Origin of the sequence: Bartonella sp. AC535YNZD, from assembly GCF_042196625.1 — a bacterium.
GTDB lineage: Bacteria > Pseudomonadota > Alphaproteobacteria > Rhizobiales > Rhizobiaceae > Bartonella.
This window is the reverse complement of record NZ_JBHIQP010000002.1, coordinates 230686-333837: the sequence shown is the minus strand read 5'-3', so window position 1 is coordinate 333837 and position 103152 is coordinate 230686. Positions and strand designations below refer to the sequence as shown.

Below are 103152 nucleotides of genomic sequence, written 5' to 3'. Positions count from 1 at the left end.
ACGTGCAAGCGAATGGTTTTGATTGATTCAAGATAAACAGATTTGAAATGAGACAATCTTACGATATTCGGGATTCTCATTCAATATGAATAACGATTAATTATCATTAAAATCAATATATTATATGATATTAGACAAAGTAACTTTGAGAATAGAGATAATTTTTTTGCCTTTTAAAGGGGGGGTATAAGCTTACCTATAAGAAAGAAGAGAAAGGCTTTGGTGAAGAGCCATTGATGTCTCAATTTGTGCTGCATTTTATAAGGTTTAGGTTTGAAAGTTTATCTCTGAACAGTAGCAAAAAAGAGAAACGTTTTTTAAAGAATAAAAAGTTTTTACACGGTATGCATCAATATAAATGTGTATGGTTATTAATGGATTTTTATGCTGAAGTTTCTTATAGAAGAGAGCAAGTATTATTTGGATAATATGCTCTCTTTGATTGGTAATCTTTTGTGTTAAAAGATATAGGTGAGGTGCGATGGATCATTTTTATGTTGTGGAGAAGGATTGATGAGTTTTTTTCGTTGTATTGGCCGTTCTGCCTTATTTATGTTGGATCCAGAGCAAGCACACGGTTTAGCGATTCTCGGGCTGAAAAGTGGATTAAATGGCTGTCAAAAGGTTATCGATAAACGTTTGTGTGTAACTGTTGCTGGGCTTGAGTTTGAAAATTTTATTGGTCTTGCAGCGGGGTTTGATAAAAATGCAGAGGTTGTGGATGGTGTTTTTCGTTTAGGATTTGGTTTTACAGAAATTGGGACAGTGACACCAAAGCCTCAGATTGGAAATTCTAAACCACGACTCTTTCGTTTAAAAGAAGATGAAGCAATTATTAATAGAATGGGTTTTAATAATGATGGACATCAAGTTGTTTACAACAGATTGCGCGCGCGTAAAAAAACTGGTGTTGTAGGCGTTAACATTGGAGCCAATAAGGATACGGTTAATAAGATTGGTGATTATACTGTTGGTATTGCTCATTTTTATGATGTTGCTGATTATTTTACGGTTAATATTTCTTCTCCTAATACACCAGGCTTACGTGATTTACAGGCCCGTGACAGTTTGCATCTTTTGTTGAGTGCAATTTCGCAAGTGCGAAATGAGCAAGAGAAAAAGCATGGATTCTCCATTCCCATTTTTTTAAAAATTGCTCCTGATTTATCAGAGAAAGAATTAGATGATGTTGCTGAAGAAATAAAGCTTTCTAATTTTAATGGGCTGATTGTTTCTAACACAACTCTTTCACGCCAGGGGCTTAGCAATAGTCACCTCAGCAATGAAGAGGGAGGGCTTTCTGGACGTCCACTTTTTGAACGTTCTACTATTGTGCTTGCAAAAATGCGTCAAAAGTTAGGGAAGGAGATTGCAATTATCGGTGTTGGCGGTGTAAAGGACGCACAAACTGCTTTGGAAAAAGTAAAAGCTGGTGCAGATTTGATTCAATTATACAGTGGGATGGTTTATGAAGGTCCAGATCTTGTCATAACTATTCTGCAAGAGATTTTGCAGATGATGCAACAAGATGGAGTTGATAACATAAAAAGCTATCGTGATCATAGTCTTGAGCATTGGGCAAAATTTCCTTTGTAAAAAACGCTTTTTTCTTCACAAAAAATTGCGAGATTTTTTTAAAGGGGCTTGCAAACTTTGTTGATTTTCCTTATGTCACATAAGCAAAGGATAAATGTTTACAAAATCGTGAACAGTTATGGTACATTTTCTTTTTATGCGGTTGTAGCTCAGTTGGTTAGAGCGCTGGTTTGTGGCACCAGAGGTCGTAGGTTCAAATCCCACCAACCGTACCAAAAAATTTTATTGGAAATACTGAAAATGGATGTGCAAGATGAACAAACGCTTGCTAAGAGTATTGTATCACCGACTGTAACTGCTTGGGGGTATAATGTTGTACAAAAAACGCATGGCATTCCAAAAAAAACAATAAGGCGCATTGCGCTTCTCCTCTTACCTTAATGCGTTTTCATTATGCATCTTTTACACAAGATTTGCGATGGAAAGATTTTACGGAACAAATCAATTGTTTTGTTTAAAAGATCCGAGCTTCATACACTTTTCAATATGGAAGGGTATTCACAATGTTTGTTGTGATGAAGCAATTGCTATCTCTTGGCATGCCACTGGCTGTTGGGTTTATCTCTCAGATGATGATTTCCTTCACAGAAGCAGCGCTTGTAGCGCATTTAGGCGTGCAAGCCTTGAGTGGTACAATGTTAGCTCTGAGTATATTTAGTTTTGTTATGTTGTTTGGGCTAGGTATTATTACCGCGGTTGCACCAAAACTTGCGGAAAGTTTTCGTAGACAAGATAGATATGCATTAAAGGCATGGTTTGATCAAGGAATAGGGCTTTCCCTTTTGATTGGAACGGTGAGTGCGATCATTTTACTCAACACGAGGAATATTTTGTGTTTTCTCGGCCAAGATGGGACAATTGCCAATATAGCGCAGGAATATAATAGTGGTGCTGCTATAGGAGTGGTGTTTTTTTATCTTTATGTGAATAGCCGGGGATTGCTGTCAGCAATTGGTAATCCACAGCCTTTAACCTGGGTTATGCTTGCAGCTATCATCGTGAATTTTTTTATCTCTTGGCCGCTTATTTTTGGTATAGGTTCTGCGAGCGGATTAGGTGTCTTTGGTGCTGGAGTTGCGAGCAGTTTGATCCGTATTTTAATTGTTATCGCTGCGGCAATAATTTTGTCCCGCAATTCTGCTTTTCATTCTTTTCGCTTTAATTATTTGAGACCAAAGTTAGAGATTTCACGAATAATAAAATTGCTGCGAGTAGGGCTACCCATTGGTATACGTATTCTTATTGCGGAAGGCTTTCCTTCGGTCATTGCATTTATGATTACGGCTTATGGGGTCGAATCTTTGGCTGCACATACGATAGGGATGCGTCTCGATATGCTTATTTCTGTGGTGGCTTTGGGAATTTCCAGCGCAGCTGCGACAATAGCAGCGTGGTATAGAGCAGATAGGAATAATATGGCTCTAAAACAGTTGCGTATAAGTGTCACAGTTTTTGCTGTAGCTTATGTCTTATTTTTATCAGTGGTTGTTTATCTCTCTTATGAATTTATCCTTACAACTATCTTTAATATTTCTTCAGAACGCATTATTGTTTTCTCTTGGGAGTTGCTTCCGTTCATCTTATTGTCTTTTGCTTTTGGCACTTTAGGAGCTATGCTCAATGGCATACTTGTGGGTTTGCTTGATACGTTTTGGTCAATAATTGTTGTAGCAATAAGTTATTGGGGGTTAGGCCTATTGGGGGGAGCGCTAATGGCGCATTTTTTTGAATATGACTTTATTGGCTATTGGCTTGGCATGATTGGTGCAAGCTTAATCGTTTCTATCTTTAATTATATGCGCGTGGGTTATTTAATAAAATGCAATCCTATGTTTGGGGTAGAGTGAGTGTTATAAAAGCGCTTGTAAAGCACTAGCTGTGAAGGCATAGCTATTCACCGTCCATAGAGGCTGTTTTACTTCTATGGAGATAACAATATAGGTTACAAAACTTGCTTAATATTGAAAAGAAGTGCCTTTGATTGTAGCCTCAATATTCTTTATTGAATTTTAAAATAATATGGATTTATTAAAATCATTCAGCTTCAATTTAAGAGTAAGTTCGGTAGATTGGAAGAGTTTAATACCTTAAAAAATGACGAGAAAAAATGTGCTTATATTCATACGCCGTTGAGGAGGCATTTAAAAAAGTTGTTGTTTTTATAAGTTATTACAATACAATCAGCGGTGCTGAAGTGCATGCATTTGTTAAAACAATTGCAGTCGCTAACGGTGTTATTTTTGCAAATCCTGTTTATTACAGGTCTTATTCAGAGACATTGAAGAATGCTCTTGATAATTTAGATTATGATGCTTTTTGGATAAAGCTTTTGGTCTTCTCTCTCATGACAATACAACCAAAAATGCGCACTGCCCTGTGTATATTTGGTACTAGTTGTGCATATGCTTTATGGACAGGCACTGCAATATCAAGTTGCTTCAGCTAAAGATGGTTTTGCGTTTGAGAATGAAAACCGTACATGGAGACTTAGCAGCGTAAATGTACGGGCTCGCTGCGCACATCTTGTTGATGAAATATATATTTTTAAACAATAAGGGTGGAGGATATGATCAAAAATGATAGGAAATACCGTTATTTAGTCGTTGGTGGTGCAGGACTGTTGGCTTCCGTGTGCCGGTCATTAGGGCTAAATAACGTGATTATTGCAGCGCGTTTTCGTTCTCATCAATCCAAAATCGAGTTATTTCAGATAAGGGCTAAATGTGTATCTTGGAGATTATTATAAGCCATAGGCACAATTTTTAAAAGGGGTACCACTATGGACGTGCTTGAAATATTGCATATTATGGGGGCATTCGCCTGCACATGCATTTTCGTGTAGGTTGAGATTGAGCTTTTGGCCTTCTTACCGAAGCCGCTTGCGTATTGTTTATGTTTTTGGTTCTAATGCAGAGGATAAAATAATCTCTGGATGTGCGCATCACAATAAGATTGATTCCACATCTGTAAAATTAGGTCAGAAAAGGCGATCATATGGCCGGCGGTGGTCAATGAGAAAAGTCTTTATGATCATGTGATTTGTGAGAGCCGTATTGAGAAAGAGTTTGCGCAAAATCTCGATAACGACTCTGATGTAAGATTGTTTTTTAAACTGCAAAGAAGTTTTAAAATAGCTACTCCCATTGGCTCTTACACGCCTGATTGGACGTTTTTTTTAGAGCGGGATGGCGAACAAAAGCTTTACTTTGTGCTGGAAACAAAAGGAACGAATAGCGAGTTTGATTTGCGTCTTAAAGAAATGCTGAAGATTAAATGCGGCAAGGCGCATTTTACCGCCCTTGAGACTGGTGTGGTGTTTAACGAGGCACCGGTGATGAGTTGGCGCGATTCTAAGCGGGGGATGGTAGTAGAGAGAGTAGGGGGGCTGTGGTAGGAGTGGGCGGTACGAATGAGGCTGTCTTTAGTTGCGTACCGACAAGCTAATTTTGTGCTTTGCGAAATTCGCCAAGGCTTTTGGACGTACCGCGTTTATCGCGTAATAAAATCTTATGAATATCATGCAGAAGGCGCGCAGAAACGGGTGATTGCGTGTCTAGCTTCCCAATGCCGTAATTAAGTACAGCCACATAATGAGATAGCTCTTCAATATCATCAGTCGTACTGATACTTTTTTTTTATTTTCAAACAATAATAGGTCAGATGGTAACGATTATGTCCTTTTTATCTGAGAAAAGAGTAGCACCGCTTGCGTATATGTACGAGTAAAAGTCAATCAACATTGGTCTGAGGTAAAAACCGCCAATTATTTCTAATACACCTAAGGATTTCATAGCTTGCTCTAACGGTTTATATAAAACCGCCCTTTTAAAAGATGGATTGGGCGGCAAATTTATTGGGATATAGGCTTTATGAATCTCTCGAACTAAGCTTTCTACTATGCAGGTCCTAAGGCGTGATTGCATATATGGTCGTATCTGTTGCTGCGTTGTGTAGGCAGAGATCCTAAATTAGGAAAGGAGGGCTGCTCTTTTAATTACAAAGGAAGAATACGGCGCGTAAGTGAAGCAAAATGTATTTTGAGGAGCAGTAAAGGGGTGAGGCATTTGATGTCCAGCGGGTGATGGATTAACTGGAGTATACGTAGGCATTGCTAGGGCGGAGTTTTTAGTTAAGAATTGCACTTCGTACGCTATAAGCTCTCTGCATCCTTCATATAGGCGTTGGATCATCGCCCAATGCAACGTAAAGGGGCTGTTTTGTCTTTAGCGTTTGTTTGGCTGCTTCTATAGTGCCGCTGGCTCTATCAGCCATTATGGTGATAATTTTCTCGTCCAAAGAATAAATCAATCGATTGCGTAATAGGGTATGTGTGCCTTTTTTGACCGTGTCTTTTTTTAAAAGCAGCTGTTACCTCGTGGCAGGGTTGGGGGTGTTTATATGATCAGCCTGCCAAAGAAATGGAAGCGTTATCGCGATAGCCACCAATAGTAGTCCAGCGATAAAGGTGGCAGCAAACTGCAATGATATAAAAGAACCAAGGACGCCGACCAAAAAGCTTCCGACCGGCGTTCCAGCATAGCCTATCACCCGAAAAGCAGAATTAGCTCGCCCGAGAAGTTGCTTTGGTGTGAGGCGCTGCCTGAAGGCGGTAACACCAATAAACCATAAGCTTGCTCCAATGCCAGCGATAAAGGTGACGCCCCATACGACGACAGCACTTTTTGAAAAGGCTGGAATCAGCAGCAAGACAACCGTTCCTAAACCGTCAGTGAGAACAGCTAGGCGCACCGGTGCATAGCGTATACGCGGCGCAAATAGGGCACCTGCCATTGTTCCAAGTGCGTAGGCTGCAAACATCACGCCATATTGGCTGCTATGTAGGCCCAGATACCGACTGTCGGTAACGAAGAAGATGAATGAGGTTAGGAATGCTCCAAATACCACCGATAGAAAGAATGTGAGTAATGTAAGGGAGGTAAGATGCCGATTTGAAAAAATGAAACGAAAGCCGGCAATGATATAACGGAAAGTGATGTTTTCTTTATCAGGTGTTGGCGATGTCGGAACAGCATGGCGAGCGGTAAAAATCAATGCGATAAAAAGCACGATTAACAGGCCGAGAAATAGCAGTGTGCTATGCGCTAAAATGCTGCTTGTTATGACAGGGGCAAGAAAATAGGAGACCCCGAAATCTAAAAACAAGACAATAGAGTAGAAGGTCATCAATCGCTCTCCCTCCATGATAAGTGGTGGAATCGTCATTATATAAGCTTCGGCAGAAACGACGATGAATCCAGCAATGGTTGCATAGAAGAAAATTTGTTCGGCTGGAGTAATCTGTATCATGAGCAGTATGAACAGGACAATATGCAGTAGCATGAAGATGAAGAGAGCTGAGGTGGCAAGTTTTATTTTGTCGCAGCGATCAAGTAAAACGCCTGCAAGGATGCCGAAAATTGGCCACGCTAATGAGAAGAGACCTTGCGCCCAACTTACTCCGACTACGCCATATCCAGATTGTCTTGCTAATAGCGGGATGGCAGTGCGCAAAGCACCGCTGAGTAAGGCGAGCAGACTAACGGTTAGGCAAAAATAGCGTATGTTCTTATTGGCAAAAAGCGTGAACATTCTTTTCTCCTTAAGATGCCACACAGGTTTCCGCTGGTCCATCAAGTACGGCGGTTGTATTCAGCATGTTTGCGACATAGCCGTCCAAGATATTCCTATCTGCCTGAGGGAGAAGAAAATACATAAGGTTGGAATACCATTGCCAACCACGCTGAGTGAGCTGGAGATCGTTATCACTTTCTGCGATGAGACCTGCATCTATGAGCTGTTGTAGGTTATTGTATACAAAAGAGGGGAGTGCGGTCCAGTCAATTCTTTCTTTTTTTGCATAGCCGTTATAAGGTAGCCGCATACACAAAGCCTTGGAGGCTTGTTGCTCCGCTGATACCCAATTGTAGTATACTTTGGATTTGCCTTTAAGTTGTATGTCGGTAATGTATCCGCTTCGACTGGGATTGGCTCGTGTGACGAGTGAGCCGAGAATCGACAGTGCTGACGCCCCAAAGCCAACCACATAATCATCATGATAACCATGCAAATATTTGTGATAGCGGAAATAATTAGCTGAACTCGTTTTAGCGAGCGTTAGAGGAGTGTTATTGGCAATTTTGATATAGGAATGCCCATTACACGGCGCATAGCCGCAGCTGCGCATAACGATGTCGCTAAATAATCGAAGCATCTGTCGATGCTGTAGGCTGGACGGTTTCAACCCTTTTTGTGCGTAAGACTTATGCAGTTGCGACGTGATAGCCAGATTGTTGATTGCATAGAGGTTGATGGTTTCAGGGTGAAGCTCGCTTGCTTGCTTCAAATCGTATAATAGTTCTTCGGCTTGTTGGCTGTGCATGCCATATAGTAGGTCTAAACCGACATGTCCAATTATCTCTTGTGACCAAGCTACGGTATTGTTGATTTGTTCACGTGTTGAGGTGAGGTTAAACAATGATCGGAAACGCTCAATGAAACTCTGTATACCGAAGCTGATCCGGTTAACGCCGATCTCACGGGCAGCATAAAGTTTATCACGTGTGACGCTCTTCGGTTCGCTTTCCAGTGTAAACTCGGCTAAGGAAGAGAGCTCAAATTCGGCATGCAATACTTTTCCGATGTGGCGGATATTATCTGCAGACAAAAGCGACGGTGTGCCGCCCCCTATATAGATGCTGCGGATGGGCCCTTTAAGCGAGCGAATGAAATTTCCTTTGTTTCTGATCTCTGTGGTAAGCGCTGACATATAAGATTCGATTTGCTTAACGTGCTTGTAGGCCCCTTTCTGAAAGGGACAGAAGGAACAGATGGTTTCACAAAAGGGAATATGCAAATAAAGAGAAATGGTACGCGCTTGTGGAATCTGCTTACTTTGCGCTAGCTTATTAAAGTCTAGGTAATTGTAAAATTCATTTGAAATAGTGCGAAATAGCGGATATGTGAAGTTGTAAATCGGCTTGGGTTGATTGAATTTCACAAAAGGATGATCCACGAGTTGCATAGCTTATCTCCCCCAATTTCTTAACTCGCACTATATTATTGACGGGCGACTGGTTATCCAATCGCTCGAGTGTATTACCAAAGATTTTCACGGAACATAATGAATCCTCCTTTTGTAGAAGTTATATGTATTATACATATAACTTGTTATATGAACAGGATAGCTTGTTTAAGAGGCAATGGAAAGATAAAAAATGTCTATTTATAAAAGAACTTTCTCTTGCAGTCTTATGGTCTGATATTGTAATTGGTACCCTGTTTTACGTGGTCGGGCTATGAATGCCTAGAGCGAGAAAAAGCAGGGTATTTTAATGGACGTGCGGGACATCATTGTTATGTTGCTGGGTCTTGGAATTTGCGTCTGGTTATGAAATATCATTAGCGCAAAAAGATGGTTTTAAAGGTAGAGATTTTAATATCTCTGTAAAACTTCGAGAAGAGATAGAATTATCTATTAGAAAACATATAAATGTCCAGTGTGATAATATTATCGAATGACATGACATCATCGCTCTTGCTCGCCATTTTGACATATTACCTAAAATCTCATTGAGATTGTGTCATGTACTGGCAAACGGGGATAGATCGCGTTTTGGTATGACTGCGACGAAGTTACGTGCTGCATTGTCTTTACTAGAATCCAATAGGATTAGGCTTAATAGGGTGCATTTGCATGGGGGCGTGTGCTCGGTCTGCACAGTATCACGAGATCATAAGTCAAAGTATGTGAAAGCAACTGATACAAAAAAGATTTTACGATGGTGGAAGATCGACGATGAAGGACGTTAGTTCAAAGAAAATTGATATTATTGTGTTTTCATATCCTGATTTTTGGGCTTTTGAGATATAAATAACACACCTCTTAGTGGGCTGGAGATTATCAAATGTTGAATCACGCATGGCGCAATTAGCAAAAAATCCTATCTATTGGATTTGGTATGCTCTACTGGATTCTCAGCTCTAAATATTGTGTGCGAAGTGCAATGTCAAGCGGTGGGAATTGATATAAGTGCAGAGTCGTACCATCCGCTCAGAACAAGGTTGATAGCTCTGTTATGCAGGCGATGGTTAAGTTTTATGTCGGAAATGTTGAGCGTATGACTTATCCTGAAAATACATTTACGCATATTATGGCGGGGTGAGTGTTTGTAAGCACTAGCTGTAAAGGCTACTCACCATCCTAGGGTGTTTACTTCTATGTGGATAACAATAGAGTTACAAAACTTGCTTCATATTAAAAAAGTTTCTTTTCTTTTAATTAAGCATTGCTACAACCAAAAGGAAATTAAATATCTCGTCTTTATTATTCTCGCCAATGTTTGCTTGTATATGATTATTTGAATCGGAATTAGGTTATGTTCCCTATGGTATTTCGCACTGTTTTATATAAGGAGAAGGTTCGACCGATGTATCGCGTGCAGTACCAATTTTCACTATGGTGATAGGATAGCTTGATGGTGATAGGATAGCTTGTTGAGCGTAAAATTCTTTTACCTTGATGAATCTTATAGTATTCTTCAAAAATATCAGTTGATAAATTTTTTTTGTGTCGTTTATGCATGGGCTGATACAATAAAAATAGGACTTAATTGTTTTTAAAGTTGGTATGTTATGGCTGTAAAAAATGTTAAACAAACGAAAAGTAAGAATTTTAAACCTGTCTCTCGTTTTCTCAAAAGTTTACGTGGTGTGAATAATTGGGAACAGGTTTCACAATGGCTTTCTTTTCGTAAGGTAGAGGATATTGAATGTATTACGCCTGATCAAGCGGGAGTTCCACGGGGTAAGATGATGCTTTCTAAAAAATTTACATCGGAAACATCATTGGCATTGCCTTCAGCAGTTTTTATGGCAACAATTTCAGGGGATTATCCTGAAGATGGTCATGGTTTTGAATATCCTAAAGCAGATGGTGATTTACGCCTTGAGCCTGATCTTTCTACGTTAAGCATTGTGCCATGGGAAGATGCTCCTACGGCACAGGTGATTTGTGATCTTGTGTATCAAAATGGTCAGGTTGTGGATTATACACCACGCAATGTTTTACGAACGGTGGTTCATTTTTACACAAAAATGGGTTTAAAACCAGTTGTTTCACCAGAAATTGAGTTTTATTTGGTACAAAAAAATCCCGATCCTGATTACCCTTTAGTTTCACCGGTTGGTCGTTCTGGGCGTTCAATTGGTGGAGGGCAAGGCTATTCAATTGCTGGTGTGAATGAATTTGATGATTTGATTGATGATATTTATCATTTTTCAGAGGCACAAGGATTGGAAATTGATACACTCATTCATGAAGAAGGAGCAGGTCAGTTTGAAATCAATTTACGTCATGGTGATCCTATTGAATTAGCGGATCAAGTTTTTATGTTTAAACGAACAATTCGTGAAGCAGCACTGAAACATAATATGTATGCGACATTTATGGCAAAACCCATTCAGGGGCAGCCAGGTTCTGCGATGCATATTCACCAATCGGTCGTTGATAAGAAAACGGGTATGAACATTTTTACACAGGAGAATGGTGAAGAAAGTGTCTGTTTTCGGCATTTTATTGGTGGATTGCAAAAACATATGCCAGGGGTTCTTGTGATGCTTGCGCCTTACGTGAATTCTTATCGACGTCTTGTACCTGATAATTCGGCTCCTGTTAATTTGCGGTGGGGATATGATAATCGGACGACAGCTTTTCGTGTTCCTCGTTCTGCTCCTCAAGCGCGGCGTGTCGAGAATAGGCTTCCTTCATCAGATGCGAATCCTTATTTAGCTCTTGCAGCTTCTTTAGCGTGTGGTCTCATTGGTTTACAGCAAAAAATTGAGCCAGATGAGCCAACGACAAATAATGTGAATGCTGATAATATTGAGTTACCGCGTGGACTCATTGAGGCAGTTAATTTGTTTGAACAAGATACAGCAATACATGCTATTTTAGGGGATGTGTTTGTCAGTACTTATGCTGCAATCAAACGACAAGAGTTTGAAACTTTTATGGAAGTAATTAGTCCGTGGGAGCGTGAATATCTCCTGCTGAATGTTTAAATTTTATGACAACGATTGATGATAATCCAATTTCTCCAGGAATTTCTTGGTATGAAGATACTTTAAAAGAGCGCCCCTCTTATCCATGTTTTGATGAATACAGACAGTGTGATGTGGTCATTATCGGAGGTGGATTTACGGGACTTTCAGCTGCTTATCATTTAGCCAAAGCTGGAGTGGATGTTGTTTTGTTTGAAGCATCACGTTTTGGTGATGGCGCTTCAGGGCGCAATGGTGGTCAATTAGGAACGGGGCAACGGCAGTGGGTAGAAACATTAGAGAAAAAATATGGTTTTGAGCGCAGTAAGGTTCTGTTTGATTTAGCAGAAGAAGCTAAAAAAGATATTTTATCGTTATGCGCGATGCCTGATTGTCAGTGTGATTTGATAGTAGGACAACTTTCTGTGACCCATAAAAGGCGTGATCTTCTCTCTTATCAACGGCATATTGAGGTGATGCAACGTTACGGTTATCAGGCTCTTACTTTTATGGATAGGGCTGAAACATCTAGGCGACTTGGATCGCTTTTTTATTGTGGTGGTATTTATGATGCGGATACCGGCCATATAAATCCCTTAAAATTGGTTGTTGGATTGGCAAAAAAAGCCCAAGATGCTGGTGCTAAGCTTTATGAGAAATCACAAGTAACGACCATAAGGCGCAAGCAAGCCCATTGGAAAGTGATAACAGAAAAAGGCAGTGTAACAGCAGAACATGTTTTACTTGCAACAAATGGGTATAAACTTGGTCTGGAGCGTTTTATTGAAAAAAATATTGTTTCTATTCGCTCTTATATTGGAGCAACGGATCCATTACCAAAGCATAGTTCAATTCTTATAGGGGGGGAATCGGTTGATGATTCCCGTTTTATGGTTCGCTATTTTCGCAAAAGCATTGATAATCGTCTCTTATTTGGTGGTGTAGAAAGTTATGATAATAAGCATCCTCTAAATTTAGATGAACGTATAAAACGGCAAATTGTTGAAATTTATCCTCAATTACATTCTATCAATTTAAGCCATCGGTGGGGAGCAACGGTAGCGATTACAGTTGAGCGCATGCCCTATGTTCGCCAACTTTTCTCAAGGATAACTTATTGTGGTGGTTATTCAGGGCATGGCGTTATGTTGGCTCCTTTCGTGGGAAAATTATACGCAGAATGGTTAACTGGAAAATATGAACGTTTTTCCTATTTCCAAGACTTAAAGATTTCATCTTTTCCGGGGGGACGCGTTTTGCGTTATCCGCTTATATTTTTAGCAATGCATTGGTTTTCTTTAATGGATCGCCTTTAATGGAAACATTGCTTGAAATGAAGAAAATTAATGGCTTATTTAGTATCTGTCTGCTTTAATGATGAAAGCTTTTATAAGTGATATGGGATTTCATAATCGAATGGAAAATAAACAAGTTCATGGTGCGTAAAATTATTCCAGTTTCTTCCTTTGATTGTATTGTTTTTGGTGGCAATGGTGATCTGGCGTCGCGCAAGCTTTTGCCGGCTTTGTATCATTGTCAGTGTGCTGGGCAATTCAATGAGCCAACACGTATTATTGGGGTTTCGCGCACTTCCCTAAGTCGTGAAGAATATCAAAATTTTGTCCGCATTTCTTTAGAAAAACATATCCATCCAAAAGATCTAAATTCAACAGAACTCAATCGTTTTCTTGCACGTTTAAGCTATGTTTCTGTTGATGTTTCCTCGAACCGAGGATGGGAGGATTTAGCCCTCCTTCTGTCACAAGATTCAGCGGATATTCGAGCTTTTTATTTGGCTGTTGGTTCGTCACTTTTTACTGATATTGCGATGAAGTTGGGAAAAAATAATTTGGTGACAGCACAAACACGGATTATCATTGAAAAACCAATTGGTTGCGATGTAAAAACAGCTATTTCACTTAATAATGTATTTGCAAGCGCCTTTAATGAAGAGCAGATCTTTCGCATTGATCATTATCTTGGGAAGGAAACTGTTCAAAATTTAATGGCATTGCGGTTTGTTAATACACTTTATGAACCGCTATGGAACTCCAATTATATTGATCATGTTCAAATAACCGTTGCTGAATCTTTAGGGTTAGAGGGGCGTACAGAATACTATGAAAGCACTGGTGCTCTACGCGATATGGTTCAAAACCATATGCTACAGTTACTTTGTTTGGTTGCGATGGAAATACCATTTATCAACAGTGCTAATGCTGTGCGCGATGAAAAACTTAAAGTTTTACATTCTTTGACACCGCTTGATGTCCATAATGTAGGGCAGCATACTGTACGTGGGCAGTATCTTTCTGGTCTATCAAATGGTATATCTGTAGAGTCTTATTTTGATGATCTGGGAAGAGCGAGTGAGAGCGAAACATTTGTTGCGCTTAAGGTTAAGATTGATAACTGGCGCTGGGCCAATACGCCTTTTTATTTACGAACAGGTAAGCGTATGTTCACGCGAATGTCTGAAATTGTTGTCGTTTTTAAACCTATTCCTCATAATATTTTTAATGTGGATTTAGATGAAATTTTTTCTAATCGGCTTGTAATTCGTCTCCAACCTGATGAAGGTGTAAAACAATGGTTGATGATTAAGGATCCAAGTTATGGCGGTATGCGGTTTCGTCACATTCCATTAGACATGAGTTTTGCTTCCGCATTTTCTGAACGTAATCCTGATGCTTATGAACGTTTATTAATGGATGTTATTCGTGGAGATCAAACACTGTTTATGCGTCGTGATGAAGTTGAGGCTGCTTGGCGTTGGATTGATCCAATCATTGAGGGATGGGAAACAATAAAACAGCCTGTTCACAGTTATAACGCTGGTTCGTGGGGGCCGTCTGCTTCGATGAGCCTCATAGAACGTGATGGACGTATATGGAACAATTTAGTTTAGAGCAATAAGTATGTATAGAATGAATATTGATCGTTTAGACTTTGAAACCCCTCAGACTTTAGCTTTGGCATTAGCAGATCGAGTAGCCGCAGAGCTTAGTATATCTGTTCTTGAGCGTAATAGAGCAGTTTTAGCGGTGTCTGGTGGTAAAACACCAGAATTGTTTTTTCATTATTTGTCAAAAGCGGATATTGATTGGCAAAAGATCATTATCACTTTGGTCGATGAACGTTTTGTTCCTACACACGATGAACGTTCAAATGAACATATGGTACGGTGTCATTTGTTACAAAATTTTGCAGAAAAAGCACGTTTTGTAGGGCTTTATCATAAAGCAATTACTGCTGAACTTGCTGCTTTTTCAGCGGCGAGTCGTGTTAATACTTTGCCTAAACCCTTTGATGTTGTTGTTTTAGGAATGGGGGAAGATGGACATACGGCTTCTTTTTTTCCTGATGCTGATCGTTTAAAGCAAGCGCTTGATTTACGAACACAAGCACTTGTTTTACCCCTTCATGCTAAGAGTGCTGTTGAGCCAAGACTCTCACTAACTTTGCCAGTTATTATGCAATCTCGTTGCATTATTCTCCATTTCGAGGGTCTTCAGAAACGCGATTGTTTTGAGGAAGCTTGTCAAGATGGGGCTGAAACAGAAATGCCTATTCGGGCAATTTTGCGTAATTCCCCTCATCTCGTTCAGGTTTATTGGTCGCCTGCAGAAAATGAAATAAGTGAATCAAAATATGCGACACAAGGTGAATAAAACGTAATCTCTCTCAATGAATGAGGGGAAGAAACAATGAAAGGGGGAGAGAAATATGGCACTTTCCAAGACAATTGCCACAGTTACACGAAGGATTTATGAACGTTCTCGATCAACACGAGAAATTTACTTAGATCGTATTGCAAAAGCACAAGTTCATCGCCCCAAACGGAGTTTTTTAGGATGTGCCAATCAGGCTCATGGCTTTGCTGCTTGTGGTGCAATAGATAAAGAGCGCTTGAAGGGAAATATCGTTGGGAATATTGGCATTATCACGGCATATAATGATATACTTTCAGCACATCAACCTTTTGAAAAATTTCCTCACTTAATTAAAGAGTCGGCCCGTACGGTTGGTGGTGTTGCACAAGTTGCAGGGGGTGTTCCCGCGATGTGCGATGGTGTTACGCAGGGAAATGCGGGGATGGAGCTTTCCCTTTTTTCGCGTGAAGTAATTGCAATGGCAACAGCTATAAGCTTATCACACGATGTCTTTGATGCAGCATTGTATCTTGGGGTGTGTGATAAAATTGTGCCAGGTTTATTGATTGGTGCCCTAACATTTGGTCATTTACCAGGAATTTTTATAGCTGCTGGTCCTATGACAAGTGGTCAAGGTAATGATGAAAAAGCGAAGATACGTCAACTTTACGCCGAAAATAAAATAGATCGTCAAACACTTCTAGCATCAGAAGCACGTTCTTATCATGGACCAGGAACATGTACATTTTATGGAACAGCTAACTCTAATCAGGTGATACTGGAGATGATGGGGCTTCATATGCCGGGAGCTTCTTTTATTAATGCGAATACACCGTTGCGTGATGCTTTAACAAAAGAAGCCACGGAACGTGTACTTGAAATGACAGATCTTGGTGATCATTATAGTCCACTTGGTATGATCATTGATGAGCGTTCTTTTGTGAATGCCATTGTAGGGTTAAATGCAACAGGGGGATCTACCAATCATACGATTCATTTGATTGCTATAGCTGCGGCTTGCGGTATTCAGTTGACATGGCATGATATTGCAGAAATTTCATCCGTTGTGCCTCTTTTAGCGCGAATTTATCCGAATGGTTTGGCTGATATCAATCATTTTTATGCAGCAGGGGGGATAGGATTTATTATCCGCGAGCTTATCGAGGCAGGTTTAGTGCATGAAGATGTTTCTACGGTTTGTGGTCAAGATCTCAATGCTTATGCAATTGAAGTGAAGCTTTCTGCTGATGGACGTGTGGTGCGTGAAGCTGCTCTCAAGGAAAGTGGTGATCATAAGGTGTTAGCAGGATGGAGAAAACCATTCCAGCCTGAAGGGGGTATTCGCGTTTTATCGGGAGATTTGGGAACAGCTATTATAAAAGTTTCCTCTGTTAAACCAGAGTATTGGCAGATTAAAGCACCAGTCTTTGTTTTTAATGATCAAGAAGAACTACAAAAATCTTTTAAATCTGGAGCGTTGCATGATAAAGATTTTATCGCTGTTATTCGCTATCAAGGACCAAAAGCCAATGGTATGCCAGAGCTTCATAAGTTAACGACCATTTTAGGCGTTTTACAAGATCGCGGTCAAAAGGTAGCATTGATAACGGATGGGCGTATGTCAGGAGCGTCAGGAAAAATTCCTGCTGCTATCCATGTGACACCAGAAGCAGTGGATAATGGCCCCATTGCACGTTTGCAGGATGGTGACATTGTTTTCCTTGATGTTCATGGGGGTAAATTAACTCTTTTGGAAGATTTAGCAAAATTTAACGCGCGAACAACCACGCCTCCTGATCTTTCAAAAAATGAACATGGTGTTGGACGCGAACTTTTTCATGTGTTTCGTCAATCCGTTAATCGTGCAGATCAAGGGGCATCTGTTTTTATGACATGACGAATGTAAAAATGGTAAATCATGTGCAATGAAACCATGCAAAATGAATTGTTACAATTCTTAGAATTTTGGTATAGGAAGATTGTGTGATCGCGCAGCGGCTTTGAGTGTATTAACCATAAGCATGGCAATTGTCATTGGTCCAACGCCTCCTGGAACAGGGGTGATCGCAGCAGCTTTTTCTTTTACATTTTCAAAATCGACATCACCAACAAGACGTGTTTTCCCTATACCTTTTTCTGGTGCAGCAACGCGATTAATACCGACATCAATAACAATTGCACCATTTTTCACCCAGTCTTTTTTAATCATTTGTGGGCGGCCTACAGCAGCTACGAGAATATCAGCGCTTCGACACACATCATCAAGGTCACGGGTACGACTATGGGCAATTGTCACAGTGGCATTGGCTGCTGTTAAAAGGGCAGCCATAGGTTTTCCAACAATATTAGAGCGTCCAACAACGACAGCATCAAGTCCAGATAAATCTTGCCCACATTGTTGTTCAATCATCATCATGGCACCAGCTGGTGTGCAGGGAATAATAGCATCTTCAAGTGCATTTGCCGCGAGTTTTCCTACATTAATATAATGAAAACCATCAACATCTTTTTGAAAAGCAATGGCTTGTGTTACGCGGTTTGTATTCATATGAGCAGGGAGAGGCAGCTGTACCAAAATACCATGAATTTTTGGATCAGAGTTTAATGTTGCAATAAGTTGAAGTAGTTCTTTTTCTTGGGTTTCTTTGGAAACGACATGTTTGATTGAAAGAAACCCACATTCTTCGGCTTTTTTATTTTTTGAGGCGACATATACTTGACTTGCGGGATCATCTCCAACAATAATAACGGCGATACTAGGTTGTATATTATAGTGACGGCGGAGCTTTGTTGTTTCGGCCTTAACTTTTACGATAATCTCTTCAGCAAGTTTTTTCCCGTCGATAATATTATTCATTCAGAGATCCTTTCGGTAAGGCTGTTTGTTTTTTTGTAAAGCATTTTCTAATGATACGATAGAGTTTTATAGCAATAACGGTAAGAATGGTTTGATAAGGTTGTGGATTTATAGTTTTAGAAGACTTTTAAATAATTGCTTTATAAAGAAGCAGCAACATTGCTGTTTGAATAAACTTTGGATAAAGAATAAAAATAATGAAGATATAAAATATATAAGGCGAATTATAAGGATATAAAAAATCTTTTAACGATCATTTAATTTTGTATTTAATCTGTTATAGGGGGATAACTGCAGAGGGATGTTGTGCACATCAGAATAATAAAATTTTTGAGCGGAATTTTTATTACAATTATCTTTTTATTTGGAGTGGGGATTCTCGTTTTACCTTATCTTGTCTCTACAGATGCGATTCGTATTCATTTAGCACAGGATTTGAGTGCATGGACGGGTTATAATGTACAACTGCGTGATCCACCGCGGTTACATCTTTTCCCTTATCCTAAAGCATTTCTTTCCGGCGTTACTTTAACATCAAAAATGGATGATGTTACGCCATTATTGGAAGCTGAATCAATAGAAGTTGATCTTTCTTTAATAGATCTTCTTTGGGGACATGTTTCTTTTTCCGAGACGCGGATTGTGCGTCCTCAATTTGTTATGGAAAAGCCCGTTGAAACAATGGCAGATTTTTTTGATAGATTTTCTCGCTCACAAGGTGCATTAGGATTGGCAATACGCAATGCGCGTGAAATATTAAAAAATAATCCTGAACATCCAGAGCTAGAGCATCTTTTGAAACAACCTTTTGGGAGGATTGTTATTGAAAATGGTGTTCTTGTGTATCACGATAGTTTTTCGGGAGTAGCAGAAAAAATAACAGGATTAAATGCGACTTTAGATTGGGCTGAATCGACTGAGGAAGTACGCTTGCGTGCAGATGCTCGTTGGCGCGGAGAATTTACAAAGTTATCAATTGATGCTTCTCAAGCATTGCTGCTTCTTGCAGGAGGGAAAAGCCAGATTAAGGCAAGTCTCAATTCTGTGCGTGGGGGAATAACGTTTACAGGACAGGCTCGGTTATCTGAATATTATATTTTTGATGGAAAGGTATCGATGCGTTCTCCGGGATGGAATCAGACATTGTCTTGGATTGGTGGGAATCAGTTTTGGGGACATAAATTAAAAATACCCATTGTATGGGAATCTCATTTTTTAGCGCAACCAATGCATATCCAAATGAATAATGTTACCTTTACGATGGGGCAAACTAGTGCGCGTGGGGCTTTAGAACTTGATTTCCAAGATTCTGTACCAAATATCATGGGCTCTTTAGCATTTGATAACTTAGATTCTAGCACTTTGGGCTCAATGTTTTTTTCAAGCAAAAAGAAAAATTCATTTTTTGATATGACAAATTTTGATTGTATTGGGGTGGATGTACGACTTTCTGCACCACAAACTAAAATAGGGAATATTTCACTCACAAATTTAGCTGCTGCAATACAAATAAAAAATGGGCATGGTATTTTTGATCTTGGGCATGCGAATATTTGGGGTGGATCCATTCAAAGTAATATTGAAGTTACGCCAGTTGGACAGAAAGTGCGTATTGGAGGAAATATTTCAGGTGCTTCTATTGATATGCAGGAAGCTCTAGAAGCTTTAGGATTTATTCCATTTATACAAAGCAAAACGAATTTTACTGCAACGATACAGACACTGGCTGATTCTTGGATGGAAGTTTTTACAAAAATGCAGAGTGAATTAACATTAAAGATGTCTTCTGGTCGGCTATTAGGGTATGATTTGAATGAATTACAAACAAGACTTTCAAACAAACAACAATTTCTTTTAATAAATGATGATTCTCTTTCCACAACTTTTGATCACTGGAATATCCAGACAAGCTTTTCAGAAGGTGTGATGAAAGTGACAGAGTCATTGATGCATACAGCAGACTTGAGTTTATCCATTCAGGGAGCTATTGCAACTGCTATTTCTCAAGGGAAGCAGAATGAATTGATACTACAGGCACAATTACGAAAAAATTATAGATCAGACACTTTATGTAAAGATGTTCAATGCCTTGCTAACAGCCTTACATGGCCTTTTACATTTTCTCTGAGCTCTAAAGGACAAGATCATGGTAATTTTTTAATTACAAAAGCCACTGATACAGATTGAGTATTGTTTTTCGTCTATACAACATTTTATTTTATAATTATAACTCATCCGTTTACAATTTAAAGTTGTTTTTAAACTTAAATAAGAAATTCCACTATCGTAAGATTCTCTCATTTTAAATCTATTCGTGATAAAGTCATAAAAATCGTCCTCTACGTTATAAGCGTGGTTGGTATGTCGATAAATGAGTGAAGAGAGGAAGAACAACGCTTCTTATAAAATCTTTTAAATACAAGAGATTCATAATATTGATGCAAGTCTTAGAAGGTTGCTAGCAATATTTTGTTACACTAAATTTTTAAGGGATGTCGGTCAGTGCTTATTGAATCTCAGAAGAAATACCATAGCCATCTTTGGTAACTGTATGCTTCCCGTCGGCTCCAACAGAACCAATTCCCACTGTAATCAAAATAAAGGCTAAGAGGGTTGTAATCGTAATAATTGTAGCTTTTTTAGCAGACATATCTTTTTCCTCCACGGATGCATCAATGACCCAATTCAAAGATGAACGGTGTATTATCTAAACTTTTATGAAAGCAGAATCACTTAAAGACCGATAGGTTCCTATTATCATCTCATAAAGCTAAAAAAACTCTATAAATTTTTCATATATTATAGTTCTATAGATATATTTTTTTCTTTTTGTTATATATTTTTCTTCATTTTCTCGATGATGATAGTGAGCTTTGGCAAGATTTTTATGCGCATAAATTATAAACTTAAAAGATTATTTATTAGACAGACATTGGCTTTGAATGAAGAAATAAAGATAGAGGGGGCGCAAGCTTTTTATCTTGTGCATGTTTTGCGGATGAAAGAAGGAGCAGAAATTTTACTTTTTAATGGACAGGATGGTGAATGGCTTGCTAAACTTATCATTGTAAAAAAAAAATTTGTTGTGGTTCAGCTTATCCATCAAGAAAGATTACAAACGAGGCATTCTAATCTTATTTATTGCTTTGCTCCACTTAAAAACGCGCGGTTGGATTATATGGTGCAGAAAGCTGTTGAAATGGGGGTATCGATTTTGCAGCCTGTTATAACGCATCATACGCAGGTTACGCGTATCAATATGGCGCGTATGGAAGCCAATGTTATCGAAGCTTCTGAACAGTGTGGCATTTTATCTCTGCCTGAATGCGTATCTGCTCTATCATTAGCAGAACTTTTAGCACAGTGGGATGAGACACAGCCTTTATTCTTTTGTGATGAAGAGCATAAATCGCATAATCCATTACCTTCTTTTAAAAAGCGTGACGTTACAACACCTGGTGTTCTCATTGGACCAGAAGGTGGGTTTAGTGAAGAAGAGCGGAGCTTTTTAAAAAAACATCCTTTTGTGGTTCCAATATCATTAGGTCCGCGTATTTTACGCGCTGACACTGCCGCTGTCGCTGCTTTGGCTCTTCTTAATGCTACCGTGGGGGATTGGGCAATGGATTGAGAAGTCTGTAAAATCATTCTAAACAATTCATTTAAGACGATGATAGGATATGATAAGTTATGGCGCTTGATATAACCGATGAAAGTGAAATTTATAACTTAGATTCCTTGGTTAGCTATTTCCAAGGGGGGTATAAACCAGAAGATGATTGGCGTATTGGTACAGAACATGAAAAATTTCCGTTTTATAGAGATGGTTTTCTTCCTGTTCCTTATGAAGGTGAGAGAGGAATCCGAGCGCTTTTAAAGGGGATGCAAAGCGTTTTAGGATGGGAACCTATTTTAGATGAAGGGAATATTATTGGGCTCGTAGGATCAGGTGATCAGGGGGCTATTTCTTTGGAACCTGGGGGACAATTTGAATTATCGGGTGCACCATTAAAAACAATAGGTCATACTTATAACGAGTTGATGCAGCATTTAGCTCTTCTCAAGAAAATTTCAGAACCATTAGGGATTGGTTTTTTAGGTCTTGGTGCTAGTCCAAAGTGGACTTTGGCTGAAACGCCGAAAATGCCTAAGTCACGTTATCAGATTATGACTGATTATATGCCGAAAGTGGGGCATAATGGTCTTAATATGATGTATCGCACATCAACGGTTCAGGTTAATCTTGATTTTTCATCTGAAAGTGATATGCGGCAAAAAATGCAAGTATCTATGAAGTTACAGTCTATTGCGACCGCATTATTTGCAAGCTCACCTTTTACAGAAGGACGTCCGAATGGCTTTTTATCTTGGCGTTCTGAAATTTGGCGTAATACGGATAATCAGAGGACAGGGGTTCTCCCTTTTATATTTTCTGAGCGCTTTGGTTTTGCTGATTATGTTGAATGGGCCCTTGATGTTCCAATGTATTTTGTTGTTCGTGATGGTCGTTATTATGATTGTACACACATAACGTTTCGTCAGTTTATGAATGGAGCATTAAAAGGACAAGTTGCAAATTCAATTCCAAATATGGGAGATTGGATTAATCACCTATCAACGTTATTTCCTGAAGTCCGCTTAAAAAGATTTTTAGAAATGAGAGGAGCGGATTGTGGTTCTTGGAAGCGTATTTGTGCGTTGTCAGCTTTTTGGGTTGGGCTTCTTTATGATAGAGAAGCACTTAATGAGGCGGAGGCTTTGACAAAAGATTGGTGTTTTGAAGAAGTTTTAGAGTTGCGCCAACGCGTTCCAAAAGAGGGGTTAAAAACTCCTTTTCGTCAAACCATTCTGTTAGAATTAGCACGTCAAGCCCTTGCTATTGCACGCAAGGGCCTAAAAAATCGCAAACAGTATGATGCGAATGGTTTTGATGAAACAAATTTTCTTAATCCTTTAGAAGAGGTTGTTGCAATGGGGCAAACAGATGCTGAAAAATTGTTGTCCTATTACTATTCTATTTGGAATGAGTCTGTAGAACCTGTATTTTTAGAATGTGCTTATTAAATTTGAGGCAAAGACATTTTGTACTTTTTTAAAAATGCATATCACTGTGGTGGCTCATTCATTCACTTATCTTAGAAAGAATATTTCCCCTTGCTTTCAACATTGTCTCGTAAATCATACAATACAAAGATCTCTTAGTCCCTGTTATTTTTATATCCAGATTAATACTGTCACGATATTTCCGTAACCTCAATCTTGTATCTTTATCTTAGAGATGGATCATAAGAGATATATTTAGCTTGTTATCAAATATTTTTATCCACTTGGCTCATCACGCTTATGAATAAGTCTGAAAACAATATTTTTCACTTTTTAATAAAGGAATAAAAATATTATTTGTGTTTAATAATCTTATCCAATATTAAATTATTATCATTCAATATACGATGTTTATATGAATATGAAGTATTTTTTATGTGGAACAAAATACAAAAATTTAGTTGTTGTACAGGCAAGCTGCAAATACTTATTTTGTTCGCTAAACATAGAGTGGGCTGCTTAACTTTTTGTTGCTTCCATTTTTTATTAGCCAGATCTTATAAGGATTCTTATCCCTTTTTTTATCATTATACGATATAATTACGCTGTCATTATGCAGACAATAGCTGTATTTTTAAAACGGGTAAGGAAATTACATGTTATTATTTTCTCTGGACGCATAATTTGTTCTTTTCGGTTAATGAGAGTTGGAGAATCTAGAAATTTTTTTCTATATTCAGCCATCAGATCATGAAAGTCTTCTGCAAGTTTTGCGAGAAAAACATCTTTTTTCAATGAATCAAATGAGTATTGTATTTGATTAGTGAGCAGATCTTCATCTTTGGATTATTTGCCAAACAACAGCAAAACGTCCACAAAAGGCAAGTATTGTGTGATAATGCTTTAAAATATCCAATTGTGGAGGTTCAATTTGTAGTTCTATTAAATATTTTTAAAATCATACCTTATCATATTCTACAGATGTAACAGGTTTTGTCTTACTTTGAAAGACTTTTATAACTTCTTTTGCTATTTCCTTTTTTTCACGATATTCTAAGTCTTTATGGTTTTGACTGATAAAGTTCATTGTACGGATTCAAATCGTTCACTTTAGTATATCCAAATGATATTAATACAGCAAACAAAAGTATCAATAGAGAAGATACAACAATAAATGTTATGGTACGCTTCATGAGTAATTTAACTCCTTATCTTCAATAAATAGACCGATATTAAATACGTCTATGATGACGATTGATATCATTTAGTTTTGTTATATCAACAGGATATATGGTATTTTTGTTGGTATTGTGTTTTAGGGTGTGTTGAGTAATGTTTTATATTATTAGTTGTATTGCATTTTATAGGTATTGTGGTTTTCGAAGTCTTCACATTTGAGATTTTTTTGTTATTGAGAGGGCATATTTTTATGTCTATAAAGAGAATTTCGAAAAACAAAAAAGCTTCCATTGAGAGCAGAGAAAGAATGTGTAAAAGGTGTTATCCATAAAATAATTATATTTGAAGTGCTGATCAAAATTGTTGAGAGTGCCGTCCATAAAATTGGCAAGAGTGGCTTGATCTTGTATTTTTCAGAAAAGTTATGAATGTTCGATTATTAATTAACCATTGTTTGGAAAGTTCTTTTCAATTCAAAGAGCAAAAGAGAGTGATAAGGGCATTTAGAGTGATAAGATATGTTGGAGTTATTCAGTATTAAGATGCTATGAGTGCTGTTTATATTTCTCTTTTTAAATTATTTAATGAGAGTATAAATTTAAATAATAGGAAAATAATTTTATTTATTTTCTTTAAACATTTATTAGTAGATAAAAAATTCTCTTTTAATCTATAAATTGAAAAATAATGGTTTTGTAAAAACCTTGTAAGTTTTATACTTTAACTTTCAAATATCATGCATTGATTTTGAGGTATGTATGTTATTTACATCAATCATAAACAATAGTGGATATAGACTGGGCATAGACAATGACATTTAATTTTTTTATCAATTTATTTCTATTTGTTATTTTTTTATTGTGGATTGCTCAGAGTAAGAGAATGCAATGGAGTCTTTCACTCCGTGTTATGCTAGGGCTTATCCTTGGCTTGATTTTTGGTAGTATTTTACAGTTTGTTTATGGAGAGGGTGAAGGCACTTTATTGAAATCCGTTGAATGGTTTAACATTGTTGGTGAAGGCTATATTTTATTGTTACAAATGATTGTTATGCCACTGGTTTTTGTCTCTATCGTTTCAGCGGTTGCTCATTTACATTCTGTTTATGCTGTTGGAAAGATGAGTATAATAACAATTTCAATATTGCTTTTTACAACGGCTCTTTCAGCATTGGTTGGCGTGCTTGTGGTTAATTTCTTTGGATTAACAGCAAATGGTTTGGTGCATGAAGGGCAAAATGTTTCTGCTATTCTTGAAGGTCATATTTCTCAACTTGGAGATATGAATATACCAAAGATGATTTTGTCTATGATTCCTAAAAATCCATTTGCTGAATTGAGTGGAGCTAAACGTACGTCAATTATCAGTGTTGTGATTTTTGCGTCATTTTTAGGTGCAGCGGTTCTTCTTTTAAAGAAAGATGAGCCAGAAAAAGGAGAAAACGCGCTTTTATTTATTCAAGTGGCACAAGCTTGGATTATGCGGTTGGTCCGTATAGTGATTGCTTTGACGCCTTATGGTATTTTTGCTCTTATGACGAAAGTAGGAGCGATATCACGTATTTCAGATATTTTAAATTTACTGGTTTTTATTATTGCCTCTTATGTCGGTATTATCTTAATTTTTGGTATTCATGGTGTACTGCTTGGCATTTCTGGGATTAATCCCTTTCGTTTTTTCAAAAAGGTTTTACCGGTTTTAACATTTGCTTTTAGCAGTCGTTCAAGTGCTGCAAGTATTCCTTTGAATATTGAAGCGCAAACGCAGTGGATAGGAGTCCCGCAATCCATTGCGAGTTTTGCAGCTTCTTTTGGGGCAACAATTGGACAAAATGGTTGTGCCGGTCTTTATCCAGCGATGCTTGCGACCATGATTGCACCCTCTATGGGTATTAATCCTCTTGATCCTACTTGGATTGCTACGCTTGTTGGGATTGTAACGTTGAGTTCTATTGGTGTTGCTGGTGTGGGGGGAGGGGCTATCTTTGCTGCATTGATTGTTTTACCAATTATGGGATTTCCTGTTACTTTGGTTGCTGTACTCATCTCTATTGAACCGCTAATTGATATGGGACGTACTGCTCTAAACGTGAGCGATTCAATGGTAGCTGGAACAATTACCAGTCAAATGTTACGAACAACGGATAAAAGTATTTTAAAAAAATGATTTTAGGTTATGTTTTTTTAGATTGTAAAACATCTGTAAGAGATATTTGCGCTGAACCAGGTTGTAGGGGTTTTTGTTGATTGGGGTGAGGGGCCCAACCAGAGAGCCAGATGAAAGAAAAATGTGCACGAATACGTCCATCAGGATCACTAAATCGTTGTGCATAGATTTCAGCTGCGCGGAGAAAAAAACGTTTGGATACAGGGCGTCGTGAACGATTTATGTGTGCATTTTGCATTCCCATAGCTTTAAGATCGTGCATAAGATCAAACATTGTATTATAACGTATTGTGATATCTTCAACGTCTGCTACAGGAAGGGCAAAGCCAACACGCTGTAAAAGAGCGCCTGCATCACGAATGTCGGCAAAAGGGTAGACCCTAGGGCTTGCTCCATCATAAATTTCACTTTCAGCTTGCAGCAGGCTTTCGCGCAATTCTCTTAATGTACCAGCTCCTGCCATAACAGCAAGAAATAAGCCATCTGGTTTAAGAGTATTTTTTATCTGGCTTAGAACACCAGGGGTATCATTGGTCAATTGTAATGAAAGAAGTGAAACAATAAGGTCACAGTAACTTTGAGGTAAATCAAGAAATTCTCGATGACGTAAATGAAATTTTTTATCATGGCTTTGATAAAGCGTATCGGTTTCAATACGTTCTATGGAACAAACTTTTCCAGACTTCATTAAAGCTTGCGCAGCAAGGTCTGTATGGCTGTGTAAATCGAGAGCTAATGTAAAGAGGCGATCAACAGTACTAAGACGTTTATAGAGATCTTCTGCTATGTGAGAGAGTAAAAAGTCATATCCTTTTTTTGCTTTTTGGAAAGCGCGTTTGCGGAATTGTTCAATGCGGTTATGATCAAAAATTAAAGGATGCGACATATTGTAGAACACTTTCTCTCTATGAAAGAATATATTTTGAAAAGGTTCATTATTTGTGCAAGCTCTGTCAAGTTTATAATATGAAAGAAAATAAATTTATAGAAGGTAAGAGTTTTTAAAGGAATTAAAATTATAAATTGAGGAAATACAAAGGAACTTTTGTTCTACGGGGAACTTGTAAAAGCCTAGATTTATAATGTTGTACTTTCGAGAAGCGGCGTTAAATAGCAACGATATACTAAGTAAATGCATTGAACGCTTGAAAACAATGCTTTATCCCCCAATTTGTCCTGGATGTAAGCAAAATGTTTCTACTTATGGTACGATTTGCTCCGAATGTTGGAAAGAACTTCAATTTATCACAAAACCTTATTGTCCTGTTATGGGGACTCCTTTTGTTTGTGATATGGGGGAGGGGTTTCTCAGTGGTGAAGCACTTCGTAATTCTTATCCTTTTTCACGTGTTCGCTCGGTCATTGTTCATAAGGGGCTTGCACGAACTTTAGTAACGCGTTTAAAATATGGTGATCATATAGAATTGGCATCATTTATGGCCAAGTGGATGATGTTTGCTGGACGCGAGGTTATTGATGATTGTGATGTTATTATCCCCATTCCATTGCATTTTCGTCGTTTTTGGGAGAGGCGTTATAATCAATCTGCTGAGCTTGCACGTTATATTGCAGAATCACAAAAAAAGCTTTTAAAACCGGGGTGGCTTGTTCGTTGTCGGCATACCCGTCCGCAGGTTAGTCTTTCTTCAAGAGAGAGAAAACTTAACGTAAAAAATGCTTTTAAGGTTTCGCATAAGGTTAAAAAATACCTTAAAGGATGTTCTGTTTTACTGATTGATGATGTTTTTACAACGGGTGCAACAGTTACGGCAGCAGCCTCTGCATTAAAAGATGCAGGTGCACGACAGGTTGATGTGCTAACATTTTCGCGTGTCCTCAAAGAAGATTCTATTTATCCCTCTTCTTAAGAGAAACTTGAAGTGAATATTATAAAAAATATTGGAGGAAACTATTATGAAAGAGATAATAATTTATACACGTCCCGGTTGTCCTTATTGCATAAAAGCTCGTGATTTACTTGATAAAAAAGGCGTAAAATATACAGATATTGATGCTTCTACATCCCGTCGCCAAGAAATGGTACAGCGCGCAAATGGACGTAATACATTTCCGCAAATTTTTATAGGTGATTATCACGTGGGCGGTTGTGATGATCTTTATGCTTTAGAGGCTGAGGGAAAGCTCAATTCTTTATTACAAGGCATACAATAGTTGTAAATGAGATATTCTTAAGACCGTTTTGCGAGAAGGAGGTAGTTAACGTCCATGTCTTTTGAGCGATTCCAGCTGTCGTTTAATGGGTTATAAGTAATACCTATCTCATCAATGACAGCTAGAGCATTTTGTGATAAGAAATTTTTAAGTTCTAGAGGTTTTAGGAATTTTTTATAATCATGTGTTCCTTTAGGAAGCCAACGTAGGATATATTCAGCGCCTACAATAGCAAGCCCCCATGCTTTCCATGTACGGTTGAGTGTCGAGACAAACATCAACCCTTGTGGTTTCAGCATTTTTGCTGTAGCTTCTATGAAGAGATTAACGTCAGCGACATGTTCAACAACTTCCATATTAAGGATGATATCAAATTTCTCTCCTTCGTTGGCGAGTGCTTCTGCCGTAGTGGTACGGTAATCAATTAAAAGATCATTTTGGGTTGCATGAATTTTTGCGACTTCAATATTCGTTTGTGAAGCATCAACGCCTACGACCATAGCGCCAAGACGTGCCATTGGTTCACATAACAAGCCTCCTCCACAGCCAATATCAAGAATTTTCAAATTCTCAAAGGGTGTAAGTGAAACAGGGTCACGATTAAACTCTAAACAGATTTTTTCTCTGATGTAAGCAAGGCGTGTTGGGTTAAATTGGTGAAGAGGTCGAAATTTTCCTTGTGGATTCCACCATTCTGTAGCAATACGTGAAAAGTGATCAATTTCACTTTGATCAATAGTTGTCCGCATTTTATCTATCATTTTGCTTTCCTTTTATTTTTTAATGATCACGTCAAGTTTTTTTATAAAAAGTCAAGAGAAATTAATATAATCATAATGAAACTTGCACAAATGATAGATATTCGCTATGTCGAGTAAATGATTAGTTGATAGAACATCTTATTCTCGTTACCGTTTGAGATAAGAGATGTAAAGATAGAGTATTATTAATGGCGCGCATTGTCATGAAATTTGGTGGAACATCTGTAGCAAACATTGAATGTATTCATAATGTTGCAAGGCATGTCAAAAGAGAGGTTGATGCAGGTAATGAGGTTGCCGTTGTCGTATCTGCGATGGCTGGTAAAACCAATGAACTTGTTCAGTGGACGTGTGATGCTTCGCCTATACATAGAGATGTTCGTGAATATGATGTTGTGGTTGCTGCTGGTGAACAGGTTACTTCTGGTTTGTTGGCTTTAACACTTCAAACAATGGGCGTGAATGCACGTTCATGGCTTGGTTGGCAAATTCCTATTCATACAGACAATGCGCATGGCCGTGCACGTATTACTGATATTGACGGATCTTTTTTAATAGAGCGTTTTCAGGAAGGTCAGGTTGCTGTTATTGCTGGTTTTCAGGGGGTAACTCCGGATAATCGAATTTCTACCTTAGGACGTGGGGGATCAGATACAAGTGCTGTTGCTATAGCAGCGGCTGTACAAGCTGATCGCTGTGATATTTATACGGATGTGGATGGTGTTTATACAACGGATCCACGTATAGAACCGAAAGCGCGTCGTTTACCAAAGGTAGCTTTTGAAGAGATGCTGGAAATGGCTTCTCTTGGTGCAAAAGTTTTACAGGTTCGTTCTGTTGAATTGGCAATGGTTCATAAGGTTCGTACCTTTGTGCGTTCAAGTTTTGAGGATCCTGATGCTTTAGGCATGGAGGATCCAATGAGTTCTTCTGGAACACTTATTTGCGATGAGGATGAAATTGTGGAACAACAAAATGTTACTGGTATTGCTTTTGCTAAGGATGAAGCACAAATTTCCCTTCGTCGGCTTGCCGATCGTCCAGGGATTTCGGCAGCAATTTTTGGCCCCTTGGCTGAAGAGCGCATTAATGTTGATATGATTGTGCAAAATATTTCTGAAGATGGCTCAAAAACTGATATGACTTTTACGGTACCATCAGCAGATGTAGAAAAAGCTGTTGCACTTCTTGAGAAAAATCGTAAAGAAATTGGATTTGATGTTCTCCAATTTGAAAGCGATCTTGCCAAGGTATCTGTGATTGGTATTGGAATGCGCAGCCATGCAGGTGTTGCTGCTACAGCTTTTAAGGCTTTGGCTGAAAAGGGTATTAATATTCAAGCAATCACCACCTCAGAAATTAAAATTTCTATTTTGATTGATAGTGCTTACACTGAACTTGCGGTTAGAACATTACATGCTGTTTATGCTCTTGATAAGGGGTGAGCATTTTTTAGCTCCAATAAAGTTTCAATAACGTAAAGCTTTAATATATATTAATAATTTTTATTAAGGATAACTTATATTTTGAACTTAAATGAGAACTATTCAATACAGCAAAATGCTCTCATTTTAAACTTATTCGTGATCTTGAAAACGGGAAGACAGTTTAACACTGGGAGACTATGAAGTTGTAAAGGTAAAAATCAATACTCATCTTTACGCTTATAAAGGAGAAAGTGAGCCGCACTAAGGCTATTTTCAGTTTCCAATATTGTGCAACTTTTGCTTTGAAATAAGGAAACCTTCCGGTATTTTGCTTTCTTACCCGAGTGATAAGACGACAAATGATCCTTAAAAATATATTTGCTCAAAAAATAATATGTTTTTTAAAGAAGGCTAGGATTAAAGCTGTTGATAATACTGACAATAAAGTCAGTAACGAAAAGATGGATTTGTTGGAAAAATGAGCTACGGGATTACTTAACTAATTATTGGGTCTGCTTGCTATGTTGACGTTATAAGTGATAGGTGAGGTTGGAAGAACTGTTGTGGCTATAAAGGGCAGTAAAAAACTTATATTATTTCAATAAATTAACGTCTATATACTTTATTATAAAAACAGAAGCTTGTAAGAATTGTGATGATGGAGTTAAGGTGTTTGAAACAACTCTCTATGATTTTTATACACACAGTTATGGTGAGAAAGTTATTTTGTGTTGATTAACTCAATATACCTTATTCATGTGCATTGAGTAGCCAAGATCTTAATGATAGCTTCAAATGAAGATATATTATTTACATTACTATTAATTATTGTTTCTTATTTTTTTGTTATAATTAAATATAACATATTGATTTATAATAGGAATTCATTGTTTCTTCATAGTGGATAATAGCTTTGACGAAAGATCGCTTCTCCTATCACAAATCCCTTTATATTAAATCAATTAAAATTATTTCTGTATACGCTACAAGTGGGACTGGTATGTGAGTAAACTTTATTGAAGAAAGGAGTAAAAACGTCTCTTACGAATTCTCTCAAGTGTCAAAAGTTGTTGCAACATGAGAGGTTGGCAAATAATATGATGATGTCAGTTTACATCTTCATAGATGTAAAGATGAGGTAAAACAACGGCTTTTACGTTCAATATTGTCCAAATCCAACAAATGAATAGAATCACTTTTTAAAAAGCTCGTATAAAAGTCTATTTTTAATTAGTTTATTGGGAACTATGAGCAACGTCTTTATTGCGCTTAATATAAATAAATCCATATCCTAGACCGATAAGAGCAGATAAACCAGAGCCACAAAGTACTCCAATTTTTGCAGCATCAAGAAGGATAATATTTTTAAAAGCAAGCATTGAAACAAAGATAGACATTGTAAAGCCAATTCCTGCTAAAAAACCAATGAGTAAAATACCTGTCCATGTCATATGAGGAGGGAGGCGGCATAGACCTGATTTTACAGCTAGATAACTGGCAGTGATAATGCCAAGCGGCTTACCGATGAAAAGCCCAATAACAACACCAAGAACAATCAAGAATGATTTATCGGAAGAAAGGTCAAAGTTTGCAAAACTTACTCCTGCATTTGCAAAGGCAAAAATCGGCATTACACCGTATGCAACCCATGGATGCAATGCTTTCTGAACACGGGTTACTGGAGCAATTATGGCACGCTGTCCTTTGCGCATTTTTTTCAATGCGGTTGAAATATGATGGAGATCTGTTTTAATATTTTTTTCTTGAAGAATTTGCATAGCATTGCTGAGCGTGGTGAGTGGCGCTACAAGAGTCCGAGTAGGAAAAACGGGAGTCATCATCCCTAAAATTACACCAGCAAGTGATGGATGAACGCCTGTTACCATTAAACCCCACCAGATGATTGCACCAGGTAAAATGTAAAGCCATGCTGATGCAAGCCCAATCCATTGAAAGAATAGCACTAGAGCAATACCTGCTCCTGCAATCATTAAACCACTAAGATCAATGTTTGTTGAGTAGAAAAAAGCAATAATAAGAACAGCTATAATATCATCAATAATCGCGAGTGATAGAAGAATGATATGAAGATTAGAAGGAATTTTTTTTCCAAGAAGAGCAAGAATACCGAGAGCAAAGGCAATATCTGTTGCTGTTGGTACGGCCCAACCATGTATATGCCCATCATTAAAGTTGAAGATAAAATAAATAATTGCAGGGAAACAAACACCCCCTATTGCAGCAACAATTGGTAAGATTGCTTGTTTAAAATCGGCAAGAGCACCTTCATGAATCTCGCGTCGGATTTCCATTCCTGCAACGAGAAAAAAAATAGTCATAAGGGCATCATTAACCCAAAAATGCAAATCCCATGAAAGAGTGAAATGCCCCAAATTAAAACCAAGAGGTGTATGCCAAAAAGATTCATAGAGATCAGCATATTTAGAATTGGCAAAAATGAGTGCAGAAGCAGCAGCTAATAAAAGAACAATACCACTAAGAGCTTCAATATGGAGAAAACGCTCGATAGCAGAAAGCGCTTGATTGGTGACACGAGAAGCGCGATTAGGCAAGCGATTTGAAGATAAATCAGACATGAACAACTCCAAGTATCGACAATTTTATAATTCTATATTCTCTTATGTAAATGACTCTGTGTGAAGCCTTCTGTATCATATAAAAGCAAAAAGAGGAATAAAGTTCTTAATTTATAGACAAGATCATCATGTTTAAAGCACAAAATGTTCAAGGCGATGCTTCATTTTTAATAGTGAGATCTACTTTGCTTAAAGCCTTGGATAGATCATTTTGTAAAGCAGATTCGAGATCAATTATTGTGAGCCCTTTATTATCTTTTGCTTTAATTTTAACGCTCAATGTTTGCGGATTTTTAGCAAATTCACCTAAGGATTTTGAAATTTTTTCTGCTTCGTCATGATTTTTTAACAGAATGTTAGGGGTCTGCGTCATCATTAGATAGAAATCGTCATAGAGTTCCTTTTTAAGATCATGTTTGCTGTCATTAAGAGTTTGCGCAAGATAAGAAAAAAGCTTATCAATGAAACCTGCATCCTTATATTGTATATCAATTTCATTGATGCCAAGGTCTTGAGAAGCAGCAATCATTACATTTTTCTGACCAGAAAAAAGCTTTTCATCAACATCAATAACCTTGGCTGATATGTACCCAGATCCAACGTCTTTCATATCGAAAGACATTGCATCAAGAAAGAGCATACGTTTTTTTTCATCATAAGAAATATCAATTTTTCCTGAAATGTTAAAGTGCTCAAAGTTCAAATTTTTGAAGAGTTCTAAGTCTTTTTCATTCATGTTTTTAGGTAAAACGGAAAGGTTATTGAGGGAAAGAAAAAGTTTTTTAGGGATAGGTTGTTTCCACAAGCTTGGTTTGAATTGGAATGATTCGAGTGTTGCTTTCAACTGTGGTATATCAACGGTGACGTTATCAACTTTGGCATCGGCTGAGGTAATGGCGAGCAATATGTTTAGAAGTAGACCATTTTGTGCTATTTTTTCAGCGGTTTTATTATTCTCTTTTCTTGCATTAAGATAAGCTTTGATCAATTTTTCAGGAGTTTGTTCAAGTGGCTTCATCTTTAAACCAGATGTTTTAAACTGTTGGAGAAAGAAAGAGCTGTTTTTTTCTGCTTCTTCAAAAATATCAACGCTTATATTATTCAGAGCAATGGGACCAGTAACGGTTTTACCTTGATTGAGAGTATTGTTTTTTCCAAAGATGATAGAATAGGCGTAGTTGATGTCGATGTCATGGGCTTTTATTGTATCACTTTTAGCCATAATCTGCATCTGTTTGGCACCATTGACTGCAACTGTTTTAAGATCCATACTTTTGATACTAACTGAACGGATATGGCCATTTCTAAAATCAGAAAGCTGGAAATTATTGACTTCAACCGTTTCTATTTGCTTATTTTTATTTTCTATAGAAAGTTGTATATTGGGAGCAATAATTGAGGAAAGCTCAATACGCATCATTGATTGTAAAAGACGTGATGTTATCGTTCTATCTTTTTCTTTTAAAGATACACTTCGAAGAGAAATTTGGGGAATTTGCACATGAATATTATTATGCTTTAAATCAACATTATAGAGTGTGAAAGTTCCAGGAATAAAGGAAAGAGGAGGACGGGCAGAAATGGCACCAATTTTAAGTGATGTACCAGCTGGAACAGGTATTGTCACATTCTTCAAATTGATTTTACCTAGAATGCTTACTTCAGATGTTTCGGCTTTTATGGAATGACGGGCTATTTCTTTTCTTACAAAACTGTCAAGATAGGGTTTTGCAATATAAAATCCACCAACCATTATAATTGCCAAGATAGCAACAAATCCAATAATGCAAGTGAGCCAATATCTGAGGTTACTTTGATACCCACTATTAAGATTGACCATTCTTTCTTCTTTCATTTTTATCACTCTTTGAATTGAGAGTGAAGATAAATTCTTTTAAGCAACGACAAAGGTTTAAATATAGCGTGTACCAGTTTCAACAATTATCTACGCTCTATATTAGAGTTATTCTCATCTTTTTTGCAATATAGCTTTATCAACTTTTATCAATTTTCTTTGGGTTCAGCACTTTATAGAAAAGCACGCATAATAAGGAGAGGCAAGTTTATGCGCATCATAATTTTTTATCACTTTAAAATTATCCTAAAATATTTCGATGTCTGCTTTTATCTTGCTGCTGTTTATAGGAATATTTAAAACATAAAAAATATGTTCTTGTTCATTATAATTTAATGGGGAGAGGTAAGTGTTATGACAGAAAATCAAATAATGGCTTTTTCGATCATTGGTCTCATGATGGTTGTTTTTATTTGGGATCGATTTCGTTATGATCTTGTTGCTATTTGTACGTTATTAATAGCTTGTGCTCTTGGTCTTGTCAGTCCGAAGGAAGCTTTTAGCGGTTTTAGTAATGATATCGTTATTATCGTGGGGAGTGTGTTTGTTGTCAGTACGGCCGTATCGCGCTCTGGTATAATGGAATTTATTATTCAACGGGTATGGCCAGATGTGAAATCGGTGCGTCTTCAATTAGCTTTTTTGGTTATTTCTGTTGTCGTGTTATCAATGTTCGTTAAAAACATTGGTGCTTTGGCTATTATGCTTCCGATAGCTTTTCAGTTTGCTCGTCGTTCTCAGGTTTCTCCTTCTGTCTTTTTGATGCCCATGGCCTTTGGTTCTTTATTGGGGGGGCTTATGACACAGATAGGAACATCTCCCAATGTTGTTATTTCAGCGATGCAAGAACGCTTAGCAGGAACACCTTTTACGATGTTTGATTTTACACCAGTTGGTGCGGTTATTGCGACGGCTGGTGTTTTATATTTGGTTCTTTTTTATTGGCTTTTGCCTGTGCGTGTGCGTTCAGGTGTATCGTTTGATGATGCCATTGATATTCGTAATTATGTTGCAGAAGTGCATATTCCAATAAATTCACCGATTGTGGGAAAAAATATTGTTGATTTGGTTAAGCCATCAAGTGGTGATGTTATGGTGATTCAAATCATCAGAAACAAAGTATCTATTTCACCATTACCAGATTTTGTTTTGTCTGAAAATGATATTATTTTGCTGGAAGGATCACATACAGGGTTAGATAGCGTGATGAACTCTGCTCGTTTAGAGTTTTCTAAAGGGCGAACTATTGCTGCAGGTGATAAGGACAGTGATATTGATATTATTGAAGCCGTCATCACCCATAATTCACCTCTTATCGGTATTAGTGCGAAAGAGTTTTCCTTATTTGATCGCTATAATGTAAATTTGCTTGCGTTAAGTCGTCAGCATGAAAGGGTGCGGGGAAGACTTGATGATATTATTTTCCATCTTGGAGATGTGATTGTTTTGCAAGGACAGGATGCAGTTATTCCAAATTTGTTAAGGGAATTGAAATGCTTACCCCTAGCAAAACGAAATATTGTGTTTGGAAATTTACGACATGGTTTTATATCTTTGGCTATTTTATTTATAGCAATTATTTTTACAGCTTTTCATATTGTTCCAGTTGCTTTTTCTTTCTTTTCTGCTGCTGCTGCAATGGTGATCTTTCGTGTTTTGCCAGCGCGTGATTTGTATCAGGCATTAGATGGTCCAATATTAGTACTATTAGCGGCTCTTATTCCAGTGAGTGAAGCGTTAGAGAAAACAGGATGTACGGAGCTCATTGGTCAATGGCTGAGCCAATTGGCAATATTTTTCCCGCCATCCGGTGCTTTAGCGCTTATGTTGGTGACAGCTATGTTGGTTACGCCATTTTTGAATAATGCAGCAACAGTGATGATGGTAGCACCAATTGCGTCAAGTTTTGCTCATTCTCTCCATTATAAGCCTGAAGCTTTTTTAATGGCTGTTGCAATTGGTGCAGGTTGTGAATTCCTTACACCTATCGGACATCAAAGCAATATGCTCGTGATGGCGCCAGGAGGATACCGTTTTAGTGATTATCCACGTTTGGGTGCTCCATTGGCGGTGTTGATCGTTATTATTGCTGTTCCAATGCTTATGTGGGTTTGGCCATTACAATAAGATATTTTCAGAAGCTTTGAGTATCTATTACAAAAGGTTATTAATTGTATAAAGATAAATTGAAGGGATACACTTTCTTTGGCAAAATTTTATGAAAACTTCGCATTGATCATTCAGAACGTCTTTCAAATATAGTTGATAAATTAGGTTTATCTGTGTCATTTTTATCTTCTGTAGAAATTGGTAGAAAATCTGTTCCAGTAGGCATGGAAGAGAAAATCATAGAACTCTATGCTTTAGATCAAGAAAAAGCTTCTCTGTTAAAAAAGAAGCCTATCTTTGTCGAAAGAATTTTACAATCAAACCTTCTAATCCGTTGCAACATGAAACTGTTGTTGCATTTATGCTACTTTTAGATGTCTTATTTTAAGGGGCGTTAGCAGATTTCAAAGAAATGTTAGAAACACTCCATGAAGTATGCTTTTTGTAGAGGCTATTGCGAAATTCTATTCCCCAACTTTTATTTACGCATCCCTCATATTAAAAAAGATATATAAATACAGTAAGCTAGATGAATAAAGAATGGTATTAAAATCCTATAATCGAATACAATACAATGATTGTGTTAAAGACTTTAAAAGATATCTTTCATATAATAGAGAGGGAAGGGTGCTGAAGATGGTAGGCAATCATGGATAATATTAAAGCAGTGATTTTTTTATAAGATTCAAAAGTTGTGATGTAAGCTTAAAGAACATTTACATCGTTTTTGACTAAGACAGTTGCAAAAATCCAATTGATTTGGTTACATGTCAATTTGAAATAAATAAATCAGTAATTTAAAGATTTTAGTTGATTTAGGCTACCATCTTTGTCCATTTATGCGTAAAAGCGCAGAGAGTAAATTTTTACAAGGTATGATATATGTCGTATGATAGTTTTATTGCTGAAGTTAATGCTGAATTTCGTCAGGAAAAGGCGCTTGCTTTTTGGAGACGTTATGGTTTTTCAATTATTGGAGCAGTCCTTCTTTTCATCATCATGATAATTATTTATCAAATTTATTATCATGCACAAATAAAGAAAGCTGGTTATATTGGTGACGCATTTATAAAAAGCCTTAATTTTGCGGATACACGTCATTTTGATAAAGCGATAAAGCAATTGGAGAATGTTAAAGACTCTAACTTTGGAGGATATCCTTTTCTTGCTCGTTTGCGGGAGGCTTCTTTACTCATGGAGCAAGGTGATATGATTAAATCAGTGGAGATCTTTGATTCTGTTGCATCGGATGAGAAAGCACCACAGATTTTGCGGAAAGTTGCAAAAATTCGAGCAGCCTATATTTTAGTTGATACAGGAACTTTGGAGGATGTCAAAAAGCGCGTCAAAGAGATGGCAAGTGATACCGATCCTATGCGTATGTCTGCAAGAGAAGCTTTAGGCTTAGCTGCTTATAAGTCGGATAAAATGGATGAGGCGGTTTATTATTTTAAGAAAATTTCTGAAGAAGGTGCTTTGGGTTTAAAAATAGCAGATCGGGCTCGAATGATGCTTGAGCTCATACAAGCCGAGGGCAAGACAAATAAGGAATAAATTGATGAGCCTTACCATTGCTATTGTTGGTCGTCCCAATGTTGGGAAATCAACACTTTTTAATCGTTTGGTTGGGCAAAGGTTGGCTTTGGTTGATGATAAGCCAGGTGTAACACGTGATCGGCGTATTCATGCGGCAAAACTTCAAGATCTACGTTTTGATGTGATTGATACGGCTGGGCTGGAAGAAGCAGGTGATCATACACTTGAGGGGCGTATGCGTTCTCATACAAAAGTTGCAATTGATGAAGCTGATCTTATTTTATTCGTATTTGATGCAAAGAGTGGAATAACACCAAGTGATTTAAACTTTGCTTCATTGGTTCGCAAATCAGGAAAACCAATAGTCCTTGTTGCTAATAAGTCTGAGTCAAGAGCGGCAACGGGAGGAGAGTATGAGGCGTGGTCATTAGGTTTGGGGGAGCCGTGCCCAATATCGGCTGAACATGGTTTGGGACTTAGTGATCTTCGTGATGCAATTATAGAGGCTGTTGGGGCTGAACGCGCTTTTGACAATAACAAAGAAGAAGATATTACGATACGGCCTGCATCTGTTGGTGATGATATAAACAATTTGGAAGAAGAGGGGCTTATGTACGATGAAAATAAGCCTATTCGGATTGCAATTGCGGGGCGCCCCAATACAGGAAAATCTACTCTTATCAATAGTATGCTGAAACAAGAGCGGTTATTAACAGGACCAGAAGCAGGACTTACGCGTGATTCTATTTCTGTAGATTGGGAATGGCGTGGTCGTCATGTTAAACTGTTTGATACTGCGGGTTTGCGTCGAAAATCGAAAATTCAAGAAAAGTTAGAAAAATTATCCGTTGCTGACACTTTGCGTGCTATTTGTTTTGCAGAAGTGGTGATCATTGTTTTTGATGCAACGATGCCTTTTGAAAAACAGGATTTACAAATTGCTGATCTTGTGATTCGTGAAGGGCGTGTTCCAGTTATTGCTTTTAATAAGTGGGACCTTATTGAAAATAGTCAGGCTACATTGATTGATTTGCATGAAAAATGTGCACGATTTCTTCCTCAAGTTCGTGGTTTGAGGGCTGTTCCTTTATCGGGACAATATGGTCAAGGAATTGATAAACTTATGGAAAATGTGATGATGATGCACCGTGTATGGAATCGTCGCATTTCAACAGCTAAATTGAACCAATGGCTTGAAACTGTTGTGGCACATCATCCACCTCCTGCGGTTTCTGGACGTCGACTTAAGGTTAAATACATCACACAGGTTAAGACACGTCCTCCTGGATTTATGATTTCTTGCTCGCGCCCCAAAAGTATGCCCCAGTCGTATTTGCGTTACCTTGTCAATGGGTTACGTGAAACATTTGATATGTTTGGTATACCAGTTCGCATATCATTACGAGCCTCTGATAATCCTTTTGCGACACGTTCCAAGAAGAAATGATAACTCTTTAATTTTATTGATAATCATTTATCATGAGCGCTATTGAATAGAGCTCTCTCATCTTGATAAAGGTCATTTATTTGCATGTCATGAGAAGAGTTTAATAGGGAGTATTTAAGAAAGAGTACATAATCCTCTTAATGGGTTATTATAAGTGCAAGAATAGATGCAATATGAGGGTAGGGGAATATAATTATGATGCTTGTTTGAAAAGCAGCATTAGATTATCGTTTCATAAAAATAAAGCTTATGAATAAGCGCTTTTGCTTACGATAGTTTGTTTGAATAAAAAGCAAAAATATTTGCTGAATCTACGGATATTCAATTGTAAAAAGCGAAGTTCATAAAAGTGGATTAAAATTGTATAAAGTGGTATGGTAATCGTATTTAAAATTTATTATGTTCTATTGGCTTAATCTATTTGAAATTTTAGATTTATTAATATCTTGTATTTAAAGGAACTTCTCTTAATACCCTCAAGCTCATTTCGTGGTGGGGCCTTTAATGGCGTATGTAAAATACTTTGCGAATAGGATCATATAGAAACAATTGATTATTATTATTTTCATAAAATAAAAAGTGCAAGTTTATTCGAATAAAAGGAGAAAACCAACGCTCTCATACTGTTTTTAGCTTTCTATGTTCTCTTTCAAAACTAGGACTGATATAACATTGGGAGTCGGAAAATAAGATGGTATTAGTTTACACCTTTTGTTAAACGTAAAAATGGTTGTTCTATGAGTTTTATATTATTCACGTGAACTTTTCGTTATACATTCACGGGTGCTGTCGTGAAATCGGTTTAGGTGCTTGGAATATCTTTTTAAGAAAGCATGTAAATTGAAAAATACGTTATTTCTGCAATAAAATTTATACGATAACTTGTGATAGATTTCTTTTAGTATCTTGACGAATAAATTCGGGAACAATATGATGCACACGGTTTTATGAAATGTATTCTTACGTTGCTTTTTAATTAAGGAGCCAATGATGGCGATGGGCGAGAAACCCGTTATGAGCTGTAAGGAGGCTGAAGAGGAAAAGCAAGGAGAGTGTCTTCATTCAGAGGATTTGGAATGCCGTAGTAGGAACTTAAGCGTAGCTTTAGTACGCAAGCAAGCATTAAAGAAGCGGGAGCATAGGAATAAGCGGGAAAAATCACAAGGAAGGATGGCAGGTGCAATTAAGCTTTCCAGTGAGTTTCTGGCAAGTGTTATAGTTGGTATTGTTTTGGGGTTGGGGTTTGATAAGTTAGCAGGTTCATGGCCTTGGGGATTGGTATTTTTTCTCTTCTTTGGATTTGCTGCTGGTGTATTGAGTATTCTTCGGTCTGTGGGGTATGTTTCCTCCAGTCAATTAGGAAAAGAAGGCGTATTGCGCCAAGATAAACAAAATAAAAGGGCCAATGAGAGGTCCGATAAATGAGGTTGAAGTGACAGCGCACGCTCCAGATCCTATTCATCAGTTTGAGGTTTTAAGGCTGATTAAGATTTCCATAGGAAATATGGATTTATCGTTTACAAATGTATCATTGTTTACAGTCCTCACGGTTGTTGTAACTTCTATTTTTCTCTTTATTTCATCATCGAGTCGTGGATTGGTTCCAACGCGGATGCAGTCTCTTTCGGAAATGGCCTATGAGTTTGTAGCATCGACTCTGCGGGAATCATCTGGTGTGCAGGGAATGCAGTTTTTTCCTTTAGTTTTTTCTCTGTTTACTTTTATTTTGGTTGCTAACTTTATTGGTCTCTTTCCTTATTTTTATACGGTTACGTCTCAAATCATGATCACGTTTTCGTTAGCAATGGTGGTAATTTTGACGGTGATTGGGTATGGCTTTTATAAGCATGGGGTCAGCTTTTTGAAACTGTTCGTTCCCAGTGGAGTTCCTGTTGTGGTTTTACCTCTGGTGACAATGATTGAGGTTATTTCTTTTCTCTCCCGTCCAATTAGTCTTTCTCTTCGTCTTTTTGCGAATATGCTTGCTGGTCATATTACGCTTAAAGTGTTTTCTGGGTTTGTTGTTTCAATGATTGGGGTAGGGCTCGTAGGTGTGGGTGGTTCGATTTTACCGCTTATTATGACTGTAGCAATTACTGCTCTTGAGTTTTTGGTCGCATTTCTTCAGGCTTACGTCTTTACGGTTTTAACTTGTATGTATCTTAATGATGCAATTCATCCAGGACATTAATAAAACTGGCGGTTTTCCGTCGAATAATGCAATTTCGCTTTAAAGGAGAATAACATGGAAATGGTGCTTGCAGCAAAATATATTGGCGCTGGTCTTGCTTGCTTTGGTATGGCTGGAACAGCTTTAGGACTTGGTAATATTTTTGGTAGCTATCTTTCTGGTGCATTACGAAATCCATCAGCAGCAGATAGTCAGTTTGGACGTCTCGTCTTTGGTTTTGCTGTTACAGAAGCTTTGGGAATTTTTTCATTGCTCATTGCTTTATTACTTCTTTTTGGGGTTTAATCATCATCAAAAGGGTATATCTGTTCTTGCATGAGGAAAGATTTACCCTTTTAGGCTCTTAACCAGAGAGATGCCAGAGAGATGTTTGTCAGTTATCATCGGTTATAGAGGGCTTTAATAAGCTATTTAAAGGATGAAAGAAGATGTTTGTTTCAAGCGCTTATGCACAGAACACTGAAACGTCGATAGAACATATTAAAAAGGTGGCAGAGCATGCAAATCGTGTGTTTCCGCCTTTTGATTTTGTGCATTTTGGTTCGCATTTTTTCTGGTTGGCAATTTCTTTCGGACTGTTTTATCTTTTTATCTCCCGTGTAATTGTACCACGTATTGGCGGTGTTATTGAAACACGGCGAGATCGAATCGCATCTGATTTAGATCAGGCAATGCGCATGAAGCAAGAAGCAGACATTGTTGTTGAAACTTATGAGCGGAAATTAGCAGAAGCGCGTTTGAACGCGCAGGCTATAGCGCAGGTAGCTAGTGAAGAATTAAAAGAAAAGGCAGAGCTTGAACGGAAAGAAATTGAAGAGAGTTTAGAGAAAAAACTCGCAGATGCTGAAAAACAGATAGCAAAAATTCGGGATAAAGCCATGCAAAATGTTGGTTCTATCGCTGAAGAAGTAGCTCTTGAAATTGTGAAAAAATTGATTGACGTTGATATCAACAAAGAGGCTGTTCGTTCAGTTGTTAAAACTGCGGATTATTGAGGAAGAAAAAGATGACTGATACTTTTTGGGCATTTGTTGGGTTAGTTCTTTTTTTGGCTCTTTTAGTCTATTTCCAAATTCCACAGAGGGTTATACACCATCTTGATGCGCGCGCGAAACGTATCAAAGATGAACTGGATGAGGCTCTGCGTCTTCGTGAAGAGGCACAGGAAATATTGGCTGAATATCAACGCAAACATGCAGAAGCAGAAAAAGATGCGCAAGAAATTATTGCAGCAGCAAAGCATGAAGTTGAATCTGTTATTGCTGAAGCCCGTGCAAAAGCAGAAGAATATGTAAAAAACCGCAATAAATTGGCAGAACAAAAAATTTCCCAAGCAGAAGCCGATGCTATGCGCATGGTTTCTTCATCGGCTATTGATTTGGCAATTTCTACAGCACGTACCCTTATTACAAGAGAAATAGATGCTAACAAGGTAGATGAACTTATTAAAGAGTCTCTTGAGAAAGAATCATTTATCAAAATGAAAACATATCTTAATTAATGATATTTGAGAGATAAAGAACAGTCTCTTTGGTTGCATAATTTTCTCAATATTAATTAGTATCAATATTAATTAATAAAAGTCATAAAAAAGAAAAATTTATCTTCATTGTTTTTATCAGTTAATAGGCTCTTTGATTTTAAATGACAAGTTTTGAGAAGTCTGCAACCGATTGTGTAACAATGTGAGTGCGTTTGAGAAGAGCAAGACGGTTAGCACGAACATCAGGTTTTTTATCATTCACCAATACTTTTTCAAAAAATATATCAATCAATTTTCCAAGTGGCGTTAGCACACTGAGGGCAAATGATAAATTTGTTGTATTGATGGGAGCAAGAACTTTTTTTTCTACTTCACAGATTGCATGATAGAGCTGTTTTTCTTCTTTCTCGACAAAAAGCTCAAAATTAATTTCATTCGCTATTTTTGTGCTTTTTTGAAATTCATTTTCAAGAATATTGGCAGTACGTTTTACAGAGGCTACAAAGTTCATTCCATCATGGGTGTTGATAAAAGCGATAAGCGATTCGACACGACGTGCAACCAATAAAAAATCATCAGAATCTTTATTTAAAACGGCTTCAAGGGCGTCGTAACGAGCGCCTTCCTCTTTTAGATAGATTTTCAAACGGTCATGAAAAAAGAATAACAGATCTGATAAAATATATTCTGTTTTTTCTGGAAGCAGATTCTGCAATTGTGGATTTTCTCTTTGAGAGATTTCATATTTATTTTTTTGTTGTAAGAAAAGATTCGTTGCTAACTGGAACAGTGGCATAAGATTGATTTTCCAATCTCGCGAAAGTACAAGCCTAATAATTCCCAATGCTGCTCGTCTTAACGCATAGGGATCTTTTGAGCCCGTTGGTTTTTCATTAATGAGCCAAAAGCCAACGAGCATGTCAATTTTGTCGGAGAGCATAACGGTTATAGCAAGTGGTTCTTGTGGAAGACGATCTGTTGGTCCTTGAGGTTTATAATGGTCTTCGATTGCTACAGCGACGTGAGGATCTTCCCCTTGAAGAAGGGCGTATTTTTGCCCCATAACACCTTGTAGTTCAGGAAATTCTCCGACAATTTCTGTTTGCAAATCAGCTTTTGCAAGGATGGCTGCACGTTTCGCTAAGAGAGGATCTGCTTGTATCAAAGGTGCAATTTTTTGTGCGAGTGTAGCGATGCGTTCTACTCTTGCACCTTGTGTACCTAATTTGGCGTGAAAAGTTACATTCAAATGATCAAGTCGCGCCATTCTTTGATCAAGAGGTTTTTTTATATCAAGATCAAATTTTTTTACAGAAGATTCCAATTGTTTAATATCGGGCAAATCACGCTGATCGGTTTGCCAAAAATGAAGTGCATCAGAAAGACGGGCACGGACAACCTTACTATTTCCTTTCGAAATTTCTTTGCCTTCATCATTTGCAAGAATATTAGAAACGAGAATAAAACGATGAGAAAGTTTTACTTTTTCTCCTTGTTTGCGGGTGACAAAACATTTTTGATTAGCTCGAATGGTCAAGCGAATAATTTCTGGAGGAATATCAAGGAATGATTTGTCAAAATCACCCATAAGGATAACAGGCCATTCAACAAGGCCAGAAACTTCTTCTAGGAGGGCATTATCTTGAACCAGTTCTAAACCGTTTGCAAAGCAAAGATTTTGAGCATCAGCTAAAATAATATTCTTTCGTCTTTCTGCATCCAGAATGACTTTGTGTGTTTCAAGTTGAGTAACATAGTCATCAAAGCGACGCACCTGGAATGGCTTTCCGTCACTTAAGAAACGATGACCATAAGTTAGATTATTGCTCTTAAGAGAACCAATTGTAAACGGAACAACATGTGTTTCGCCAATTTCTGGTCCGAAGATGCAAAGAATATTTTGTAAAGGTCTAATCCACTTCAAAGTACCACTTTGTGCTGAATCTTTTCCCCAACGCATAGATTTAGGCCATGGAAAGTTGCGGATAATATCCGGTAAAATATCGGCAATAATTTCTTCTGCAGCTCGACCTTTTTTAACAATTTTAGCAATATAAAAATGACCTTTTTTATCATCATGTCCAATATGCGCTTCAGAAACATTATTTAATCCTGTTGCACGTAGAAAACCATCAATTACATGCTGTGGTGATTTTATACTGGGACCTTTGCGTTCTTCATGGACATCTTTGGAGCGTATAGAAAGTCCGCGTACGTCCAATGTTAACCGACGAGGTGTCCAATATTCACGAGCGGCTTTATAGGTTAATCCAGCATTCACAAGTTGATCCGTAACAGCTTTTTTAAGATCAGCAGCAGCTTTTCGTTGCATACGTGCGGGTATTTCTTCACTGAAAAGTTCAAGAAGAAGATCAGACATTAGGCCTCTCCAGTATATATTTGTCCAGCTTCTGTGAGTAAGAAGGCTTCCCCACAACGGCGCGCGAGATTACGAACGCGAAGAATGTAATTTTGTCGTTCGGTTACAGAAATAACGCCACGTGCTTGCAAAAGATTAAAGATATGGCTCGCTTTAATACATTGATCATAGGCAGGAAAAACACAGCGATGGAATACATTTTCTTTATTTGGTTTTCCAGCATCAAGAAGTGCGCTGCATTCGCGTTCTGCATCGATAAAGTGCTGATGGAGCAGTTTTGTATCAGCAAATTCGAAGTTGTAATATGAGTATTCCTGTTCTGCCTGTAAAAAAATATCTCTATAACTTATTTTGTTTTCTCCCTCTAAACCATTAAAGTTAAGGTCATAGACGTTATCAACCCCTTGGATATACATCGCTAGACGCTCAAGACCGTATGTGAGTTCCCCTGAAACTGGAGCGCATTCAATGCCGCACACTTGTTGAAAATAAGTAAATTGAGAGACTTCCATTCCATCGCACCAACATTCCCATCCAAGCCCCCAAGCACCAAGAGTGGGACTTTCCCAATCATCTTCAACAAAGCGAATATCATGCAGTTTTGTATCAAGCCCGATAGCTTGTAGCGACTTTATATAAAGTTCTTGTAGATTGAGCGGAGAGGGTTTGAGAAGCACTTGGAATTGATAATAGTGTTGTAAACGATTTGGATTCTTACCATATCGGCCATCTGTTGGACGTCGAGAGGGTTGGACATAAGCAACTTTCCAAGGGCGTGGCCCTAGAGAGCGTAATGTTGTTGCTGGATGAAAAGTCCCAGCTCCGACTTCCATATCGTAAGGTTGCAAAATTGCACATCCATAGTGTGCCCAATAATTTTGCAAAGTTAAGATTAGTCCCTGAAAAGAACGTTTGGGGTTAAGATGTTCAGGCAGTTTCACGCTTTATACTCTTTATATTGGACTAAACAAAAAAACAAAGTAATTTTAGTTTCTCTATTTATTATTCATGTGGTTTATGGTTAAGCATCGTTTATTGCAAACCAAATTTCAACTTTTCTTGAATTTGTTCAGAATTTTCTGGTTTTCCGTCAATTGCGTGGTTCCATTGAAAGATTGCTTCACGTTTACGTCCAACTTTCCAATAGGCATCCCCTAAATGATCATTCAGTGTTGGGTCTTCAGGTTGTAATCTGACAGCATTTTCTAATATTTGCACTGCTTTATTATATTCTTTTAGTTTATAATAAGCCCACCCTAAAGAATCGAGAATATGACTGTTGTGAGCTTGCAAAGCAGAGGCTTTTTGTAGCATACGGAGCGATTCTTCAAGCTTCTCACCACGTTCCACAAGGGAATAGGCTAAATAATTAAGAACCTGCGGTTGATTTGGGAAAAATTCAAGTGATTTTCGCAAGTCAAGTTCTGCTTTTGGCCATTGCTTTAAACGTTCAAAAGCAATACCACGCTGATAAAAGAGTTTCCAATCGTCCTGCTGAAAGTTTTTTATCTTTGTAATAGCGTAGTCTAGAGTTTTAATAGCCTCAAGAAATTTATTGTCCTGCATATAAAAAGCAACGAGCGTTATCAAAATATTACGATCATTGGGAAATTTTTTATTTAACAATGTGAGTAATTTTATTGCTTCTTTGTAATTGTTGTTATTGGCAAGAAGGAATGCAAGATGAAGTTGTCCATCTTTATAATAAGGAGATTTAGGGGATAAAGCGCGATAAAGTTTAATTGCTTGATGTGGATCGTTCAATTTAGCAGAAATGTGTGCGAGCTGAAACAGTGTTGCGTCATTTTGAGGGTATAAGGCGAAAGATAATTGCTTAAAAATACGTGCAATTCGCCCTGAGTTTTTGTAGTTGAGGGCTGTTCCAAAATTATATAATACCTCGGCTGCTCCTTGTTGAGGTGTTTTAATAACTCTCTCTAAGAAAGATTTTTTTTCAATTTTTTCTTGAAAGTTTTTAAGGACTTCTCGACCTGACAACATTTGTTCGCCATGCTGGATTGTTTGAAGGGCTTGGTTGCGCATATTATGGCGCAATTGGAATGAGGCATAGGCTATGATAATACGCTCATAAGTATTAGGAGCGATAAGAGTTCCCTGTTTGTTACTCAGTGCTTTAATGAAATATTTTTTTGCATCCTTTGGCCGTTCTGCAAGGTCGCTCATAAGTGCTAGATGATAAGATATAAAAAGATCATACCAGACAGGACCTTTGAGTTTCTTAAGATCATCGATTGCCTGAGATTTGTGTCCAGATCCAAATGTAATCCAAGCACTAATTAATTCAGGTATTGGATTATTGGACGTAGGAAGTTCCTTTAATTTCAGAAGAGCCTTGGCATTCTTATAATCTTTTTTGATGAGACTTTCTACTGACAAAGTTAAGGAAACAAAGGGAGTTATAACATCGTTCTCTTTGAGTTTTTGGGCTTGTTGGACAGCTTCTTTAAAGTTTCCGACCGAGAGCATAGCTTCAAGGAGCTCTTTTTGTGTTTCAATGTTATCAGGTTGATAAACCAGTGCTTGTTTAAAATAATTGATAGCAAGTTCTGTTTTATTTTCATGATTTGCAACCCTTCCAGCTAAATAAGCACCTGTAAATGAGCTTGTATGAGTTGCTGCACTTATTTTACTGTAGGTGAGGGATGGCATCAGCATGATACCCACGATAAAGAGGGCAAAAAGTCGAGATACCGTTGCAGAGCACATGGAGCTAATCCTTTTCAAGATAATCAATTGATGGTGTTGTTTATAGATCATATCTCATTACTTTGTTGAGAAATACTGCGATTCTTGCAAAGAATTCAGTTTACGCGCGCAATACAAAATTCAACAGTCTCAACGAGAGCATTATAAGCAAGATTTTCATTCATGGGAACAAGAGCATCAATTGCATATTTTCCATAGATGCGTGCTTGTTCTATTGTATCTGTGATACTATCATACTTTTCCATTAAGTGTTGTGCGTGTGCGAAGGATTCATCATTATTATTGCCATCTTCAAGTGCCTTTTTCCAGAAATCTTTTTCTAGCATATTCCCACGCTCATAGGCGAGAATAACAGGCATTGTGATTTTTCCTTCTCTAAAATCATCCCCTATATTTTTTCCTAAGTTTTGAGCACTACCGCTATAGTCAAGTGCATCATCAATTAATTGGAAAGCTAAACCTAAGGATGTTCCATATTCACGTAATGAAGAACGCTCTTTATTTCCATAGCCAGCAATAATGGGTCCTACTTCAGCGGCTGCTGAAAAAAGTGCTGCTGTTTTTGCATCGATGATTTTGAGATATTCTGAAGGGCTGGTTTTTATATTTTTTGCGGCAGAAAGTTGCATAACTTCTCCTTCAGCAATAATTGCAGCAGCGTTGGCTAGGACAGAGAGCGCTTCTATGGAACCGACATCGACCATCATTTTAAAGGCCTGCCCCAATAGGAAATCACCAACAAGTACACTTGCTTGATTCCCCCAAATCATACGTGCTGTAGATTTTCCACGTCGTAAATTACTTTCATCAATCACATCATCGTGTAGTAATGTTGCTGTATGCATAAATTCAACAGCTGTTGCGAGTTTTATATGCCCGTCACTTTGATAACCGAACATATGAGCAGAAGCGAGCGTAATCATTGGGCGTAATCGCTTTCCACCTGATGAAATAAGATGGTTAGAAATTTCAGGGATCATCTCAACCTCTGATTTTGCCATAGAGAGAATAAATTGATTTACGCAATCCATATCTTTTTGAGTAAGATTGACAAGAGATTGAAGAGAAATTTGATTATTTCTTATTTGTTTTGGTTTGATAGCTGCACTCAATGTGTTTACTCCTAGAGTATTGCAATGGACATATATAAAATTTACTTTATTCATTAGCATAAAGGGGGTTTGGTTTTGACTCAAGCTTTTGATGTCGTTTAAAAGTGTTAGCTTGGAATGTTATTGGCAAGAAATGTTCTTTAGCGAGTGTAATCTTATTGTTATAAAATAATAAAAAATTTAAAATAGCAGCTGAATGGCAAAAATGCAGTTTATAAAGGTGAGCATTAGGCTTTTAAATGGATAAAGCAGCGAATCAGAGTGGTGAAACAATTGACAGTTTTCACCGCGGGAAATTTTATTTGGTTCAACCCCATAAATATGGTCATCGTTCTGGAATGGATGCGATGTTATTAGCTAGTTTGGTTCCAAGTGATTTAAAGGGCAAGGTTGTTGATTTAGGTGCTGGTGCTGGAGCTGCAGGACTGGCTGTTGCTTCGCGTTGTCTGAAAGTTCATGTTACCTTAGTTGAACGTTCGGCTTTTATGATATCTTACGCTCAAAAAACGCTTATGCTAAAACAAAATAAACAATTTGCTGGCCGCATTTGTTTGCTAGAAGCAGATGTTACTTTCAAAGGGAATGAACGTATAAAGGCAGGTTTGATAGATAATAGCTTTGATTTTGCGATTATGAATCCACCTTTTAATAATCCTACTGATCGCAAGACACCTGATCAACAAAAGTCTGAAGCACACGTTATGCCTGAAGCGATGTTTGATAACTGGTTGCGGAGTGCAGCAGCGATTGTCAAGCCAGGTGGATACTTAGGGCTCATTGCACGGCCACAATCACTGGCAGATATTTTGCGTGCTTTAGAAGGGCGCTTTGGTGGTATTTGCATCGTTCCTGTGCATGCACGTGCAAAGACAGCAGCAATTCGTCTTTTATTTTACGCAAAACGAGGAAGCAGAGCAGCTTTATCTATTTTACCGGCACTGGTGATACATGAAGATAATGGTCATACTTTTTCACCACGGATTGATGCAATTAATAATGGATATATAAGCTTGTGGGAACTTTTGTAATGGTATCTTGTGTTTTTCAGTTTATTCTTTAAAGTCTACACTTTGTTACTAGGGAGGTTTAGCTTTTGTATGAAATTATATTTCTGGTTGTAATGTGGGGATTGATTGGCGCTTTTGGATGGTATCGCGTTGTTCCTTTTTGTTGTCCTGTCCTCTTTAATTTTTCTTAACTTATAAGGAGATTTTGTTTTGATTGACGTTATCAAGAAACTTGTTCCCCATCGTTTTTCTTCCAATAAACTAGAAATTCCTGTCGTTCGCCTTCAAGGGGCGATTATGGATTCATCAGCATCTATATCTCGTACGCTTTCCCTTAGTAGATGTGCTAGTCTTTTAGAGAAGGCTTTTGCGTACAAAAAAGCACCGGCTATTGCCCTTATTATCAATTCTCCTGGAGGTTCACCTGTACAATCGCGTTTAATCTTCAAGCGTATTCGTGATTTGGCAGAAGAAAAAAATAAAAAGGTTCTTGTATTTATTGAAGATATAGCAGCATCCGGTGGTTATATGATTGCTTGTGCAGGAGATGAAATTTTTGCAGATCCTTCTTCGATTGTTGGTTCCATTGGGGTGGTTTCAGCTTCCTTTGGTTTTCCGGAACTTTTAAAGAAAATTGGTGTGGAACGGCGCGTTTACACAGCAGGAAAGAACAAGGTTACACTAGATCCATTTCAGCCTGAAAAAAAGGCGGATATTGAGCATTTGAAATCTCTCCAACTGGAAGTACATCAAACTTTTATCGATTTAGTTAAAGAGCGGCGTTCTACAAAATTATCAAATGATTTGAATCTCTTTACAGGAATGTTTTGGAGTGGAAAAAAAGGCGTTGAACTTGGTTTGATTGACGGATTGAATGATGTACGTTCTGTTATTAAGGAGCGCTTTGGTAATGATGCAAAACTTCGACTTATTATGCCTCCAAAAAGTTTTTTAAGCCCTAAAACGCATTCAGGAGTGACTGCTCATACAGTTTATACAGCAGTTGACAGTGCGTTGATGGCAGCAGAAGAGCGGGCACTTTGGCAGCGTTACGGTTTGTGAGGCCAAAAATCATTCGAGAGGAGATTTTATCTAAAAACAGATGATAGAAAAAAAGCTTGAAATGATACGAAAGTTTATTTTGTATAAGAATTCTCCATATTTATTACTTATTTAGAAAACAATTAAGAATATTTCAAGCTGTTTATAGGGTTTATGCTACAGGTATGAATGAAAGGGGCATATTTATAAAAGAACTCTGTATAGGTTAATATTACGTCATATGATATCACATGTAAAAGCTTCGATCCAAAGACATTCTTATGTATTTACACCCATTAAATTGAATTTGGCTTTGCATGTTGTGGGGCAACGTGCTGATGGTTATCATTTAATAGAAAGTTTGGTTTATTTTAGTCTTAGCGGTGATTGCTTACACTATGCGTCTTGTGAAAGTGACCAGTTTGTTTTAACGGGGCCATTTGCAAAAGGGCTTGTTTCTCATTCAGATAATTTGGTTATTCGTGCACGAGATTTTATGCATAAGACTTTTCCTGAAAGTGCTCAACCTGCGTTTTTTCGACTTGTAAAAACATTACCTGTTGCCTCAGGTATTGGTGGTGGCTCAGGTGATGCTGCTGGGGTTGTAAGCATGTTGTATCAACAGTGGAATCTTGATTGCCCTTATGAAAAATTAGCAAAAATGAGTTTAGTTCTTGGTGCTGATGTACCCATGTGTCTTTTTGCATTAGAATATCAGCAGCCCCTTTTGGTTAAAGGGATTGGTCAAAAGATTATACGATTACAAGAGGCTTGTTCACTGGCAATGGTATTGGTTAATCATGGACAAGAAATTTCAACACAAGCTGTTTTTAAAGCGTTAGAGAAGCGTCATCATCCTTCTTTAAAAATTGATTCAGTCGCTTTAAAGACTGTTGATTCATTGGTTGAGGTTTTACAAGAAACGCGTAATGATCTTTTTTCTCCGGCATTAAAAATGGCACCTCAGTTAGCCGAAGTGTTATCTGTATTAGATGAATGTGGGTCTCTTTTTTCTCGTATGTCTGGAACGGGGGCAACTTGTTTTGGCATTTTTAAAAATCAACAAGCAGCGCAAAAGGCAGCTCTTTTTATCAAATCAATGTACCCAAATTGGTTTGTAAAACCGATCATAACTTTAGGAACTATTTGAGAAATAAAAACTTTTATTTTGTCTTGATTCTACTATACATAATGAAAAGGGTAACTAAAGAAATCTACTTTTTGTTTTTTAAACAAAATGAATACATGCTAGAATAATTTTTTAGAAGAAAAATGGACAATAGGATACTCTTTATCTCATGGTTTGTTTTTATCTTTTGTGTAAGAATTCGCAGAATGTTTGAAAAGCCATTTAAAACTGTAATGCTTGCAAAAAATAAGTAGGTTACAGAAATAAGTGTATATTTGTTGTATTTGTGATTTATCAAAGATGTTTAATTTGCCGCTTCAGCCAAATTTCTTGTGTGAATTGAATTTGCAGAAACAGGGTTTTTTTCATATAGCTGGTGTTGATGAAGTAGGACGAGGACCTCTCGCTGGACCGGTGGTAACGGCAGCAGTTATCTTGGATAAAGGTCATATTCCTGATGGATTAAATGATTCAAAAAAACTTTCTTTTCTTCAACGAAGTAGACTTTATCATGAAATTTTGCAAAGTGCATTGGCGGTTTCAGTTGCTAGTGTTTGCGCTCGTACAATTGATCAATCTAATATTAGACAAGCAACTTTAGAAGCAATGCGTCGCTGTATTAAAGGATTAGCTGTTTCAGCCCACTATGTACTTGTTGATGGACGTGATATTCCCTCTGGGTTGTCTTGTCCCGCAATTGCGTTGATTAAGGGCGATCAGCGTTCGGTTTCAATTGCAGCCGCATCTATTATTGCGAAGGTAACGCGTGACCGGATGATGGAATGTGCAGGACAAGTTTATAAAGGCTATGGTTTAGAGAAGCATGTAGGATATGCAACGTTAGTTCATCGTACGGCTCTTAATAAATATGGTCCAATCGTAGGATTACATCGTTATAGTTTTGCACCACTAAAAGAACGTTATAGGAATGATGTATCATGACGATTCTACCACTCAATAGCGCTTCAATAAAAGAGGCAATAGCGCTTCTTGAACAAGGAAAGTTAGTAGCGTTACCAACGGAAACTGTTTATGGATTAGCAGGCGATGCGACCAATGGGAGGGCAATTTCTTCTATTTATTCTACAAAGGGTCGTCCGCAAATTAATCCTCTTATTGCGCATGTCAGCGGCATCGAAATGGCGGAACGTTATGTTAAAATCGACTTTCTTTCACGCCAATTAATGGAGGAATTTTGGCCAGGGCCTTTGACATTGGTTTTGCCTTTAAAGGAACAGCATAATATCCATCCTTTAACGACTGCCGGTTTGAATACATTGGCTATTCGTTTTCCAGACAGTCGTTTTGCGGAAGTTGTACAATATTTTGGACGCCCACTTGCTGCTCCTAGTGCGAATCAATCAGGACGTCTTAGTCCTACTTCCGCTGAGGCTGTTTTTGCATCTTTGGGGGAATCTGTTTCTTTGATATTGGATGGAGGATTTTCTAGAATAGGGCTTGAATCAACGATTATTAAGATTTGTGGTGAAAATATTTATCTTTTGCGTCCAGGGGGGCTTGCGGCTGATGAAATTGAAGAAGTTGTGGGGAAGCCTTTAAAACGGATAGATCAAAGGGCGGCAATTGAAGCTCCTGGGATGTTAAAGTCGCATTATGCTCCCAATGCCACGGTTCGTTTGAATGTAGAAAAGGTGGAAAGTGGTGAAGCGCTTTTAGCATTTGGTTCAAAGCGTGTTATGGGGGCTGAAAATGCTGTTTCTATTTTAAACCTTAGCGAAGATGGAAAATTGGAAGAGGCAGCCTCTCATTTATTTCAATATATGAAGGAATTAGATTCATTTAAAGTGAGATGTATCGCAGTAGAACCTATTCCATCATACGGATTAGGAGAGGCTATCAATGATCGTCTTATACGGGCTGCGGCTCCAAAGGAGAAATGAATATGGAGCAGGAATTAATTGAGGGGTTTAGGGAAATTGTTGGAGCCAAGCATGCTGTAACAGATCAGACGTTGATTGCACCGTATTTGCTTGAAGAGCGTGGGCTTTTTCATGGAAAAACACCTTTACTTTTACGTCCATCTTCTTGCGCAGAGGTCTCATCGATTATGCAGTTAGCGAGCAAAACGCACACACCGATTGTACCACAGGGGGGGAATACAGGGCTTGTGGGGGGACAGCAACCAGATGAAAGAGGAGAGGGCGTTCTTTTATCCATGGAGCGATTAAATAAGATTAGAGCTATAAATCTTGAAGGAAATTTTGTTGTTGTAGAGGCTGGTGTTATTTTACAGGATTTGCAGAAAAAAGTGGATGAATCAGGTCGTTTTTTCCCTCTTTCTTTGGCATCTGAAGGTTCTTGCCAAGTAGGGGGAAATCTTTCGTCAAACGCTGGAGGGACAGCTGTTTTGGCTTATGGCAATATGCGTGATCTTTGTCTTGGTTTGGAAGTTGTTTTACCGGACGGGCGTATTTTAGATGATTTGCGTTTTGTTAAAAAAGACAATAGCGGTTACGATTTAAAAAATCTTTTTATTGGTGCAGAAGGCACATTGGGTGTTATAACCGCAGCCGTTTTGAAGATTTTTCCAAAAATAAAAGGAAAAGCAGTTGCCTTGGTGGGATTATATAGTCCGGCGAAAGCTTTAGAGTTTTTATCTCTGGCTCAAGAATATGGAGGAGGGATGTTGACAGGTTTTGAGCTTATGTCAAAGCTCAGTTTGCAAATGGCTTTAGATTATAAGATGTGTGAGAAGCCTCCTCTCCAGCAGAAACATGAATGGTATGTATTAATGAACATTTCATCGTTGCAAGGCAATGATGAGGCGTTATCGGTATTGAGTAGTATTTTAGAAGAAGCTTTAAAGAATGCGGTGATAGAAGATGCAGTTATTGCGCAATCTTTAAAACAGCAAGATTTTTTTTGGCAATTACGAGAAAGTATATCATCGGCACAAAAGTTGGCGGGAGGATCTATTAAGCACGATATTGCAGTACCGCTTGCTTCCATTCCTGATTTTATTGCTGAAGCTGCACTTATTGTTGAAGATATTTCTCCAGGAGCAAGGGTGGTTTGTTTTGGACACATGGGTGATGGAAATTTGCATTATAATGTTACACAACCTGTAGGGGCTGATACGACAGTATTTTTGCAGTTATGGTCAACAATGAACCATCGCATTCATAGTTTAGTGATGAATTATAAAGGTGCATTTTCTGCTGAGCATGGAATTGGTCAGCTTAAGCGCGAAGAACTTCGTTCTTTTAAATCGCCTGTCGCATTGGATATTATGCAAGGGATTAAAAAAACGCTCGATCCTTTAGGGATAATGAATCCTGGAAAAGTATTATAATTCAAGAATGGTGATCATGCATTTTTGTTTAGATTTTAATAACCAAAAAAGAAACCAGTTGTTTTTTATTCAAACTTTTAATAATCCAATGAGAAAAAGCTGCTAAAGGGTGTATGTTATTTAAGATAAATTGGGATAATGTATATGGCTAATCAATGCTTTAATCAGGCAAAAGCGGTGCTTGAATTTCGGTTAGATCCGTGCCATTTGCCACAAACTACGACATATTTTTCATCCAAAACGGGCAATAAGGTAATTTGTTCGTTAAATGAGCGTGGTGTTTCTTTTAAAACGGATATGCCTTCAAGCTTATCGCATTTAATACCTCCTTATCATTTTCAAGGAATTGCAGCACGTACCGTAAAAACGCGTTCAGGAGAAAGAGCTGTTGCATTAGAATTACTTCATGCAGATGAGGAAGCTTGTATACCGCTTTTGGTTTCCAGAGATTTGAATAATGTTCTTCTGGATTGGCGGTTATGGGCGGATACTTATGGCCTTCCCATGCTTATGATCAATGAAGATAATCGCATTCTGGTTGTAAAAGATCGTTCTGATTTACATCGATTTTTTGGTACAACATCGTATTCTAGACAAAAGCGTTTTTTACTTCGTTATAGCAATCCGTTCGGCTTGCGTTTGGTGATTGCGAATCGAATCGCACTCCAGTGATATTAATATGCATTCATTGTTGTACTACCATCAGCATTTATCTTGTTGTGCCGTAAAACATCGTTGTTTGGGGCGGTAACATAAGGGGTGTAAACTTCACACATGAAGTGTTTTTAGAAGATATGGCGAATATTCTTAAGTTTGCTTGTAGGTCTTTGTGTAAGTGCAGCATATGAGTGGGAAGCAAGAGGACCCCGCTCAATGAGAATCCAGACTTTTACAGACGGGATTTGGTGTGACTTTTGGTTCTTGAAAACAAAGAGGAAGTCAATGATTGTAAATGAGAGTTTTTTGACACCATACATTGGCAGCAGGAATCTATTATGTAAAACGCTTTTTTCGGAGAGGTGAAAACGGCTTTTGTACCAATAGAAACTGTTTTTTGCGGTATAATTTTGGGTTTTTGCCACATTATTAAAACATCAGAAAATTACTGGAAGTGTTTTTAAATTTTTTTTAATAAATCATTTCTCCATTTTGAATGAGAGCTTTGAATATTGCAGAACATTCTTATTTCATCTCTCTTTTATAATCAAAATCATTTAGATAGAAAGGGTTATCGTAATATTGAGAGTTGGAAAATACAAAGATGGTATCGGTTTTTATCTTTATTCCAGAAAGATGGCAGAATGGATTTATACTATTTGCAGGTAGTGTCGTAAAATGGGAGTGATGAGCATGAGAGATATTGTTTAAGAATTTGTATGTGAATAACATAACTATCTTTTTTGGGCATTTTATTTTTCGTAAAAGCGGAATTTCATTAAAAAACGCGATAGATAAAAGAAATGATAGTATATATGTTTTTCTTCAGGATTTTATAAAAAAGAAAGTGTTTATAAAAATGAATGAGAAAATACGTTTAAAGTAAAGATAACAGTAAAATGATCATTTTATATTATATTCTCAGATTCAGAATTTTTTCCTATTTCATCATGAGTAGGTATCCTATTTACAATATTTGATTGTTCAAAGGAAAGCACACTCATTTTTTCAAAATTATGGTCAACGTAAAACAGTGAGAAAATTTGTGTATCATGCTCTTACGTGAAATCATCAAATTGTAAAAAAGAATAGTCAAAGGATTTAGTTTTTTCGCGCAATAGCTCGCCATCCGATATCGCGACGAACAAAACCCTCTGGCCAATCAATATAATCAACGGCTTCATAAGCACGTTTTTGTGCTTGCGTAATCGTTTTTCCTGTTGCTGTTATATTGAGAACACGTCCACCATTTGCAATGAGTTGTCCATTTCGTAATGCTGTACCAGCTTGAAAAACTTTCACATCGGGAAGAGTATCTATTTTATCAACGTTACGAATAACAGTCCCTTTTTGGGGAGAGTCTGGATAACCATTAGCAGCCATAACAACGGTGAGAGCAGTCTTTTCAGACCACTGAAGAGGTTTATTTTCAAGATTTCCTTGAGCTGCGGCAAGAAAAATTGGTAGAATATCATCTTTAAGGCGCATCATTAAAACTTGACATTCAGGATCACCGAATCGTACGTTAAATTCAATTAATTCGGGTCCTTTTTGCGTTATCATCAAGCCGACGAAGAGAATACCTCTAAAGGGGGCGCCCATTTCGTTCATGCTTTTTAAAGCTGGTTCAACAATTTCTTTAAGGGTACGATTCACTATTTCTTGGGTCATGATGGGTGCTGGTGAATAAGCACCCATACCACCGGTGTTTGCTCCAGTATCTCCATCTCCTACACGCTTATGATCTTGAGCAGATCCAAAGGGAAGAGCAACTTTACCATCACAAAGGCAGAAGAAGCTTGCTTCTTCACCTTCCAGAAAAGATTCTACAACAATTTTGTTTCCTGCATCCCCAAATGCACTTTTGAAGCAGGCATCAACAGCGTTAAATGCTTCTTCTATAGTTGTTGCAACCACGACACCTTTGCCGGCAGCTAAGCCATCAGCTTTAATAACAATGGGAACACCTTGTTGATGAATGTAAGCTTTGGCTCTAGCGGCATCATTAAAGCATTGGTAACTTGCTGTAGGAATGTTATTCTTATGACATAAATCTTTTGTAAAAGCTTTTGAACCTTCTAGTTGAGCAGCTTTTTGAGTAGGACCAAATACACAGATGTTAGCGCTATTAAGAGAATCTGTTATACCTGCAACCAATGGTGCTTCTGGTCCTACAATCACAAGATCAATAGAATGTGCTTTACAAAAATCAATAATAAGGGGGTGATCATCAATGTCTAAATTAATATTTTCACCAAATTCTGTTGTTGCAGGATTTCCAGGAGCACAATATAACTTTGTTAGCAGTGGTGATGCTGCTATTTTCCATGCTAAAGCATGTTCTCGTCCACCTGAGCCAATAAGAAGAATATTCATTGCTTGCTCCTCTCATAGAAGATGATTAATTTCATCTCCTTCTCATAAGAATGAAATGTCTCTATCGCAAGACTAAAGGTAAATCATTTGATGAAAAAAAATAAAAATATCGCACCTGTTCAGTCCTATAATAGCCAAGGACGGGTTATGGATGCATCTTCCAAACAATGGGTCTATAGTTTACTTCCCTGTTCTTTATGGTTTTATGCGCAATTGGCGCGTTGGGATCGGCCTATCGGATGGCAATTGTTGATGTGGCCTTGTTTTTGGTCAACAACAATGGCTTTTCTCTCTTATGAAATGCATTATGATACTCTTTCATCAATGTTGCTTCATTGGGTTTGGTATCTTTTTCTTTTTTTTCTAGGATCCATCGCTATGCGAGGGGCAGGATGTACTTGGAATGATCTTATTGACCATAAAATCGATTCTCAGGTAGAAAGAACACGTTCTCGCCCATTGCCGACAGGTCATGTGAGTCGGTTTCAAGCAAAAGTTTTTATACTTGTGCAATGTTTGGTTGGTTTAGGCGTTTTATCACAATTTAATAGGTTTAGTTTTTTTCTCGGTATTTCGTCATTGATAGCTGTTGCATTTTATCCTTTTATGAAACGCGTAACATATTGGCCGCAGTTTTTTTTAGGCGTTGCATTTAATTGGGGGGCATTAATGGGGTGGGCTGTTGTCTTTGGAAGTTTAAGCTGGTCACCGATTTTGCTTTATGTGGGATCAATCTTGTGGACCATAGGATATGATACAATCTACGCCCATCAAGATAAAGAAGATGACGCTACGGTTGGTGTGCGTTCTACAGCACTTCTCTTCGGTAAAGAAACCAAGCGTGCTTTAGTATTTTTGTATGGTGGTTTTGTACTGTTCGTGAGTTTAGCATTTTATTTAGCTGAAGTCCCTGTTCTTAGTTTTTTTGGGGTTTTTGTGGCAAGTATCCATATGTTTATTCAAATTAAAGTTATTGATATAGATGACAGTGCGCAATGCCTCAGGCTTTTCAAATCTAATTCGCTTATTGGTCTTGTGATTTTTGCTGGTTTAGTATGTGGTGGTATATGGATGATGTTTTATCCTGCAGCTTAACAACAAATTAGATAAAATCATATATTCTGATGATGAGGAGAGGAATGAAAATACAAAGATACTTTCATTAATTTTAAAGTGTATTATTTTTTCATGTTCAAAGCTTTTTGTATTTTATGATTATTTTTATTCCAGATCTTTCTGGTTTGAAATAACGATTTTTTCAAATTTTATTGAAATAAAAATAGACTTTAGGAGGAATGAACAACTTTTTTAATTGAAAGTGCACTTTCTCTTATCAGAAATTACAAAAATAAAATCATAATTTTTGTTGAATATCGTGTTTTCTCTTAAAAAAGCTTGTTGCGCATCTATTGTCTTCAAGCAATGCAGTAGGAGATATTATCAACCAACTTTTATAGTGAAAATAAAACTTTTCTATTGAAAGGAAACTAATCATTTTGTTTTAGAAATTTGCAAATAGAAAATAGTCATTGAACCCTTAGGAAGACAAAGTCTTCATAACGATAAAGCTTGAAGGATTAAGGATAAAGTTTTTGTTTTTTCCAATTGCTGTGTTCAACACAATCACGCGTAAAAAGCAGACGATCATGTAAACGAAATGGGCGATCACACCAGAATTCTATAGAAAGGGGTTTAACACGAAAACCAGACCAATAAGGTGGTCGTGGAATATTGCCTACTGCATAACGTGCAGTATATTGAGCAATTGCTTTTTCGAGCACAAAACGATTGTCTAATGGTTGAGATTGTTTAGATGCCCATGCCCCAATTCGACTCCCACGTGGTCGCGATTGGAAATAGGCATCCGCTTCCTGTTGACTTACTTTTTCAACAATGCCTCTAATTCTGACCTGACGACGGAGCGATTTCCAATGAAAACCTAAGGATGCCTTCATTGATTTTAAAATTTCTTGTCCTTTACAGCTTTCATAATTGGTATAGAAGACGAATCCTTGGGGACTGTAGTCTTTGAGGAGAACCATACGAACATTAGGAAGTCCTGTTTCGTCTACTGTTGCGAGTGCCATAGCATTCGGATCATTTATTTCGCTTATTGTTGCCTCTTCAAGCCATTTTGCAAAAAGTTCAAAAGGTTTTTGCATTTGCATAAAATGATCATCTGTTGGGATTTTATCGCTCATAGTGTCTCCAAATGTCAGCGAGCATGGGTAAGGCATTTTCTTATTTACTTTGTCATCTCGAAGTAAAGTAGCATTTTTTCCTATTTTCAAAAAGTCAATGCTATCGTGTATTTTTATAGTGGTTCCATTATTTTTGTCTTTAGCATAGACGATAATGAGCTATATTAAATAAATATCTCATTTTATCTGGTATTTTAGTTTATTGATAGACATATAAAGAAAGAAGAAATTATTCTCTAGAATAGATTGATAAAGTTATGAGGGATATTGAAAACATATCCGTTGATATTTTGAAAACCAAAAAATTGAAAAGAGGGCAATATGCGTGATCCCTACACGATTCTGGGTGTGGCACGTACCGCAAAATCGCAAGAGATTAAATCAGCATTTAGAAAATTAGCAAAGAAGTATCATCCAGATCACAATAAAGATGATGCAAAGGCTAAAGAAAAGTTTGCTGAAATTAATCAAGCTTATGAAATTATAGGTGATAAAGATAAAAAAGCACAATTTGACCGCGGTGAAATTGATATGGAAGGAAAACCACTTTATCAAGCCTATGGTGCTGGTGAGAATTTTAACAATAAACAAAATCCTTTTTCAGGAAGAGCGAGAGGATTTGATTTTTCCTCTTCAGGTGGTGCAGGTTTTGATGCGAGTGATATTTTTCGCGATCTGTTTGGGGGAGGCGGTAGCTTTTCGAATTCCACACACTATAATCGCCCTCAACAAGGAGCACATATTCGTGCTAATCTTGCCATAACATTAGAGCAGATGGTTGGCGCAGAAAAGGTGGAAGCCGTTTTTCCTAATGGAAAAAAGTTAAAAATTAAACTTCCAGATTATATTGAAGACGGGCAAACTATTCGTTTAAAAGGTCAGGGAGAAGAGGTTCCTCATGGGCAAGCAGGAGATGCATTAATAACCATTCAGATTCAAAAACATCCTCGTTTTCGGGTTGAAGGAAGGGCACTTCATCTTGATTTACCAGTTTCTCTTAAACATGCTGTTTTGGGAGCAAAAGAAGAAGTTGAGACATTGGAGGGACGTGTGGTTTTAACGATTCCTGCTTGGTCAAGTTCTGATCGCGTTTTACGGTTGAAAGGAAAAGGACTTCGTTTAAAAAGTGGTACAAGAGATGATCTTTATGTGCATGTTCGTATTATGTTGCCGGAAGGTAAAAATGTTGCGCTAGAACAGTTTTTGCAAATGCAAAAAGATTAAATTTTAATTTTTTTTATATATAAAGCATAGTTTTTGCTTGATTTTAAACCAATTACTTGAAGAAAAAGTTGACCTGTGTCATAGGCAAATGAATAATATTAATTTTAAGTAACAATGGGGCAGTGCTAATGGCTAAGGGTAATGGTTTATTGTACGGTAAGCGTGGCTTAATTTTAGGGTTGGCCAATAATCGCTCCATCGCTTGGGGAATTGCTAAAGCGGCGAGTAGCGCAGGGGCAGAGCTTGCTTTTACCTATCAGGGTGAAGCCATGAAAAAGCGTGTTGAGCCTTTGGCTGAAGAATTAAAGGGATTTGTTTGTGGACATTGTGATGTTTCTGACGGTGCTTCTATTGATTCAGTCTTTAGAGCCATAGAGAAGAAATGGGGCAAACTCGATTTTTTAGTTCATGCTATTGGTTTTTCTAATAAAGATGAATTAAGTGGTCGTTATGTTGATATCAGCGAATCAAATTTTATGATGACCATGAATATTTCCGTTTATTCCCTAACAGCTCTAACAAAGCGTGCAGAAAAGTTGATGCCGGATGGCGGTTCAATCTTGACACTGACCTATTATGGTGCAGAAAAGGTTGTTCCCAATTATAATGTCATGGGGGTTGCTAAAGCAGCTCTTGAAGCGAGCGTGAAGTATTTAGCGGTAGATTTAGGTCCCAAAAATATTCGTGTTAATGCGATATCTGCTGGACCGATTAAAACGTTAGCAGCTTCAGGTATTGGTGATTTCCGTTATATTTTAAAATGGAATGAATATAATGCTCCATTACGCCGTACAGTAACAATTGAAGAGGTTGGTGATTCTGCTCTTTATTTTCTTTCAGATTTGTCTCGTTCTGTTACTGGTGAAGTTCATCATGTCGATTCGGGTTATAATATCATAGGTATGAAAGCAGTTGATGCACCAGACATTTCTGTCGTTAAAGAATAAAGTTTGGTTTATAGGGTTTTATTGAACAGCGGTAATTTGACCAAATTAAAAGCGGCTGAGAGTATTTTGGAACAAAGAGCTGTCTTGTGTATAACTCAACATATGTTGTCGTTGGCGTATATTTGACAGAGAAACGGATCTTTTTTCATGTCGCATAATACATTTGGTCATTTGTTTCGTGTAACCACATGGGGTGAAAGTCATGGTGCTGCTCTTGGTTGTGTCATTGATGGTTGTCCGCCTGGAATTATTTTTACTCTTGCAGAAGTTCAAGCTTATCTTGACAAACGGAGACCAGGACAATCCGTATATACAACGCAGCGACGCGAATTGGATCAAGTAGAAATTCTTTCAGGAGCTATCGCTCAGGACAATGGGACGGCATTGGTTACAACAGGTACACCAATTTCTCTGTTGATTAGAAATACAGATCAGCGTTCGAAGGATTATAGCTCGATTGCCCATCAATATCGTCCAGGACATGCGGATTATACTTATGATATTAAATATGGCATTCGTGATTTTCGAGGAGGAGGGCGTTCTTCGGCAAGGGAGACAGCAGCACGTGTTGCAGCGGGTGCATTTGCACGTAAAATTGTTCCTGGTTTGGTGGTTCGAGGAGCAGTGATAGCAATTGGTCCTCATAATATTAATCGTGATCGTTGGGATTGGTCAGAGGTTGATAATAATCCTTTTTTTACACCTGACGCAGAGATGGTTCACATTTTTAGTGATTATATCAGTAAACTCCGTAAAGAGGGGACATCTGTTGGTGCGGTTGTTGAGATCGTTGCAGAAAATGTTCCGGCAGGTTTAGGAGCACCTATTTACGCAAAACTGGATCAAGATATTGCATCCTTCCTTATGTCGATTAATGCAGTAAAAGGAGTTGAAATTGGGGATGGTTTTGCGGCAGCCCGCATGAAGGGAGAAGAAAATGCCGATGAAATGCGGATGGGAAATGATGGAAAACCACTTTTTTTATCCAATCATGCTGGTGGTATTTTAGGGGGAATATCGAGTGGACAGCCAATTGTTGCACGTTTTGCTGTCAAGCCTACTTCATCAATTTTAACGCCTCGTCGCTCTATTGATGTTGATGGTCATGATGTAGATGTTATAACGAAGGGACGTCATGATCCATGTGTTGGGATTCGCGCTGTTCCCATTGGTGAAGCGATGGTTGCTTGTGCTATTGCGGACCATTATCTAAGACATCGCGGTCAAGTTGGGTGAGTGAGAAGGTGAATAATGGTGTATGATGAAGAAAAAATTGTTTCTGCACTTAAAGCTTTTGAACGCGGTGAAATTGTTGTGGTGACAGATGATGATGACCGTGAAAACGAAGGTGATTTAACTGTTGCTGCTGTCCATTGTACAGAAGAAAAGATGGCATTCATCATTCGCCACACAACAGGGATTGTTTGTGCACCTATGCCAAAAGAAGAAGCACAACGGTTTCATCTTGCTCCTATGGTGCCAGATAATAATTCAGCACATCAGACCCAGTTTACTGTTACTGTGGATTTTAAACATGGGATAACGACGGGTATCTCCGCACACGACCGCACATTGGCGGTTCGCAATCTTGCTAATCCAAATGCTGGTGCTCACGATTTTATTCGTCCAGGACATATTTTCCCTTTGATTGCGCATGAAGGCGGGGTTCTTATGCGTTCAGGTCACACGGAAGCGGCTGTTGATTTATGTAAATTAGCTGGTTTACCGCCAGTTGGTGTTATTGGTGAGTTGGTCAATGATGATGGCAGTGTTAAACATGGAGATGAAGTTACAAAATTTGCACAAGAACATCGATTGCATATGATAACGGTTGCGGATTTAATCGCTTATCGTCAGCGCAAAGAAATGTTGATCAGGCATGTTGGAGAAATGGCTATTGAAACACCAGTAGGACCTGCTATTGTTCAGAGTTATCAACTCCCTTGGGAAACAGTTCAGCATGTTGCAATCGTTTTTGGTGATCTTGGTGATGGTGAAGATATTCCTGTACGTTTGCATCGTGAAAACATTATGAATGATGTTTTTGGTCAAGCGTCAGATGTTACCGCTATCATGCAGCGTATGATGGAAAAAGAAAAACGGGGTGTTTTTGTTTATTTACGTGAAGGATCAGTTGGTATTGATGAAAAATCAGCTATGAGCATTCAGGAAATGGCAAAAGACGGTTCAGAAAACCATATACAGGCAATTGAACGTGAAGAAGAATGGCGACAAATTGGTTTAGGATCACAAATTTTGAAACATTTAGGAATCAGTTCTGTTATTGTTTACACTTCTAAAGAACGTCATTATTTAGATTTAGAAGGTTTTGGAATTCGTATATCCAGAATAGATATTTTGTGAGGTTCATATGAAAAAAGAAATACAAGAGGGGGATATTACGACCTTAAGTTTTGAGCAAGCGCTGAAGCAACTTGAAGTTATTGTTGAAAATTTGGAACGTGGCGATGTGCCTTTGGAACAATCCATAGATATTTATGAACGTGGTGAAGCGCTTAAAAAACATTGTGAAAAACTCTTGAAAGTTGCTGAAGCTAAAGTTGAAAAAATTCAACTTTCAGAAGGAGGTTCTCCAGAAGGAGTAGAACCACTTGATGCTCAATAGTATTAAACTATTTTTGGATATTTATTGCGGGATTAAGCAGTGCAATAACCTTATTTATAGAAAGCAAATTTTATTGGTTTCTTTTTTATAAAATAAGTTAAAAATGAGAAAAATCATAAATCATCTCAAATAGAGATTTTTCAGTAAAAAAGATGCAAAACTGTCAATGAAAGAGTAGAGAAGATGTATTTTTATCGTTGCGTTCTCTTAAGTTAAGGTGATAGGAGGGAGTTTTTTTGTCTCATATCTTAACACCATTGCTTGACCGTATTTGTTTCCCGCAAGATTTGCGGGCTTTGCCTGAGTCTGATTTGGTACAGTTGGCTAATGAGTTGCGGGCAGAAACAATTGATGCGGTTTCTGTAACAGGTGGTCATCTTGGGGCAGGACTTGGTGTTGTTGAGCTCACTGTTGCATTACATTATGTTTTTAATACACCAGAGGATAGGATTATTTGGGATGTTGGTCATCAAACCTATCCACATAAGATTTTAACGGGGCGTAGAGAAAAAATACGTACATTACGTCAAGAGGGAGGATTATCAGGTTTCACAAAACGTTCAGAAAGTGTGTATGATCCATTTGGAGCGGGCCATTCGTCTACTTCTATTTCGGCGGGTCTTGGCATGGCGGTAGCGAGTGCTTTGAAGGCAGAGACAAGACGCAATATTATCGCTGTTATTGGTGATGGTGCAATGTCTGCGGGCATGGCTTATGAAGCAATGAATAACGCTGGTGCTTTGGATGCGCGCTTGATTGTTGTTCTTAATGATAACGATATGTCTATTGCACCGCCTACAGGTGCTATGAGTGCACATCTTGCACGACTAGTTTCTCGTCCTGCTTATCGTCATTTGCGTGAACGCGTAAAGATGTTGAGCGAAAAATTGCCAAAGTTTTTTTTGGATAAGGCACGTCGTTCAGAGGAATTTGCGCGTAGTTTTTTGGTTGGGGGAACGTTATTTGATGAGCTTGGCTTTTATTACGTGGGACCCATAGATGGGCACAATTTAGGGCATTTATTACCCGTTTTAAAAAATATTCGTGAATGTCCTAATGGTCCAGTTTTGGTGCATGTCGTCACCCATAAGGGAAAGGGATATCCACCTGCAGAAGCATCTTCTGATAAATATCATGGTGTTAATCGTTTTGATGTTACGACAGGAAAACAGGTTAAAGCATCAAGTAATACTCTACCCTATACCAAGGTATTTTCTGAAGCCTTATCAGAAGAAGCGCGCCATGATGATAAGATTGTGGGCATAACAGCAGCGATGCCAACAGGGACAGGACTTGATGCTTTTGCAGAAAAATTTCCTGAAAAAATGTTTGATGTTGGTATTGCTGAGCAACATGCCGTAACTTTTGCGGCAGGACTTGCTTGTGAAGGGTATAAGCCTTTTGTTGCAATTTATTCTACTTTTTTACAGCGTGCTTATGATCAAATTATTCATGATGTATCAATTCAAAAATTACCGGTACGTTTTGCTATTGACCGAGCAGGTTTTGTGGGGGCAGATGGTGCAACACATGCTGGAAGTTTTGATATTGTTTTTTTGTCCACTCTTCCTGAGTTTGTTGTTATGGCACCTTCAGATGAGCTTGAATTGATGCATATGGTACGTACAGCTGCAGCCTATGATCAGGGTCCCATTTCTTTTCGTTATCCACGTGGTGAAGGTCTTGGTATAGATTTACCGCAACGTGGTGAGTTATTAGAAATTGGAAAAGGGCGCGTTCTGCGTGAAGGAAATAGGATTGCTTTGGTTTGTTTTGGAACGCGGATGTCAGAAGTGTTGCAAGCTGCTGATGCGTTGGAGGTTGAAGGATTATCTACAACAGTTGCAGATGCACGGTTTGCAAAACCTTTAGATAAGGATTTGATGCGTCGTTTGGCACGTGAGCATGAAGTTTTGGTGACAATTGAAGAAGGTGCAATCGGTGGGTTTGGAGCACACATATTACAATTTTTAGCGCAAGAAGGGCTCTTAGAGCATGGTTTGAAAGTTCGTACACTAAAACTTCCTGATGAATATTTGAGTCATGGTTCACCAGAAAAAGTTCTTTCACGTGTCGGACTTGATGCTATGGGTATTTTAAATACGGTTTTTACTGCTCTGGGACGCGAGATTCGAACGGGATAGAAAATTCAAGTATGAGATGGCTTCCAGAAAAAGGCTCGATATTCTTTTAGTTGAAAGAAACTTTTTTACGACACGTTCACGTGCACGTGATGCAATTATACGCAAAACTGTTAAAGTTAATGGCAAAATAGTTTTTAAAGCTGGGCAAATTGTTTTTGATGATGCAGAGATTTTTGTTTGTGATCCAGCGCAAAATTATGTGTCCCGTGCGGCATTGAAATTGATTTCTGCACTTGATGCATTTCCGATTGTAACCGATAAAGTGACAGCCATTGATGTTGGGGCATCAACAGGTGGTTTTACACAAGTTCTCTTAGAGCGTGGAGCGGCCCATGTCATTGCTGTTGATGTTGGGCATCATCAATTTGATGCACGTTTATTGGGCAACAGGGCTATAACGTTATTAGAAGGCTTAAATGTTAGAGATTTTCAACAGGAACATTTAGGCGGTAGGGAAATTGATCTTATCGTTTCCGACGTCAGCTTTATTTCTCTTAAACTTGCATTGCCTCCCGTTTTATCTTTAGCCAAGAAGGGTGCTCAAGCTGTTTTATTGGTAAAGCCTCAGTTTGAGGTTGGTCGTAAGCACCTTGGAAAGGGAGGAATATTAAATCCATCAAGTGCTAAAAAAACCGCTGAGGCACTTTTTATCTGGTTAGATACTCAAACAGGGTGGCGTGCAAAAGGTTTACTTCCTTCACCCATTACAGGTGGTGATGGCAATGTGGAATATTTACTATTCGGAGAAAAACAAGAGTGAACGATAATGTGATAATCGACTATATTGGAGCAAATGGTTATGGTACTTCCAAGACGTCCCACGGTTTTATTTATGTTCCTTTTACTTTACCGGGAGAGTGTGCTGAAATTACTGTTCATGGAAAATATGCAACATGTATAGCATTAAAAGAAAAATCACCAGAACGTGTTGATGCTCTTTGTCAGCATTTTGGAGAATGTGGAGGGTGTGCTCTTCAGCATTGGCATACTGATGCTTATTGCGTATGGAAACGACAATTAGTTGTTGATGCACTTAAAAAGTATGGACTTAATAATGTTGTTGCGCCTTTAATAGAATGTAAACCCTATAGCCGACGTCGGATGACGTTAACAGCATCCATGACCCCACAGGGGCAAAAAGTTGGTTTTAATCGTTATCTCTCTCATGAGATTATAGCTCTTGAAGAATGTCCAGTGACGCGTTTAGAGATTATGTCTAAACTAGATGATATCAGGTCACTTTGTGCTCTTGTAAGCAATCATGCCAAACGGTTTCATATAACGATAACATCTGTTGAAAACGGTTTAGATATCGCTTTAAGCGGTTGTGTTATACGCGATGAGCGTGTTCGTCAGAAAATGATCAGTGCTGCTCTTTCATATGGGATTATACGTTTATCTGTTGACGGAGAAGTTTTGGTTGAGCAAGAAAAACCATTGGTTTATTTTGGAGATGTCCGTGTTGAATTTCCTTCTGGTGGTTTTCTTCAAGCAACTTGTGAAGCTGAACATATAATGGGCAATATTATTTTGACTCATTTAAAAAAAGCAAAGAATGCTCTTGATTTGTTTTCAGGGGTAGGAACATTTGCCTTGCGTATGGCAAAAAAGATGAATGTTCATGCAGTAGAAAATAATGAAGATGCATTAAGAAATCTAAATACAGCAGCACGTTTTGCAACTGATTTAAAAACAGTCACTTGTGAAAAACGTGATCTTTTTCGCCATCCACTTTCTGTAAAGGAACTTGAGTGTTTTGAAAGCGTTGTTTTTGACCCTCCTCGCGCTGGAGCAGAGGAACAAGTACATGAACTGGCAAAGGCAACAATATCACGTGTTGTGGCAATTTCGTGTAATCCCGTTACATTTGCTCGTGATTTATCTTTTCTTGTTGCAGGGGGATATACAGTAGAAAAAATCATACCAATTGATCAATTTTTATGGTCGCCACATGTCGAAGTTGTTGCTGTTTTGAGCAAAAATAAAAAGAAGAAAAGTTGGAAGCTTTAGCCTGAAAGTTTTTTTGATATAATTCATTTGAGTATTATTATAAAATCTCTCTAAAATTTATCTACAATAATAACCTTTTTCTCGTTGAGTTAACGAGCACTGAATGTAGAAAGTGTTTTTTATTTTAAACTTTTTTATTATGAAACATAAAAGATAGTTGCTCCACTACTCCATACAAAAGACGAATGTATCATAAAGAAGGTGTATTTAAGCAAACACCATCGTAATATTGGCCACTTCCTAATGTTGCTATAGCTCTTGGCACTTGAGATGGTTCATTATAGGTATTTTTAGTTCTTTCTTGTACAGTTTTACTCCATGCATTTCCCCCCGCTTGTAACGTACAAACGAATAATCTTAATTGATTCAACAGACACAAATTTAAAATGAGAGAATCTTACGGTGTTCAAGGTTCTAATTTAAATATGAATAACGTTCAATTATCTTTATAAATCAATGTTTGTAGCAAAAATTCATCCTTCACAAGACCATCTTGATAAACGAGAAGGGGCAGTATTGAATATTGGGAAGGAATGAGCAAGCTTACTTCAACGCAGTTCCACCGATTGTCATATTATTAATTCGCAGATGAGGTTGTCCAACACCAACAGGAACGTTTTGTCCTGCTTTTCCGCACATACCAATACCATTATCCAGTTTACTATCATTTCCAATCATTGTGATACGTTTCATAGCATCCGGTCCATTTCCAATAAGAGTTGCGCCTTTAATTGGTGCACCAATTTTACCATTTTCTACTCGGTATGCTTCAGTACACTCAAAGACGAATTTTCCAGAAGTAATATCAACTTGTCCTCCACCAAATGAAACAGCATAGATACCACTTTTAAGTGAAGAAAGGATTTCTTCAGGTGTTTTATCTCCTCCTAGCATGATTGTATTGGTCATTCGTGGCATTGGTGCATAAGCATAAGATTCACGCCGTCCATTTCCAGTTGATTTACCTCCCATAAGCCGTGCATTAAGCCTGTCTTGCATAAAACCAACGAGTTTTCCATCTTCAATGAGAACATTATATCCTGAAGGCGTCCCCTCATCATCGACAGTGAGAGAGCCACGGCGTTGTGGAATTGTTCCATCATCAACAACTGTAACACCTTTTGCCGCAACTTGTTGTCCTAAAAGTCCAGCAAAAGCAGATGTTTTTTTGCGATTAAAGTCACCTTCCAAACCATGACCTACGGCTTCATGGAGCATAACGCCAGGCCATCCATTGGCTAAGACAACATCAAAAGATCCTGCAGGTGCTGCTTCTGCTTCTAAATTTGTTAAAGCCATACGTAAGGCTTCATCCGCGGCTTCTTTCCAATTGTCTTCACGAATAAATTGGTTAAATGCTTGTCGTCCCCCACATCCATAGAAACCATTTTCACGTCGATTGCCTTCAGCGGCGACCACAGATATAGAAAGTCGTACGAGTGGACGAATATCACGAACCAAATATCCATCTGCACGTAAAATTTCAACATGTTGTAGCGAGCCGGAAAGAGAAACAGTCACTTGATGTAATTTATCATTTTTCGCACGTAAATAGGCATCAATTTTTTGCAAAAGAGCACTTTTTTCTTCAAATGACGGAGCATCAAGGGGATTATGCGGTTGATAAAGTCTCTTGTTTGTTTGTTGAGGTGCTACACTATAAGGTCCAGCATGATTATTATAGGTAACAGCTTTAGCTGCTTCACAAGCACGCTTGAGTGCAGCAGCTGATAATTCATTAGAATGTGCATATCCGGTAGCTTCTCCAGCAACGACACGCAGACCAAACCCCATATCTTGATGGAAAGAGCCGTTTTTAAGCTGTCCATTATCAAATAAAAGAGCTTCGCTTTCTGTATACTCAAGGTAAAGTTCGCCATCATCCGCATGATGAAGCGTTTCCTGTACAAGAGACTGCACTTTAGAGGAAGCAATATCAAAATGATCAATCAGCGATTTCATAAGAATTATCCTATTTTTACGGGGGATGAGAAGATTTTTATTGATCTAAATTAAGGGGCTCTCAAAATATACGATGAGATTTTAATTGTCCAATGTGTGTCGATTTTATTCATGTTGGTAAGGTTGCATAGGCGTCGCTAAGACCCTGAAGGTCAACCAGACCTCCAATTCCTTGCTCTGGAGTTGTGAAGATAAAATAGGTTGCCATTTTTCCTTTTAAAAAGAGTTGTAATATGTCTTCTTTCAGAAAAGCTTCAGCAACACAATTATCACCAAGACAACGACGATATTCCATTCTTCCCATATCTTTATCGTCAATTTTAATGCCAACACCAGGACGTAACTCAACACGAATCGGAACAAAAACACGCATCAAAGCGCCTTGCTTTTGAGGAAGTTTATAAAAGGTAACGCGGAGGGTAATATCATGACGACCTTGTGTATGGACGTTTTGTACAACTTCACACTGCATATTAGGGGTACCTGGTGGTAGAGCACAAACCTTTGTCCATGCACCATAGGTTTGTGGAGCAGGGACATCTTGTGCATAGGGTGTTTGTGCAAATGCATGACTGATAAAACTACTATAAAGTGTGTAAAGAACAGCACCAATAAAAAAAGTTTTTTTGAGTAATTTATAAAGTATCACAGAAAATCCTATCCGACTCAACACCCAAAACCATGCATAGATTTACATAAAAAAATGAATTCCCCATAAAAAACCATAACACAAAATCAGTATTTACCCAAATATATTAATTCATATGATATATTTTTATGATACATTTGTAATGTGGAGAGAACGTTGATTGAAAAAATGTATTTTTATTGCCAATATTTCCATTTACTTTTAGGGGATACGTGCGAAAGAGATATTTCATATTTTCTCAAAAATACGATTGGTCTTAATTGGTCATTTCCATACGCTAGATAATATTTGTCAGATAATATTGGGTTTGTGAATGACAGAAATGGAAAAGAGCTTTGAGTGGAATGTCAGTTTCAGAAGAGTTATCGGTTGTGAATGGTAAATCAACGCCACCAAAATGCGGTATTGGTGATTACATCACATTATTAAAGCCACGTGTTATGTCTCTTGTGGTCTTTACGGCTCTGGTTGGTTTGCTTGTATCGCCTGTTCCTATCAATCCGTGGTATGGTTTTTTAGCAATTTTATGTATTGCTGCTGGTGGCGGTGGTGCGGGAGCACTGAACATGTGGTATGATGCTGACATTGATGCGGTGATGGAACGGACTAAAAAGCGTCCTATTCCCATGGGTAAAATCAGCTCTCAAAGGGCATTTATTTTTGGCATGGTTCTTTCTATGCTCTCGGTATTGGTTATGGGAAGCTTCATTAATTGGTTTGCGGCATTTTTTCTTGCATTTACGATTTTCTTTTATGTCGTTATCTATACAGTTTGGTTAAAGCGTATCACACCACAAAATATTGTTATTGGTGGTGCTTCTGGGGCTTTTCCACCAATGATTGGATGGGCCGTGACAACAGGGACAGTGAGTATTGATAGCTTTTTATTATTTTTAATCATTTTTATGTGGACCCCCCCTCACTTTTGGGCTCTTTCTTTATTTTCATCTCTTGATTATGAGGCTGCAGGTATCCCTATGATGCCTAATGTACGAGGTGAACATTCAACAAAAAAACAGATTTTATTTTATGCTATTTTGATGGCATTGTGTGCTGCTGCTCCTTGCTTTACTGGTCTTGGCGGAATTTTTTATGGTATTTTTTCAACAATTTTAAGCATTATCTTTATTTATTTTGCCTATCGTTTGTGGAAAGCTGATACACATAATGAAACTATTTTGATGGCAAAAAAACTATTTTTCTTTTCATTACTTTATTTGGCAGCTATCTTTGGGGTTCTTTTGATTGAATCTCTTGTTTGGTATTTTATCGCTCTTTAGGAGCGTGAAAATATAAAAAACAAATTTTAAAAGAGCTTTCCTACAAGAAGATACTATAAAGTATGTTTTTATGTAAAAGATGGTATTGCACGTTTTTTTGCATTGATTATTCGTGCATAAGGATAAGTTGTTTGATTATGATACTAAAGCTATAGAGATTAAGGATGATTTATGTCTGGACTTCCTCCTTTAACGATACGTCTTTGTGGTCCACGTGGATTTTGTGCAGGGGTTGATCGTGCTATCCAGATTGTTCTTCTTGCATTAAAAAAGTATGGTGTTCCAGTGTATGTTCGTCATGAAATTGTACATAACCGCTATGTGGTTGAGGGATTGCAGCAACGGGGCGCTGTTTTTGTTGAAGAACTTGATGAGATTCCAGAAGAATATCGCACTCAACCGGTTGTTTTTTCTGCCCATGGTGTACCAAAATCTGTATCAAAAGAAGCACAACGCTATAATTTGTTTTATCTTGATGCAACATGTCCGTTGGTCTCGAAAGTTCACAAGCAAGCGATACGGCATCAACGTCACGGTCGTCATGTTATATTGATTGGTCATGCTGGTCATCCTGAGGTGATAGGAACGATGGGACAGCTTGAAGAAGGGGCTGTGACGCTCATTGAAACGATAGAAGATGCTTTGCATTATCAACCAAGGGATCCAGATAAATTAGGATTTGTGACACAAACAACGCTTTCTGTTGAAGATACTGCAGGAATTATCGATATATTACAACAACGTTTTCCTACATTAGCAGCCCCAGCGGCTGAGTCAATTTGCTATGCGACAACGAATCGACAAGATGCGGTTAAAGCCGCGGCAAAAGGGAGTGATTTGTTTTTGATTGTTGGAGCACCAAATTCTTCTAATTCGCGACGTTTAGTCGAGGTTGCTGAAAAGTCTGGTGCGCGACAAGCTATTTTAGTTCAGCGCGCTGATGAAATTAATTTTGAAAACCTAAAAGCTCTTTCTGTTGTCAGTCTTTCAGCAGGGGCTTCCGCTCCTGAAATTATTATTGATGAAATTATTTCAGCATTTCGTGAGCGTTATGATGTCACAATAGAATTGGCTGAAACAGTGGTAGAAACGGAAAAGTTTTTAGTGAGTCGCGAATTACGTGATGTCATTTTAACCTCTCAAGATATGGCTTTTGTTAATGGTCAAGAAAATAGTACAAAAAATGAACATCAAGATACAGACATGTCTAAAATGAAAGCAGAATAATGGCCGTTTATACAGATATTCATCCAAATGATTTAAAAGCGTTTTTAACAGGTTACGCAATAGGGTCACTTTTGTCTTATCAAGGTATAGAGGAGGGGATTGAAAATTCTAATTTTATGTTAGAGACAACACAAGGACGATTTATTCTAACACTTTATGAAAAGCGTATTTCAAAAGATGATTTACCTTTTTTTTGTAGCTTAATGCAGCATTTAGGACAGCGTGGAATTCCTTGTCCTCAACCTGTTATTCAAAATGATGGCATGATGATCAGTGAACTAGCAGGTCGTCCTGCTGCTATTATTACTTTTCTGGAAGGAGAGTGGATCCGCCAGCCCAATATAGATCATTGTGGTGAAGTGGGGACGGGATTAGCACAATTGCATTTAGCAGGACAGGATTTTACACTCAGTCGTAAAAATACTCTTTCTGTTATGGATTGGCAGCTATTGTGGCAACGTTGTCAAACAAAAGAAGATGCATTATTAAAAGAATTTGGACAAAAAATTGAGTGGGAATTGGTTTTTTTACAAGAAAACTGGCCATTAAATTTACCAACAGGCATTATTCATGCGGATTTATTTAATGATAACGTCTTTTTTGTGAATCATCGTCTTTCTGGGATGATAGATTTCTATTTTGCTTGTAATGACTTTTTTGCTTATGATTTAGCGATCTGTTTAAATGCTTGGTGCTTTGAGCCTGATCATTCCTATAATCTTACCAAAGCACGTAAGTTATTGGAAAATTATCAAAAAATAAGACCATTGATCCCTTTAGAATTGGACAAGATGGTTTTATTAGCTCGTGGTGCATCTCTACGTTTCTTACTCACACGCCTTTATGATTGGTTTAATACACCGCCTCATAGCTTTGTTATTAAGAAAGATCCATGGGAATATTGGCACAAGCTTTGTTTTTTCAGTAATGTAAATTCGCTAAGTGAATTAGGTTTTTAAATTTTATGGCAACTCAACAAAAAGTCGTTGAAATTTATACAGATGGTGCTTGCTCAGGGAATCCTGGAATTGGAGGGTGGGGGGCAATTTTACGCTGGAATGGTCATGAACGCGAGCTTTATGGCGGTAAGGTCCATACGACAAACAATCAAATGGAACTCATGGCGGCAATTTGTGCATTAAAGGCGCTTAAAGAGCCCTGTTTGGTCAACCTTTATACAGACTCAGTTTATGTGCGTAATGGGATATCTAAGTGGATTGAGGGTTGGAAAAAGAATAATTGGCGCACCGCATCAAAAAATCCTGTTAAAAATATGGAGCTATGGCAAGCTCTTGAGGATGTTTGTTCTTGTCATACAGTCAGGTGGCACTGGGTAAAAGGGCATGCGGGACATCCAGAAAATGAACGCGCTGATGCACTTGCTCGCAAAGCAATTACGCAATATCGCAACAATGGACATTTTCCAGCATAATTGCTGTTTGAGAGCCTTTCTCTTTTATCACGGAGTTGTAAGAGAGGGGGGCTGCGTATGAAATATGAATGTTCCACTTAAGGCGTGATCTTTAAAAGAAACAGTGTAAAAAATTTTTTGGTTTATTTCTTTTGGTACGAAATAGATCGGAGCACTAAAGAGCGTATATTTCGCGTTATCACTGACTTTTTTTGCTGCTCCAATTTGCATTTCTCCTCCATCTAAAAAGAGAGAGGAAGGAGTTGTTTTGTCGTTATTTTTTATTTTTAGAAGAAGAGTATTGTTATTTTTTTCGGCGCTTATTTTGAGTGCATTCTGCATCATGCGAGGCAAAGAATCTTGGGCATTTTTTAAGAAGGAAAGGGGAAGATGCTTGTTTTTAAGAACAGATGGCGAAAAATCAAAGTTAATAGTCAATGGAAGACAGATTTTATTACATAGTCCGAGAGTGAAAGCCCCACTTAAATTTTTGCTTGAACTAGAAAGATTGAAGGGCAATGTCACTTTATCTTTATAGCCTAATGACCAATCATTTTCTGTTTCAAAAAGCTGTGGCGTCGGATAAAAGATTTCATAAGAAACTTGTTGATTGAAATTAAAAAATGGTGCCATGCCAGAATTACCTGGATTACGCCAGTAAGTTTTCCATCCTGGTTTAAGCACAATTTCAATAATACCTTCTCTTATTCCAGAAAGAGAAGGTTCAGTGATTGCTAATCGGATACGACCACCCTCTGATTCATACCAAGATGTTGCGAAAAGCTGGAGTTTTTGTTCTGTTTGAGCATTTACAGGAATGTTAAGTAATTTTAAAACTAAGAATGTTAAGCATAAAGTAACTAAAAGCTTTTTATAAAAGAAAGTTGCGATATTTTGTAAATTTGTAAATATGTGACTTTTTTTCATTGGAGTTTTATTTTCCTAGTGTACTAAATGAACAAACTTTTATCATGTAAATTATGGAGAATAGCAGATTAATGAAGCAGTGTAATGGCTTTTTGGATGGTCAATTACTCATAGCAATGCCTGGAATGAATGACAAACGCTTTATTCGTTCTGTTATTTATATTTGCGCGCATTCTGATGCTGGTGCGATGGGCATCATTCTCAATCAATTACATCATATTGATTTTCCAGAGCTTTTGCTTCACTTAGGAATCATAGACAGTGGCCAAAAAAAAAGTCTTTCTGAACCGATAAAAAATTTTCCAGTTCGCTATGGTGGTCCTGTTGATCCTTCGCGTGGTTTTGTCCTTCATTCAGATGATTATGCTTGTGAAGAAACTGTTTTTATTGCAGATAAGATCTGTTTTACTGCGACAATTGATATATTAAAAGCGATCAGTTGCGAACAAGGTCCGCAACATGCACTGGTCGCATTAGGCTATGCTGGATGGAAAGCGGGGCAACTTGAGGCAGAAATTTCTACAAATGGGTGGCTAATCAGTTCTACATCACCTAGTTTTCTTTTTGAAAGCGATTTAAGCTGCAAGTATGATAAAAGTTTAACACGCATGGGTATCGATCCAACTTATCTTGCTTCTGAAATGGGACACGCGTAGAGTTTTTTCTAAGCTTTTTAACTTTACACGTTATTTTATCCCTTATGTTTTTATTTTATAAGGGAAATGGCTCTGAACGAGCGTAATTAATTCTTCTATGGCAATCGGTTTCGTCACAAGTGTACTTTGAACATATTTACAACCTTCTTGACGGAGGAAGATTGCTTCTTTTTCATTTTCAACACCTTCTGCGATAATTTGCAAATTAAGATCTGTTGCCATATTAATGATAGACTTTAGAACAATTTTCTTCTTAAGAGAGTCGATTGAGATAAGTGAACGATCAAGTTTAACCATATCAAATGGATAACGTACGAGATAGGTCAGAGACGAATAACCTGTTCCAAAATTATCGAGTGCGAGATTCATTCCAAGTGTTTTAATTTGTTCAAGAAAGTGCGCTGATTGTTCAGGATTATTTCTTAAGACAAATTCAGATATTTCAATCATTAAGCGTCCTTTGTGGAGCGGATGCCGAAGCAAAGCGGCACGCAATTGACTGATAAAACGAGGATGAATCATTTCTGCGCTTGGTAAATTAATTGAAATAAAGAAAGATTGTTGGGAAAACTTTTCTTGTACATTTATAAGATCGATAATGGCATTATCAATGATAAATTGTGACAAATCCATAACAATTTGTTCATTTTCTACGATTTTTATGAAATCAGAGACATTTAAATTTCCATAAGTGGGATGATGCCATTCTACAATTGTTTCAAAACCAATAATATGTCCGTCTGATAAATTAAGAATAGGATGGTAGAGGATTTTCATCTCATTACGTTTTATTGCATAATGAACATCTTTCTCCAGAGTATTATGTTCGAGACCCAGAGTGCGAAAATTAGGACGAAAAGGTTCAATATGATTTCCCCCCATTTGTTTTGCGCGAATCATTGCTAATTCACTATCATTAAAAATATCTTTAGCAGTTGATCGACTTTCACTCCATGTAACCAATCCGATAGAGGTTGAAAGGATTATTTTATTTTCTGAAAGTGAAATAGGTGCTGAAATTGTTTTGTGCAAATGATCTGCAAATGCTGCAATTTTTTGTGGTTCTGTTTCACTGAGTAAAATAATTGCAAAGCGGTCTGCAGAAAGGCGCGATAAGGTATCTTGAAAATTAATGAGACGATTTAAACGACGTGCAATTATAAGAAGTACAGTATCCCCAACAGCGATACCTAATTTGCGATTAATTTGGCGAAAATTATCAAAATCAATCATAAAGACGGTTGGTCTAATTTTGATATTTGCTTTCGCTAAAGAGGTATAATTTTGTAGTCTATCAAAGAAAATTTGTTGGTTAGGAAGTCCGGTTAAGCTGTCGTGGATTGCATCATGCAATAAGCGTTCTTCGGATTTTTTATGGTTAGTAATATTGACAATGGTTCCAATGACACGAGTGATTTTTCCATCTTTTTGCATAGCCGGACGTGCACGAAGAGAAAACCAATGATAATAACCACCACCGGAAGAAAGCCTAAAAATTTGATCAATGCGTCCTTTTTTATTTTTAAGAATGATATCCAATACGGCTTGAAAGCGTTCACGATCATCATGGTGCAAGGCTGAAATCCAGTTGCGCATAGGTCCATTGAGGTTATGAATTTCAGTACCAAAAAGGGTTGCCATGTTTGGATGTACAACAATACGGTCACGCTCAATATTCCAATCCCAAATAATATTTCCAGCTCCCTTTGCTGCGAGTACTTGTTGTTCAAGGTCGGAAAATATTCCTTCATGGAAAGCGTCATTAGAAAAAGTTTGTTGCAGGACAGTAAAGCTAATGAGAAGAACAATGAGCACTAATCCCCCCGCTAATGCTGGCTGAATAATATCATTGTTTAAATGTCCAGCTATGCAGGCATAGGCTCCAACACACCAAAAGCTAATGAGCAACCATGTTGGAATAAGCATAATGGCGCGGTCATAGCTTCTGATTGAGAAATAGATGATTAATATTATACCAAGCACAGCGGTAAGGCCAAAAGACAAACGCGCAATTCCAGCGGCTCTGATGGGATCATAAATAGCAAAGGCTCCTAGACTGCAAAAGGCAATGGTCCAAGCGATAGCCCCGTAACTAAAATGATAATGCCAGCGGTTAAGGCTGAGATAGGTAAAAAGAAAAATGAAGAGTGTAGCAGTAAGTGCTACTTCTGTACCAGCACGCCAGATTGGTTGGGTTGTGAGTGTAACAGCAAAGAATTTATTTAAAAAATTGAAGTCAATACCAATATAAAAAAGCACTGCCCAAGCAACAGCAGCTGTTGCAGGAAACAGCCCTGTTCCACGGACGACGAAGAGAACAGTTAACAAAAGCGCTAAAAGACCTGATATCCCAAGAAGAATACCGTGATAAAGCGTATAAGAATTAATTGCATCTTTATAAGCTTCAGGTTGCCATAAATAGATTTGCGGTAGATTTGCAGAGTTAAGTTCGGCTACAAATGTAACAACAGCACCAGGATTAAGGGTAATACGAAAGATATCAGAGTTTCCACTCGGTTGACGATCGAGAGAAAAACCTTCACTTGGCGTTATGGATTGAATCCTTGTTGACCCAAGGTCTGGCCAAAAAAATCCAGAACGTGCCATGCGGTAATGGGGGGCAACGATGAGACGATCAACTTGTTCATCTGTTGGATTTGCAAGAGAAAAAACGGCCCAATTTCCGGAAAATTTTTCATTTTTTGCCTGCACTTCAATACGCCATACAATACCATCTGGTCCTGGTGCTGTACTTGTTTGAAAAATAGAATTGTTTGTATGGTGAATTTCAATTGCTTTTGAGAGATCAAGAGCAGCATCCTGAGAAGAAATTTTAACTGGTTCAATTGCTTGTGCTGATGTAAGATGGACAAAAGAACTAACGACTACAATGAAAATGATGTCAATTATTTTACGCAAACTCTTCACAATGTCCCACTCTCAATATTTTAGGATGTTTAATTTTCATTTCGATTTTTGAGAAAAAACGTCCACCTTTTATAATTTATTTACATAATAAATTGTTATCACTTTTTCTTAAGTTATGTGATTTTATATACAAATAGACCACATACCCATCTGCTTCAATGGAACCTGAAGCGAATGAAGTTTTATATTTTAAAAGGGCAAAGTTAAACCATGAATTTCCATATTTCACGGATATATCTTTACTGATTAGAATCTTTATCACATGAAGTATGAATTGGGTAGTTTTGTACACCTCTTTGCCCAATATTTCCAAAACTTATTTAATGAGGAGAGCTTTTGTGGTAAATTTTATGATAAAATATGTGATGTTATTGTGATGCTGCTTTGAAAAGAAGTTTTTACTTTAGCTTGTATGAAAGAGTTGACGTTAAATCATCAAAATTTATGAGGGGGCCTACAGGTCCGACAGCAGTTAGTGTTGGAGTGGAGTTTGTAAAAAGACGATGTGCTAAATCAGTTAATCTTTTAGGAGTGATGAGATTGAGGCGTTCAATTGTTTCCGATATTGGAATTGGTCGACCATAAAGGAGTATTTGGCGAGCAATGAGATGTGCTTGACTAGAGGGATTTTCCTGTGACATTGTCAGATTTGCACGATATTGCGTTTGTGCTCGTTGCAGTTCGTTGGCGTGAATATTTTTGCTGACCTTGGAAAGTTCATCAAGAATCACAGGAATAAGTTCTTTGAGCCCTTCTTGTCCGGTAGCTGCGTGAACACCAAAAAGCCCAGTATCTGAAAATCCCCAATGAAAAGCATAAATAGAATAGCATAATCCACGTTTCTCTCTTACCTCTTGAAAAAGACGTGAAGACATACCACCACCAAGAATGATTGAAAGAATTTGAGCCGCATAAAAATCACGCGCGTGATAAGCACGCCCTTCAAACCCTAGAACAACTTGTGTATCCATTAAATCGCGATATTCACGAAAGTCGCCACCGACATAATTTGCAAGATTAGTAAGAGGTGCGGTTGAATGGGAGCGAAAAGTACCAAGACGACTTTCAACTTCTCGCAAGAAACTTTCGTGCTTTACAGCTCCTGCAGCAACGACAATCATACGATCTGCACTATATTGTTTATTGATGAAATCATGGAGATCAGTAGATGTAAATGATTGAATAGTTTTAGCTGTTCCTAAAATAGAGCGTCCAAGGGATTGATGACGAAAGGCTGTTTCTGTAAAGTGATCAAAAACAATATCATCAGGAGTGTCATGGGCAGCACCAATTTCCTGAAAGATTACTTGTTTTTCTCGTTCTAGTTCATTGTCGTCAAATTTTGAATGCATTAAAATATCGGCTAAAATGTCTATAGCAAGTGGGATATCGCTTTTAAGTACACGTGCAAAGTAAGCTGTTGTTTCAATACTGGTTGTAGCATTGATTTCACCGCCAACATCTTCAATATCGGTTGCAATTTGAAAAGCAGTACGGTTTTCGGTTCCTTTAAAAGCCATATGTTCAAGAAGATGAGCAATACCATGCTGTGTGGAGGTTTCATTGCGTGAGCCCACTTTAACCCATATTCCGAGGGCAACACTATCAATTTGTTGCATTGTATGTGTGGCGATAGTCAAACCATTATTTAGGCGACAGATATCTACATCCATGTATTTACAACTCCATTAAATAAGCTAAATACCTCATTGTAAGGGTATCAGAATCTTCTTGATTTAAATTAATGCAGCTAACTTTAATAAGATGCACGCGATTTTAAAGAAATATAATCTTTTACTATTTTTTCATCATTAGCAAGATTTATAAAATGTTCTTCGTGTTTCATTACATCATTGAGATGAGATGGCCATGGAGCATGAAGGCCACAAGCGCTTTTAATAGTATCAGGAAATTTAGCTGGATGAGCCGTGGCAAGAACGATCATTGGAATATGCGGTTTTTTGTTTTCACGCGCTACTTGAAGAGCGACCGCTGTATGTGGATCAACAAGATAGCCACTTTCCTTATAGACACTATCAATTTTTTGAGCTGTTGCAGCCATGTTGCTTTTCCCAGCGGAAAATAGGGAACGAATATTTTTGAGTTGCTTTTCATCAAGAGTAAAGAGACCCGTTTTTTTCAAGTTTTCCATTGCATTGCGAATCCACATTGGATCACGATTGCCACTTTCAAAGAGCAAACGTTCAAAATTAGAAGAGACCTGAATATCCATAGAAGGTGATGTTGTATGGACTATTGGTTTTGTTTCGTAAGTACCACTGGTCAATGTACGTACAAGGATGTCGTTATCATTCGTTGCGATGACCAGTTGAGCAATGGGTAATCCCATACGGGCTGCGACATAACCTGCAAAAATATCACCAAAATTTCCAGTAGGAACAGTAAATGAAACAGCTCTATCAGGTGCTCCTAAGGAAAGAGCTGATGAAAAATAGTAAACAATTTGCGCCATGATACGCGCCCAATTTATAGAATTAACACCTGAAAGCGCTGTTTTTTTACGAAAATTATGATCATTAAACATTGCTTTGACAAGAGCTTGGCAATCATCAAAATTTCCTTCAATGGCAATGGCATGAACATTGGAACATTGATTGGTTGTCATTTGCCGTTGTTGAACAGGTGATACACGTCCTTTAGGAAATAAAATAAAAATATCTGAGTGCTCTTTTCCAGCAAAAGCTTGTATCGCAGCTCCTCCTGTATCACCTGATGTTGCAGCAATAATCGTTGCACATCTATTTTTTTCAGTCAAAACATAATCCATCAGTCGAGAAAGAAACTGCATTGCGACATCTTTAAAAGCTAAAGTAGGACCATGAAAGAGTTCAAGGATAAATTCATCTGCTCCAGTTTGTCGTAACGGACAGATTGCTGGATGGTGAAAGGTTGCATAAGATTCAGCGATCATATTTTCAAAAGCTGTATATTCGATTTCGTTATTCACAAAGGGCCACAGGATAGTTTTAGCAATTGTTGTATAGGACTGACCACGAAGTGCTCGTAACGCATCAAATGATAGCTGAGGAAATTTATCTGGCAAATAAAGTCCCCCATCACTTGCCAACCCTGTCATGATTGTTTCCGTAAAGCTTAAAGCAGGAGCTTCACCTCTCGTGCTGATATATTCCATAAGTCTTATCCTTTTTTTATTTCTGGCAAATTGGTGAAGTTATTTATTTCACGTTTTTCATAATATTTAAATTATTAAATGGATAGAGCTTCTTTTCTTCTTTTTAACTCAATAATGAAAGGAAATAGCCTTAAGCATTTTTATTTTTGAGATATAAACGCCAAATGTTCACAGAAAATCTTTTACAGTCGAAAATTTTCTCTCTATTATTCATTCACTTAAATTTTACAACGTATCTTCACTTGTGCACCTTCTTAAATAATACAATTAAATAGATAGAATGGCATTTACTGAAGAACTTTTGTATAAAACTCAATCATTTATAGTTATTTTATGCTCTTAATACTTTGTAACAATTAAATCTGCTGAACTGAATGTTAAAATGATACATCTCAGAATTCACATTGGAAGATTTATAAGGTAATTTTATGGCATTTCGTGCACAAATCATACTTTGAATAATCTTTTTTAGCTTAACTTATCACTTTGTATAATAATAGATATTATATTTGTGCTATACAGTATGGTAACCTAAAGTTTATCCATAGAAAACATACAACAGCCTGCTAAATGATGGGAAGCAGGCTGTAAAGTGTTTTCATTTTAAATAGAAAAAAATAACTAAGTATCTTTGAATTATTTGCCTTTAATTTTTCCTATTGCCCATCCGATTATCCCGCTAAATATGGCCATAACAGATCCAGTTAAGAATCCAAAACCCAAAGCTCCTACTGTAGAAAAAACTCCTAGCGTAATTGGTTCAAACACTTTCTCAAATTTTCCTTCAAAGGCAGATTCACTTTTTGCTCTATGAGTGAAACTTGGGACATAAAGAGCAGCTATATCGATAGTTTTTTTCTTTCCTTGTTCTATTAGAGAGACAGTTTCCCATTGAGTATCATTTTTCAAATGATTGGCATGAACATTTATAACTTGTGAAAGCAAAAAAGCAACTGCTATAAAAATATTTAATACGTAAGTTTTCAATACTTTAATCATAGTTTACCACCAATACTTTTATTTTAATCTGAATTGAATAGATGCATCGGCAGAATTAGTGCACATTGAGAGAAACAGAAGCATTTAAAGCTTTTTTCACTCTTATTGTGATAATTCATTAGTTTTTATCATCAACAATGGATAAACACAGAATGTGTTAATAGTTTATATTTCATATGAGAAGGTCTTAATCTGATGAAATTTCAATTTTAACGAGATTTAAAATAGGATATTATTTTGCTGATTATCCATCCTAAAAACATACCTACCGTACTTGATACATAACCAAGAGCCATCCCAATACCAAAAGTCCCGAGTGTAAGAGGTTCAACGACTTTTTCAAATTTTCCTTCGATGGTAATTTCATTTTTCATACCACGATTTAGATTTTGTGTATAGAGAAAAACCGTACTGATTGCATCCTTTCTGTTTTGTTCTGTTAAAGAAATAAAACTATTCTCACGATGAATATTGTTTTGCAAGTAGTTGGCATGTACACTTACAGTCTGTGAAATGTAAAAAACAGATATCATAGAAATAATTAACATATGATTGTTAAAAAATTTAATCATCATTTACCTCAAATACTTTATAGTATTCAATATATATATGTGTGTATATAAATTTATAATTTGGATTTTTGGATGTAATTTACATAATTTATAGTTATAATAAGAGAAATAGAAGCTTCATTATGTAATAAATTTATAATAATTAATAATAAAATAATGAAGCTATATATTCTATATTTCTACAATATATTGAATTACTTGAACATCAATACTATATCATTTATCCAATTTATTATCGATCCTATAAAACTTATTGCATATCCAGCGTACAATAGTCCCTCTCTTACAGTCATAGGCTCAAAGACCTTTTCAAATTTTTCTTCACCTATTGTTCCATGTTCTGTTTGATAATTTACAGACGGAACATAGAAAGCAGTCGTAGAAACTACATCGGATTTCGCATATTTTACTTGTTCCATTGGGAAAACAGAAAATTCCTCTTTTGGAGTATCATTTTTCAAATAGTTTGCATTAACATTTACAGTTTGTGAAATAAAAAAAGTGCTCGCTATAAAAATGCTTAATATATAATTTTTAAATACTTTTACCATAACTTTACCTCAAATATTTTTAAATTATATATGTAAGAAATATACATATATGTTTATTTATATCACACATATATAGTTCAATATGTATTTTTAGTCAATAATAAAAACACATATAAAAATATAAATATAATTTTTTATAAACATTATTGTAAAAAAGTAACAGTAATAATTACAAAAAATATTTTAAAAAAACTTTATGAAATATTTTATTATGTGTTATATATAAAATAACACGTTGTTATCGTATAATTTTTATAAAATGAGATTAATATTATTTTATAAATACATTTATCGATAATAAAATGATCAAAATTTTTACATATTAAATATATAAAAAATTATTTATTATCGATAATATAATAAAAAACATGAAAATTATGATATGTTTATATAAATATTCTTAACAATTAAAATATGAATGGACACGCTAAAATTTTATTATTTATAGTAGTTATTATAGATAGTCATTATTGTAGAATTTGTGTTATATAGATATTATTTAAGTTATTATTCAATGGTTATTTAATTGCATCGTGATAGCATAATGATACTTCACTATTAATTATATACATTTATGTTATAGATACTAAAAAATGTACAGTTCTCTCATAGTGTAAAGTAGAGCTCGAATTGGATAGAGATAAATGATATTATCTTTTTATCGCCAATGTGAACAGCATATTACTATGATGCAAAGCAGTGTATAGAAGAATCTAATTTAGACATATTTATGAGTGCCGAAAGATCAGTATTAGATAATATTTTTCAACACTTTCTTCTTTCCAAACAGAAAAGCCGCTTTAAGAAAAACACCCTTTCTAATATTTTTAGAAAGGGTGTTTTTCTTAAAGTTGGATTACTTTTAAAAAGATCTGATTTCATTGCTTATTTAAAAAGTCTATTAAGTGCTTTCGGAAAATTTTAAGCAACTATTGGTATCTCTGTAGGTTGTTTAACATGATTATATGTTTCATATTTATGTGTTTTTTTAAAGAAACCGTTCTCAAGGTACTCAAGCCTATTGTGCAATGATAGATATGATGATAAAGCCCCATAATATAAAACTCTTAGGGCATCAGAGTTTTTGGCGTTTATAAAGAAGAAAGATGGCATCGCCATACACTTTGCTCGCTCCTAATGTTGCTACATTTTTGCATTTTGCTTAATTTGAATAATGATTAATTATTGATTATAAATCAATACGTTGTCTGTAAATTACTTGGTATGAAATGTTTTTTATAAAATGCAAATCTTTATAAGAATGTATTCTTTTTGTTTTTTGTAATCTTAGGGAGGTTGTGCCGATTGATGCTGTTAAAATACTGTTTAAGCAGCAAAGTAAATAAGCCTTCAACAAGTTTGCGAGATTTGGATTGAGCAAATATAAGCCCGTGTAATTTAACAAGAATACTTTTGTTTTTTTCAATAAACTCTTGTGTTCCATAGGTTCTGCGAATTTTAATATTTTTTTCCATGATCAATACGCACATCCCTTACAATTTTACCATAGTGTGTTTTTTTTGATCAGATAAAAGAGGTTAGCAATTTTCACATCTTATCGGTAGGGAGTTGTGATATTCCTTTTTTGACAAATCTCATAATTTATCAGGATGAGCTGCTGTGGTTGGGACTGGGATATCGGATTTGAGATAGATAAGCAGGGCTTAATTTTTATGAGTTTGCACCCCTGTTTTTTGCTTTTTTTAAAAGCACGTGCAATGGTTAACAGACTTATGATCTCAATGAGGTGCTATATTTTTTTCACATTGAGATGCAATTCACCCATGTCGTGAATTACGCATTTATTGAAGTTATTATAAAAGGAGCAGCGAGAAGAGAAGGACATTTGAATAAAAGTGCTTCTTACAAGAGTTTACAAACTGATATATTCAAGAGATTTCTTATAATAGATCTCGCCATACTGCCATTGCTTCTAAGACTTCTCCTAAATGAGCATGTTTTGCAATAACTGTTTCTGCACCAGCTTCTGCAAGTGCATTAGAGTGGCCAAGATAGCTATGTGATCCTCCCGTAAAGCCGATGGCACGCATGCCTGCTGCTTTGGCGGCATGTACACCATGAATTGAATCTTCTATAACGATAGTGTTTTGAGGCTCTACTTGTAATTGTTTTGCGGCAAAAAGGAAAATATCAGGGGCAGGTTTGGTTTTTTTTGTTCCAACTTCAGGTGCAGAAAATATTTTACCTTCAAAAAGTTCATAGAGACCAACAGTGGTGAGCATCTCTTTTATATCGATGCTCTTTGCATTAGAGCAGATACAGTAGGGATAGCGTGTTTGAATAATTTCTACTGCTTCTCTTACATCATCAAGAGCACGTAATTCAGTTTTTATTTGTGTACGAAAAATATCAGTCATTTGATCTATGAGATGAGCAGAAATTGGTTTTTCTGTTTCCTGTTCAACTTGTTTAAGAATATCGCGAAAGATAAGCCCTGCAAAACGTTCGCTCAATTCTTCAGGTGAGATTTCATATCCTGTTTGTTTGAGCAATTGAGATCCAATTTTTGCTGCAAGATATTCAGAGTCGACGAGAACTCCGTCACAATCAAAAATAATAAGATCTATTTGAGGCATAAAATATTCCTTTACATGTTACGAGATGAACAATTTTCATGAAAACGACATTGAGAGAATCTTATTTCATAAAAATATATTTTGAAAATGATTCTTATTCATTTTACGAAATAAAAGATAGGGGAACAGTATATTGAAAAAAGAAAAATTCATTCAGATGGAAGTTTTTTTACTTTAAAAAACAAAAAATAATAATCAATTTTTCGGAACTTTAACGATACGTTTACTCTATTTTGTAAATATGGATTGGTAAAGCGGGCCTATAAACTATTTTGGTTGATTATAGGGCAAATTCAGTTCATTTTGTTGGGTTTTTCATGACAGTTATTCAGCTTCAAAAAGATTTCGTTCGTAATCCCTCCCAGACGCCATGGCGCAATAAAATTTTTAAAGGAGATTGTGTTTCCGTTTTAGAAAAACTTCCAAAACATTCTGTTGATATGATTTTTGCGGATCCACCCTATAATTTGCAATTGGATGGTGCTTTATATCGTCCAGATCATTCGCTTGTTGATGCGGTTGATGATGCATGGGACCAGTTTGAGAGTTTTGCTGCTTATGATGCTTTTACCCGTGCGTGGTTGCTTGCTTGTCGTCGTGTGTTAAAACCTAATGGAACCCTTTGGGTTATCGGATCTTACCATAATATTTTTCGAGTTGGTACGGCATTACAAGATTTAGGTTTTTGGATGCTCAATGATATTATTTGGCGCAAAAATAACCCGATGCCTAATTTCCGAGGGCGACGCTTTCAAAATGCTCATGAGACACTTATTTGGGCTGTGCGAGATCAAAAAGATAAAAAGTATACATTTAATTATGATGCTTTAAAAGCGGCAAACGAAGATCTACAAATGCGTTCAGATTGGCTTTTTCCTCTCTGCACTGGAGCTGAACGTTTAAAGGATGATTCAGGGCGTAAATTACATCCAACACAAAAACCGCAAGCGTTATTAGCGCGTATTATTATGGCTTCTAGTAAACCTGGTGATGTTATTCTTGATCCGTTTTTTGGTTCGGGAACAACAGGTGCTGTTGCCAAGCTTTTAGGGCGTGATTTTGTTGGGGTTGAACGCGAGCAAGATTACATTGATGCGGCATGTGAAAGGATTGCGGCGGTTAAACCTTTAGGACAACCAGAGCTGGCGATTTTAGATAGAAAAAAAGCAGAACCGCGCATAGCATTCAACAGTTTGCTTGAGGCAGGTTTACTTTATCCTGGAGAAGTTCTTTATGATCGAAAAAAGCAAGTATCTGCTATTGTAAGAGCTGATGGTACGATTATGCATGGTGGTGAAGCGGGTTCAATTCACGCAATGGGAAGAAAGGCTCAAGATTCGCAGAGTTGTAATGGTTGGACATTTTGGTATTATGAGGAAAATGGACGGTTAAAGTCCATAGATCATTTAAGAATGATCATACGTTCACAAATGTTAAAAACGGGTGTTTTATGAACTAAGCTGATCGCTTCATTCTATTAATCACCAATGTACCTGATCTCGATTGGGATGGATGCAAGCGCGTTTTATGCTTTTCTTAGATATTTTATATTGAAATACTCACCTCGCTTGTAAGCGGCAAGCGAGTATTTTTCGCTTCTTGTAGAAAAAATTAAAACGAGAAATTTCTACTCTATGTTCTGATTTTAGTTCCAAAATAGTAAAATTTCAATATAATCTTATAAAAATGAAATATCAGAATTAAAAGGTTCATTCAGAAGTTCAAAATTAAGTGCTTTTTTGTACGTGCATCTATAAAGTGCGTAAAATATATTGATTTATCAAGATAATTTAGCGCAACTCATATTGAATTGCCCTCGGAATATCGTCAAACTCTTTTATTTCAAACCTGTTTCATATTGAATCAATAAAAATTACTTACTTGCATGTCATAAGCGGGGTTGGCGTGTGAATAAAAATTGTTAAAGAAAGAACTAAAAGTACCTCTTATGAACCGTTTCAAGTGCCAAGGGTGTCGTAGGGGGTGGGTAAATATAACGATGGTGCCGATTTGCTTCTTCATAAGCGAACAAAGGACAGATCCTGAAATTTAAATCTAAGATTTCTATTCCTTCTTAATTCTCATTGATAGAAAAAATGAGACATTCTACGTGTTTAAATTTTTCTTTGTAAAGATTAAGAAATGGTCATTAGGGATACAAAAGTCTCCATTAGCAAACATGTTTACGAATAAACAAGGTTATTTAAATCTGAAAGAATTGGGAAGTGCTACGGAAATGGCTTTTTTCATAACAGTAGGGAGCGCTTCTTTGGCAAGATGTTGAATGTTGCACCACCAACCATTTTCACAATTCATTTCATGAATATCTTCAGTATAGTAGACATCGAGTTTTAGAGAAAAGTGAGTAAAAACATGCGTAATTTGCCCTTTGAATTGCCAATTGGCAGGAAAGGGGGCGTTTTGGAGCCCATTTTTGTTGTTTATATCAATATTGTTAGGAATTTGGGTCATTCCACCAAGGAGTTTTTGCGTCTGTCGTTTTTCCAAATAAATTTGTTTATTTTTATTAAGAACCACAAAGGCACTACCTGTTTTTGAAGGGCGTTCTTTTTTAGGGGCTTTAACTGGAAAAGACTCCGGTTGTTGCATCTTTGCCGCTTTGCATAAACTTTGAAGAGGGCAGATATAACAAGATGGTTTGCGTGGAGTACAAATGGTTGCTCCCAAATCCATCATTGCTTGAGCAAAGTCGCCAGGACGATTTAAAGCAGTAATTTTTTGTGTTTTTTCTTTAATTTCAGCTTTTGCTTTTGGTAATATTGAAGCGATAGCAAAAAGGCGCGCTATTACACGTTCGACATTACCATCAACCACTGCCACAGGATGGTTAAAAGCAATTGCGGCAATGGCTGCGGCAGTATACTCTCCAATACCGGCTAGAGTTCGCAATTCTTTTACAGATTGTGGAAATTGTCCTGCGTAGTTTTCAACAAGCTGTCTCGCACATTTTTTAAGATTACGTGCGCGTGAATAGTAACCAAGTCCAGCCCATGCTTTCATAATATCATCTTGTGAGGCTATTGCTAAAGAAGGAAGATCAGGCCAAAATTTCAGAAATTTTTTAAAATAGGGCTTAACCGTTTCAACGGTTGTTTGTTGCAGCATGATTTCAGAAAGCCAAACCTGATAAGGATCAGGACGGATACCTTGTCTTTGCTCTTCGGGGGTAATCCGCCATGGGAGGTTTCTATGACTTTGATCGTACCAAGAAAGGAGGTGCGAAGAAATTTCATACATGATTGTTTTCAAGCATAGAGAGATGTAAAATGCAAAAGAAAAAATATTTATTTTGTAATTCTTTTTTTGCTCTTTTATTGTCGAGACCCTGGTGAGGAGTGGATTTTTATTTTGTTGATATTTTATAAATTAGGGAGGCAATTATTTTTAGATAAAACAAATTATTGTAATTGAGTAAACGGTTGAATAATGATCTAAAAATGAGAAAACAACTAAAAAAACGTATCTTTTATTCTCTTTCTGAGACGGTGTTCAAAATACTTGATCCCGTTTTGCGCAAACGGACAGGGCTAAATGTAGAGCTTATAGAGCATTGGCCACAAATTGTGGGCCATGATATCAGTGAACATACAATGCCGCTTAAAATTATTTGGAAACGTCGTGCAGATCAAGATGAAGTTTTTCAGCCAGCAACACTTGTTGTCGCATGTGAAGGATTTGCGGCGTTGAAATTAATGCATGAAACAGAGGAATTTCTTCATAAAATTAATGGATTTTTTGGCTATATTGCTATTGATCGCATCAAGATTGAACAAAGGCGTCTGTCGGTTTTTATGAATCATTTGCCTCTAAAGTCGACTTTGAGTGAACAAGACAAAAAATGCGTGGAGAAAATGCTTGAAGGAATTGAAGATAAAAGTTTACGCCAATCACTTTATAAACTTGGCTGTTGCATTTTCTCGGAAAAAAATAATAAATAGCAAGATATTTTATATATATTTTCTTTAATATATGAGAAAGCATTGGATTCCTATTCGTTTAATACCAACAGAAAAGTATTATTTATGGTAAAATTTCGTTCTTTTTTATCTTTCGGGATAATTTTTCTCTTCATAACGATTGTACAAAATAGTGTAACAGTTGCTTTAGCGCGTGATCTCAAACCAGTGGCAACAGTTGATATGGCTGAGCTTCTCCAATCAAGTAAAGTAAAGGATCGCTTTGAGGGAGAGGCGGATGCACCAGTCATCATTGTTGAGTATGCTTCGTTAACATGTGTTCATTGTGCACATTTTTACAACGATATACTTCCTCAAATTCGTAAAAAATATATCAAAACAGGAAAAGTGAAACTGATTTTCCGAGAATATGCTTTTGATCCTCGGGCAACAGCAGGTTTTATGTTAGCACGGTGTGCACCAGAAGATCGCTATTTCCCTTTGATAGAAGTTTTATTTCAAAAACAAAATGAGTGGGTTTGGGGAAAAGATGCTCTGACACCATTGAAAAAAATTAGCTTAATGGCGGGTTTTTCAGATGAAAGTTTTACTGCGTGTTTGAAAAATCAGACCATTTTAGATGAAGTGAATGCATCTTTTGAGCGTGGTAAAGAACTTGGTGTGACAGCAACGCCTACTTTCTTTATCAATGGGAATAAATATGAAGGTGCTATGAAAGTAGAAGACTTTTTTTCGGTGATTGATAGTTTTCTTAAAAACTGAATCTTAATCTTCTAGAAGATAGATGGTGATGTGGTCATTATCTCTTTTAAGAAGGTTAGGTATTATGCATTTATGAAGCGATCTTTTTTATTTCGCCGATTTTGAATCATTTAAGTTAAGCCTAGGTTGAATGGTGTTTTGATGCTGATATGGGAGGATTTGTACAATGAAAAAATGGGTTTATAGTTTTGGAGATGGAAACGCAGAAGGAAGTGCAAGCGAGCGTAATCTTCTCGGAGGTAAAGGGGCTAATTTAGCAGAAATGAGTAGTCTTGGTTTGCCCGTACCGCCAGGGTTTACTCTGACAACAGAAGTCTGTAATTTTTATTACGCACATGACAAATCATACCCAGAAGAGCTACAGGAATCTGTTAAGCAAGCATTAAGACGCGTTGGTGAACAAACAGGACGTGAATTTGGTAATGAGCAAAGACCACTTTTGCTTTCTGTTCGTTCAGGGGCTAGGGCTTCTATGCCAGGAATGATGGATACAGTGCTTAACCTTGGCATGAATGATAAGACTGTAAAAGCTATTGCTTTACAAGCTAATAATGAACGGTTTGCTTATGATAGTTATCGGCGTTTTATCCAAATGTATTCTAACGTTGTTTTGGGGGTAGACCATTCTTATTTTGAAGAGATTCTTGATGAGGTAAAAGAACGCAATGGTTACACTATTGATACAGAAATGACAGCAGATGATTGGAAACATGTTATTGCTTCTTATAAAGCATATATTGAAGAAAAATTAGGAATCCCTTTTCCACAAGATCCTGAACAGCAATTATGGGGGGCGATTGGAGCCGTTTTTTCAAGTTGGATGACAGCACGCGCAGTCACTTATCGTCGTTTACATAGCATTCCTGAAAGTTGGGGAACGGCAGTTAATGTGCAAGCTATGGTTTTCGGCAACATGGGTGAAGATTCGGCAACAGGTGTTGCTTTTACACGCAATCCATCGACAGGAAAAAAAGAACTTTACGGTGAATTTTTAGTTAATGCGCAAGGAGAAGATGTTGTGGCGGGTATTCGAACGCCTCAAAATATTACAGAAAATGCGCGTATTGTTGCTGGTTCAAATAAGCCGTCTTTAGAAAAAATTATGCCTGAGGCTTTTTTGAAGTTATGTCAGATCGCGCAAAAGCTTGAGCAGCATTATCGGGATATGCAAGATCTCGAATTTACCATTGAAAAAGGTAAGTTATGGATGTTGCAGACTCGTTCGGGAAAACGTACGGCTCGTGCAGCTCTCAAGATGGCAATTGAAATGGTTGAGGAGGGGTTAATAAGCCGTGAAGAAGCGGTAATGCGTATTGATGCAAAGTCACTTGACCAACTTTTACATCCAACACTTGATCCCAAAGCAGAGCGTTTTGTTATAGGGCGTGGTTTACCTGCTTCTCCTGGAGCTGCAACGGGTGAAATTGTTTTTACTTCGGAAGAGGCAGAAACTGTGTCAGCAGAAGGGCGAAAAGTTATTTTGGTCCGTGTGGAAACAAGCCCAGAAGATATTCATGGTATGCATGCTGCAGAAGGAATTTTAACAACGCGTGGCGGCATGACAAGTCACGCTGCTGTTGTTGCGCGGGGAATGGGAAAACCATGTATTTCTGGTGCTGGTAGTGTGCGGATTGATTATAATACAAATACGCTATTTGCTTCAGGAGAAAGCTTTAAAAAAGGCGATGTTATCACGATTGATGGTGGAAGTGGGGAAATTTTCAAAGGGAAAGTTGCAATGTTGCAGCCTAAGCTTTGCGGAGACTTTGCAAAATTAATGGAATGGGCTGATGGGATGCGACGTATAAGAGTTCGCGCCAATGCTGAGACACCATCTGATGCCCGTATGGGGCGTTCTTTTGGGGCTGAAGGTATTGGTCTTTGCCGTACGGAGCATATGTTTTTTTCTGGAGAACGTATTGTTGCCATGCGTGAAATGATTTTAAGTCATGATGAACGTGGTCGTCGTAAAGCACTAGATAAGCTTTTGCCAATGCAGCGTTCAGATTTTAGTGAATTATTTGAAATTATGTGTGGTTTACCTGTTACCATTCGTTTATTAGATCCGCCACTCCATGAATTTTTGCCTAAAACGAAAGCAGAAATTCTTGATGTTGCAACAGCTATGGGGGTTTCTGCTGAAGTGCTTGCTGAACGTGCTCAGCAGTTACACGAATTTAATCCTATGCTTGGATTACGAGGATGCCGTTTAGCTATTACTTATCCTGAAATTGCAGAAATGCAAGCGCGGGCGATTTTTGAAGCAGCAGCAGAATCTGCCCAAAAATCTGGATCTCCTGTTATGCTTGAAATTATGGTGCCATTGGTTGCTCTTAAATCTGAACTCGATTTTGTAAAAGCGCGTATTGATCAGGTTGCTGAGGAAGTGATGAAAGAAAAGGGAGGTACTATTCAATATATAGTTGGGACGATGATTGAACTTCCAAGGGCAGCGCTTCGAGCAGATGAAATTGCTGAAACTGCTGAATTTTTTTCATTTGGAACAAACGATTTGACACAAACTACTTTTGGGATTTCCCGTGATGATGCTGCTCCTTTTTTGGCAACCTATTTTCAAAAAGGTCTTTTAGAGCAAGATCCTTTCGTATCTATTGACCGTGATGGAGTAGGGGAACTTATTACCATTGCTGCACAGCGTGGACGCTCAAAGCGTGCAAAAATAAAACTGGGAATTTGCGGTGAACATGGAGGCGATCCTGCCTCTATTGCTTTATGTGAAGAAAATAACCTAGATTATGTTTCGTGTTCTCCTTTTCGAGTACCAATTGCTCGTTTAGCAGCAGCTCAGGCCGCAATAGCAAAAAGGATGTAATGGGTTAATATTTTTTGTTGTATAGTTATTACAGAAATAAATTTTTATATATTTTTTATTTTCTTTAATAAAGGGAATAAAAATGCTTCTAAAATGCACGATAAGTTATGTTACGCGAGAAAGTGTTTTTTTAGAGGTTTATGAGAGAAAATATAAAGCAGGATAGACAAAAGATGTATTATTAATCACTTTCTATTGGCGAACCTCTTGATAGAGAGAAACGTGTTATTGTGCAGTCAATTTATGCATTTGCTTTTTTATAGGGGAATGAGCTCCTCACGCAAGATAGAATGCTGCAAACAAATGCATTTTTTTGCATATCATGCTGTTTGAGATAGACATTTCTCAGTAGATGCCCCATTTCACATTGACATTCGTGGAATGGGGATTATGTAAAACTCTCCGTAAGTTTATGAAAATCTTCCCAAAATTTATAAACTCCATTATGCACTACCGTCTTTACACTTATGAAGGAATATCAAAGTTACACAATCTGTTGATTTATAATGATAATTTTTTATTTCTTATATTGAATGAAAGCTGTAAATATCATAAAATCCTCTCATTTCGACTTTTTTTATAATGAATCAATCAAAACCATGTTTTTTGTGTGTTATAGGCGGGATGAGTGTCTGTGGATAAAAAAATAAAGTAAGGATATGCCTTTTATGAATCATCTCAAATGTCAAGAGCTGTCACAAATTGAAGGTAGGTAAATGTGTAATGGTGCCGGCTTGCTTCTTGACAAAAAGCGTAAAGATGATGCGCGGCGCGTGCAGTAGGGCTGCTATTATTATTCACGGGCGTTGTTGCGAAGTGGTCTTGGGTGCTTTAGAGATGTTTTTTAAGAAAGCCCGTGAATGGCAATCTAAGTATATTCCGTTTGGGACATTTTATTTTAGGTGAGGGGGAGTGAGGCCAAAAAGACATGTGATAAATAAAAGCATGAGGCAATAGGTAATCTCCATTAAAGATATTACTTTAGATGTTATTGAAAGGTGTAAAGCTGAATTAAAAGGAAATGGCAAAGATGAAAACTGGTTTTTACCTTAAATTTTCATATTCTTTCCAAATTAGGCTGTTTTCCTGTTTTAAGGAGATTATACAAACAGAGATGCGCAATATTCTTGCCTCCATTTGGCATACAAAAGCTATGACAGCTGAGAGAAGTACTAAACTGTCTTAATATTTGTTTCAAACATACTGCTGCGTTAGGTTTGGATGTTGATTTATAGGCAATACTAAACGCACACGCTCTCTTAGGAAAACAATGTCATAAAACACATAATTTTCCAGCAATAGATTGGAGAGAAGTGCTGGTTTTTTATCAGACACTTTGCAAAACAACAATCATGACACAACTAGCCTTACGTCTACTTATCTTTACAGATGTTTGCACAAATTCTTTGCATCATATTTATAAAGATCAAATTGACGATAATATATGGACAATTCGTGGCTCGATGATATGAAAGGTTTACGTGATACTACAAAAATTTCGTGTTCTTTTATCATCAGAGGCAATAAAAATGGTAGAACGAGCACGTTTGCTATTTTGCAATATTTCTTTTTTCTGCAATCGGTTGTGTTTTTTTTGCAGCAAATTGTACGGCTCAATATGTAATGTGTAAGAAAACCATTCTGATTGATTGAATATAAGAGGGCTTGAGATGAAGGAATGTTTGAGGGGAATATTAAATAAACGAAAGATGAATTATCATTATAAATTAAGAGATTACTTCAATTTAATAAACCAACTTCACGCATTTTCATTAAAATTGTGTGATTAATTTTACCAGTTACAGGAAGATCAAATATTTTTTGAAACTGTTTTAAGGCTTCTATCGTCTTTTGATCTTCTATTCCTGTGACAATAACCTCCTCATTCCCAAAAATATGTAAAGCTTTTTGCACTTGTATAATATCTTCAACAGAAGGCTCTAAAATAGCTTCTTTTAAGTGTGTCATATTTTTTGTATTGTTTGTTTCTATTTCGCTTTGCTTAATTAATATCGCGATTTCATCTGTTGCGGGATTAGATAGAACATTCTTTTGCATTCTCTGAGCAGTTTGCTGTTTCCATAAAGTGATGGCTCGGCGTGTTTTAGGTCCTTCCAGTCCATCTAATGGTCCATCATAAAGGCCTAATTTTGTTAGTTCTTTTTGCTTTTCCAGCATGCTTGCTGATTGAGAGGGTAAAGGTGAATTTGTGTGGTTCTGACTTTGAGAATGTACAGAAGTTACACGGGAGAGTTCTTGTGATTTTTCTTCTTTTTCCGATAAAATAGAGCTCTTACCTATACTTTGAACAGAGGAAAATTTCATTTGAGTTAAAATATTTTGATGCGTTGTCATTTGCAAAAATAAAGCATTAAATGAAATAAATAAAAAACTAATGCTAAAAAGAAGAGATCCAACAAAAAATAAAGTATTTTTTCTTGTATAGAAATAAAGAGTTTTTACACTCCAAAAAATAAAATGAAAAATTATAAGAAGAAGCGTTATAACAATACTACTATAGTATTTACGGTGTTTTACATTTTTTTTTCGGTATGTCTTTCGTTTTGTTGCCATTACTTTTATTTTCAGTTGCGTTTATTTTTTACAAAGAAACAAATATAAATTAGGAAACGAATATGAATCAGTTCTTATTTTCAGACAGCGAAAAGTGCATTGACATTATTGATTTTCCTTTCAAACTCCTAGAACGAGCGGCTTCATTATATCAATTTATAAGTTGATAAATCAACAAGAGTTCTTATCAACTTTTATTCATTTCATTTCATTTTATTTTATATAAATCTTTAATGTGTATAAAGAGAGCACCAAATGATTAGCATTCAAGATCATTTTGGTGTTTGCAAACTGCATTATCACATATAATTATCTAAACAATAATGCCACGTTATTCTTCATTTTGGGGCATATGTTTGGCTATTATTTAAACTAAAATTGAAAATATTTGCCTATAACACTAAAAAGATGACAATCATTATCTATTCTTTATAATTTACATATAGATGGTTACTTATCCATAAACGGTTTGGTAAGAATAATTATCTATCAATATTATTATATTTTTGTATAAATTCCTTCTATTAAATAATTTTCATAAGTATCAATTAAATTGATGTTTACAATGTTATAGAAAAAAAACTGGTTTGAGATGTAATCATAAGAGATGCAGTTATTTTTTTGATGTTTTTATCGACATGTTGACTATTTTTATAACATTCCAGTAAAAATTTTATAGATAATATAAATATTTTATCGACACTAGAATCAGAATAACAGAGTTTACTCTTGTTAGCCTTTTCAACTAAGCTAAGATGGTGGATTATTATTTAAAATAATTATGTACACAACATGATTATCTCTCTCATTTTTTATCATAGTATGTTTATTAACATGACCAGCTTGTAAGTGTATAATTTTGATGTTAATTTTTTACTGAATAGACAATGTATCCCATTTTATACAGCGGAATTGTGCCATATTTATAAAAAAGCCAATGATATAGATCCAATACATGAATACTCAATTTTATAAAAAGTACATTTTATAAATTGTTTATAAAGCAACGGTGGATAAAATGCTTCTTTTATTGTATTTACCACTGCGGTACATTGATTATCCATGATACGTTTTTTAATCAAATTATCATTTTTTTTATTTTTTATTTTTGTCATTGTTTCATTTTTTGTAGCAGATCCAAGCAGTAATCATTCTTCTATCCCCCAAAATAATGAGACAACAACGAGCGATGTGATTGTTGCTTTTAAGGAAGCCTTAAATGACTTAGGCGCATTTTGTGACCGTAATATAAAAACCTGCAAAGTAGGAAAATCCTTTTTAAGTTCACTTGGCGAGCGCGCATATTACGGTGCAAGAGCTGCTTATGAATATTTAGGGAACATATTAGGAAACAAAAATAATATCAGAGACTTTCCCTAATGTTTCTTACAAAATCGAAATACAAGAGTTTTTACAAAACCATGCAATGTTATCTTGAAATAAGGATTTTTAACGTTCTTCGTGTTATTTATGTTAGGAAGAATAAATATTTATTTTTTATAAGTGTATTCAAGAATGATTATTCAAACGAAACAGGACTAAAATAATGGCGGACACAATCGGTAATATTATAGATAACTTTTCGCTTTTGGATAATTGGGAAGATCGTTATCGTTATGTCATCGAGCTTGGCTATGAATTGCCACCTTTTCCGGAAAGCGCTCGAAACGATGCTCACAAAGTTCCTGGTTGTGTTAGCCAAGTGTGGCTTTTATCTTCACGTAATAACTCAGAAGATCCAATATTGACGTTTCAAGGTGATTCCGATGCTCATATTGTGCGTGGACTCATTTATATACTTCTTGCTTTTTATTCAGGCAAAAAAGCTTCTGAAATTCGCAATTCTGATGCTCAAGAGCTCTTTGAAAAACTTGGTTTAAATGAAAATCTTACACCACAACGATCAAATGGTCTGAAATCAATGATTAAACGGATTCGTAACGAAAGCTATATGTAATACCTTTGGTAGAAATTGCTATATATACAAAAGCTTCACACAAAACATGTATACTAAAATAAACTTTATACATGAAACCATTTTTTCGCAAAATAAGATTATTTAGTTTTTTTCCGTTTGCTTTTGCGTCCAAGCCCCATTTCTTTGGCCAAAGCCGATCGTGTTTTTGCATAATTAGGCGCTACCATAGGATAAGAACTATCTAACTGCCATTTTTCACGATATTCCTCTGGCAACATTCCATAATGTGTCATGAGATGACGCTTTAGAGATTTAAACTTCTTTCCATCTTCAAGGCAAATGAGATAATCAGGAAATACTGAACGCTTCGGATTAACGGCAGGCCTTTGTTTTTCAACTTCGACTTCTGTTAACTCTAGATTCCCTGCTTTACGAAAAGCAGCATGGACATCAGCAATTAAACTTGGCACTTCAGTCGGTCGAATAGAATTATTACTCACGTAGGCAGCAACAATATCAGCAACCAATGTAATAACTAAATTGCTTTCAGTCTCTAAGACTGCACGATGTTCCATTCTTGTTTCCTTTAATTTAAAATTGAGTAATTCAAAATCGAGATATAGTGCATATACTCATGATATAAAGATCTCATGCACATGAGTTTCATATTGTACAAAAATCTTTTTTGTCAATTCAATTATTCTATAAAATTGCCAAAACACAAAAAAATCAAATAAATACCCATTTTTTGTCATAATATACAATAAGAAAAACGAAATTATTACATGATAAAATATATTTTTACCCTATAACATATCATACATAATATATAATACATCACAAATATAAAAAAATATATGATAAAATTTATTTATTTTTTTTGAGAACGTAAAAATAAAATTACTAATTATAAAAATATAATATATAAATTATTATATTTTGTTTTGAATACTTATAGTTTAGTAAGTTTATGTTTAATAAGTTTTAAATTTATTTTTATTATTTATATTTATAAAATTTAATAATAAAAACATACTATATTATAAATATGACATAATAGTATTGTTTATAATATAAAACTATTCGTTAAAAGGAGATGGAACATTTTTATTTTTTATACAGTAATAATAATATTTTAGATATATTTATTCCTTTCTGTAAAATTATGCGATTATACTGTTTCAAAAAAAATCAATTCTTTTTCTAATAG

General features: G+C 37.0%; 81 protein-coding genes, 1 tRNA gene and 2 pseudogenes. 55 read left to right on the top strand and 29 right to left on the bottom strand.

Annotation, left to right across the window (positions count from 1 at the left end; translation table 11 throughout):
- The first annotated feature begins 236 nt into the window (after positions 1–236).
- From ACFIM8_RS02620 to ACFIM8_RS02590, 7 genes are all read left to right on the top strand, one after another.
- Entirely contained in the window at positions 237–428 is a 192-nt protein-coding gene (locus ACFIM8_RS02620; RefSeq protein WP_375614446.1) for a hypothetical protein, read from the top strand.
- Between the two features lie 85 nt (positions 429–513).
- Positions 514–1596 (top strand): quinone-dependent dihydroorotate dehydrogenase, encoded by a 1083-nt coding sequence (locus tag ACFIM8_RS02615; protein WP_375614445.1) that lies wholly within the window; start codon positions 514–516, stop codon positions 1594–1596.
- Positions 1597–1734: 138 nt separating this feature from the next.
- Positions 1735–1811, top strand: a tRNA-His gene (locus tag ACFIM8_RS02610).
- 25 nt (positions 1812–1836) lie between these two features.
- Positions 1837–1977, top strand: coding sequence for a hypothetical protein (locus tag ACFIM8_RS02605; RefSeq protein ID WP_375606462.1), 141 nt, complete (start codon positions 1837–1839; stop codon positions 1975–1977).
- Between the two features lie 122 nt (positions 1978–2099).
- Positions 2100–3443 carry an MATE family efflux transporter gene (locus tag ACFIM8_RS02600; RefSeq protein ID WP_375614444.1) on the top strand — a complete coding sequence of 448 codons (1344 nt, stop codon included), beginning with the start codon at positions 2100–2102 and terminating at the stop codon, positions 3441–3443.
- A gap of 260 nt (positions 3444–3703) precedes the next feature.
- Complete coding sequence (locus ACFIM8_RS02595) at positions 3704–4042, top strand: NADPH-dependent FMN reductase (protein ID WP_375609061.1); 339 nt, start codon at positions 3704–3706, stop codon at positions 4040–4042.
- A gap of 558 nt (positions 4043–4600) precedes the next feature.
- The gene (locus ACFIM8_RS02590) at positions 4601–4990 is read left to right on the top strand and encodes a hypothetical protein (protein WP_375606459.1); all 390 of its coding nucleotides are present in this window, start codon (positions 4601–4603) and stop codon (positions 4988–4990) included.
- 46 nt (positions 4991–5036) lie between these two features.
- Here ACFIM8_RS02590 and ACFIM8_RS02585 read toward each other — a convergent pair whose 3' ends face one another.
- The 3 genes from ACFIM8_RS02585 to ACFIM8_RS02575 form a co-directional block, all read right to left on the bottom strand.
- On the bottom strand, positions 5037–5183 hold the full coding sequence (locus ACFIM8_RS02585) for a hypothetical protein (protein ID WP_375608561.1): 147 nt from the start codon (positions 5181–5183) through the stop codon (positions 5037–5039).
- 781 nt (positions 5184–5964) lie between these two features.
- Positions 5965–7185, bottom strand: a complete 1221-nt coding sequence (locus ACFIM8_RS02580) for an MFS transporter (protein WP_375614152.1) — start codon at positions 7183–7185, stop codon at positions 5965–5967.
- Positions 7186–7195: 10 nt separating this feature from the next.
- Positions 7196–8617, bottom strand: coding sequence for a coproporphyrinogen-III oxidase family protein (locus tag ACFIM8_RS02575; RefSeq protein WP_375614443.1), 1422 nt, complete (start codon positions 8615–8617; stop codon positions 7196–7198).
- 1610 nt (positions 8618–10227) lie between these two features.
- Here ACFIM8_RS02575 and ACFIM8_RS02570 point away from each other — a divergent pair.
- From ACFIM8_RS02570 to edd, 5 genes are all read left to right on the top strand, one after another.
- Positions 10228–11655, top strand: coding sequence for a glutamine synthetase family protein (locus ACFIM8_RS02570; protein WP_375606455.1), 1428 nt, complete (start codon positions 10228–10230; stop codon positions 11653–11655).
- A 5-nt stretch (positions 11656–11660) separates the two neighbouring features.
- Positions 11661–12950: an NAD(P)/FAD-dependent oxidoreductase gene (locus ACFIM8_RS02565; RefSeq protein ID WP_375609062.1), complete on the top strand. Its 1290-nt coding sequence runs from the start codon at positions 11661–11663 to the stop codon at positions 12948–12950.
- Positions 12951–13069: 119 nt separating this feature from the next.
- Positions 13070–14542 carry a glucose-6-phosphate dehydrogenase gene (gene zwf / locus ACFIM8_RS02560; RefSeq protein ID WP_375614442.1) on the top strand — a complete coding sequence of 491 codons (1473 nt, stop codon included), beginning with the start codon at positions 13070–13072 and terminating at the stop codon, positions 14540–14542.
- Between the two features lie 10 nt (positions 14543–14552).
- Positions 14553–15305 carry a 6-phosphogluconolactonase gene (gene pgl, locus ACFIM8_RS02555; RefSeq protein WP_375606452.1) on the top strand — a complete coding sequence of 251 codons (753 nt, stop codon included), beginning with the start codon at positions 14553–14555 and terminating at the stop codon, positions 15303–15305.
- A gap of 55 nt (positions 15306–15360) precedes the next feature.
- Positions 15361–17184: a phosphogluconate dehydratase gene (gene edd / locus ACFIM8_RS02550; protein ID WP_375614441.1), complete on the top strand. Its 1824-nt coding sequence runs from the start codon at positions 15361–15363 to the stop codon at positions 17182–17184.
- A gap of 60 nt (positions 17185–17244) precedes the next feature.
- Here edd and folD read toward each other — a convergent pair whose 3' ends face one another.
- Positions 17245–18144 (bottom strand): bifunctional methylenetetrahydrofolate dehydrogenase/methenyltetrahydrofolate cyclohydrolase FolD, encoded by a 900-nt coding sequence (gene folD, locus ACFIM8_RS02545; RefSeq protein WP_375606450.1) that lies wholly within the window; start codon positions 18142–18144, stop codon positions 17245–17247.
- 306 nt (positions 18145–18450) lie between these two features.
- Here folD and ACFIM8_RS02540 point away from each other — a divergent pair, with 306 nt between their 5' ends.
- The gene (locus ACFIM8_RS02540; RefSeq protein WP_375614440.1) at positions 18451–20331 is read left to right on the top strand and encodes an AsmA family protein; all 1881 of its coding nucleotides are present in this window, start codon (positions 18451–18453) and stop codon (positions 20329–20331) included.
- A gap of 319 nt (positions 20332–20650) precedes the next feature.
- Here the strand turns inward: ACFIM8_RS02540 and ACFIM8_RS02535 are convergent, their stop codons facing one another.
- The gene (locus tag ACFIM8_RS02535; RefSeq protein ID WP_375606448.1) at positions 20651–20794 is read right to left on the bottom strand and encodes a hypothetical protein; all 144 of its coding nucleotides are present in this window, start codon (positions 20792–20794) and stop codon (positions 20651–20653) included.
- Between the two features lie 237 nt (positions 20795–21031).
- Here ACFIM8_RS02535 and ACFIM8_RS02530 point away from each other — a divergent pair, with 237 nt between their 5' ends.
- From ACFIM8_RS02530 to ACFIM8_RS02520, 3 genes are all read left to right on the top strand, one after another.
- Positions 21032–21775, top strand: coding sequence for a 16S rRNA (uracil(1498)-N(3))-methyltransferase (locus ACFIM8_RS02530; RefSeq protein ID WP_375606447.1), 744 nt, complete (start codon positions 21032–21034; stop codon positions 21773–21775).
- A 59-nt stretch (positions 21776–21834) separates the two neighbouring features.
- Complete coding sequence (locus tag ACFIM8_RS02525) at positions 21835–23208, top strand: glutamate--cysteine ligase (protein ID WP_375606446.1); 1374 nt, start codon at positions 21835–21837, stop codon at positions 23206–23208.
- A gap of 1968 nt (positions 23209–25176) precedes the next feature.
- On the top strand, positions 25177–26532 hold the full coding sequence (locus tag ACFIM8_RS02520; protein WP_375606445.1) for an L-cystine transporter: 1356 nt from the start codon (positions 25177–25179) through the stop codon (positions 26530–26532).
- A gap of 7 nt (positions 26533–26539) precedes the next feature.
- Here the strand turns inward: ACFIM8_RS02520 and ACFIM8_RS02515 are convergent, their stop codons facing one another.
- Entirely contained in the window at positions 26540–27418 is an 879-nt protein-coding gene (locus ACFIM8_RS02515) for a methyltransferase (RefSeq protein WP_375606444.1), read from the bottom strand.
- Between the two features lie 196 nt (positions 27419–27614).
- On the opposite strand from ACFIM8_RS02515, the gene ACFIM8_RS02510 reads away from it, so the two are divergent.
- Together ACFIM8_RS02510 and grxC are read left to right on the top strand one after the other, a co-directional pair.
- On the top strand, positions 27615–28400 hold the full coding sequence (locus ACFIM8_RS02510) for a ComF family protein (protein WP_375606443.1): 786 nt from the start codon (positions 27615–27617) through the stop codon (positions 28398–28400).
- Between the two features lie 46 nt (positions 28401–28446).
- The gene (gene grxC / locus ACFIM8_RS02505; protein WP_375606442.1) at positions 28447–28704 is read left to right on the top strand and encodes a glutaredoxin 3; all 258 of its coding nucleotides are present in this window, start codon (positions 28447–28449) and stop codon (positions 28702–28704) included.
- A 17-nt stretch (positions 28705–28721) separates the two neighbouring features.
- On the opposite strand, the gene ubiG is transcribed toward grxC, so the two are convergent.
- Positions 28722–29465, bottom strand: a complete 744-nt coding sequence (ubiG, locus tag ACFIM8_RS02500) for a bifunctional 2-polyprenyl-6-hydroxyphenol methylase/3-demethylubiquinol 3-O-methyltransferase UbiG (protein ID WP_375606441.1) — start codon at positions 29463–29465, stop codon at positions 28722–28724.
- A gap of 188 nt (positions 29466–29653) precedes the next feature.
- Here ubiG and ACFIM8_RS02495 point away from each other — a divergent pair, with 188 nt between their 5' ends.
- Complete coding sequence (locus tag ACFIM8_RS02495) at positions 29654–30910, top strand: aspartate kinase (protein WP_375606440.1); 1257 nt, start codon at positions 29654–29656, stop codon at positions 30908–30910.
- A 1217-nt stretch (positions 30911–32127) separates the two neighbouring features.
- Here ACFIM8_RS02495 and nhaA read toward each other — a convergent pair.
- A complete protein-coding gene (nhaA, locus tag ACFIM8_RS02490) occupies positions 32128–33489 on the bottom strand; it encodes a Na+/H+ antiporter NhaA (RefSeq protein ID WP_375606439.1) in 1362 nt (453 codons plus the stop codon).
- A gap of 148 nt (positions 33490–33637) precedes the next feature.
- Positions 33638–35344 carry a hypothetical protein gene (locus ACFIM8_RS02485; RefSeq protein ID WP_375614439.1) on the bottom strand — a complete coding sequence of 569 codons (1707 nt, stop codon included), beginning with the start codon at positions 35342–35344 and terminating at the stop codon, positions 33638–33640.
- 354 nt (positions 35345–35698) lie between these two features.
- Between ACFIM8_RS02485 and ACFIM8_RS02480 the strand changes: the two genes are divergently transcribed.
- From ACFIM8_RS02480 to ACFIM8_RS02440, 9 genes and pseudogenes are all read left to right on the top strand, one after another.
- The gene (locus ACFIM8_RS02480; protein WP_375606437.1) at positions 35699–37471 is read left to right on the top strand and encodes an SLC13 family permease; all 1773 of its coding nucleotides are present in this window, start codon (positions 35699–35701) and stop codon (positions 37469–37471) included.
- 104 nt (positions 37472–37575) lie between these two features.
- Positions 37576–37841 (top strand): annotated as a pseudogene (locus tag ACFIM8_RS02475) (XRE family transcriptional regulator).
- A gap of 494 nt (positions 37842–38335) precedes the next feature.
- Positions 38336–39007, top strand: a complete 672-nt coding sequence (locus ACFIM8_RS02470; protein WP_375614438.1) for a tetratricopeptide repeat protein — start codon at positions 38336–38338, stop codon at positions 39005–39007.
- 4 nt (positions 39008–39011) lie between these two features.
- Positions 39012–40436, top strand: coding sequence for a ribosome biogenesis GTPase Der (der, locus tag ACFIM8_RS02465; RefSeq protein ID WP_375614437.1), 1425 nt, complete (start codon positions 39012–39014; stop codon positions 40434–40436).
- A gap of 990 nt (positions 40437–41426) precedes the next feature.
- Positions 41427–41861, top strand: a complete 435-nt coding sequence (locus tag ACFIM8_RS02460) for an AtpZ/AtpI family protein (protein WP_375614436.1) — start codon at positions 41427–41429, stop codon at positions 41859–41861.
- A 7-nt stretch (positions 41862–41868) separates the two neighbouring features.
- On the top strand, positions 41869–42627 hold the full coding sequence (locus ACFIM8_RS02455; protein ID WP_375606478.1) for a F0F1 ATP synthase subunit A: 759 nt from the start codon (positions 41869–41871) through the stop codon (positions 42625–42627).
- Between the two features lie 54 nt (positions 42628–42681).
- On the top strand, positions 42682–42912 hold the full coding sequence (locus tag ACFIM8_RS02450) for a F0F1 ATP synthase subunit C (protein ID WP_005773968.1): 231 nt from the start codon (positions 42682–42684) through the stop codon (positions 42910–42912).
- Positions 42913–43055: 143 nt separating this feature from the next.
- Positions 43056–43622, top strand: coding sequence for a F0F1 ATP synthase subunit B (locus tag ACFIM8_RS02445; protein WP_375606433.1), 567 nt, complete (start codon positions 43056–43058; stop codon positions 43620–43622).
- 11 nt (positions 43623–43633) lie between these two features.
- A complete protein-coding gene (locus ACFIM8_RS02440) occupies positions 43634–44128 on the top strand; it encodes a F0F1 ATP synthase subunit B (protein ID WP_375606432.1) in 495 nt (164 codons plus the stop codon).
- 139 nt (positions 44129–44267) lie between these two features.
- Here the strand turns inward: ACFIM8_RS02440 and glyS are convergent, their stop codons facing one another.
- The 4 genes from glyS to ACFIM8_RS02420 all read right to left on the bottom strand — a co-directional run bounded on the left by glyS (position 44268) and on the right by ACFIM8_RS02420 (position 50389).
- A complete protein-coding gene (gene glyS, locus ACFIM8_RS02435) occupies positions 44268–46490 on the bottom strand; it encodes a glycine--tRNA ligase subunit beta (RefSeq protein ID WP_375614435.1) in 2223 nt (740 codons plus the stop codon).
- A complete protein-coding gene (locus ACFIM8_RS02430; protein WP_375606430.1) occupies positions 46490–47431 on the bottom strand; it encodes a glycine--tRNA ligase subunit alpha in 942 nt (313 codons plus the stop codon). Before ACFIM8_RS02430 ends, glyS begins: the two co-directional genes overlap by 1 nt.
- A gap of 91 nt (positions 47432–47522) precedes the next feature.
- Positions 47523–49217, bottom strand: coding sequence for a tetratricopeptide repeat protein (locus ACFIM8_RS02425; protein WP_375614434.1), 1695 nt, complete (start codon positions 49215–49217; stop codon positions 47523–47525).
- A gap of 95 nt (positions 49218–49312) precedes the next feature.
- Positions 49313–50389 carry a polyprenyl synthetase family protein gene (locus ACFIM8_RS02420; RefSeq protein ID WP_375606428.1) on the bottom strand — a complete coding sequence of 359 codons (1077 nt, stop codon included), beginning with the start codon at positions 50387–50389 and terminating at the stop codon, positions 49313–49315.
- A gap of 179 nt (positions 50390–50568) precedes the next feature.
- On the opposite strand from ACFIM8_RS02420, the gene ACFIM8_RS02415 reads away from it, so the two are divergent.
- The 7 genes from ACFIM8_RS02415 to ACFIM8_RS02385 all read left to right on the top strand — a co-directional run bounded on the left by ACFIM8_RS02415 (position 50569) and on the right by ACFIM8_RS02385 (position 57491).
- Complete coding sequence (locus tag ACFIM8_RS02415; RefSeq protein WP_375614433.1) at positions 50569–51357, top strand: tRNA1(Val) (adenine(37)-N6)-methyltransferase; 789 nt, start codon at positions 50569–50571, stop codon at positions 51355–51357.
- 189 nt (positions 51358–51546) lie between these two features.
- On the top strand, positions 51547–52398 hold the full coding sequence (locus ACFIM8_RS02410) for a S49 family peptidase (protein ID WP_375614432.1): 852 nt from the start codon (positions 51547–51549) through the stop codon (positions 52396–52398).
- A 220-nt stretch (positions 52399–52618) separates the two neighbouring features.
- Positions 52619–53527: a 4-(cytidine 5'-diphospho)-2-C-methyl-D-erythritol kinase gene (locus tag ACFIM8_RS02405; protein WP_375614431.1), complete on the top strand. Its 909-nt coding sequence runs from the start codon at positions 52619–52621 to the stop codon at positions 53525–53527.
- Between the two features lie 279 nt (positions 53528–53806).
- Positions 53807–54448, top strand: coding sequence for a ribonuclease HII (locus tag ACFIM8_RS02400; protein WP_375606424.1), 642 nt, complete (start codon positions 53807–53809; stop codon positions 54446–54448).
- The gene (locus tag ACFIM8_RS02395; RefSeq protein WP_375607815.1) at positions 54445–55407 is read left to right on the top strand and encodes an L-threonylcarbamoyladenylate synthase; all 963 of its coding nucleotides are present in this window, start codon (positions 54445–54447) and stop codon (positions 55405–55407) included. The genes ACFIM8_RS02400 and ACFIM8_RS02395 overlap by 4 nt, the downstream gene beginning before the upstream one ends.
- 2 nt (positions 55408–55409) lie before the next feature.
- The gene (locus ACFIM8_RS02390) at positions 55410–56819 is read left to right on the top strand and encodes an FAD-binding oxidoreductase (RefSeq protein WP_375614430.1); all 1410 of its coding nucleotides are present in this window, start codon (positions 55410–55412) and stop codon (positions 56817–56819) included.
- Positions 56820–56963: 144 nt separating this feature from the next.
- Entirely contained in the window at positions 56964–57491 is a 528-nt protein-coding gene (locus ACFIM8_RS02385; RefSeq protein WP_375609082.1) for a DUF6101 family protein, read from the top strand.
- A gap of 1086 nt (positions 57492–58577) precedes the next feature.
- Here the strand turns inward: ACFIM8_RS02385 and purD are convergent.
- Positions 58578–59852 carry a phosphoribosylamine--glycine ligase gene (gene purD / locus ACFIM8_RS02380; protein WP_375606420.1) on the bottom strand — a complete coding sequence of 425 codons (1275 nt, stop codon included), beginning with the start codon at positions 59850–59852 and terminating at the stop codon, positions 58578–58580.
- A 90-nt stretch (positions 59853–59942) separates the two neighbouring features.
- Here purD and ubiA point away from each other — a divergent pair, with 90 nt between their 5' ends.
- On the top strand, positions 59943–60947 hold the full coding sequence (gene ubiA / locus ACFIM8_RS02375) for a 4-hydroxybenzoate octaprenyltransferase (protein ID WP_375606419.1): 1005 nt from the start codon (positions 59943–59945) through the stop codon (positions 60945–60947).
- A 482-nt stretch (positions 60948–61429) separates the two neighbouring features.
- Here the strand turns inward: ubiA and pdxH are convergent, their stop codons facing one another.
- Positions 61430–62053 carry a pyridoxamine 5'-phosphate oxidase gene (pdxH, locus tag ACFIM8_RS02370; protein ID WP_375609083.1) on the bottom strand — a complete coding sequence of 208 codons (624 nt, stop codon included), beginning with the start codon at positions 62051–62053 and terminating at the stop codon, positions 61430–61432.
- Between the two features lie 321 nt (positions 62054–62374).
- Here pdxH and ACFIM8_RS02365 point away from each other — a divergent pair, with 321 nt between their 5' ends.
- The 8 genes from ACFIM8_RS02365 (at position 62375) to ACFIM8_RS02330 (ending at position 71004) form a co-directional block, all read left to right on the top strand.
- The gene (locus tag ACFIM8_RS02365) at positions 62375–63277 is read left to right on the top strand and encodes a DnaJ C-terminal domain-containing protein (protein WP_375606417.1); all 903 of its coding nucleotides are present in this window, start codon (positions 62375–62377) and stop codon (positions 63275–63277) included.
- 128 nt (positions 63278–63405) lie between these two features.
- A complete protein-coding gene (gene fabI, locus ACFIM8_RS02360; protein WP_375609084.1) occupies positions 63406–64224 on the top strand; it encodes an enoyl-ACP reductase FabI in 819 nt (272 codons plus the stop codon).
- A gap of 147 nt (positions 64225–64371) precedes the next feature.
- Positions 64372–65460, top strand: coding sequence for a chorismate synthase (gene aroC, locus ACFIM8_RS02355; protein ID WP_375614429.1), 1089 nt, complete (start codon positions 64372–64374; stop codon positions 65458–65460).
- 15 nt (positions 65461–65475) lie between these two features.
- Complete coding sequence (gene ribB, locus ACFIM8_RS02350; RefSeq protein ID WP_375606414.1) at positions 65476–66588, top strand: 3,4-dihydroxy-2-butanone-4-phosphate synthase; 1113 nt, start codon at positions 65476–65478, stop codon at positions 66586–66588.
- Positions 66589–66595: 7 nt separating this feature from the next.
- Positions 66596–66850: an exodeoxyribonuclease VII small subunit gene (locus tag ACFIM8_RS02345; protein WP_375606413.1), complete on the top strand. Its 255-nt coding sequence runs from the start codon at positions 66596–66598 to the stop codon at positions 66848–66850.
- Positions 66851–67086: 236 nt separating this feature from the next.
- Positions 67087–68994, top strand: coding sequence for a 1-deoxy-D-xylulose-5-phosphate synthase (gene dxs / locus ACFIM8_RS02340; protein ID WP_375614428.1), 1908 nt, complete (start codon positions 67087–67089; stop codon positions 68992–68994).
- A gap of 16 nt (positions 68995–69010) precedes the next feature.
- Positions 69011–69754 (top strand): TlyA family RNA methyltransferase, encoded by a 744-nt coding sequence (locus ACFIM8_RS02335; RefSeq protein WP_375606411.1) that lies wholly within the window; start codon positions 69011–69013, stop codon positions 69752–69754.
- A complete protein-coding gene (locus ACFIM8_RS02330; protein WP_375614427.1) occupies positions 69751–71004 on the top strand; it encodes a class I SAM-dependent RNA methyltransferase in 1254 nt (417 codons plus the stop codon). Before ACFIM8_RS02335 ends, ACFIM8_RS02330 begins: the two co-directional genes overlap by 4 nt.
- Before the next feature lie 543 nt (positions 71005–71547).
- On the opposite strand, the gene tldD is transcribed toward ACFIM8_RS02330, so the two are convergent.
- The gene (gene tldD, locus ACFIM8_RS02325; RefSeq protein ID WP_375606409.1) at positions 71548–72966 is read right to left on the bottom strand and encodes a metalloprotease TldD; all 1419 of its coding nucleotides are present in this window, start codon (positions 72964–72966) and stop codon (positions 71548–71550) included.
- Between the two features lie 109 nt (positions 72967–73075).
- The gene (locus tag ACFIM8_RS02320; protein ID WP_375606408.1) at positions 73076–73615 is read right to left on the bottom strand and encodes an invasion associated locus B family protein; all 540 of its coding nucleotides are present in this window, start codon (positions 73613–73615) and stop codon (positions 73076–73078) included.
- Between the two features lie 344 nt (positions 73616–73959).
- On the opposite strand from ACFIM8_RS02320, the gene cyoE reads away from it, so the two are divergent.
- The 4 genes from cyoE (at position 73960) to rnhA (ending at position 77554) form a co-directional block, all read left to right on the top strand.
- Positions 73960–74895: a heme o synthase gene (gene cyoE, locus ACFIM8_RS02315; RefSeq protein WP_375614447.1), complete on the top strand. Its 936-nt coding sequence runs from the start codon at positions 73960–73962 to the stop codon at positions 74893–74895.
- A gap of 171 nt (positions 74896–75066) precedes the next feature.
- Entirely contained in the window at positions 75067–76122 is a 1056-nt protein-coding gene (ispH, locus tag ACFIM8_RS02310) for a 4-hydroxy-3-methylbut-2-enyl diphosphate reductase (RefSeq protein ID WP_375606406.1), read from the top strand.
- Entirely contained in the window at positions 76122–77081 is a 960-nt protein-coding gene (locus tag ACFIM8_RS02305; RefSeq protein WP_375609089.1) for a homoserine kinase, read from the top strand. The genes ispH and ACFIM8_RS02305 overlap by 1 nt, the downstream gene beginning before the upstream one ends.
- Positions 77082–77086: 5 nt before the next feature.
- A complete protein-coding gene (gene rnhA / locus ACFIM8_RS02300; RefSeq protein ID WP_375606404.1) occupies positions 77087–77554 on the top strand; it encodes a ribonuclease HI in 468 nt (155 codons plus the stop codon).
- Positions 77555–77581: 27 nt separating this feature from the next.
- Here the strand turns inward: rnhA and ACFIM8_RS02295 are convergent, their stop codons facing one another.
- Positions 77582–78460 carry a protein-disulfide reductase DsbD domain-containing protein gene (locus tag ACFIM8_RS02295; RefSeq protein WP_375614426.1) on the bottom strand — a complete coding sequence of 293 codons (879 nt, stop codon included), beginning with the start codon at positions 78458–78460 and terminating at the stop codon, positions 77582–77584.
- Positions 78461–78531: 71 nt separating this feature from the next.
- Here ACFIM8_RS02295 and ACFIM8_RS02290 point away from each other — a divergent pair, with 71 nt between their 5' ends.
- On the top strand, positions 78532–79116 hold the full coding sequence (locus ACFIM8_RS02290; protein ID WP_375614425.1) for a YqgE/AlgH family protein: 585 nt from the start codon (positions 78532–78534) through the stop codon (positions 79114–79116).
- A gap of 42 nt (positions 79117–79158) precedes the next feature.
- On the opposite strand, the gene ACFIM8_RS02285 is transcribed toward ACFIM8_RS02290, so the two are convergent.
- The 8 genes from ACFIM8_RS02285 to ACFIM8_RS02250 all read right to left on the bottom strand — a co-directional run bounded on the left by ACFIM8_RS02285 (position 79159) and on the right by ACFIM8_RS02250 (position 89917).
- Positions 79159–82044, bottom strand: coding sequence for an EAL domain-containing protein (locus ACFIM8_RS02285; RefSeq protein ID WP_375614424.1), 2886 nt, complete (start codon positions 82042–82044; stop codon positions 79159–79161).
- A gap of 398 nt (positions 82045–82442) precedes the next feature.
- Entirely contained in the window at positions 82443–83717 is a 1275-nt protein-coding gene (locus tag ACFIM8_RS02280; RefSeq protein ID WP_375606400.1) for a M16 family metallopeptidase, read from the bottom strand.
- 83 nt (positions 83718–83800) lie between these two features.
- On the bottom strand, positions 83801–85198 hold the full coding sequence (gene thrC / locus ACFIM8_RS02275; RefSeq protein WP_375606399.1) for a threonine synthase: 1398 nt from the start codon (positions 85196–85198) through the stop codon (positions 83801–83803).
- 636 nt (positions 85199–85834) lie between these two features.
- Positions 85835–86197 carry a hypothetical protein gene (locus tag ACFIM8_RS02270; protein ID WP_375606398.1) on the bottom strand — a complete coding sequence of 121 codons (363 nt, stop codon included), beginning with the start codon at positions 86195–86197 and terminating at the stop codon, positions 85835–85837.
- A 209-nt stretch (positions 86198–86406) separates the two neighbouring features.
- Positions 86407–86772: a hypothetical protein gene (locus tag ACFIM8_RS02265; RefSeq protein ID WP_375614423.1), complete on the bottom strand. Its 366-nt coding sequence runs from the start codon at positions 86770–86772 to the stop codon at positions 86407–86409.
- 191 nt (positions 86773–86963) lie between these two features.
- Positions 86964–87320, bottom strand: coding sequence for a hypothetical protein (locus ACFIM8_RS02260; protein WP_375606396.1), 357 nt, complete (start codon positions 87318–87320; stop codon positions 86964–86966).
- Between the two features lie 1253 nt (positions 87321–88573).
- Positions 88574–88795, bottom strand: coding sequence for a hypothetical protein (locus tag ACFIM8_RS02255; RefSeq protein WP_375606395.1), 222 nt, complete (start codon positions 88793–88795; stop codon positions 88574–88576).
- 426 nt (positions 88796–89221) lie between these two features.
- On the bottom strand, positions 89222–89917 hold the full coding sequence (locus ACFIM8_RS02250; protein WP_375606394.1) for an HAD family hydrolase: 696 nt from the start codon (positions 89915–89917) through the stop codon (positions 89222–89224).
- 317 nt (positions 89918–90234) lie between these two features.
- Here ACFIM8_RS02250 and ACFIM8_RS02245 point away from each other — a divergent pair, with 317 nt between their 5' ends.
- Complete coding sequence (locus tag ACFIM8_RS02245; RefSeq protein ID WP_375606393.1) at positions 90235–91371, top strand: site-specific DNA-methyltransferase; 1137 nt, start codon at positions 90235–90237, stop codon at positions 91369–91371.
- A 745-nt stretch (positions 91372–92116) separates the two neighbouring features.
- Here ACFIM8_RS02245 and mutY read toward each other — a convergent pair.
- The gene (mutY, locus tag ACFIM8_RS02240) at positions 92117–93175 is read right to left on the bottom strand and encodes an A/G-specific adenine glycosylase (RefSeq protein ID WP_375606392.1); all 1059 of its coding nucleotides are present in this window, start codon (positions 93173–93175) and stop codon (positions 92117–92119) included.
- Between the two features lie 200 nt (positions 93176–93375).
- On the opposite strand from mutY, the gene ACFIM8_RS02235 reads away from it, so the two are divergent.
- The 3 genes from ACFIM8_RS02235 (at position 93376) to ppdK (ending at position 97450) form a co-directional block, all read left to right on the top strand.
- A complete protein-coding gene (locus tag ACFIM8_RS02235; protein WP_375606391.1) occupies positions 93376–93876 on the top strand; it encodes a DUF721 domain-containing protein in 501 nt (166 codons plus the stop codon).
- 84 nt (positions 93877–93960) lie between these two features.
- The gene (locus ACFIM8_RS02230) at positions 93961–94617 is read left to right on the top strand and encodes a DsbA family protein (RefSeq protein WP_375606390.1); all 657 of its coding nucleotides are present in this window, start codon (positions 93961–93963) and stop codon (positions 94615–94617) included.
- Positions 94618–94783: 166 nt separating this feature from the next.
- Positions 94784–97450 carry a pyruvate, phosphate dikinase gene (ppdK, locus tag ACFIM8_RS02225; protein ID WP_375614422.1) on the top strand — a complete coding sequence of 889 codons (2667 nt, stop codon included), beginning with the start codon at positions 94784–94786 and terminating at the stop codon, positions 97448–97450.
- Positions 97451–99190: 1740 nt separating this feature from the next.
- Here ppdK and ACFIM8_RS02220 read toward each other — a convergent pair.
- Positions 99191–100024 (bottom strand): peptidoglycan-binding domain-containing protein, encoded by an 834-nt coding sequence (locus ACFIM8_RS02220; protein WP_375606388.1) that lies wholly within the window; start codon positions 100022–100024, stop codon positions 99191–99193.
- Positions 100025–101086: 1062 nt separating this feature from the next.
- Here ACFIM8_RS02220 and ACFIM8_RS02215 point away from each other — a divergent pair.
- Together ACFIM8_RS02215 and ACFIM8_RS02210 are read left to right on the top strand one after the other, a co-directional pair.
- A pseudogene (locus tag ACFIM8_RS02215) lies at positions 101087–101462 on the top strand (DUF5330 domain-containing protein).
- 108 nt (positions 101463–101570) lie between these two features.
- Positions 101571–101981: a SufE family protein gene (locus ACFIM8_RS02210; protein ID WP_375606387.1), complete on the top strand. Its 411-nt coding sequence runs from the start codon at positions 101571–101573 to the stop codon at positions 101979–101981.
- A 98-nt stretch (positions 101982–102079) separates the two neighbouring features.
- On the opposite strand, the gene ACFIM8_RS02205 is transcribed toward ACFIM8_RS02210, so the two are convergent.
- Positions 102080–102517: a MucR family transcriptional regulator gene (locus tag ACFIM8_RS02205; protein WP_012754848.1), complete on the bottom strand. Its 438-nt coding sequence runs from the start codon at positions 102515–102517 to the stop codon at positions 102080–102082.
- Positions 102518–103152: the final 635 nt, after the last annotated feature.

What these genes read in the sequence shown, in the direction of transcription:
- ACFIM8_RS02620 (WP_375614446.1), top strand. Translation starts at nt 237, where the DNA reads ATGTCTCAATTTGTGCTGCATTTTATAAGGTTTAGGTTTGAAAGTTTA.
- ACFIM8_RS02615 (WP_375614445.1), top strand. Translation starts at nt 514, where the DNA reads ATGAGTTTTTTTCGTTGTATTGGCCGTTCTGCCTTATTTATGTTGGAT.
- ACFIM8_RS02605 (WP_375606462.1), top strand. Translation starts at nt 1,837, where the DNA reads ATGGATGTGCAAGATGAACAAACGCTTGCTAAGAGTATTGTATCACCG.
- ACFIM8_RS02600 (WP_375614444.1), top strand. Translation starts at nt 2,100, where the DNA reads ATGTTTGTTGTGATGAAGCAATTGCTATCTCTTGGCATGCCACTGGCT.
- ACFIM8_RS02595 (WP_375609061.1), top strand. Translation starts at nt 3,704, where the DNA reads ATGTGCTTATATTCATACGCCGTTGAGGAGGCATTTAAAAAAGTTGTT.
- ACFIM8_RS02580 (WP_375614152.1), bottom strand. Translation starts at nt 7,185, where the DNA reads ATGTTCACGCTTTTTGCCAATAAGAACATACGCTATTTTTGCCTAACC.
- ACFIM8_RS02575 (WP_375614443.1), bottom strand. Translation starts at nt 8,617, where the DNA reads ATGCAACTCGTGGATCATCCTTTTGTGAAATTCAATCAACCCAAGCCG.
- ACFIM8_RS02570 (WP_375606455.1), top strand. Translation starts at nt 10,228, where the DNA reads ATGGCTGTAAAAAATGTTAAACAAACGAAAAGTAAGAATTTTAAACCT.
- ACFIM8_RS02565 (WP_375609062.1), top strand. Translation starts at nt 11,661, where the DNA reads ATGACAACGATTGATGATAATCCAATTTCTCCAGGAATTTCTTGGTAT.
- zwf (WP_375614442.1), top strand. Translation starts at nt 13,070, where the DNA reads ATGGTGCGTAAAATTATTCCAGTTTCTTCCTTTGATTGTATTGTTTTT.
- pgl (WP_375606452.1), top strand. Translation starts at nt 14,553, where the DNA reads ATGTATAGAATGAATATTGATCGTTTAGACTTTGAAACCCCTCAGACT.
- edd (WP_375614441.1), top strand. Translation starts at nt 15,361, where the DNA reads ATGGCACTTTCCAAGACAATTGCCACAGTTACACGAAGGATTTATGAA.
- folD (WP_375606450.1), bottom strand. Translation starts at nt 18,144, where the DNA reads ATGAATAATATTATCGACGGGAAAAAACTTGCTGAAGAGATTATCGTA.
- ACFIM8_RS02535 (WP_375606448.1), bottom strand. Translation starts at nt 20,794, where the DNA reads ATGTCTGCTAAAAAAGCTACAATTATTACGATTACAACCCTCTTAGCC.
- ACFIM8_RS02530 (WP_375606447.1), top strand. Translation starts at nt 21,032, where the DNA reads ATGCGCATAAATTATAAACTTAAAAGATTATTTATTAGACAGACATTG.
- ACFIM8_RS02525 (WP_375606446.1), top strand. Translation starts at nt 21,835, where the DNA reads ATGGCGCTTGATATAACCGATGAAAGTGAAATTTATAACTTAGATTCC.
- ACFIM8_RS02520 (WP_375606445.1), top strand. Translation starts at nt 25,177, where the DNA reads ATGACATTTAATTTTTTTATCAATTTATTTCTATTTGTTATTTTTTTA.
- ACFIM8_RS02515 (WP_375606444.1), bottom strand. Translation starts at nt 27,418, where the DNA reads ATGTCGCATCCTTTAATTTTTGATCATAACCGCATTGAACAATTCCGC.
- ACFIM8_RS02510 (WP_375606443.1), top strand. Translation starts at nt 27,615, where the DNA reads ATGTTGTACTTTCGAGAAGCGGCGTTAAATAGCAACGATATACTAAGT.
- grxC (WP_375606442.1), top strand. Translation starts at nt 28,447, where the DNA reads ATGAAAGAGATAATAATTTATACACGTCCCGGTTGTCCTTATTGCATA.
- ubiG (WP_375606441.1), bottom strand. Translation starts at nt 29,465, where the DNA reads ATGATAGATAAAATGCGGACAACTATTGATCAAAGTGAAATTGATCAC.
- ACFIM8_RS02495 (WP_375606440.1), top strand. Translation starts at nt 29,654, where the DNA reads ATGGCGCGCATTGTCATGAAATTTGGTGGAACATCTGTAGCAAACATT.
- nhaA (WP_375606439.1), bottom strand. Translation starts at nt 33,489, where the DNA reads ATGTCTGATTTATCTTCAAATCGCTTGCCTAATCGCGCTTCTCGTGTC.
- ACFIM8_RS02485 (WP_375614439.1), bottom strand. Translation starts at nt 35,344, where the DNA reads ATGAAAGAAGAAAGAATGGTCAATCTTAATAGTGGGTATCAAAGTAAC.
- ACFIM8_RS02480 (WP_375606437.1), top strand. Translation starts at nt 35,699, where the DNA reads ATGACAGAAAATCAAATAATGGCTTTTTCGATCATTGGTCTCATGATG.
- ACFIM8_RS02470 (WP_375614438.1), top strand. Translation starts at nt 38,336, where the DNA reads ATGTCGTATGATAGTTTTATTGCTGAAGTTAATGCTGAATTTCGTCAG.
- der (WP_375614437.1), top strand. Translation starts at nt 39,012, where the DNA reads ATGAGCCTTACCATTGCTATTGTTGGTCGTCCCAATGTTGGGAAATCA.
- ACFIM8_RS02460 (WP_375614436.1), top strand. Translation starts at nt 41,427, where the DNA reads ATGGCGATGGGCGAGAAACCCGTTATGAGCTGTAAGGAGGCTGAAGAG.
- ACFIM8_RS02450 (WP_005773968.1), top strand. Translation starts at nt 42,682, where the DNA reads ATGGAAATGGTGCTTGCAGCAAAATATATTGGCGCTGGTCTTGCTTGC.
- ACFIM8_RS02445 (WP_375606433.1), top strand. Translation starts at nt 43,056, where the DNA reads ATGTTTGTTTCAAGCGCTTATGCACAGAACACTGAAACGTCGATAGAA.
- ACFIM8_RS02440 (WP_375606432.1), top strand. Translation starts at nt 43,634, where the DNA reads ATGACTGATACTTTTTGGGCATTTGTTGGGTTAGTTCTTTTTTTGGCT.
- glyS (WP_375614435.1), bottom strand. Translation starts at nt 46,490, where the DNA reads ATGTCTGATCTTCTTCTTGAACTTTTCAGTGAAGAAATACCCGCACGT.
- ACFIM8_RS02425 (WP_375614434.1), bottom strand. Translation starts at nt 49,217, where the DNA reads ATGTGCTCTGCAACGGTATCTCGACTTTTTGCCCTCTTTATCGTGGGT.
- ACFIM8_RS02420 (WP_375606428.1), bottom strand. Translation starts at nt 50,389, where the DNA reads ATGCTAATGAATAAAGTAAATTTTATATATGTCCATTGCAATACTCTA.
- ACFIM8_RS02415 (WP_375614433.1), top strand. Translation starts at nt 50,569, where the DNA reads ATGGATAAAGCAGCGAATCAGAGTGGTGAAACAATTGACAGTTTTCAC.
- ACFIM8_RS02405 (WP_375614431.1), top strand. Translation starts at nt 52,619, where the DNA reads ATGATATCACATGTAAAAGCTTCGATCCAAAGACATTCTTATGTATTT.
- ACFIM8_RS02400 (WP_375606424.1), top strand. Translation starts at nt 53,807, where the DNA reads ATGTTTAATTTGCCGCTTCAGCCAAATTTCTTGTGTGAATTGAATTTG.
- ACFIM8_RS02395 (WP_375607815.1), top strand. Translation starts at nt 54,445, where the DNA reads ATGACGATTCTACCACTCAATAGCGCTTCAATAAAAGAGGCAATAGCG.
- ACFIM8_RS02390 (WP_375614430.1), top strand. Translation starts at nt 55,410, where the DNA reads ATGGAGCAGGAATTAATTGAGGGGTTTAGGGAAATTGTTGGAGCCAAG.
- ACFIM8_RS02385 (WP_375609082.1), top strand. Translation starts at nt 56,964, where the DNA reads ATGGCTAATCAATGCTTTAATCAGGCAAAAGCGGTGCTTGAATTTCGG.
- purD (WP_375606420.1), bottom strand. Translation starts at nt 59,852, where the DNA reads ATGAATATTCTTCTTATTGGCTCAGGTGGACGAGAACATGCTTTAGCA.
- ubiA (WP_375606419.1), top strand. Translation starts at nt 59,943, where the DNA reads ATGAAAAAAAATAAAAATATCGCACCTGTTCAGTCCTATAATAGCCAA.
- pdxH (WP_375609083.1), bottom strand. Translation starts at nt 62,053, where the DNA reads ATGAGCGATAAAATCCCAACAGATGATCATTTTATGCAAATGCAAAAA.
- ACFIM8_RS02365 (WP_375606417.1), top strand. Translation starts at nt 62,375, where the DNA reads ATGCGTGATCCCTACACGATTCTGGGTGTGGCACGTACCGCAAAATCG.
- fabI (WP_375609084.1), top strand. Translation starts at nt 63,406, where the DNA reads ATGGCTAAGGGTAATGGTTTATTGTACGGTAAGCGTGGCTTAATTTTA.
- aroC (WP_375614429.1), top strand. Translation starts at nt 64,372, where the DNA reads ATGTCGCATAATACATTTGGTCATTTGTTTCGTGTAACCACATGGGGT.
- ribB (WP_375606414.1), top strand. Translation starts at nt 65,476, where the DNA reads ATGGTGTATGATGAAGAAAAAATTGTTTCTGCACTTAAAGCTTTTGAA.
- ACFIM8_RS02345 (WP_375606413.1), top strand. Translation starts at nt 66,596, where the DNA reads ATGAAAAAAGAAATACAAGAGGGGGATATTACGACCTTAAGTTTTGAG.
- ACFIM8_RS02335 (WP_375606411.1), top strand. Translation starts at nt 69,011, where the DNA reads ATGGCTTCCAGAAAAAGGCTCGATATTCTTTTAGTTGAAAGAAACTTT.
- tldD (WP_375606409.1), bottom strand. Translation starts at nt 72,966, where the DNA reads ATGAAATCGCTGATTGATCATTTTGATATTGCTTCCTCTAAAGTGCAG.
- cyoE (WP_375614447.1), top strand. Translation starts at nt 73,960, where the DNA reads ATGTCAGTTTCAGAAGAGTTATCGGTTGTGAATGGTAAATCAACGCCA.
- ispH (WP_375606406.1), top strand. Translation starts at nt 75,067, where the DNA reads ATGTCTGGACTTCCTCCTTTAACGATACGTCTTTGTGGTCCACGTGGA.
- ACFIM8_RS02305 (WP_375609089.1), top strand. Translation starts at nt 76,122, where the DNA reads ATGGCCGTTTATACAGATATTCATCCAAATGATTTAAAAGCGTTTTTA.
- rnhA (WP_375606404.1), top strand. Translation starts at nt 77,087, where the DNA reads ATGGCAACTCAACAAAAAGTCGTTGAAATTTATACAGATGGTGCTTGC.
- ACFIM8_RS02295 (WP_375614426.1), bottom strand. Translation starts at nt 78,460, where the DNA reads ATGAAAAAAAGTCACATATTTACAAATTTACAAAATATCGCAACTTTC.
- ACFIM8_RS02290 (WP_375614425.1), top strand. Translation starts at nt 78,532, where the DNA reads ATGAAGCAGTGTAATGGCTTTTTGGATGGTCAATTACTCATAGCAATG.
- ACFIM8_RS02280 (WP_375606400.1), bottom strand. Translation starts at nt 83,717, where the DNA reads ATGGATGTAGATATCTGTCGCCTAAATAATGGTTTGACTATCGCCACA.
- thrC (WP_375606399.1), bottom strand. Translation starts at nt 85,198, where the DNA reads ATGGAATATATCAGCACGAGAGGTGAAGCTCCTGCTTTAAGCTTTACG.
- ACFIM8_RS02270 (WP_375606398.1), bottom strand. Translation starts at nt 86,197, where the DNA reads ATGATTAAAGTATTGAAAACTTACGTATTAAATATTTTTATAGCAGTT.
- ACFIM8_RS02265 (WP_375614423.1), bottom strand. Translation starts at nt 86,772, where the DNA reads ATGATGATTAAATTTTTTAACAATCATATGTTAATTATTTCTATGATA.
- ACFIM8_RS02260 (WP_375606396.1), bottom strand. Translation starts at nt 87,320, where the DNA reads ATGGTAAAAGTATTTAAAAATTATATATTAAGCATTTTTATAGCGAGC.
- ACFIM8_RS02255 (WP_375606395.1), bottom strand. Translation starts at nt 88,795, where the DNA reads ATGGAAAAAAATATTAAAATTCGCAGAACCTATGGAACACAAGAGTTT.
- ACFIM8_RS02250 (WP_375606394.1), bottom strand. Translation starts at nt 89,917, where the DNA reads ATGCCTCAAATAGATCTTATTATTTTTGATTGTGACGGAGTTCTCGTC.
- ACFIM8_RS02245 (WP_375606393.1), top strand. Translation starts at nt 90,235, where the DNA reads ATGACAGTTATTCAGCTTCAAAAAGATTTCGTTCGTAATCCCTCCCAG.
- mutY (WP_375606392.1), bottom strand. Translation starts at nt 93,175, where the DNA reads ATGTATGAAATTTCTTCGCACCTCCTTTCTTGGTACGATCAAAGTCAT.
- ACFIM8_RS02235 (WP_375606391.1), top strand. Translation starts at nt 93,376, where the DNA reads ATGAGAAAACAACTAAAAAAACGTATCTTTTATTCTCTTTCTGAGACG.
- ACFIM8_RS02230 (WP_375606390.1), top strand. Translation starts at nt 93,961, where the DNA reads ATGGTAAAATTTCGTTCTTTTTTATCTTTCGGGATAATTTTTCTCTTC.
- ppdK (WP_375614422.1), top strand. Translation starts at nt 94,784, where the DNA reads ATGAAAAAATGGGTTTATAGTTTTGGAGATGGAAACGCAGAAGGAAGT.
- ACFIM8_RS02220 (WP_375606388.1), bottom strand. Translation starts at nt 100,024, where the DNA reads ATGGCAACAAAACGAAAGACATACCGAAAAAAAAATGTAAAACACCGT.
- ACFIM8_RS02210 (WP_375606387.1), top strand. Translation starts at nt 101,571, where the DNA reads ATGGCGGACACAATCGGTAATATTATAGATAACTTTTCGCTTTTGGAT.
- ACFIM8_RS02205 (WP_012754848.1), bottom strand. Translation starts at nt 102,517, where the DNA reads ATGGAACATCGTGCAGTCTTAGAGACTGAAAGCAATTTAGTTATTACA.